This window comes from Lewinellaceae bacterium (assembly GCA_020636105.1).
Lineage (GTDB): Bacteria > Bacteroidota > Bacteroidia > Chitinophagales > Saprospiraceae > BCD1.
Genome location: JACJYL010000001.1, coordinates 3,171,935 through 3,287,277 on the forward strand (window position 1 = coordinate 3,171,935; position 115,343 = coordinate 3,287,277).

Annotated in this window: 102 protein-coding genes (2 of these 102 running past the window's edge); 36 read left to right on the forward strand and 66 right to left on the reverse strand. The window is 43.8% G+C overall.

Annotated elements, in window-relative coordinates:
• Both carB and H6571_12000 read left to right on the forward strand, forming a co-directional pair.
• Positions 1 to 829, forward strand: the 3' portion of a protein-coding gene (gene carB, locus H6571_11995) for a carbamoyl-phosphate synthase large subunit (protein MCB9324449.1). It extends 1,988 nt beyond the left edge of the window; the window shows 829 of its 2,817 coding nt (coding positions 1,989-2,817); its start codon lies beyond the left edge, outside the window; its stop codon occupies positions 827 to 829.
• A gap of 118 nt (positions 830 to 947) precedes the next feature.
• Entirely contained in the window at positions 948 to 2,117 is a 1,170-nt protein-coding gene (locus tag H6571_12000; GenBank protein MCB9324450.1) for a hypothetical protein, read from the forward strand.
• 34 nt (positions 2,118 to 2,151) lie between these two features.
• On the opposite strand, the gene H6571_12005 is transcribed toward H6571_12000, so the two are convergent.
• Entirely contained in the window at positions 2,152 to 3,336 is a 1,185-nt protein-coding gene (locus H6571_12005) for a hypothetical protein (protein ID MCB9324451.1), read from the reverse strand.
• A 327-nt stretch (positions 3,337 to 3,663) separates the two neighbouring features.
• On the opposite strand from H6571_12005, the gene H6571_12010 reads away from it, so the two are divergent.
• From H6571_12010 to H6571_12045, 8 genes are all read left to right on the forward strand, one after another.
• Positions 3,664 to 4,596 carry a TerC family protein gene (locus H6571_12010; protein MCB9324452.1) on the forward strand — a complete coding sequence of 311 codons (933 nt, stop codon included), beginning with the start codon at positions 3,664 to 3,666 and terminating at the stop codon, positions 4,594 to 4,596.
• Positions 4,597 to 4,600: 4 nt separating this feature from the next.
• Positions 4,601 to 5,071, forward strand: coding sequence for a hypothetical protein (locus H6571_12015; protein MCB9324453.1), 471 nt, complete (start codon positions 4,601 to 4,603; stop codon positions 5,069 to 5,071).
• A 36-nt stretch (positions 5,072 to 5,107) separates the two neighbouring features.
• A complete protein-coding gene (locus H6571_12020; protein MCB9324454.1) occupies positions 5,108 to 6,205 on the forward strand; it encodes a hypothetical protein in 1,098 nt (365 codons plus the stop codon).
• Between the two features lie 132 nt (positions 6,206 to 6,337).
• Complete coding sequence (locus H6571_12025; protein ID MCB9324455.1) at positions 6,338 to 7,156, forward strand: TIGR02452 family protein; 819 nt, start codon at positions 6,338 to 6,340, stop codon at positions 7,154 to 7,156.
• A 143-nt stretch (positions 7,157 to 7,299) separates the two neighbouring features.
• Positions 7,300 to 7,875, forward strand: coding sequence for a hypothetical protein (locus tag H6571_12030; GenBank protein MCB9324456.1), 576 nt, complete (start codon positions 7,300 to 7,302; stop codon positions 7,873 to 7,875).
• A gap of 248 nt (positions 7,876 to 8,123) precedes the next feature.
• Entirely contained in the window at positions 8,124 to 9,269 is a 1,146-nt protein-coding gene (locus H6571_12035) for a sorbosone dehydrogenase family protein (GenBank protein MCB9324457.1), read from the forward strand.
• 187 nt (positions 9,270 to 9,456) lie between these two features.
• Positions 9,457 to 10,641: a sigma-54-dependent Fis family transcriptional regulator gene (locus tag H6571_12040; GenBank protein ID MCB9324458.1), complete on the forward strand. Its 1,185-nt coding sequence runs from the start codon at positions 9,457 to 9,459 to the stop codon at positions 10,639 to 10,641.
• Positions 10,642 to 10,692: 51 nt separating this feature from the next.
• Entirely contained in the window at positions 10,693 to 11,829 is a 1,137-nt protein-coding gene (locus H6571_12045; GenBank protein MCB9324459.1) for a glycoside hydrolase family 18 protein, read from the forward strand.
• A 202-nt stretch (positions 11,830 to 12,031) separates the two neighbouring features.
• Here the strand turns inward: H6571_12045 and H6571_12050 are convergent, their stop codons facing one another.
• Positions 12,032 to 13,045: a pirin family protein gene (locus H6571_12050; GenBank protein ID MCB9324460.1), complete on the reverse strand. Its 1,014-nt coding sequence runs from the start codon at positions 13,043 to 13,045 to the stop codon at positions 12,032 to 12,034.
• A gap of 554 nt (positions 13,046 to 13,599) precedes the next feature.
• Here H6571_12050 and H6571_12055 point away from each other — a divergent pair.
• Positions 13,600 to 14,325, forward strand: coding sequence for a TIGR00730 family Rossman fold protein (locus H6571_12055; protein ID MCB9324461.1), 726 nt, complete (start codon positions 13,600 to 13,602; stop codon positions 14,323 to 14,325).
• A gap of 69 nt (positions 14,326 to 14,394) precedes the next feature.
• Here the strand turns inward: H6571_12055 and H6571_12060 are convergent, their stop codons facing one another.
• Positions 14,395 to 14,736, reverse strand: coding sequence for a rhodanese-like domain-containing protein (locus H6571_12060; GenBank protein MCB9324462.1), 342 nt, complete (start codon positions 14,734 to 14,736; stop codon positions 14,395 to 14,397).
• 301 nt (positions 14,737 to 15,037) lie between these two features.
• Between H6571_12060 and H6571_12065 the strand changes: the two genes are divergently transcribed.
• Positions 15,038 to 15,421 (forward strand): nitrogen fixation protein, encoded by a 384-nt coding sequence (locus H6571_12065; GenBank protein ID MCB9324463.1) that lies wholly within the window; start codon positions 15,038 to 15,040, stop codon positions 15,419 to 15,421.
• A 79-nt stretch (positions 15,422 to 15,500) separates the two neighbouring features.
• Here H6571_12065 and H6571_12070 read toward each other — a convergent pair whose 3' ends face one another.
• The 10 genes from H6571_12070 to H6571_12115 all read right to left on the reverse strand — a co-directional run bounded on the left by H6571_12070 (position 15,501) and on the right by H6571_12115 (position 28,321).
• On the reverse strand, positions 15,501 to 16,322 hold the full coding sequence (locus H6571_12070; protein ID MCB9324464.1) for an SH3 domain-containing protein: 822 nt from the start codon (positions 16,320 to 16,322) through the stop codon (positions 15,501 to 15,503).
• 324 nt (positions 16,323 to 16,646) lie between these two features.
• Positions 16,647 to 17,852, reverse strand: a complete 1,206-nt coding sequence (locus tag H6571_12075) for a GlmU family protein (protein MCB9324465.1) — start codon at positions 17,850 to 17,852, stop codon at positions 16,647 to 16,649.
• Between the two features lie 199 nt (positions 17,853 to 18,051).
• Positions 18,052 to 18,318, reverse strand: coding sequence for a type B 50S ribosomal protein L31 (locus H6571_12080; protein MCB9324466.1), 267 nt, complete (start codon positions 18,316 to 18,318; stop codon positions 18,052 to 18,054).
• Between the two features lie 219 nt (positions 18,319 to 18,537).
• On the reverse strand, positions 18,538 to 21,585 hold the full coding sequence (locus H6571_12085; protein ID MCB9324467.1) for an efflux RND transporter permease subunit: 3,048 nt from the start codon (positions 21,583 to 21,585) through the stop codon (positions 18,538 to 18,540).
• 3 nt (positions 21,586 to 21,588) lie between these two features.
• Positions 21,589 to 22,653 carry an efflux RND transporter periplasmic adaptor subunit gene (locus tag H6571_12090; GenBank protein ID MCB9324468.1) on the reverse strand — a complete coding sequence of 355 codons (1,065 nt, stop codon included), beginning with the start codon at positions 22,651 to 22,653 and terminating at the stop codon, positions 21,589 to 21,591.
• A gap of 27 nt (positions 22,654 to 22,680) precedes the next feature.
• Positions 22,681 to 24,006, reverse strand: coding sequence for a TolC family protein (locus tag H6571_12095; GenBank protein MCB9324469.1), 1,326 nt, complete (start codon positions 24,004 to 24,006; stop codon positions 22,681 to 22,683).
• Positions 24,007 to 24,048: 42 nt separating this feature from the next.
• Complete coding sequence (locus tag H6571_12100) at positions 24,049 to 24,666, reverse strand: TetR/AcrR family transcriptional regulator (GenBank protein ID MCB9324470.1); 618 nt, start codon at positions 24,664 to 24,666, stop codon at positions 24,049 to 24,051.
• A 186-nt stretch (positions 24,667 to 24,852) separates the two neighbouring features.
• Positions 24,853 to 25,596: a succinate dehydrogenase/fumarate reductase iron-sulfur subunit gene (locus tag H6571_12105; protein ID MCB9324471.1), complete on the reverse strand. Its 744-nt coding sequence runs from the start codon at positions 25,594 to 25,596 to the stop codon at positions 24,853 to 24,855.
• Between the two features lie 44 nt (positions 25,597 to 25,640).
• Positions 25,641 to 27,644 carry a fumarate reductase/succinate dehydrogenase flavoprotein subunit gene (locus H6571_12110; GenBank protein ID MCB9324472.1) on the reverse strand — a complete coding sequence of 668 codons (2,004 nt, stop codon included), beginning with the start codon at positions 27,642 to 27,644 and terminating at the stop codon, positions 25,641 to 25,643.
• A gap of 20 nt (positions 27,645 to 27,664) precedes the next feature.
• Positions 27,665 to 28,321, reverse strand: a complete 657-nt coding sequence (locus tag H6571_12115) for a succinate dehydrogenase cytochrome b subunit (protein MCB9324473.1) — start codon at positions 28,319 to 28,321, stop codon at positions 27,665 to 27,667.
• A 254-nt stretch (positions 28,322 to 28,575) separates the two neighbouring features.
• On the opposite strand from H6571_12115, the gene H6571_12120 reads away from it, so the two are divergent.
• From H6571_12120 to H6571_12140, 5 genes are all read left to right on the forward strand, one after another.
• Entirely contained in the window at positions 28,576 to 29,385 is an 810-nt protein-coding gene (locus H6571_12120) for a lamin tail domain-containing protein (GenBank protein MCB9324474.1), read from the forward strand.
• A gap of 382 nt (positions 29,386 to 29,767) precedes the next feature.
• A complete protein-coding gene (locus H6571_12125; protein MCB9324475.1) occupies positions 29,768 to 30,469 on the forward strand; it encodes a DUF4956 domain-containing protein in 702 nt (233 codons plus the stop codon).
• A 71-nt stretch (positions 30,470 to 30,540) separates the two neighbouring features.
• Positions 30,541 to 31,623 carry a hypothetical protein gene (locus tag H6571_12130; GenBank protein MCB9324476.1) on the forward strand — a complete coding sequence of 361 codons (1,083 nt, stop codon included), beginning with the start codon at positions 30,541 to 30,543 and terminating at the stop codon, positions 31,621 to 31,623.
• Between the two features lie 17 nt (positions 31,624 to 31,640).
• A complete protein-coding gene (locus H6571_12135; protein ID MCB9324477.1) occupies positions 31,641 to 32,885 on the forward strand; it encodes a hypothetical protein in 1,245 nt (414 codons plus the stop codon).
• 98 nt (positions 32,886 to 32,983) lie between these two features.
• Positions 32,984 to 33,874 carry a T9SS type A sorting domain-containing protein gene (locus tag H6571_12140; protein MCB9324478.1) on the forward strand — a complete coding sequence of 297 codons (891 nt, stop codon included), beginning with the start codon at positions 32,984 to 32,986 and terminating at the stop codon, positions 33,872 to 33,874.
• Here the strand turns inward: H6571_12140 and H6571_12145 are convergent.
• From H6571_12145 to ccoS, 15 genes are all read right to left on the reverse strand, one after another.
• Positions 33,861 to 36,314 carry a PAS domain S-box protein gene (locus tag H6571_12145; protein MCB9324479.1) on the reverse strand — a complete coding sequence of 818 codons (2,454 nt, stop codon included), beginning with the start codon at positions 36,312 to 36,314 and terminating at the stop codon, positions 33,861 to 33,863. The two genes, H6571_12140 and H6571_12145, sit on opposite strands and share 14 nt — an antisense overlap.
• 345 nt (positions 36,315 to 36,659) lie before the next feature.
• A complete protein-coding gene (locus H6571_12150; GenBank protein MCB9324480.1) occupies positions 36,660 to 37,349 on the reverse strand; it encodes a pseudouridylate synthase in 690 nt (229 codons plus the stop codon).
• 214 nt (positions 37,350 to 37,563) lie between these two features.
• The gene (locus tag H6571_12155) at positions 37,564 to 38,031 is read right to left on the reverse strand and encodes a DUF1456 family protein (GenBank protein MCB9324481.1); all 468 of its coding nucleotides are present in this window, start codon (positions 38,029 to 38,031) and stop codon (positions 37,564 to 37,566) included.
• A 2-nt stretch (positions 38,032 to 38,033) separates the two neighbouring features.
• The gene (locus tag H6571_12160) at positions 38,034 to 38,672 is read right to left on the reverse strand and encodes an NTP transferase domain-containing protein (protein MCB9324482.1); all 639 of its coding nucleotides are present in this window, start codon (positions 38,670 to 38,672) and stop codon (positions 38,034 to 38,036) included.
• 3 nt (positions 38,673 to 38,675) lie between these two features.
• Positions 38,676 to 40,853 carry a xanthine dehydrogenase family protein molybdopterin-binding subunit gene (locus H6571_12165; GenBank protein ID MCB9324483.1) on the reverse strand — a complete coding sequence of 726 codons (2,178 nt, stop codon included), beginning with the start codon at positions 40,851 to 40,853 and terminating at the stop codon, positions 38,676 to 38,678.
• A complete protein-coding gene (locus tag H6571_12170) occupies positions 40,850 to 41,314 on the reverse strand; it encodes a (2Fe-2S)-binding protein (GenBank protein ID MCB9324484.1) in 465 nt (154 codons plus the stop codon). The genes H6571_12165 and H6571_12170 overlap by 4 nt, the downstream gene beginning before the upstream one ends.
• A gap of 418 nt (positions 41,315 to 41,732) precedes the next feature.
• On the reverse strand, positions 41,733 to 42,899 hold the full coding sequence (locus tag H6571_12175) for an ATP-grasp domain-containing protein (protein MCB9324485.1): 1,167 nt from the start codon (positions 42,897 to 42,899) through the stop codon (positions 41,733 to 41,735).
• 49 nt (positions 42,900 to 42,948) lie between these two features.
• On the reverse strand, positions 42,949 to 43,446 hold the full coding sequence (locus H6571_12180) for a GNAT family N-acetyltransferase (GenBank protein ID MCB9324486.1): 498 nt from the start codon (positions 43,444 to 43,446) through the stop codon (positions 42,949 to 42,951).
• Between the two features lie 175 nt (positions 43,447 to 43,621).
• Positions 43,622 to 44,317, reverse strand: coding sequence for a sulfite exporter TauE/SafE family protein (locus H6571_12185; protein ID MCB9324487.1), 696 nt, complete (start codon positions 44,315 to 44,317; stop codon positions 43,622 to 43,624).
• Between the two features lie 9 nt (positions 44,318 to 44,326).
• Positions 44,327 to 44,770: a FixH family protein gene (locus tag H6571_12190; protein ID MCB9324488.1), complete on the reverse strand. Its 444-nt coding sequence runs from the start codon at positions 44,768 to 44,770 to the stop codon at positions 44,327 to 44,329.
• A gap of 30 nt (positions 44,771 to 44,800) precedes the next feature.
• Positions 44,801 to 46,225 carry a cytochrome c oxidase accessory protein CcoG gene (gene ccoG, locus H6571_12195; protein ID MCB9324489.1) on the reverse strand — a complete coding sequence of 475 codons (1,425 nt, stop codon included), beginning with the start codon at positions 46,223 to 46,225 and terminating at the stop codon, positions 44,801 to 44,803.
• Between the two features lie 185 nt (positions 46,226 to 46,410).
• Positions 46,411 to 47,379 (reverse strand): c-type cytochrome, encoded by a 969-nt coding sequence (locus H6571_12200; GenBank protein MCB9324490.1) that lies wholly within the window; start codon positions 47,377 to 47,379, stop codon positions 46,411 to 46,413.
• Between the two features lie 13 nt (positions 47,380 to 47,392).
• The gene (locus tag H6571_12205; GenBank protein ID MCB9324491.1) at positions 47,393 to 47,575 is read right to left on the reverse strand and encodes a hypothetical protein; all 183 of its coding nucleotides are present in this window, start codon (positions 47,573 to 47,575) and stop codon (positions 47,393 to 47,395) included.
• A gap of 71 nt (positions 47,576 to 47,646) precedes the next feature.
• A complete protein-coding gene (gene ccoN, locus H6571_12210) occupies positions 47,647 to 49,779 on the reverse strand; it encodes a cytochrome-c oxidase, cbb3-type subunit I (GenBank protein MCB9324492.1) in 2,133 nt (710 codons plus the stop codon).
• A 39-nt stretch (positions 49,780 to 49,818) separates the two neighbouring features.
• A complete protein-coding gene (gene ccoS / locus H6571_12215) occupies positions 49,819 to 50,019 on the reverse strand; it encodes a cbb3-type cytochrome oxidase assembly protein CcoS (GenBank protein ID MCB9324493.1) in 201 nt (66 codons plus the stop codon).
• A gap of 180 nt (positions 50,020 to 50,199) precedes the next feature.
• Here ccoS and H6571_12220 point away from each other — a divergent pair, with 180 nt between their 5' ends.
• The gene (locus H6571_12220) at positions 50,200 to 52,632 is read left to right on the forward strand and encodes a heavy metal translocating P-type ATPase metal-binding domain-containing protein (protein ID MCB9324494.1); all 2,433 of its coding nucleotides are present in this window, start codon (positions 50,200 to 50,202) and stop codon (positions 52,630 to 52,632) included.
• 210 nt (positions 52,633 to 52,842) lie between these two features.
• On the forward strand, positions 52,843 to 53,028 hold the full coding sequence (locus H6571_12225; GenBank protein ID MCB9324495.1) for a hypothetical protein: 186 nt from the start codon (positions 52,843 to 52,845) through the stop codon (positions 53,026 to 53,028).
• A 167-nt stretch (positions 53,029 to 53,195) separates the two neighbouring features.
• Here H6571_12225 and H6571_12230 read toward each other — a convergent pair whose 3' ends face one another.
• From H6571_12230 to H6571_12275, 10 genes are all read right to left on the reverse strand, one after another.
• Positions 53,196 to 53,351, reverse strand: coding sequence for a hypothetical protein (locus H6571_12230; GenBank protein ID MCB9324496.1), 156 nt, complete (start codon positions 53,349 to 53,351; stop codon positions 53,196 to 53,198).
• A 53-nt stretch (positions 53,352 to 53,404) separates the two neighbouring features.
• Positions 53,405 to 53,806 (reverse strand): hypothetical protein, encoded by a 402-nt coding sequence (locus tag H6571_12235; protein ID MCB9324497.1) that lies wholly within the window; start codon positions 53,804 to 53,806, stop codon positions 53,405 to 53,407.
• A gap of 74 nt (positions 53,807 to 53,880) precedes the next feature.
• The gene (locus H6571_12240; protein ID MCB9324498.1) at positions 53,881 to 54,909 is read right to left on the reverse strand and encodes an alpha/beta hydrolase; all 1,029 of its coding nucleotides are present in this window, start codon (positions 54,907 to 54,909) and stop codon (positions 53,881 to 53,883) included.
• The gene (locus H6571_12245) at positions 54,906 to 55,523 is read right to left on the reverse strand and encodes a hypothetical protein (protein ID MCB9324499.1); all 618 of its coding nucleotides are present in this window, start codon (positions 55,521 to 55,523) and stop codon (positions 54,906 to 54,908) included. Before H6571_12245 ends, H6571_12240 begins: the two co-directional genes overlap by 4 nt.
• A 262-nt stretch (positions 55,524 to 55,785) precedes the next feature.
• Entirely contained in the window at positions 55,786 to 56,331 is a 546-nt protein-coding gene (locus H6571_12250) for a hypothetical protein (GenBank protein ID MCB9324500.1), read from the reverse strand.
• Between the two features lie 20 nt (positions 56,332 to 56,351).
• Positions 56,352 to 57,395, reverse strand: coding sequence for a beta-lactamase family protein (locus H6571_12255; protein ID MCB9324501.1), 1,044 nt, complete (start codon positions 57,393 to 57,395; stop codon positions 56,352 to 56,354).
• Between the two features lie 185 nt (positions 57,396 to 57,580).
• Positions 57,581 to 59,401, reverse strand: a complete 1,821-nt coding sequence (locus tag H6571_12260) for a helix-turn-helix domain-containing protein (GenBank protein MCB9324502.1) — start codon at positions 59,399 to 59,401, stop codon at positions 57,581 to 57,583.
• A 320-nt stretch (positions 59,402 to 59,721) separates the two neighbouring features.
• Positions 59,722 to 60,189, reverse strand: coding sequence for a DUF423 domain-containing protein (locus H6571_12265; GenBank protein MCB9324503.1), 468 nt, complete (start codon positions 60,187 to 60,189; stop codon positions 59,722 to 59,724).
• A 459-nt stretch (positions 60,190 to 60,648) separates the two neighbouring features.
• A complete protein-coding gene (locus H6571_12270; protein MCB9324504.1) occupies positions 60,649 to 61,764 on the reverse strand; it encodes a hypothetical protein in 1,116 nt (371 codons plus the stop codon).
• A gap of 48 nt (positions 61,765 to 61,812) precedes the next feature.
• Complete coding sequence (locus H6571_12275; protein ID MCB9324505.1) at positions 61,813 to 62,343, reverse strand: hypothetical protein; 531 nt, start codon at positions 62,341 to 62,343, stop codon at positions 61,813 to 61,815.
• Between the two features lie 62 nt (positions 62,344 to 62,405).
• Between H6571_12275 and H6571_12280 the strand changes: the two genes are divergently transcribed.
• Both H6571_12280 and H6571_12285 read left to right on the forward strand, forming a co-directional pair.
• Entirely contained in the window at positions 62,406 to 62,594 is a 189-nt protein-coding gene (locus tag H6571_12280; protein ID MCB9324506.1) for a hypothetical protein, read from the forward strand.
• Positions 62,595 to 62,787: 193 nt separating this feature from the next.
• Positions 62,788 to 62,952 (forward strand): hypothetical protein, encoded by a 165-nt coding sequence (locus H6571_12285; protein ID MCB9324507.1) that lies wholly within the window; start codon positions 62,788 to 62,790, stop codon positions 62,950 to 62,952.
• A gap of 88 nt (positions 62,953 to 63,040) precedes the next feature.
• Here the strand turns inward: H6571_12285 and H6571_12290 are convergent, their stop codons facing one another.
• From H6571_12290 to H6571_12320, 7 genes are all read right to left on the reverse strand, one after another.
• Positions 63,041 to 64,246 (reverse strand): hypothetical protein, encoded by a 1,206-nt coding sequence (locus tag H6571_12290; protein ID MCB9324508.1) that lies wholly within the window; start codon positions 64,244 to 64,246, stop codon positions 63,041 to 63,043.
• A gap of 69 nt (positions 64,247 to 64,315) precedes the next feature.
• Positions 64,316 to 64,702, reverse strand: coding sequence for a T9SS type A sorting domain-containing protein (locus H6571_12295; protein MCB9324509.1), 387 nt, complete (start codon positions 64,700 to 64,702; stop codon positions 64,316 to 64,318).
• Between the two features lie 150 nt (positions 64,703 to 64,852).
• Entirely contained in the window at positions 64,853 to 66,376 is a 1,524-nt protein-coding gene (locus tag H6571_12300; protein MCB9324510.1) for a T9SS type A sorting domain-containing protein, read from the reverse strand.
• 72 nt (positions 66,377 to 66,448) lie between these two features.
• A complete protein-coding gene (locus tag H6571_12305) occupies positions 66,449 to 69,685 on the reverse strand; it encodes a T9SS type A sorting domain-containing protein (GenBank protein MCB9324511.1) in 3,237 nt (1,078 codons plus the stop codon).
• A 505-nt stretch (positions 69,686 to 70,190) separates the two neighbouring features.
• The gene (locus H6571_12310) at positions 70,191 to 72,434 is read right to left on the reverse strand and encodes a DUF4838 domain-containing protein (GenBank protein MCB9324512.1); all 2,244 of its coding nucleotides are present in this window, start codon (positions 72,432 to 72,434) and stop codon (positions 70,191 to 70,193) included.
• 57 nt (positions 72,435 to 72,491) lie between these two features.
• Positions 72,492 to 74,207 carry a patatin-like phospholipase family protein gene (locus H6571_12315; GenBank protein MCB9324513.1) on the reverse strand — a complete coding sequence of 572 codons (1,716 nt, stop codon included), beginning with the start codon at positions 74,205 to 74,207 and terminating at the stop codon, positions 72,492 to 72,494.
• A gap of 134 nt (positions 74,208 to 74,341) precedes the next feature.
• A complete protein-coding gene (locus H6571_12320; protein MCB9324514.1) occupies positions 74,342 to 75,061 on the reverse strand; it encodes an SAM-dependent methyltransferase in 720 nt (239 codons plus the stop codon).
• A 246-nt stretch (positions 75,062 to 75,307) separates the two neighbouring features.
• On the opposite strand from H6571_12320, the gene H6571_12325 reads away from it, so the two are divergent.
• Both H6571_12325 and H6571_12330 read left to right on the forward strand, forming a co-directional pair.
• Positions 75,308 to 76,135: a segregation/condensation protein A gene (locus H6571_12325; protein ID MCB9324515.1), complete on the forward strand. Its 828-nt coding sequence runs from the start codon at positions 75,308 to 75,310 to the stop codon at positions 76,133 to 76,135.
• A 274-nt stretch (positions 76,136 to 76,409) separates the two neighbouring features.
• Entirely contained in the window at positions 76,410 to 79,004 is a 2,595-nt protein-coding gene (locus tag H6571_12330) for a carbohydrate binding family 9 domain-containing protein (GenBank protein ID MCB9324516.1), read from the forward strand.
• 43 nt (positions 79,005 to 79,047) lie between these two features.
• Here H6571_12330 and H6571_12335 read toward each other — a convergent pair whose 3' ends face one another.
• Positions 79,048 to 80,544, reverse strand: a complete 1,497-nt coding sequence (locus H6571_12335) for a hypothetical protein (GenBank protein MCB9324517.1) — start codon at positions 80,542 to 80,544, stop codon at positions 79,048 to 79,050.
• A 177-nt stretch (positions 80,545 to 80,721) separates the two neighbouring features.
• Here H6571_12335 and H6571_12340 point away from each other — a divergent pair, with 177 nt between their 5' ends.
• Positions 80,722 to 82,908 (forward strand): hypothetical protein, encoded by a 2,187-nt coding sequence (locus H6571_12340; GenBank protein ID MCB9324518.1) that lies wholly within the window; start codon positions 80,722 to 80,724, stop codon positions 82,906 to 82,908.
• A gap of 87 nt (positions 82,909 to 82,995) precedes the next feature.
• Here the strand turns inward: H6571_12340 and H6571_12345 are convergent, their stop codons facing one another.
• From H6571_12345 to H6571_12370, 6 genes are all read right to left on the reverse strand, one after another.
• On the reverse strand, positions 82,996 to 83,397 hold the full coding sequence (locus H6571_12345; protein MCB9324519.1) for a type II toxin-antitoxin system VapC family toxin: 402 nt from the start codon (positions 83,395 to 83,397) through the stop codon (positions 82,996 to 82,998).
• A gap of 2 nt (positions 83,398 to 83,399) precedes the next feature.
• Positions 83,400 to 83,642 (reverse strand): hypothetical protein, encoded by a 243-nt coding sequence (locus H6571_12350; protein MCB9324520.1) that lies wholly within the window; start codon positions 83,640 to 83,642, stop codon positions 83,400 to 83,402.
• Between the two features lie 137 nt (positions 83,643 to 83,779).
• Positions 83,780 to 87,208 carry an efflux RND transporter permease subunit gene (locus tag H6571_12355; protein ID MCB9324521.1) on the reverse strand — a complete coding sequence of 1,143 codons (3,429 nt, stop codon included), beginning with the start codon at positions 87,206 to 87,208 and terminating at the stop codon, positions 83,780 to 83,782.
• 74 nt (positions 87,209 to 87,282) lie between these two features.
• Positions 87,283 to 88,425 carry an efflux RND transporter periplasmic adaptor subunit gene (locus H6571_12360; GenBank protein MCB9324522.1) on the reverse strand — a complete coding sequence of 381 codons (1,143 nt, stop codon included), beginning with the start codon at positions 88,423 to 88,425 and terminating at the stop codon, positions 87,283 to 87,285.
• Positions 88,426 to 88,581: 156 nt separating this feature from the next.
• Entirely contained in the window at positions 88,582 to 89,913 is a 1,332-nt protein-coding gene (locus H6571_12365) for a TolC family protein (GenBank protein MCB9324523.1), read from the reverse strand.
• A gap of 31 nt (positions 89,914 to 89,944) precedes the next feature.
• On the reverse strand, positions 89,945 to 90,571 hold the full coding sequence (locus tag H6571_12370) for a TetR/AcrR family transcriptional regulator (protein ID MCB9324524.1): 627 nt from the start codon (positions 90,569 to 90,571) through the stop codon (positions 89,945 to 89,947).
• A 131-nt stretch (positions 90,572 to 90,702) separates the two neighbouring features.
• Here H6571_12370 and rfbA point away from each other — a divergent pair, with 131 nt between their 5' ends.
• Together rfbA and H6571_12380 are read left to right on the forward strand one after the other, a co-directional pair.
• Positions 90,703 to 91,569, forward strand: coding sequence for a glucose-1-phosphate thymidylyltransferase RfbA (gene rfbA / locus H6571_12375; protein ID MCB9324525.1), 867 nt, complete (start codon positions 90,703 to 90,705; stop codon positions 91,567 to 91,569).
• A 113-nt stretch (positions 91,570 to 91,682) separates the two neighbouring features.
• Positions 91,683 to 93,143 (forward strand): M20/M25/M40 family metallo-hydrolase, encoded by a 1,461-nt coding sequence (locus H6571_12380; GenBank protein MCB9324526.1) that lies wholly within the window; start codon positions 91,683 to 91,685, stop codon positions 93,141 to 93,143.
• Between the two features lie 235 nt (positions 93,144 to 93,378).
• Here H6571_12380 and H6571_12385 read toward each other — a convergent pair whose 3' ends face one another.
• Both H6571_12385 and H6571_12390 read right to left on the reverse strand, forming a co-directional pair.
• Positions 93,379 to 94,197 carry an SDR family oxidoreductase gene (locus tag H6571_12385; GenBank protein ID MCB9324527.1) on the reverse strand — a complete coding sequence of 273 codons (819 nt, stop codon included), beginning with the start codon at positions 94,195 to 94,197 and terminating at the stop codon, positions 93,379 to 93,381.
• A 12-nt stretch (positions 94,198 to 94,209) separates the two neighbouring features.
• Positions 94,210 to 95,331, reverse strand: coding sequence for a hypothetical protein (locus H6571_12390; GenBank protein MCB9324528.1), 1,122 nt, complete (start codon positions 95,329 to 95,331; stop codon positions 94,210 to 94,212).
• A 113-nt stretch (positions 95,332 to 95,444) separates the two neighbouring features.
• On the opposite strand from H6571_12390, the gene H6571_12395 reads away from it, so the two are divergent.
• Positions 95,445 to 95,888, forward strand: a complete 444-nt coding sequence (locus tag H6571_12395) for a nuclear transport factor 2 family protein (protein MCB9324529.1) — start codon at positions 95,445 to 95,447, stop codon at positions 95,886 to 95,888.
• Positions 95,889 to 95,948: 60 nt separating this feature from the next.
• Here H6571_12395 and H6571_12400 read toward each other — a convergent pair whose 3' ends face one another.
• The 9 genes from H6571_12400 to H6571_12440 all read right to left on the reverse strand — a co-directional run bounded on the left by H6571_12400 (position 95,949) and on the right by H6571_12440 (position 103,399).
• A complete protein-coding gene (locus tag H6571_12400; protein ID MCB9324530.1) occupies positions 95,949 to 96,674 on the reverse strand; it encodes an oxidoreductase in 726 nt (241 codons plus the stop codon).
• A gap of 73 nt (positions 96,675 to 96,747) precedes the next feature.
• Positions 96,748 to 97,680: a GHMP kinase gene (locus H6571_12405; GenBank protein MCB9324531.1), complete on the reverse strand. Its 933-nt coding sequence runs from the start codon at positions 97,678 to 97,680 to the stop codon at positions 96,748 to 96,750.
• Position 97,681: 1 nt separating this feature from the next.
• Complete coding sequence (locus tag H6571_12410) at positions 97,682 to 99,022, reverse strand: hydroxymethylglutaryl-CoA reductase, degradative (protein ID MCB9324532.1); 1,341 nt, start codon at positions 99,020 to 99,022, stop codon at positions 97,682 to 97,684.
• Positions 99,023 to 99,077: 55 nt separating this feature from the next.
• Positions 99,078 to 99,563 (reverse strand): biotin/lipoyl-binding protein, encoded by a 486-nt coding sequence (locus H6571_12415; protein MCB9324533.1) that lies wholly within the window; start codon positions 99,561 to 99,563, stop codon positions 99,078 to 99,080.
• Complete coding sequence (locus H6571_12420) at positions 99,556 to 99,948, reverse strand: hypothetical protein (GenBank protein MCB9324534.1); 393 nt, start codon at positions 99,946 to 99,948, stop codon at positions 99,556 to 99,558. Before H6571_12420 ends, H6571_12415 begins: the two co-directional genes overlap by 8 nt.
• Positions 99,945 to 100,133, reverse strand: a complete 189-nt coding sequence (locus H6571_12425; GenBank protein ID MCB9324535.1) for an AtpZ/AtpI family protein — start codon at positions 100,131 to 100,133, stop codon at positions 99,945 to 99,947. The genes H6571_12420 and H6571_12425 overlap by 4 nt, the downstream gene beginning before the upstream one ends.
• 43 nt (positions 100,134 to 100,176) lie before the next feature.
• Complete coding sequence (locus H6571_12430; protein MCB9324536.1) at positions 100,177 to 100,626, reverse strand: polymer-forming cytoskeletal protein; 450 nt, start codon at positions 100,624 to 100,626, stop codon at positions 100,177 to 100,179.
• Positions 100,627 to 100,922: 296 nt separating this feature from the next.
• Positions 100,923 to 101,975, reverse strand: a complete 1,053-nt coding sequence (locus H6571_12435) for a PorP/SprF family type IX secretion system membrane protein (GenBank protein MCB9324537.1) — start codon at positions 101,973 to 101,975, stop codon at positions 100,923 to 100,925.
• A 338-nt stretch (positions 101,976 to 102,313) separates the two neighbouring features.
• A complete protein-coding gene (locus H6571_12440; GenBank protein MCB9324538.1) occupies positions 102,314 to 103,399 on the reverse strand; it encodes a trypsin-like peptidase domain-containing protein in 1,086 nt (361 codons plus the stop codon).
• Positions 103,400 to 103,593: 194 nt separating this feature from the next.
• Between H6571_12440 and H6571_12445 the strand changes: the two genes are divergently transcribed.
• From H6571_12445 to H6571_12465, 5 genes are all read left to right on the forward strand, one after another.
• Positions 103,594 to 105,222, forward strand: a complete 1,629-nt coding sequence (locus H6571_12445; protein MCB9324539.1) for a caspase family protein — start codon at positions 103,594 to 103,596, stop codon at positions 105,220 to 105,222.
• 576 nt (positions 105,223 to 105,798) lie between these two features.
• Positions 105,799 to 106,056: a ferrous iron transport protein A gene (locus tag H6571_12450; GenBank protein ID MCB9324540.1), complete on the forward strand. Its 258-nt coding sequence runs from the start codon at positions 105,799 to 105,801 to the stop codon at positions 106,054 to 106,056.
• Positions 106,040 to 108,175: a ferrous iron transport protein B gene (gene feoB, locus H6571_12455; GenBank protein ID MCB9324541.1), complete on the forward strand. Its 2,136-nt coding sequence runs from the start codon at positions 106,040 to 106,042 to the stop codon at positions 108,173 to 108,175. Before H6571_12450 ends, feoB begins: the two co-directional genes overlap by 17 nt.
• 548 nt (positions 108,176 to 108,723) lie before the next feature.
• Entirely contained in the window at positions 108,724 to 110,076 is a 1,353-nt protein-coding gene (ovoA, locus tag H6571_12460; GenBank protein ID MCB9324542.1) for a 5-histidylcysteine sulfoxide synthase, read from the forward strand.
• Positions 110,077 to 110,078: 2 nt separating this feature from the next.
• Positions 110,079 to 111,047 carry a hypothetical protein gene (locus H6571_12465; protein MCB9324543.1) on the forward strand — a complete coding sequence of 323 codons (969 nt, stop codon included), beginning with the start codon at positions 110,079 to 110,081 and terminating at the stop codon, positions 111,045 to 111,047.
• On the opposite strand, the gene H6571_12470 is transcribed toward H6571_12465, so the two are convergent.
• Both H6571_12470 and H6571_12475 read right to left on the reverse strand, forming a co-directional pair.
• Positions 111,044 to 111,496 (reverse strand): MarR family transcriptional regulator, encoded by a 453-nt coding sequence (locus H6571_12470; protein ID MCB9324544.1) that lies wholly within the window; start codon positions 111,494 to 111,496, stop codon positions 111,044 to 111,046. The genes H6571_12465 and H6571_12470 overlap by 4 nt on opposite strands.
• 21 nt (positions 111,497 to 111,517) lie before the next feature.
• The gene (locus H6571_12475) at positions 111,518 to 112,051 is read right to left on the reverse strand and encodes a DinB family protein (protein MCB9324545.1); all 534 of its coding nucleotides are present in this window, start codon (positions 112,049 to 112,051) and stop codon (positions 111,518 to 111,520) included.
• Positions 112,052 to 112,394: 343 nt separating this feature from the next.
• On the opposite strand from H6571_12475, the gene rpsF reads away from it, so the two are divergent.
• The 3 genes from rpsF (at position 112,395) to rplI (ending at position 113,789) form a co-directional block, all read left to right on the forward strand.
• Positions 112,395 to 112,967 carry a 30S ribosomal protein S6 gene (rpsF, locus tag H6571_12480; protein MCB9324546.1) on the forward strand — a complete coding sequence of 191 codons (573 nt, stop codon included), beginning with the start codon at positions 112,395 to 112,397 and terminating at the stop codon, positions 112,965 to 112,967.
• A 36-nt stretch (positions 112,968 to 113,003) separates the two neighbouring features.
• Positions 113,004 to 113,270 (forward strand): 30S ribosomal protein S18, encoded by a 267-nt coding sequence (locus H6571_12485; GenBank protein ID MCB9324547.1) that lies wholly within the window; start codon positions 113,004 to 113,006, stop codon positions 113,268 to 113,270.
• Positions 113,271 to 113,342: 72 nt separating this feature from the next.
• On the forward strand, positions 113,343 to 113,789 hold the full coding sequence (gene rplI, locus H6571_12490) for a 50S ribosomal protein L9 (protein MCB9324548.1): 447 nt from the start codon (positions 113,343 to 113,345) through the stop codon (positions 113,787 to 113,789).
• Positions 113,790 to 114,161: 372 nt separating this feature from the next.
• On the opposite strand, the gene H6571_12495 is transcribed toward rplI, so the two are convergent.
• Positions 114,162 to 114,968, reverse strand: coding sequence for a BtpA/SgcQ family protein (locus tag H6571_12495; protein ID MCB9324549.1), 807 nt, complete (start codon positions 114,966 to 114,968; stop codon positions 114,162 to 114,164).
• Positions 114,969 to 115,129: 161 nt separating this feature from the next.
• Between H6571_12495 and H6571_12500 the strand changes: the two genes are divergently transcribed.
• A protein-coding gene (locus H6571_12500; GenBank protein MCB9324550.1) for a bifunctional hydroxymethylpyrimidine kinase/phosphomethylpyrimidine kinase crosses the window boundary here: on the forward strand, positions 115,130 to 115,343 show its 5' end (the start). 716 nt of this gene lie beyond the right edge of the window; the window shows 214 of its 930 coding nt (coding positions 1-214); the start codon lies at positions 115,130 to 115,132; its stop codon lies beyond the right edge, outside the window.

Consider the following 115,343-nt stretch of genomic DNA (forward strand, 5'->3'; position numbering starts at 1 on the left):
TGAATCCATGGACCTTGCCGAAGACAGGGGATCTTTTTCCAACCTGCTGAAGGAACTGGAAATCCCATACCCCGAATACGGAGTCGCCAATGATGCCGACGAAGCCATCGCCATTGCCGCCAGGGTTTCTTACCCTGTTTTGGTCAGACCTTCCTATGTTTTGGGAGGCCAAAGAATGCGTATCGTGATCAATGACGAAGAACTCGAACACCAGGTGTTGAGTATCTTCAAACATATGCCCGACAATAAGGTACTCGTGGATCAATTCCTCGATCGGGCCAAAGAAGCCGAGATCGATGCCATCTGTGATGGCGATGAGGTGCACATCATGGGGATCATGGAACATATCGAACCCGCCGGCGTTCACTCAGGGGACAGTTCTGCTGTATTGCCAACCTACAGCCTGTCGGTAGATGCAATAACCAAAATGGTGGAATACACGGAAAAACTGGCCAAAGCTTTAAAAATAAAAGGACTGATCAATATTCAGTTTGCCATAAAAGACGACAAGGTGTATGTCATTGAAGCCAACCCAAGAGCTTCGCGGACGACTCCGTTTATTGCCAAAGCTTACAAGGTTCCTTACTTGTCTATTGCGACCAAAGTGATGCTGGGTACACACAAACTAAAAGATTTTGACATCAAACCACAACCGAGCGGATATGCCATTAAGGTGCCTGTTTTCTCTTTCGATAAATTCCCGAATGTGGATAAAAACCTCGGTCCGGAAATGAAATCCACCGGGGAAGCGATACGTTTCATCAAGGATCTTTCCGATCCGTTTTTCAGGGAACTGGACAACCACAGGAATATGTACCTTTCCAGATAATTAATTTTTTTAGCAGGTGTTTATTTTTTCCCGGCCGACCTCCGGAGGTTTTTAAAATCCCTGAGGTCGGCAGAAAAAAGGGATCATAATTAGATCAGTTCACCAAAAAACTTTTCTAATGAAAATAGTGGAGGTTAAAGACATAAAGACCTGGAAATTATTCCACAAGGTTCCACAATTGGTATACAAAAACGATCCTTTGTGGATCGCTCCTCTTGAAAAAGATATTCAGAAAATTTTTACGCCTTCCCAAAACAAAGCTTTCAGGGACGGTGAGGCTCAATGCCTGGTCGTGCTCAATGATCAGGGTAAACCTATCGGAAGGATCGCCGTTTTTATAGACCATGGCCGGAACCAAAAACAGAAACACCTACAGGGCGCCATCGGCTTTTTTGAATGTATCCAGGACAAAAAAGCGGCTGATTTGTTATTCCAGGCAGCAGAATCCTACCTTACGGAAAAAGGAGTAAAGATCATTGACGGCCCCATCAATTTCGGGGAGCGGGATAAATTTTGGGGGCTGCTCGTCAAGGGGAAATACCCGCCCATTTATACCGAAAACTACAACCCGGAATACTACATTGATTTTTTTGAATCCGCCGGCTACAAACCCTATGAAAAAGTTTTGACCCTTAAGGGAAAAACGATCGACATCCCAAATGAAACGTTCCGGGAAACCGCCAACAGAAGTAAGGAAAAATACGGTTTTCATGTGGAATTGGTCCACCCGCGAAACCTCCGGAAATATGTCGATGATTTTTGTGAGGTGTACAATGCGGCTTTTAAAACCTTCCCTTATTATAAACCGCTGACCACCAAAATGGTCTACAACCTGTTCAAAAAGATGAAACCGGTTATGGATCGGGGACTGGTTCCATTTGCCTATAGCGGGGACCGCCCTATTGGATTTTGCCTGCTGATGCCGGAAATCAACCAATATTTAAAAGGGGCCAAAGGAAAATTGAATGTCTTCACCCTTCCCGGAGTAATTATCAGAAAATTTTGGCCCGGGCAAAAAATAGTCAAAGGCATTGCCTTTGGCATACATCCTGACTTCCAGGGCAAAGGGGTGATCGCGCTCATGGTAGACAGGATTTATGAACATGGCAGTAAAAATTATTCCCATATCCTTTTGACGACCATCCGGGAGCTAAACAAAAAAATGCTCAAAGCCATGGAACACCTCAACGTCCAGATCGACCGGGAACATGTGGCCTACCGGAAAATCCTCGATGTCAACATTCCTTTTGAGCCACTCAATTTTGAAAAAGTTTTGGGAAGGCAATGAAAAAAGGGAACAGGGGAACAAGGAAGCAAGGCGTCTAAAAATCGGCCTGAAACCGGATGAGGTGGGCCAGTTCCTTATCATTGGGAGCAGGGGCTTTGAACGCAAAATCGGTGACCACGAAATTGTACAACACCCTGACGTATGGATTGAGGTACCAGTTAACGCCCAGGGTCACATCCTGTGTTTTTCCGGCCGTTTCCATCCCCTCAAAAGTAGTGTAGGCCCCTGGAGCATCCATCACCGAATAACGTCCCATCAGTTCGATGGCTCCAAAACCACCCTGGTCAATGGACCTGGAGGGATTCATTCTGTCGAACGTCCCGTTTTTATATGGACGATGCTCTCCGGTGACAAACCAGGTTAAAAAGGCATAATAACCGGTGACCTTAAAAGTCGTCTCATCCGTCATGATGGAGGATCTCTTGTATTCTCCCTGTACCAAAAACGGACCAACTCCCGCAGCGGCTTCCAGCCCCAGGCTCGTTCGGCGTTTCACATTACCGCCATCCTCAAAACTGACGATCACCCTTTCTCCGGTATGGTTCTCCGGTCTGGATTTCAGTTGATACCCGGACGCCTGGTCATTGGTTCTGTTATCGTAGTTTACCCCGAGGTGGAGCAAGGTATTTTTATCCTTATTTTGATAAGGTGCCCCGCTAAAACGGGCAATGAAGTTTCCGCCATGCTCCAGGCCGTTTTCATAAAAACCTGTCGTATTGACCCCGTTGAACGTATAGGCCAACTGCAACCCAGCCCTGTTGCCAAACCAATTGAAATTGCTATAGTGTACCCCTGACCCCCATCTAAAATCCTGCATATTGGTGAGCATTGCCCGCTCAAAAAAAGGAGTGTATTTGCTACTGGTCATCATATCAAGGCTGGTAGGTTCGGCCATACTTCCTACTGCAAAATCCCCGAACCGCCCTGCTGTGTACTGAAGATAAAGGTCCCGGAACCCCAGTTCGGCGCGGGCAAAATCAACTTCAATTTTATATTTGATCTTCTCTGCTGCGTTGCCCGCCACTGAAAAATGGACCCTGCGGAATTCATTTTTTGCCGTGGAGGTTTCGCCCATGGTCAAAAATTCAAAATCATACTGAATGCGTCCGTTGATCTTAAAGGTGGGTTTAAAGGATTGCGGGGTTTCCTGGGCCTCGGAAAGAAAGGCAATTCCTAGAAAGAAGAGGCTCGCAAAAAAGATGTATCTGTTTTTTTTCATGGCAAAATCTGCACTTTTGGGTATAAAAATTGTCCGGTATTTTAACGAAAGTCAAAAGTAGGCCATACCGAAAGGCTTATCAGTGATTCACATCACGCAAATAAAAAGGGGCACCTGCATTTTTTACCGGAAGTGAACTTTAAAACCTCAGCCCTTTTTCTGCTATTTTTTCCCACAAACTACCTTCGTCTCGTACAATTCCCAGTATCAAAGACCATTTATGGAGTCTTTCGACCAAAACCGTAATAATTTAGATGAACAATTGGACAAGGATTAAAATTTATGATACTTTGCGTGTTTACAGTATACACGCAACATTTATCAAATATGCTGGTCTGGATCATTTTTCTTTCACTCATTACGGTATTTCTCTCGCTTGACCTGGGCATATTCAACCGTGTTCCTCATATCATCAGTTCCAAAGAAGCTTCCTTCTGGACAGTCCTTTGGGTTTCCATCGCCCTCTCATTTTCAGGGGTAATTTACTGGGTTTACAGTGCCAACATTATTCACAACATCGACCAGTTGAGTGCCTCTGAGGCGACCATTAAATACATCACCGGATACTTGATCGAACTCTCTTTGAGTCTCGACAATATTTTTGTTATAGCCATTATTTTTTCTTCCTTCAAGGTGCCTATGAAATACCAACACAGGGTTTTATTCTGGGGAATCCTTGGAGCCATTGTATTCAGGGGGTTAATGATATTTTTCGGAGTGTACCTCATCCACAAATTCAGTTGGGTCACCTATATTTTCGGAGCCTTTCTGATCTATACTTCCTACAAGATGTTGGTGACTGAAGAAGAAAAGGAATTCAGGCCACGGGATTCTTTTGTGTACAAAACCTTCAAAAAATTCATCCCGGTCACCCGGAATTTTCAGGAAGAACACTTTTTTGTCAAAAGAAGACACATTATCGCTGCCACGCCACTTTTTATCGTGCTGATCATCATAGAATTTACGGATATTCTTTTTGCACTGGACAGTGTTCCGGCTATCCTGGCCATCACCTCGGATCCGTTTCTCGTTTTCAGTTCCAATATATTTGCCATCATGGGGCTGAGATCCATGTACTTCTTTTTGTCCAATATGATGGAAAAATTTGCTCACCTCAGATACAGTCTGATCGCCATTCTTACCTTTGTTGGCGTTAAACTGATCCTGACGGAATACGTCCATTTCCCGGAATGGGTCTCGCTGACCTTTATCGGGTTATCACTGGGTATCGGCATTGTTGTATCTTTAAGGCAAAAATAAATGTATGAGGGCTTTCAAATTCACCGCATTGTTATGCTGCTTTTTATTATTTTCCTGTCAAAATTCCCCGAACAAACAATCTGACAAAGGGCCGGAACTAAAAAATCTGAACTGGCTTCCGGGCAGTTGGGAACGCATCAATGACGAGGCCGGCAAACACACCTTTGAAATATGGGAGAAAGAAACGGAGCAGATTTACCGGGGGGTTGGATATACCCTGATGGAGGAAGATACCATTTTCAAGGAATATCTTCGCATCCTTTTCAAAGACGGCAAGGTTAACTATGAAGTGAGCGGAGTGAATGATTCTCCCACCGATTTTAAATTCATAGGCCAGTCTGAATACGCTTTTGCCTGTGAAAACCTCGAAAATGAATTCCCAAACAGGATAGAGTATATCTATCAAAACGACACAATTTTTTCCACGATCATGGGTGGGACAAATTCCATTGTTTTTGTTTTTGTGAGGCATTAGTCCTTTTAACCTGACAAGTTTTAAAAAAATAATCTGATGCAAGAGATCAAATCCATAGAAGCACTCATCGAGTTGCTGAAAACCCGCGAGATCACCCAATGCGCTTTTCAGTCCCTTGACCTGACCGGGGTGACCGACCTGGTCAAAAACGTTCGGTTCAAACACTGCCTTTTCCTGGGGTGTACCTTTGATGATGATTTTTTATTAAAAATTCAAAAAGACAACTATATCTTTCCGCACCTCGACGTACCTTTCAATGCCTACCCGAGCAAAATGTACACCCGTGAAACGCTGTATAACGGGTACGACCCGAAGAACCCGAAAAGTTATGAAAAGACCCTGGACAAGGTGATCTACGATTATTTTATGATCCACGGCAAAGAATCATCCAATATAAAGGAAACCCTGGCCCGGCGCCTCCATGACCATTCCATCACGGACGCCCTTTACGATTTCCTGGAACACTACGATGAACGCAAGATTGTCGCCATCATGGGTGGGCACGGGTTGAGCAGAACTTCCGAGAATTACCTCAAAATAACCCTGATTTCCAAAAGACTTACAGAAAAAGGGTATCTCATGATCTCCGGAGGAGGCCCGGGGGCGATGGAAGCCACCCACCTGGGAGCATGGTTTGCCGGTAAAACCGAACGTTTTTTGAAATCGGCCATCAAACAACTGAGCGTAGCCCCCACCTACAAGGATCCTCTTTGGCTGCCTTCGGCTTTTGAGGTCCTTGAAAAACACCCCACCAGTGACTACCAAAGTCTGGGCATCCCCACCTGGCATTACGGGCATGAACCCCCAACCCCTTTTGCCACCCACATCGCCAAATATTTCGCCAACAGCGTCAGGGAAGAAGGTTTACTCGCCGTAGCCAAAGGGGGCGTGATCTTTGCCCCGGGCAGTGCAGGCACCATCCAGGAAGTTTTTCAGGATATTGCTCAAAACCATTATGAATCTTTTGGTTATGCCAGCCCCATGGTGTTTTTAGATAAAGAATACTGGTCCTACGACCGGCCTATTTTTCCCATTATCGAACTCATGAAACACCGGGAAAACCTGGAAAACCTCGACCTCGGCATTTATGATGAAATTGAGGGAGTACTCGGACATATCAATAATTTCATCTGATGCCAAATTTTCCGCTAAGTTACCCCCCGACAATGGATCCACCGGACCAGATTTTTCGCCTTTTTTTTTTTATTAAAAAAAAAGCACTATTTTTATATTAACAATTCAATATAGTTACAATTTTTCAAACAAATGAAAAGAAGTACCAGGAGGGAAATAGCCAAAGACACTTTAAAAATATTAAAACAAGGCTATTACCTCAATGAGCAGGGGAAAACCATAGGAATTAAAGCCAGACAAAAATTCTCAACACAGCATACTCAGTTTTTCAAAGGGGAGGAACTTGAAGAAATGTTTTCCGGGTTAGGGCCTGAACAGCCCTTCAAAACCACCTTTGAAGTGACCGGAGAAAGCACTATTTCAGCCGTCTTACGCCTACAGGCAGAAGATGAAGATCCCCTCACACTAAATTTCGCCTCGGCAAAAAATCCCGGAGGAGGTTTTCTCAACGGAAGCGTTGCCCAGGAAGAAAGTCTGGCCCGTTCAAGCGGATTGTATTCCTGCCAGTTGAAGGGCGAAAAATACTATGCCATCCACAGAAATACCAAAACACCGTTTTATACCGACAACATGATCTACTCTCCAAAGGTGGCGGTGTTTAAAAACGACGACGGAGAATTTCTCGAGGATCTTGCTTTTACTTCGTTTATTACTTCCCCTGCGGTGAACGCCGGTGTGATAAAAAGAGAAGAACCTGAGCACCTTGACAAAGTTGAAGCAGCCATGAAGGGCAGAATCAAAAAAGTGCTGACCCTGGCTTATTCCAAAGGGCATAAAACACTGATCCTCGGAGCCTGGGGATGCGGTGTTTTTGAAAACGATCCGGCTTCCATGGCTAAATGGTTTCATGAGGTATTCCAAAATGAATTCGCGGGAAAATTTAAAAAAGTCGTCTTTGCGATTTACTCCAAAGAAGAAGTATTTATTCAACCGTTCAGGGATTTATTTTAGAGAACCATCCCCCCTTTTTATCAAATCTTAGGACAGTAATATATCCATTTTACAGTGTCCTAAGGTGGTTTTCTAGTGCCCGGATTACTTTCCTCCAGGTAAATGGAACAAGTTTACACATTCATCATTAAAAAAAACTACACATGAAAAATTTTATTGGTTTTTCCATGATCCTATTGTGCTGTTCCTATACGTCAAATGCCCAAAAAATCACTAAAGGTTACTTCCCTTACGTTTTGCAGGATTCTTTGCGCTGGGCCGGTTACGATCATTTTCTTGCCGACACCACCCTTAATCCCATGGTCAAGGCAGATAGCTGTTATAGTTTTGCCTTACATGAATATGAACTGGGGCAATTTGAACAAGCAAGAAATCTCTGCGAACTGAGCATCGGGTTTGCTTCTGACTGGCCAGAGCCTCATATTCTTATCGGAAAATCCTATGTATCAGGAAGAAAATTGTGCCTGAATCCAGAGCCTCCTGAAAAATACCTAAAAGGGGAAGCATTGTGGGTGGCCATGGATGAATGGGAAAAAGCCCTGCAAATAGGCGATAAAAGCGGGATGGCCGAAAAACTTATTGAATTTTATGCCCAGTACCTGCCCGACGAAGCAGCTTTTAAACTTTGTTATGGGGAAAAAACTTTGACGGAAAAAAATGATTTTTTCGTAAATTGCTGGATCCAAAGACATACCAAAGTAAGGTTTAGAAAAGAATAGTACGTTTAGGACTAAACGGTTTCAAATGGTTTCAGGTGAGTGAAGGGACAAAAATAAGTTGAACCATTTTGGGGCAGACTCCTCTTTAGGGTTGGGGCGAGCGAGGGCAATTATTCAATTGATCTTTGATCACCTGCTTAATTTCAGTGGGTTGTTTTTTACCCCGTGAAACCATTCGAAAATAGCCCTTTGGCAATGATCTTGTTATTGCATTCATTAAATTCTATACGAATACGAAGCAATTATTTATGAAAAACATCCTCTTTTTTGTACTCATCCTTTTCACCCTTAGTTCAGGATGCGGGAAATTAAACCCGCCACTGCCAAAATTTTTAAATAGTGCCGAAATCAGCCTCGATTCCATAAAACTGCCGCCGGGGTTCCACATTGAGGTATATGCCGCAGAGGTGGAAAATGCCCGGTCCATGGATCTGAGTCCCAATGGTACCCTTTTTGTGGGCACACGGAGTAAAGGCAACCTGTATGCCATTACCACTAAAGAAGGAGGCCTTAAAGCAGATAAAGTCTGGCTGCTCGGCGAAGATATGAATAAACCCAACGGGGTGGCCTTCAGGGATGGCGACCTTTACGTGGCCGAGGTCAACAGGATACTGAAATATCCGGACATCGAGGCTCATCTCCAGGACCCCCCGGAGCCGGTGATCGTTTACGACAAATACCCTACGGAAGATCATCATGGCTGGAAATTCATCGATTTCGGCCCTGACGGCAAGCTTTATGTACCTGTGGGAGCACCATGTAATATTTGCGATGAGGAAAATCCCATCTATGCGAGCATCACCCGGATCAATCCGGACGGTACCGGGCTGGAGATCGTGCAAAAAGGCATTCGCAATACCGTCGGCTTTACCTGGCATCCCGTGACCGGTGAGTTGTGGTTTACCGATAATGGCAGGGATATGCTCGGCGACGACATTCCCGCCTGTGAACTCAACCACGCTCCCCGGGATTCCATGCATTTTGGTTTCCCTTACTGCCATCAGGGCGATCTGGCCGATCCTGAATTCGGGGATAAACACCCTTGTTCGGACTTTACGCCCCCTGCGAAAAAGCTCGGCCCTCATGTGGCGCCCCTGGGCATCGAATTTTATACCGGCACTCAGTTCCCAGAAGCTTATCGTAACCAGATTTTTATCGCGGAACACGGATCATGGAACCGCAGCAAAAAAATTGGCTACAGGGTGATGATGTTAACACTGGACGGCAACGAGGTGGTGAGTTACGAACCCTTCGCCGAAGGATGGTTGAATGAAGAAAATGACAAAACATGGGGAAGACCCGTTGACCTTGAATTGCTGCCCGACGGCTCCATGCTGGTCTCTGATGATTACGCAGACGTGATCTACAGGATTTATTATGAAGCGTCTGAGTGAGAGGATGCGAGGATGGGAGGATGGGAGGATGGGACTGCCTGTTATTTTGCATGGGCATCTATCACAACTTTCTGAGGGTCGTTTGAAACATTTATTAAAATTATCCGTAATGTATTAAAAAGAGGTGCCGCTGTTTCTGGACAGCCGCACCGCAAAAATATACGGGTAAAGAATAAAACACTATAACATGGCCAAAGTACTGATTGTGGACGACGAAGGAAGTATTCGCCGGACGCTGAGAGATATTCTGGAATTTGAAAAATACGATGTCGATGAAGCTGCCGACGGGAAGGAATGCCTCTTCAAACTCACCAAAAGCGATTACGACATCATTTTGCTGGATATCAAAATGCCCAAAATGGACGGCATGGAGGTTCTGGATCGGTTGCAGAACCAAACACCCGACACCCCGGTGATCATGATCTCCGGGCATGCCAACATTGACACGGCCGTCGATGCCGTCAAACGGGGGGCTTTTGATTTCATTTCCAAACCACCGGATTTGAACCGCCTGCTCATCACCATACGTAACGCGCTGGACAAATCGAACCTGATCACGGAAACCAAATCGCTGAAACAAAAAGTAGCCAAATCCAAGGTGCAGCCCATCATCGGAAAATCTTCGGGCATCAGCCAGATCAAAAGAACCATCGAACAAGTGGCTCCCACCGATGCCCGCGTGCTCGTCACCGGCCCCAACGGAACCGGTAAAGAACTCGTCGCCAGATGGCTACATGAACACAGCTCCCGCAAGGACAAACCCATCGTTGAAGTCAATTGTGCCGCCATTCCCTCCGAATTGATCGAAAGTGAACTCTTCGGCCATGAAAAAGGTGCTTTTACCTCTGCTATAAAACAACGAATTGGAAAATTCGAACAGGCCAACGGCGGCACGCTTTTCCTCGATGAAATCGGGGATATGAGTCTTTCTGCCCAGGCCAAGGTTTTGAGGGCACTGCAGGAAAATGTCATTACCCGTGTCGGCGGAGAAAAAGAAATTCCGGTCAACGTGAGAATCGTAGCCGCCACAAATAAAAATCTGCGGGAGGAGATCGACCTTAGGCGATTCCGGGAGGATCTTTACCATCGCCTTGCCGTTATTATCATTCACGTCCCTTCCCTGAATGACCGAAGAGATGATATTCCCGAACTGGTGGAACATTTTAGCGATCAGGTTTGTAAACAGTATGATTGTCCGTTGAAAAAATTTGACGCCCAGGCCATTCGTGCCCTTCAAACGGTCAACTGGACAGGAAATATTCGCGAATTGCGCAACGTGGTGGAACGACTCATCATCCTCGGAGGCGATACCATTAGCCAAAAGGATGTGGAACAGCACGTCATTTCCTTGAGCGAAGTATCGACGCGATAAGGACGTAAAGGTTTTCAAGTACATGTAAAATCGGTATTAAAATCTCGTTTTATGAAAAAGACATTATGGTTCTTGGGGATCGCACTGCTTTTTACGGCATGTTTCCCAAAACAAACGCTCCCTACAAAAGGAACAGCCCAGGAAAGCCATTACATAGTCGTAGCCTATGTCACCGGATGGGAAAATAACTGGGGCGAGTATTTTGAGAAAGCCAACCAGGTGACTCATGTCAACTATGCATTTGCCAACATCAAAAACGGCAAGGTAGTAGAAGGCGATGAAGGCGATGCAGAAGATCTTAATAAACTCCAAGTACTCAAAGAGATCAACCCCGATCTGAAAATACTGATCTCCGTCGGTGGGTGGGGCTGGTCGGGTAATTTTTCCGATGCGGTACTTACCGAAGCCTCGCGCCAGGTTTTTGCCCAAAGCGCCGTAGATTTTATGCTCCGACACCAACTCGACGGCATTGACCTCGACTGGGAATATCCCGGACAGCGTGGTGCCGGAAATGTGTACCGGCCGGAAGACAAGGAAAATTTCACAGCAGTGCTAAAATTATTGAGAACCAAGCTGGATTCCCTTTCCCCGGAAGGAGCGCCTTACCTCCTCACTATTGCCACCGGCGCCAATCAAAACTACCTTGACCATACGGATATGAAAACTGCTCATCAGTATCTCGATTTCATCAATATCATGACTTATGATTTCCATGGAAGTTTTGAAAAAAAGACCGGGCACAACGCCAACCTTTATGTGTCAGAATACGATGACAATGAGCGGGTAATCAGCGCTGACATAGCCGTTCAACAGCATATCCTGGCAGGCATACCGGCCTCAAAAATCATCCTGGGGGTTCCCTTTTACGGCAAATGGTGGAAAGGCGTGAACCGGAAAAACAACGGGCTTTATCAGCCAGCCACAGGAGCTGCCGGCGGACACAATTTTCGTTTCATTAAAGACAGCCTGCTCACCAATAATGATTTTGTACAACTTTGGGACAGCACGGCACAAATACCTTACTTATGGTGTGAAAAAGACAGCCAATTCGTCACTTATGAAAATCCTGAATCCATTCGTCAAAAAGCAGCATTCGTCAAAAAACACCAGTTGGGCGGCATCATGTTCTGGCAGTATAACGGGGATGACGGAACGTTGTTGAAAGCGATTGACGATCATTTGAAGTGATGGTTTCAGATGGTTCCATGTGGTTCCATGTGGTCCCCGCACTACGTGCGCGAGGATCTTCCTTCGGTCCATTCCAGGGAAGTTTCCCGTGTATTGAATTCTTTCCTACAAAACCCAATTCCATCCATCCTACGATCCAACAAATCATGATCCTGACCATTGCAAGGCACAAGCCGGTAAAAGGCTCTGCCGAAAGGGCCTTTCATTGTTCTTCCCTTCTTCCATCTGCATGCAATGCAAAACGGCCCTGGTCCCGATCGTGTACCTGTTCTTGCTTTGGCCATGGCCAGCCGCCGAATTCCGTTCGCCGGTAATCATCGAAAGCCTGCCTGATCTCTTCTTCGGAATTCATCACAAAAGGCCCATATTGAACTACGGGCTCGTCGATCGGAACCCCCTGGAGTAAAAGGAAAAAAGACTCTTCCGATCCGTTTTGGAGATCAATCTCCTCGTCAGCCTTGAGGTTGACAAGGTATTGTGGCGTAAGGTTTTGATCCTCAACAGCCAGACTTTGTCCTTTATAGTAAAAGAGCGTCCGGTTGGCATTGGCCACAGAAGCCGGAAGCGTCCATTGGGCTCCGGCATCCATGCGGATGGTCAGCACCCAAACGGCATTTTCAGGATCAGCGGCCCAGGAGTCGGGGGTAGGATCAAGCGCTTTGATGCCTTTCACTTCCCCTGCAACGATCTGTACCTCTGTAACCTTGCCATTGTCATCTTTTTCTTTCAGAACAGGAATATGCTCCCGCCACAACATTTTAAAATGAGGGTTCACCATTTTTTTTGCCCTGGGAAGATTCAGCCAGATCTGGAAAAGCTCGGTCGTATTGCCTTTATTCCTGTGGACGAGGGGAAACATTTCTGAATGCTGAACACCGGCACCGGCAGTCATCCATTGGGTATCTCCGGTTCCGAATCTTCCCGCTGCCCCCAGTGAGTCCGTATGGTCAATAAAGCCTTCCCGCGCAATAGTAATGGTTTCAAAACCACGGTGTGGATGGTAAGGAAACCCAGGTACTTTTTTGCCGTGATACATGCGCCATCCGTCTTTGATCGTAAAATCATTACCGACATTTCGCCCGGCAAGATGGTCCGCATCAACCCCCATGTGCTCGTTCCCGGCAGGAAACTCATCACGGTGATGTACACAAAACAAAAAAGGATCCTGTGTCTGCCATGGAAAACCAAGAGGTTTTACTGAAAGAATTTTATTCATGTCAATTTTTATTGGTGTTCATTTTCTATAACAAAAGGAACCGGGGATGGTTTAAAAAGTTTAACCAGGAAAATCCAATCGATTGATTTTGTCGAAAGAAATGTTTGTAAGGTTGTTTTTTACTCTTGAAAATGGCAAAGCACGAGCCGGCCGGACAGGAGCCCTGGACTTTTATACGTTTACAACAGGTGTTTGTAACGAGCTTTGATTTTTTCAATAAAATCTTGTAAATGGTCTTTTGTTTCTTGAAATTTGCGAGCCACTAGCCCGCCGGGCTGCGCACAAGCCAATCCTGCCAATCCCAAAATCCTACAAATCCTGGTCCTGACCATTGCGAGGAACGAGCCCATTATGTTTTTGAACTTTTCCACTTTATCCTTGTTATTTCATTCCTACACTTGATAAAGTGGTCAGAAATGCTTAAAATAGCAGTTCTTTGTCTCCGGAAAAGCCTGTCATCAAAGCTGACAGGCTTTTTTCGGCTAAAAATAAATGTAAATTGGCCATTCGTCGCGCTTTTGATGATTACCCGGATGGCCAAAAAATAAAGAATTATGGTAGATGATAATTTAACGAAAGGGAAAAAACTCCCTATGAAACAGTGGGGAAAGCAAATTAAAGGCGAAAATGCCTGGACCATGTTCAAAATGGTTTCTGAATTTGTCGAAGGCTTTGAAACCCTGAACCAACTTGGACCATGTGTTTCCATTTTTGGATCCGCAAGAACCAAAGCTGATAATCCTAATTACAAACTGGCCGTAGATATTGCCCGGCTCCTGACTGAGGAAGGTTATGGAGTCATCACAGGTGGCGGGCCCGGTATTATGGAGGCAGGGAACAAGGGAGCTCATATCTATGGCGGAAAATCCGTAGGGCTCAATATTAACCTTCCTTTTGAACAGGGCCACAACCAATACATTGATTCCGATAAAAATCTGGACTTTCGCTATTTCTTTATCCGGAAAGTGATGTTCGTAAAATATGCACAGGCTTTTATTGCCCTGCCCGGAGGTTTTGGCACCATGGATGAATTGTTTGAAGTACTGACGCTCGTGCAGACCGGAAAAATATCAAAAGTACCTGTCATCCTCGTCGGAAGCCAGTATTGGACAGGCCTTAAAAGCTGGATCAGGGAAATGATGCTCGAACAGGAAAACAACATCAACGAGATAGACCTTGATCTTATGCCCATTACGGATGATCCGGAAGAAGTGGTCAGAATCATTCGGGAATTTTACGCAGAGAAGGACGATGAATTATCGCCCAATTACGATATTTAAACCCACAAAAAAAAAGCCTGTCCGACAAAATTCGGACAGGCTTTTTTTTCGAATTAACAAATCGAATACCTATTTCACCATTTCTCCACCAGCAGCCGCCCAGGCACCAATACCCCCAACCAGATTGTAAACTTCGGTAAATCCGGCAGACTTCATTTTTTTCATGGCCCCGGCACTTCTCCTCCCGGAATGACAGTAAACGAGCGTGGTGGCTCCTTTATCCAATTGGGCAATCTGAGTTTCAAAATTTTTATCCATAAAATTGATCAATTTCGAATTCTTTAGATGTCCCTGGGCATATTCTCCCGGAGTTCTTACATCAATAAGGACCACATCGCCCTTGCTGATGAGCTGCTTGAATAATCGGGCATCTACATCTTTAAATACATTTAGACCTTCACCTTTCACCATAACGGTATTGACCTGATCTACAGAAGATGCATTGGAATCTTGGGAATTGCATGCACTGGTAAAAACCAACAATATAACCAGCGGAAAAAACAAAACGATTTTCTTCATAAGTGAATTTATTTTTTAATTATTAAATGTTTTGCAAAATTGGCGGATATATCAACCACAAACAGTGATGTTAATCACACGTTGTTTTTGCCAACATTGGCAACTTTACTCCTGAAAGGTTCGTAAATTTAGTTTCGAACCGGGACATTCATTTAAGAACCCATTGTAAAAATAACAAACAAAATAATAAGACATGAAAATAGCTGTTTGCAGTCAAAACCGGAAGGAAGTTACTGGTCATGCCGGAAAATGTCGGAAATTTTGGATTTTCAATATTGAAAATGATTCCGTCACAGGAAAAGAACTCGTCGAACTGCCCATAGAACAAAGCCTTCATGAACTGGGGCACAACCATACTGACCCCGCTTTCGTACATCCTGCATTTGCAGCTGATGTGCTGATCTCAGGAGGAATGGGTTTTGGTTTGTTCAACCGTTTGCAGATGAACGGTACCCAGGGCGTGGTCACTCCTGAAAAGGATCCGGACAAAGCGGTGGAAGATTTTCTAAACGGAACATTAACAGAGGAAGCCCCGCATGCTCACGGACACGGACACGGACATGATCATCATCATTGATCTGTTTTAGAGGCGTGATCAGGTGTTGGCCAACAGTGAAGGAAACCGCTGAGAAGATAACCCAATCGCCACACGCTACTCAATCACCGGAAACAAAAAAGTCCATAAGCCAGCTTCCGTTTTGCTGCCGGGTAAAGCCTGCCCGGAAACCAATTGGGCTACCTAGAAACTTCCCCCAAATGTACCCCTCTTTACCATCGGGAAGTTTGACCTGAACCCAAGGGTACTCCTCACCACCAATGGTCTCAAAATCATGGGTGGTTTCCATTATTTCGACCACATCAAAAGAGAGACTTTTCACTACCGCCGACTGTAAACTCGGCGATTCACGCATTCTAACCCCACGTCCCAAAATCACGCCATGGGTAAAGGCGTCGTATTCGTCGGGGAAAAGAGCATAATAATAGGGAGCGACAAAAACACTGCCGTTATTGCGAAAAATCCCCCCCTGCGTCAAAACAGATTTTAAGGTAGTCCATAGTTTAGAAGAAGCAATGCCTTCCTGAGAATCGAGCTGCCACAGCTGTACAAAACCAGCCACTCCGTCTTCGGCCCCAAAGCTGCACTTGATGTCAGCGGCCGTTTTATCAAGCAGGTAAAAGGCATCCTTATTATCAATCGCCTGCAGCAGTTTTTCCCTAAAGACAAAAAAAGCAGTATCGGTCAGGGCTTCATCGCCCGGGTTGATTTTCCCCAATTCGAAGATAGATTTTGCAGGCAGCCAGTCCTTTCTTTTTGAATAAATTTCTTTATAGATGGCTTTCAGACTGTCGGTCACCACTAAAGGTTCCGAGGATGCCCCGGCTTCAGCATTTTCAGATTGGTCAACGGAGGGATCCTTTTTGCCTCCACAGGCGGTCAATAATAAAAAGACAATAACAAAGATTAAAGGGAATCTCATGACATTCAATTTTATCGGTTCTGCAAAGGATGGTAATAGAGGGTATGCTTTTGGGATCAGATGATTGATGGGGGCGTTCAGGCTTTAATAGGGATGAAAAAAGGAGCACGACCTTCTGTAAACGCTTGAAAATAAATTGAGTTTTTTTGCGGAAGACTCCTTTTTTCAGGGCGGGGCAAAGCAGCGACAAATAGATCAATTTATCTTTATTAAATTTCTTTGTACCAAAGATAGCGCAGAATTTATGAAAAAAAAATTGATCCGCGCATTGTAAACGCAGGATCGACTGCCCTTTTTAATTTTCAATTTATCATTTTACCTTTATCACCCTTTTTCCCATCTTCTGAATTCAGCGGTATCTTCAAAAAGGCGAAGCATGATGAGTCGTTCGGAAACGGTGAATTCGATGCTCCTGCGTTCCAAAACTTTTTCCATGGTGCTGAATGCCTTGTCCGTCTCGTGGGTCGAAAAACCGTGATACCCTCCCCATGAGAACGAAGGGATGAAATTTCTTGGGAACCCCGGTCCAAAAATATTGGCTGAGATGCCCACGACGGTTCCCGTATTAAAGGCAGTATTGATGGCAGATTTGGAATGATCCCCCATAATGAGCCCGCAAAACTGGGTGCCTGTTTTTTCAAAACTTTGTTTTGGATAACTCCACAACCGTACCTCTTCGTAATTATTTTTCAAATTGGAAACGTTGGTGCCTGCCCCGAGGTTACACCATTCTCCGATGACAGAATTGCCAAGGTAGCCTTCATGTCCCTTATTGGAATACCCCAAAAGGATGGAATTGTTCACCTCTCCTCCGACTTTACAATAAGGGCCCAAGGTAGTGGCTCCATAAATTTTAGCCCCCATTTTCAACACGGAGCCTTCGCCCATCGAAAAAGCGCCCCGAATGTGACACCCTTCCATAATTTCGGCATTTTTACCTATGTAAACAGGGCCGGTGGTGGCATTGATAACGGAGCATTCAATGATGGCGCCCTTTTCCACGAATACATTTTCTATCCCTAAAACCTGGTTGGTATCGCTAATGGGCTCCGAAGTCCGGCCCTTTGTGAGTAGTTTAAAATCTGCGCGAAGAGCCTGATCATTCAGCTGGAAGATATCCCAATGATGGTTGATCTTTAAAAATTCAGTGTCCTCCAGGTCAATTCCTTTTAGTTCTCCAATGTCCTGGTCGTGAATCAGTCTTTCAAACTGACGTTCATCCATTTTAGCAGCGATGAGTTCATCTCCCAGCAAAAAAGCCTCCCCAAAATCCATTTGTTTGATCAGTTTGCATAACTGGCTGGAAGGCATGGCAGAGCCGTTGATGATAAAATTTTCATCTCCGTAATCAATGGAATATTTCTCGGCAAGATAATCCTGCGTGATATAAGAAACTTTGGCATTCATCCATCTTTCCCATTTTTCACGAATAGGTAATATACCCACCCTAATTTCACCCACCGGCCTGGTATAGGTTAGCGGAAGGAGATTTTCCCGTACTTCACTGTCGAAGAGAATAATATTTGCCATAATAAGAGATTAACTACACAGGTAATTTACGAAAATTTTACATTTTTTACATTAGGGGATATTATTTATTGACGAATTTAAATAGAGGTGCGTCACTTTTGCCCTAATAAATTGCTACTTACAGCATAATTGCAAAAAGCCCCAATCAATACTGAAAGGAGCTTTTATCTGTTTTTTATAAAAGTACGTAAGAATACGATTACTTTTTCTTCGCAAACGGGTTATTACCGAATTTCTTATTGAATTTATCAATACGACCCGCAGTATCTACGAATTTCATCTTACCGGTAAAAAACGGGTGAGAGAAACTTGAAATTTCCAATTTCACCAACGGATATTCTTTACCGTCTTCCCATACAATGGTTTCCCTTGTAGGAGCACATGAACGTGTCAAAAACGATTCATCAACCGAAAAATCCTTAAACACCACCATGCGGTAATCTTCTGGATGAATATCTTTTTTCATAACGAATTTATTTCATTTTCAAATGAAGCGCAAAGGTAATGTTTTCGCACTTAATTTCCATGAAAAATATTTATTTTTTTCAAAACCTCTTTCAAAACCCGGACTTTCGGGTATTCAATATGCTGACAATGGTTGAAATAGCCTATGGGATTCAATGGCTAAAACAAATTTTTGACCGCATTTATTTTAAGCGGCTTTAAAATTTTAACCCCGCATGCATCAATCCACCCTGGGAGGAATGAGATAATACAAAACCGGCGTCACCACCCTGCTCAGGATCAGCGAACTGATCAATCCGCCGATAAGTACAATGGCCAGTGGGCTGATCAAAGGGCTACTGTCCAGAACGAGGGGGGTCATCCCTCCAATCGCTGTAAGGGCTGTCAGTAAAATTGGTAAAAAACGAGTCTCTGCACCATCCATGACCGCCTCGTACAGGGGCATACCTTTTTCCCTGAGGGAATTGGTATAATCGACCATGAGGATGGAGTTTTTGATCTCGATACCTGCCAGTGCTATGATGCCTACTGTAGCGACAAAAGAGAGCGTCTCCCCGGCAATCCACAAGGCTATCATGGCCCCTACCATACCCAACGGAATGACACTCAAAACGATCAAGGTAGATTTCAGGGTCCGAAACTCCAAAATGAGTATGGCCAGCAACCCGAACACCGCTAAAATAATGATGGTGCCAATACCGCCGAATGACCTTTCCCTTGCTTCCCGTTCCCCGGCAGCCACAATCCGGTAACCCGGGGGCATGGATATTTCATTTTCTATCCGGTCCAATACTTTTGTCGTCAGCGCTTCTGTGTTGTACCCTTCTTTCGTAAAGCAGGTAACCAGGCTATACCTTTCTTTATTGTAATGACGTATCAGGGAGGGAGATTCCTCCAAAGTGATGCCGGCAACGGATCGGAGCGGAACCAGGGTACCGCCCAGGGTGGTGATCTGTACCCTGTTGAAGTTTTCCAGGGCATTGGCAGTGTTGTCCCTGATGGATACCTGTAAAGCATCCTCATCGCCATTCCCCCTTCGTATTTTGCCAATATCCAGGCCAGTGATGGCCATCCGGACTGTCATGGCCACTTCGCGGGTCGTCAGGCCGTACAATCCTGCTTTATCCCTGTCAATATCGATCTTAATCTCCGTTTTGTCATTTTTAAGCTGATTGTTGACGTAAAAGGTACCTTCTGTAGATTTCATGATCTCCTCTACTGCAGCACTTATACTTTTTAACGAATCCATGTCTTCTCCCAATATCCTCATTTCCACGGGAGCGATGACGGGTTCGCCCTGCTGAAATCGCCGCACCTTGATCTTTGCCCCGGCAAGCCCGGTCAATTCCTTCCGAAGTTCGTCGGCCAGGGCGTCAATCTCCGGCACCTCGGCATTTTCATCCATAAAAACCATTATTTGTCCCTGGTTGTCGGCGGATTGTGGCTGAAATTCATTGTAAAAAACCCTGGGATTACCCTTTCCTGTATTGGCTGCAAATCCGCGTATCTGCTCCTTTGAGGCCAGATGTTTCTCCACCTGGTACACCAGTTTATTCGTATGCTGGATATTGCTGCCTGCTTCGGTTTCCACATCAATGATAAACATAGGTTTTTCAGAAGCTGGGAAAAGACTGAACCCCAGTTGCGGAATCAACAATAAAGAGGCTCCAAAAATAAGGGCTGCCGAGAGTAAAGCGATAAAAGAATGTTTTATGCTCCAACTAAGCAATCGCTGGTAGGGATCGTTCACATACTTCTTGAAGGCCCGGAAAACCGCGTTTCCTTCTCCCTCCCCTCCTTTGTGGGGTTTTAGTATCCTGCTGGCCAAAAAGGGAATGATGGTAACGGAAACGACCAGGGAAGCCGTGACGGTAACCATGACTGCCATAGGCATGGCCCGGATAAAATCACCGGAACTTTCCGGCATATTGGCCAAAGGTAAAAAAGCGAGGATCAGGGTGGCCGTGCAACCGATAATAGCGAGGACAATATGGTTGGTTGCTGTTATAGCCGCCTCTTTTACGGGAATGCCCTTCCGCATATAACGCTCTATGTTTTCCACAACCACAATACTGTCGTCCACCAGCAACCCCAGTGAAACAACCATACCCACAATGCTCAACTGGTTGAGGCTATACCCTAGCAAATCCAACAGAAATATACCAATGCTCAACGATAAGGGAATAGAGATCATGACCACCAAAGAGGCCCGGGTACCCAACGGCAAAAGGGTCAGCAACACCAGCAATACGGCAATCAAAAAATCACGCCCCAGGTTTTCCAGGCGTTTGCTCACCATGACTTCCTGATCAAAGGCCTGCACCATTTCGATATTCTCAGGCAAATTTTCTCCGAACTGCCTAAGAATGGGCTCCATCTGCTGCCTGGTGTGGACGATATTCCGATTGTCCTTCATGGCCGTAACGATCCAAATGGCCCGGTGACCGTTGTAGCGGGCGATGTGACTGTTTTCCGCTTCCGTTTCGTAAACATTGGCGATATCCGAAAGACGGGTGATCTTCCCCGTTATTGTTGTGTTGACGATGGTGTTGGAAATGTCATCAATGCTTCCAAATTCAGCGGTCGTCTGAATGTTGAATTTTCGCATTCCCAGATCGATATCCCCGCCTGGAATATTCACATTATTGGCCTGTATCAGTGCCAATACCTGGTTGAGGCCAATTTTTAACAAGGCCATTCGGTCTAAATCCAGTTCGATACGAATATTCCGCTCCGGCACCCCTTGTATTTTGACCCACTTGATGGCATCAATGGTCTCTAGTTGCCTTTCCAGGGTTTCTGCCTGATTTTCCAGCTCTTTCATCGAAGCCGTCTCCGAGATCAGGGCGGTCTGGAGGATGGCCACGTCACTGGCAGATGCCTGGTTAATGGTAATACTCAGGATATCGTCAGGCAGATCCTGAATTTTGTTGACCTCCCTGATCACATCATTGTACTTGCCCTGAGGGTCCACGCCGTAGTTGAATTCTACCAGCATATACAATAACCCGTCATTGCAGCCTGTCTGAATCTTCTTAATATCATCCAGTTGATACAACTCTGCTTCTATAGGATCGGCCACCAGTTTCTCCATATCTTCGGGTGAGGTGCCCGGGTAAATGATCACAATGGTATAAATGGGCGCATTGAATGGGGGGTCTTCACTGCGGGGCATGTTCAACAGGGAATTGAGCCCCAAAATGACCAACCCCAGGAAAACCACTAAGGTGAATTGGTAGTTCTTTACAAAAAATCTGGTGAAATTCATTTTTCAATTTTTAGGTAATTGGTTCATTGCAACAACAGTATCCCCGTCTTCCAGAAACATGGCTCCGATCGTCACAACCTCCTTTACATTTTCCAACCCCCCGGATATGGCAACCCTGCTCCCTAACAGCTCAAGTATATTGATTTCCAGTTTTTTTGCCTTGCCGTCTTCAACGGTAAAAACCGTTGCGGTATGGCCATTACTTTTAACGATGGCCTCTATAGGAATGATGGTCATGGTTTCCAAATCGTGAGGGGTGGTTTCGACCCTGCAAACCATACCGGCTGCCAGAGAAGGCGGCGGTGTCATAAATGAAAATTCGACTTCCAGTGATCCGCTTGCATCGGTGGCAATAACCGATTTTTCACTGACTTGCCCTTTAAATTTTTGACCGGGATAAGCATCGAGTACGAGGTTGACCGGATCCCCGACCTTCAATTTCGCCCAGTCCCTGTCAATCAAATTGGCATTGACTTTCCAATCATTATCCGATACGCCCAGTATCGCATAAACAGGAAGCCCCGGTCCGGCCACCTCCCCCTCATGCAATAATTGTTTGATCACACGACCCTTTATGGGCGCCCGCACTTCGCTGTGTTTTTTATTGAACCGGGCAATTTCGAGGTTTTTGGAAGCCAGCATCACCCCGGTTTGGGCATTCTGCAGCTGCTCCAGGGTCGCTACGCTGTCAGCGTATAAATTTTCAGCCCGTTCCAGGTCCCGGGTGGCTTTCGCAAGGCCTTCTTCAGCCTGGGCTACACCTGCATTGATTTCCGTCATGATCAAGGTCGCAATCAGTTGTCCTTTAGACACCCGGTCTCCTTCCTTCACAAAAGTTTTTTCGATCACCCCTCCTGTTTTAAAAGCCGGGGTGGACTGGGTTTTACTCACAATGATCCCCAACACATCTATCGTTTGGGCGTTGGTTTCTACAGCCACATTTACCATCTTGACGTACTGGGTAAGGTCTGGTCCGTTTCCTGTTTTTTCATCCTGATGATCGGCCTCCTGGCGGCAGGAGGATAAAGCAGCGGTAATGGCCACTGCTATTATGATAAACTTCTTCATTTTCATTTTATTCACCACATTAGGTTGTTAATTAATCGGATAACTTGCTGTTACATATTGCAGCTCTGCCCACTTTATCCAGGCATTGTACCGGGCAAGGATATATGAAAGGTCTGCTATGGTCAGTTGCGTTTGTGCATCGATCAGTTCCAGGTAATTGGCGACACCTGTTCGGTATTTTTTCATGACCTCATCATAAGTCTTTTGTGACGACTGGATCCTTGGCTGAAAGGTATTGGCCTGATCAATGGCAGCAAGCAGGTTGTTTTTGGCCACGGCACTTTGTAATTCCAACTGATTTTGCACATAAGATTTTTGCTGCTTTTGAGCTTCGACGGCCGCCAGTGCCTGGTCCTTTTTGTGGGTATGCCTTTTAAAATCATAGATGTTCCATTCCACATTGACCCCAAGCAAGGCGTAGGGCTTCCATTGGAAATCAAAATCCTGGGACCCTGCATCAATTTGAACACCGACCCTGGGAAGATAGAACTGTTCTTCTTTTTTGACCGCCAGGTGTTGCATCTCAATCCCTACATCCAGCTGTTGCAGTTCCTCCCGGGAGCCATTATTGGTAATCATATCAGGCAATTCGGGTAACCCTACCGTTACCTGATCCCGGGAAATGCCCCGCTCATGGAGTAAAAATGCGAGTAATTGCCAGGCGTTTTCTTCCTGGTTTTTGGCGTCGATCAACTGGGCTTTGTTGCTTGCCTGCTCGGATTGTATCCTGTTAACCGCTGAAGGCAAAGCCTTCCCGTTTTCAAACAAGCTGGTGGTCGTCCGGTTGGCTTCTTTTAACAGGGCCTCCGCCTTTTCGTAAATTACGACGGCCTGCTGTGCCATTTGCCATTGCAGGTAAGCTGTCATCACCTCTTTGGAAAGCAATCTTTTGTAAGCCTTTATCTCCAAAGCTTTCAAATCAATTTTACTTGATTGAAATTGTCGGTTGATGGCCAGCTCCGGGTAATAAACGGGTTGTTGAATTCTCAACCTTGCATCCAGGAAATTATTGGGCAAAAAAGAAATCGTCGCATTTTCAACCGCCGGGAAAGCATTAGAAGAAGTTAACTGGTTCAGGGTACTATATACAGGGTTCAGCAGATCACCAACCGGAAAGTCGATCCCTCTACCGCCTGCCGCCAGAGTATATTGCCCTCCCAGGCTGATCGTAGGGCCATACATGGATCTGGCTTCTTTTAATGCAGCCTCAGCCTGTTGGAGCTGGAAATGCTGTGCTTTCAGTTGCTCGTTATTATTCCAGCTTTTTTCAACCAGGGAAGAAAAATCCTGGGCCATGACCGATGTGGTCCATAACAGCAAAATCAAATGGAAGAATATAGCTTTTTGAAACATGTTAATTATATATACAGTGTTTAGTAAATGACAAAAAAAATACTACTTCACCTGAAAAATGGTCCCCATAAAAGTATCCATGGTCTGTCCGATCAGCTCCTGTTCCTCCCGCTCGATCAGATGCTCCAGGTGTCCCGAACGGATCAATGTCACCAGTCCCTGGACCGTGGACCACAATATCATGGCTAATATTTTCGCATCGGTTATATGGGTGTATTTTTGAGCAATAGCCTCCTCACAGGCCTGCAACAATCCATCAAATAACCTGAACCCGGGGCTTGAATCCTCGACGTATTTATCGATATCACAAAGATGCTCGGGTGTATTGAACAACAACTCAAACCATTCCGGATTCGATAAGGCAAAATCGAGGAAGGCCAATCCCGACTTCCGGATCCGCTCCACCGGATGAGTCTCCTTGTACACCGGCTCAAAATACTCCTGCATCCGCAAAAAGCCCATCTCCATCAATTGATAAACGATCTCGTCCTTCCCTTCAAAATAGAGGTAGATCGTGGCAGGACTGTATTCAATAGCCGTCGCAATGTTCCTGATCGACAGTTGCTGCCATCCTTCTTTCAGCAAAATATCCTTTGCTTTCTCCAGAATGCTTTTCTTAAGTTCTTTTTTTTCTCTTTTCCTACGTTCAGAAATACCCATATAGTTTTATTAACAATGTAAATTTACTAAACAGTGTTCATTTTTGCAAATTTAAATCTCCTTCTTTATAAAAAACCAATAAAAAAGCCCGGTCCATCCCAAAGGATAGCACCGGGCTTTTTTACTTAAAATATCTTACAAAATAAACCGCATTTCGTCCCCCTAAAGGCGTCAGCCGTCCACCTTCTACCCGAAAGTAGCCGACAAATACTCACGGTTCATCCGGGCAATATTCTCCAAAGAGATGCCTTTAGGGCATTCCACTTCACAGGCACCGGTATTGGTACAGCTTCCAAAACCTTCTTCGTCCATGGCTTTTACCATATTGAGCACCCTGTCTTTTGCTTCGATGCGGCCTTGCGGCAACAACGCAAACTGCGATACCTTGGCTGCGACGAACAACATGGCTGAACTGTTTTTACAGGAAGCTACACAAGCTCCGCAACCGATACAGGTTGCAGCATCCATGGCTTTATCTGCATTGACTTTCGGAATTGGAATGGCATTGGCATCCTGGGAATTTCCGGAGGTATTGACGGAGATAAAACCTCCAGCCTGCTGGATTCTTTCAAAAGCCGAGCGGTCAACGATGAGGTCTTTGATCACCGGAAAGGCTTTGGCTCTCCAGGGCTCGATGAAGATGGTGTCGCCATCCTTAAACATACGCATGTGGAGCTGGCAGGTCGTAACTCCCCTGTCAGGACCATGAGCTTCGCCATTGATATGGAGGGAACACATTCCGCAGATCCCCTCCCGACAGTCGTGGTCGAAAGCTACCGGGTCTTCCCCTTTCTGGATCAATTGCTCATTGAGCACATCCAGCATTTCGAGAAAAGATGAATCCGGAGATATATTGGAAATCGGATAAGTCACTATACTGCCTTTGGATCGGGCGTCCTGCTGGCGCCAGATTTTTAACGTTAAATTCATATCTTTCTTTTCAGACATAATTTTATATTTTTTCAACCTAAGGGCTATTTATAACTACGTTGTTTCAATTCGATATCTTTAAACTCAAGTTCTTCCTTGTGCAAAACGGCCTTACGAGGATCCCCTGTCCATTCCCAGGCGGCGACGTAGGCAAAATTTTCATCGTCACGAAGTGCTTCCCCTTCATCGGTCTGTGATTCTTCACGGAAGTGACCTCCGCAAGATTCCTCCCGATGCAGGGCATCCAGGGCAAAGAATTCACCCAATTCGAGGAAATCGGCCACACGGCCCGCTTTTTCCAGTTCCGGGTTCAATTCATTTAAGCCTCCCGGGACTTTCACCTCTTTCCAGAAATCCTCACGAATCTGCCTGATCTCGTCCATTGCCTTTTTCAGGCCTTCTGCGTTACGCGCCATTCCAGCGTAATCCCACATCACTTTACCGAGACGTTTATGGAAATGATCCACAGATTTGGTTCCCTTGATATTAATGAGTTTTTCCAGTCTCTCGCGGACTTCCTTTTCCGCCTGGTCAAACTCCGGCAAATCTGTAGGTATTTCTCCTGTTCTGATCTCATGCGCCAGGTAATCCCCGATCGTATAGGGCAAAACGAAGTAACCATCTGCCAATCCCTGCATCAGGGCCGAAGCGCCGAGGCGGTTGGCTCCGTGATCGGAGAAGTTGGCCTCTCCGGCACAATAACATCCCGGAATAGTAGTCATCAGGTTGTAATCCACCCAAATACCTCCCATGGTGTAGTGCACCGCAGGGTAAATCATCATCGGCGTTTTGTAAGGATTTTCATCGACGATCTTTTCGTACATCTGGAAGAGGTTACCGTATTTTTCTTCGATCACCTGTTCTCCCAGTTCGGTTATTTTTTCTTTGGAAGGATTGTGCAATCCCATCACCAGCGCCTTTTCCTTACCGAAGCGCTCAATGGCTTCTGCAAAATCGAGGTAAACCGCTTCTCCTGTAGCATTGACCCCATACCCTTCATCACATCTTTCCTTTCCTGCACGTGACGCAACGTCGCGAGGTACCAGGTTGCCAAAGGCGGGATACCTTCTCTCGAGGTAGTAATCCCTGTCTTCTTCAGCAAGCTGGGTGGGTTTCAAGGTACCCTTGCGGATGGCTTCCACATCTTTTTTATGTTTGGGCACCCAAATCCTTCCGTCATTCCTCAGGGATTCAGACATCAAAGTCAGTTTTGACTGGTGATCTCCTGAACGCGGAATACAGGTTGGGTGAATTTGCGTATAACAAGGATTGGCGAAAAAAGCGCCTTTTTTATGTATTTTCCAGGAAGCCGTCACATTCGACCCCATGGCATTGGTTGAAAGGTAAAAAACATTTCCGTACCCTCCAGAAGCGATCACCACCGCATGGGCAGAATGCCGCTCAATCTCTCCGGTCACAAGGTCTCTCGCGATAATGCCTCTTGCTTTTCCATCCACCACTACGATATCCAGCATTTCATGGCGGTTGTACATTTTGATCTTACCCATTGCGATCTGGCGGTTCATCGCGGAATAAGCCCCGAGCAACAACTGTTGTCCGGTCTGACCTTTGGCATAAAAAGTACGGGACACCAAAACGCCTCCAAAAGAACGATTATCGAGCAATCCTCCATATTCACGGGCGAAGGGTACTCCCTGGGCTACACACTGATCGATGATATTGCCGGAAACCTCTGCCAGTCGATGCACATTGGCCTCACGGGAACGATAGTCGCCCCCCTTAACCGTATCGTAGAAGAGCCGGTAGATAGAATCGTTATCATTCTGATAGTTTTTGGCGGCATTGATTCCCCCCTGGGCAGCGATAGAGTGTGCACGACGCGGAGAATCCTGGTAGGCAAAAGCTTTGACGTTGTAGCCCATTTCGGCAAGAGACGCGGCGGCAGACCCCCCGGCAAGCCCGGTACCCACAATGATGATATCGATGGATCGTTTGTTGGCAGGATTTACAACGTTGATTTTATTTTTATGATTGGTCCACTTGTCTTTAATAGGACCTTCCGGAATTTTAGAATCTAATTTTGACATATCTGTTAAGGTCTTTTGTCTTAATTCAGTGAATTAAAAAAGTGAAACAATGCGATGGCTGAAAAGCCGAGTCCTACCACTATGCAATACAATACTCCAAGGAATTTAATGCCGGGGGTATATTTCGGATGGTTGACCCCAATGGTCTGAAAAGCGGACTGAAAACCATGATATAAGTGAATGGCCAACAAAATGAAAGCCACGACATAAAGCACGACGTACAACGGATTGGAAAAAACTGCCACCAGCAAATCGTAATCCGTACCATATGAACCATGCTCAAATTTGATCGGTATGAAAAAATCCTTTAGGTGAAGAAACAAAAACAAGAGAACCAGCAATCCCGTATAAATCATACTCCTTGAGGCGAAAGTCGAATTTTCGCCGGGTTTGTTCATCGCGTACTTGACCGGGCGCGCCGAATTATTTTTTATGGTCAGCACCAGGCCCATGATGATATGAAGCAGAAATCCTGCGGCCAGCACATATTGCATGACCTGAATTAATACATTCGTTCCCATAAAGTGGGATCCTCTGTTAAACAAATCAGCACTCACCAGCGAAAATGAATTCACAAGCAAATGAACCGCTATAAAAGTTATGAGGAAAAGACCGGATAGCCCCATGAGGAACTTTCTGCCGATCGAGGAAGAAGAAAAATTGGAAAACCAACCCATGTTTAAATGTTTTTTGCGTTTTGCAATGAAGTGAAACTGAACCATTTTTGCGCAATTTCACAGGGGTACAAAAGTAGGCCAGATTGTCCACTTGACCAACATTAAACAGTACAAGTGTTTTCTGTCTTACTAATTTAGAATTAATCTCAATAGTAAAATTTTGTCTTACTACCGACCAGGTTATTTTTCACCCGGAAATAGATTATGTAAAACGCTTTTTATCCCTATCTTGGTTCATTAAAAATTAAACTATCATGATAAAAAAACGACTACCTTTCTTCTTTTTGCTTTTATGCCTGGCCGGTTTCCGGCTTTCAGGGCAGATCGTCATTAACGAAATTAATTACCATTCCGCTGCGGATTTAGATTCCAAGGATTGGGTAGAATTTTATAATTCAAACGGCTCCCAGGTGAATATTGGCAACTGGTCCTTCAGCGATGACAATGACGCCAACCTGTTTACTTTTCCTGCGGGCACAACCATTCCCGGAAACGGATATCTGGTGCTGGTCAGAAATATTGACAGTTTCGCGCTTATTTTCCCGGATGTAATCAACTATGTCGGGGAATTCGATTTCGGATTAAACAATGGAGGAGAGTTGCTCAGACTGTTCAATGCATCAGGAACCGTGGTGGATACCGTTCATTTTGATGATGAGGATCCATGGCCAACAGATCCTGATGGATTGGGCGCCACCTTACAGTTGTTGAATCCCTCCCTTGACAATGCCCTTGCCGGCAGTTGGTTTTCTGCTCCGGGTACCCCTGGTGCACCCAATACCCCCAATATCATCGAAGATCCCAATTTCTCCTTTGGTTTGGAGATTTTTCCCAACCCATTTACCTCCCCGGCTTTGATAAGGATCAATTCGTCCAATATGGATGTTAACGGAGACCTGGTTATCTACAACAGCCAGGGGGCCATGATCAAAACAATCCCCTGGAACGGAGGTCACCAAATGTTGCTCGATGTCCCGGACCTACCGGGCGGACTTTATACGCTTGTCCTGAAACAGAAAGACCGATTTGCTGCTCAGCCGTTAAAGTTTGTGATCACCAGGTAATTCATCCGGGGCAACCGAAAAGCCTGTATTGGGAAGGCCCGAAAAATTTAAAAGGAAGGCATGGGGTTTAGTGCTTTATATTCTTTTTTTCAAAGGCGTGGTGCCTCGCAACCTACGTTCATTGATCCTTGTCCGGTGCACAGGTACAGAAGTGGTCTTAGCAGCGGACAAGAATCAATGATTTTGGTCTTTTAACCCGGCTTACACCGCCCCGGCACATAGAAATTTTACCTAAATTTAACATCTGATTAATATACTGCGTACCTTTAGCCGGCTTGTTAATATACGATTCCCTGAATTTTCTGAAAATAGAAAACTTAAGATTGAAAACAAGAAATGTCTGATTTCGACATCTCAACAATAATTTATTTTAACAGAAAGAATGTTCGATTACTTTTCATTACAGAACAGTGCAGAAAACCCAACGCTGGTTACCGCTATCTTTACGGTATTATTGGCCTTCATTTTGTCGACGGTTTTAGTCTTTACTTATGAAAAGACTACCCGGGAAGTCGCCCGGTCCGATCATTTTATGCAAGGGATGATCCTCATTGCCATCGTTGCGGCTACAGTGATGCAAGCCATCGGGGACAGCCTGGCCAGAGGATTAGGCATGTTGGGAGCATTGTCCATTGTACGTTTCCGGACTACCGTTCGTGATCCCCGGAATATTGTTTTCATGTTTATGTCTCTTGCCATAGGGATCGCCTGTGGAGTTTATGGGTTCCTCATTGCTTTCATCGGCACCATAGCTTTTTCGGTTTCTGCCTTTATCCTGAGGCTCACGCCATTCAGCAAAAAGAACAACCTGATCGGTTCACTCAAATTTGACCTCCTCAACGGGAAGCAATCTTCAGATTACAAAACGATGCAGCGTATTTTGCAAAAGCATTGCAGTAATTATGCCGTTACAAGATATAAAACATCCACCGAATCCGATGGAACACGGGTGGTCTCCTACGAATATTCCCTGAAACTCAAAAAAGAAGGACAGGATGAATTCCTGCTTTCTGACGAACTCATGCCGCTGTCGGATATCAGGAACGTCAGGTTGAACATCCAGGATACGACCCAGCAAATATAAATGATCAGGGTCAGCCATATCGGTGAGAGAAGATACGGGACGAATGCCCGGATTTTTAAACATAAAAATTCATGAAGCGCATCAATATTTTATATATCCTCAGCATCCTGCTGATCATTTTACTGTTTCGGCTGAACCGGCATTTTGGCAAACAAACACTCCTGTTTTACGGTTTTGCCGAAAATAAAGAAATGGACATCAGTCTTGACCACCCCATAACAGTCAATGAAATTTTAGTAACGCCGGGGCAAAATGTGCCGAAGGGAACTGTACTGGCTACCGTCACCCGCAACACCCTTGACCAGAAATTCAATGGTCTTTCCCATGACATCGCCGAGCTGGAAACCCGTGAGGAAATATGGAAAGCCGACCTCCTCTCGGAGATCAATAAACTACGTGCCCAGAAAATTGCCAAAACGTCTGAAATCAACAGCAAAATTGAACAACTACAGGCGGAGATCGACTTCAATGAGGCTTTGGTCAAAGACTTAAAAAGCATTTCCTTACCAGAAAATACCCCGCACCAAAAAAGCAGCCGGGCATTAAAAATTGAAGCCCTTCAAAAAGAACTTGACCTCTCCGTCAAACCCCTGGAAATTGAAATAAACAGGCTTCAGGCTTCCCTTAATAATCCTGAACATCCGCTCATGATCCAAAAAGAAAAATTGCAGGATGAAGTAAAATTCCTGGAAACAGAGCAGGAAAGACTTTCCCTGACCGCACCGGAAGACGGCGTAGTCGGTTCAGTGAATTGTAAAGAAGGCGAAAACCTGAATTCCTATTCCACCATAGTTACCTTTTACAGCCAAAACCCTACCCTTGTAAAAGCTTATGTGCTTGAAAGCCTGATCCTGCAGGTGTCCCTGGGAGATTCACTGATCGTGACCTCCACCCTCCATCCGGAACATTCCTGCGGAGGGGAAGTGATCGGGTTGGGATCCCGAATCGTCGAAATTCCGGAACGATTGAGAAAAATGCCCGACTTCAAAACCTATGGCCGCGAGGTGCTTATTTCCATCCCTGCCGAAAATCTTTTCTTGCAAAAAGAAAAAGTCATCCTGAACCTAATGCCCACCGAAGCAAACGGCGGCACGGGTTTTTTTAGTCCGATTTTTAATTTTTCCACTCCAAAAGTGGAAGCTGCAAGAGAATAGTTTGAAATACTAAGCGAATGAAAGTCTGTTTACCCATAATAATATTCCTGATTTCAAGTCTGAATGCAATAAGTCAGGCACCTCTTTCCGCCAACTCGTTTCTTGCCTCCTCCCGGACCCAACAGGAAATGCTGCACCAGGAAAAGATCGTACAGTTCCTCCAGCGTACTTCTTACCAGATGCCCTGGATCGAACAGGTTGAGTTGAGAACGAGAACCCACGATTTTGAAATTTCACAAGAGGAATATATTTTCAGAGTAACCCCAAACAGTCCACGCCAGCGATGGGCGCAAAATAAATACCACAACAGTACCATCCGTACTGGGGAGATGGAGCAACAATTCATCCTCGAGGAAGCCTTGCTGGATCGATACGAGATCATTGCCGGACTTTATTTTTGCGAGCGGCTTATCCGGGTCAAAAATGAATTTTTTCTCGTTTATGAGGATAAGATCAATACCCTTAAAAAAAGTGCCCTGCTCTCTAATTTTGACATCACCGACCTGATCAAAACAGAAGACGACCGGAATGACCTGCAAATGGAGCTCTTAAACCTCGAAAATACCCGCTCCGGGTTACAGACCCTCGTCAAGCTGATTACCGAAAGTGAGGACAGCCTGGATTTAACCCAGGGTAATTTCATCGGATTGGAAGAGATCAAAAACATTTTGCCTGAATTATACGGCACCCCGTTGGAACAACATCCCCTCCTGGTACGCCAGAGTGCCCGGATCGAGACGCTTGAATACGAATACAATGTTGAGGATGCAGAAAGACGCAATGTGCTGGATTACGTGGAATCCCGTTATGAAGGCCAGCGTAAAGACTTTTTAAGGGAACGATTATCGATTGGTATAGGATTCAAATTACCCCTCAAGGGCTCTTCCAAACTTAAATTGAACGAACTTAAACTCGAACAACTCGAGGCGGAAAACAAACAGGAAGCCCTGGTGTATGACCTCCAAATGAAAAAAGGAGAATACCTCAGCAAGATGCAGGCCTTACTCGATGAACACGCCCTGTTGCTGAAGCAGATGGAAACCAGCCAGGCGAGATTTTCCATGGACCAATACCCCGGGCTGGCTGATGCCACGGCCTACTCCTTGCTAAAGATCAGGGAAAGCCTCCTGGGAAAAGAACTGGACATCGTTAAAAAAGAGCAGGAGATTTTTGAAACCTATCTCGAACTGCTCCATCTTTCGGGTATTGTTGCAGAACAACCGCTGCGAAATTACCTCTCTGCCGGCTTTGAACCATTTTAATTAAACTACCTGACGCAACCATTTTCCGGAAAATGCCGTGTTATCCAACGACGACCATTTTATTTGACTTGACCAATTTGACATAAACCACCCAACACATGGAAAGAAGAAACCTTTTAAAAATCGGCACCCTAAGTGCTCTTTTTCCTTTTTTACCCCATTTCAGTGCTGCAAACACCTGTGACCCCACCACCGAGGATATCCAGGGCCCTTTTTATAGCCCCAATGCGCCCGTCAGGAATAAAATTTCTCCTGAAGGTGCCGTAGGAACGGTGCTCTTCCTGACCGGCACGATTTATTATAACGATTGTGAAACGCCTATCCCGATGGCAAACCTGGACGTATGGCAGGCCGACGACGGCGGAGCCTATGATAATGTAGGGTACAACTTCAGAGGAAAATTCGATACCGACCCAATGGGCAATTACGCCATGGAAACGGTTTTGCCGGGGAAATACCTGAACGGGAGTGCCTTTCGCCCCCGTCACATCCACTTTAAGATCGCCGCTGCAGGAGGGGGCACGCTAACCACCCAATTGTACTTTGAAGGCGACACTGATATTGCCGGCGACCCATGGGCTTCTGATGACAGTGCGGAAGGACGCATCATTCCCCTGACGGAAGATGCCGACGGTAACCTCCACGGCGTATTTGATGTTTCGCTGGATATCGTTCCCGTTATCAATTCGAATACCGATATCAACCTGGATGCCGGCACTAGAATCCTCAACATAAGTCCGAACCCCATGACAGATTCGGGCCAGGTACGGGTAACCATCGTGGAAAAGACGAACCTTTCCCTTGATATTTTTTCCATCAACGGCAGAAAAGTCAGAAATATCCATCAGGGAACAGTGCCCGCCGGCATACAGGCTTTTGAATTGGACCATTTGAGCAAGGAAGGCATAAAACTCAGCGCCGGCATTTACATCATTCAATTGATGGCCAACAACATTTTGGTGGATGCCAAACGGTTTATGATTCTTTAACGATACGGGGAAGGGTAAAGTAAAATGCGGCGCCTTTCCCCGGTTCAGATTCGACCCAGATCCGGCCATTGTGCTGATCGATGATCTTTTTGCAGATCGCCAGGCCAAGGCCTGTACCGTCGAATTGTTCTTTCGTGTTGAGCTGCTGGAACAAGACGAAGATTTTTTCATGAAATTCAGCATCAATCCCTATCCCGTTGTCTTTGACAGAAAATTCCCATTCCTTTTCAGTTGCCCTGCCTGAAATAAAAATTTCAGGGGGCACCCCTTTTTTGTGAAATTTCATGGCATTGATGATAAGATTCTGAAAAACCTGCCAGATTTTTGTGCGATCCCCCCGAATTTCGCCAGGAAAAACATCCCCGAGCTTTATCACGGCATTATGCTCTTCAATATCAGCACTCATGGTGGCCAACAGGCTCTTCAGCAGATGATTTACATCCAAAATGGTTGGATTGAAGCCCTTGCTCTTTACTTTTGAATAGTCCAGCAAATCCTCAATGAGGTTTTGTATTTCGTTGGCCCCATTAGCGATGAAGTCCAGGAATTTTTGCTCTTCTTCATCCAGCTTGGCCCCTGCCCTGGTTTTAAGGAGTCCCGTAAAACTATTAATCGTTCTCACCGGGGATTTCAGATCATGGGAAGCGATATAGGCAAAATTTTCCAGCCTCACGTTGGATTCTATCAAACGATGGAGCTCCTCATTTTGCTTATTGAGGATTTCCATATTTTCCATGATAATTTTTTCCTGGGCCTTCTTTTCCGTAATGTCGAGGGTGATGCCATTAATGGCCACCAATTCGTTTTGATCATTGAAAACGGGCTCCCCTTTGCACAATACATACTTAAGGGCCTCATCCGGGATTTCGATTCTATGTTCAAAAACATAACCTTCTCCCCTGAGGGAAGCTTTTTCCATTAATCTATCCAATGTTGTTAAATCATCCCGGTGAACCCTGCTGCGGAAAGCCTCGTAAAGTTCTTCATTGGGCGTACCCTCCAGTTTGAAAATCCTGTAGAGTTCTTCAGACCAAATTAATTCCCCTGTTCCCGGAAAAAACTCCCAGCTCCCCATTTTGGAGAGTTTTTGTGCTTCATTCAGCGCCTTTTCGCTTTTTTTCAATCGCTCTTCATCCTGCTTCCGCTCGGTAATATCTGTCACAAAAATGGTCAGCCCTGTAATATTCCCATCCAGCGTATAAATGGGAGAATACCTGCTTTCCCAAAAAGTTCTGTACAAAGCTTCGTCGCCATATTCCTCGATAAATAACAATTCCTCTCCTTTCAGAGTAAGATCAAAATTGGCTTTTGCTTTTTCACGGTCATCAGTGTTTGAAATCAACTCGAGCATATTCATCCCAATCTCAATATCCACTCCCCATATTTTCTTCATGGTTTCTTTATGTGAAGTGGTAAAAGCCTTGTAACAATATTCATTATCCAAAGAAAAGATAATGATGCCTTTGGGACTATCGAGGATAGACTGAAGCAACTCGTTGTTGGTGCGAAATTTCAACTCGCTTTGTCGCAATTCATCTTCGGATTTCTTCCTTTGGGTGATATCCCTGAGGATGCCCTCGTGGAATATAATCTTATTGTTTTCATCATAAGTGAAATACCCCTGATCTTCCACCCAAACTTCCGTGCCATCCTTTTTTTTCAACCGGTATACTTCCAAATTGCTGGTCAACACCTCTTCCCGTTCTTCAGGATGAAAATAAACCGATTCTTTTACGTTCACCGCTTTTAAGGCTTCTTCACTTTCGTACCCCAGTAATTTAACCAAAGCAGGATTTGCACTTATGATTTTCCCATCGGGAGTGCTTTTATAAATACAGTCGGAGGTATTTTCAAATAATGTCTTATACCTTTGTTCACTCTCCTCCAGCCCTTTATAAGCTTTTTCCAGAATGGAAAGATCTTTAATGGTGGCAAAACAATGGGTAATTTCTCCTGAATGGTCTTGTATATTAAAGGTTTCAATAATGGCGGGAAATCGCTCTCCGTTTTTCCTTTTAAAGGTCAATTCGAAATGATTATCTTCTTTCCCGTATTTTTTCTGTACGGCGGCTCCAATGGTTTCGTATTCTTCAGGAGGCCAATATGGATAAGGAGGTTTTGTACCGATAAGCTCTTCCTTGTCATAGCCTGTTATAGCACACAAAGTTTCATTAACTACCAGCATTTTGGCTTCCGTATCAATAATAAAAAATCCATCGGCAAGATTTGAAAGGATCTGATCCTGAAGCGCTTTTTCTTTCCGCAATAAATCAAACTCCAACTCCAACTCATGAAGTTTTGACTGCAGTTGAAATACCTTGGCATCTGTCCCCCTGCCAGTTTCGGTTAAATTTGTTGAAGACATTCCTTTTTTCAGGATTGCTCCGGCTTTATCCAGCAATACTGATGTAAAAGAATTACCCTTTGTTTTTTTTCCCACTGGATCATTTTATTTTCTGGCTGCAAGGACGGATAACCAATAACTTAATGTAGAAAGTAAAAACATCAAACAAATGACAATCAATACCTTACAAATAGTATATTGTTTTCTTGAGCCTGTGGCTATTCCTCAATGAAGATGTTCTGAATTACAAAAATGCCTCAAGTCTATGATAAGACCCAGGGAGAAAGGGGAAATTCAACTCCTGTCTTTAAATTTTATTGAGGAAACTTAAATACTCGAAAGGGTAGCACAAAAATGCAAAATTCCGGGGGATTTTTAAAATAAAAACCTTGAAATAGGATAAAAACGTCATTTAAATCGAGAATAGCCCCTTTTTTGTGTTTAAAACCCTAAAAAGGAGTGTACTCTTTTGAATTCTTCGTTTAAAGGGGCCTGAATGGAAAATGGCTCACCCGTTACCGGATGAGTGAGTTTCATTTCAGCGGCATGCAATAACATGGTCATCATGTTCCATTTTTCTTTAAAAAGTTTATTCTGTCTGTTACATCCATGGGGGCGGTCACCAATAATGGGGTGCATTAAATGAGCACAATGCTTGCGAATCTGATGTTGGCGTCCTGTTTCGGGAAAAGCTTCTATAAGGGAATAACGTGACGTCTGGTGTTTGCCGTAAGGGACATCCACTTCTGTTGTTTTGAGCAATCGGAAACGGGTAAAGGCTTCCTGCTTTTTGCCGCGGTCATTGGTCAGCGGATAATCCAATTCCACTGCTTCGGGAAAATACCCCCTCACGATGGCCAGGTATTTTTTTTCAATGGCTTTTTCGACAAAAGTATCATGTAATAAAGCGGCCGAATGGGCGTCCAGCGCAAAGAGCAACACCCCTGATGTTTTTCGGTCGAGCCGATGGGCAGGAAAAACGTGCTGACCGATTTGATCCCGCAAGAGCTGCATGGCAAAAACGTCTTCACCCGCTGCGATCGAAGATCGATGCACCAGCAATCCATTGGGTTTGTTGACCGCAATAAGATGTTCATCCCGATAAATGATGTCCAATGCCTCAGGTTCCAATAGTTAAAAGTTTTGTAGCCCGAGACGACACCTTTTTGCTCCGCACTTTGCCTTGCACGAAGATGTCACCTCGAAAGCCCAATGATGTTGAGAAAAATACACTTTTATAGATCAATTTAGCCCGAGACGACACCTTTTTGCTCCTGCACTTTGCCTTGCTCGAAGATGTCACCTCGAAAGCCCAATCACGAAGATGTCGCCTCGGGAAAGATGTTCATTTTTCTTCTCCCCGGTACTTCACCTGCATTCCATGCAAAAAATTACGCAAAAACTGGTCTTTGCAATCCCGGTACTGACTTTGGTTGGGATTTCGGAAAAGGGCGCTTATTTCGTGTTTGCTGACGGCCAGATCCACCAGTTTAAACATCTCGAGAATATCTTCATCTTTCAGGTTTAAGGCTATTTTCAATTTCCTGAAAACGACGTTATTGTTCAGTTTTTTTTCATTTTTAGGGGGCGGGCCTTCTTTTTTACCGCGTTTGAGCACAATAAATCCGTTGAGGAAAACAGAGAATTCGTGATCATAAATCCCCTTGAAGGCCGGATCGTCCTCTTTTTTCAACCAGTCGCTTATCTGTGCCCGGGTAGCTTCCCCCCCGGCCAGGGCGAAAATCTCCATCATTTTCGAATCGCTGAGATCAAAAGTGTACCGTATGCGGCGAAGGATATCGTTGTTGTTCATGATTATTTTTTTTGTGACATTTGAGCCCCCGATTCCCACTCGGCGGGCGTATTGAAGTTTAATAAAATGACCTCCGTGGAAACCGGTAGTGATACGATTTCCGCGGCATCTGTTTGTTTTATTTGAACATCCAGACGCGACTGTTTATCCGCCGCATCAAGGAATTTTAGTTTTTCCCAAAACGCATATTTCAATTTAACGGGATGACCGTTTTTCCCTTCATAATTGGGCAGCACGATCAACCCCTCCTGATCTGTTATTTGCTGAAGTTCCTCCCAGTTGAGCAAAGGCGTATCAATTGGATGGACCAGTATATCCGGGAAACCGGGAATATGGCGGATCACTTTTTGAAGGGTCGAAAACGGCCCCGGTGAAGGGGTTTCATTTATGACAACGATCACCTTCATTCCCAGGAAAAGAAACGGTTTTTTTACCGCGGCTTCAAACCAGTCAATGGCCTCAAAATAGTCCTGATGCTGAAAACCCAGTCCGATGTAAACGGTTTTAATGGAAGTCAGGGAAATCCTGCGCAATTGCTCGAGTATCCAAAAGGTTTCTTTGAATGGAAGCAGGCCTTTGGGCATCCCCATTCTTTCCGATTTCCCCCCGGCGAGTAAAACAAAAACAGGATTGTTTTCCATAGCCTAAACCAGGTTATGATCAGACAACGGCAAGCTGTAATACCGCTTGCCGGTTGCTTTAAAGATCGCATTGATAATGGCGGGAGCGATAACGGGCACTCCGGGTTCTCCTACCCCCGTCGGCCGTTCGTTGCTTTCCACTATTTCGACATGAATTTTGGGCGCCTCCGGCATGCGTAACATCTGGTAACTGTCAAAATTACTTTGTTCAATGGCTCCGTCTTTGGCGGTAATCTTACCATAATAAGTCAGGGACATCCCAAATACTGCCGATCCTTCCAACTGGGATTTTATGGTATCTTTATTCACCGCTGTTCCGCAATCAATAACAGTAAATACATTGTGGACTTTTACCTTGCCCTGGATGACTGAGACTTCTACCACAGAGGCCACATACGACAAAAAACTGTATTGCACCGCTATTCCATAGGCATGGCCTTCGGGCAAGGTTTTGCCCCATTCCGCATTTTCGGCTGCTTTTTTAAGCACGTATTTCAACCTTGCGGTATCATATTTGTAGTCACCATCCGTATCTTCCAATCGATCCTCTCCAATCATTTTGAGCCTGAATTCCAGGGGATCCATTCCTGCGGCATGGGCCAGTTCATCGGCAAAAACATTGACAGAAAAACCATGGGGAATGTTGATCACCGAACGTAACCATCCTATCCTGACATGAGCGGGAGCTTTTCCGGTCTCCACCTGCATATTGGGCAGATCATAAGGAATATTGGACGCCGTATGGGTTTCCCAACCCTGGGGCTCATCCGTACCCGGCTCAAAAGTAGATTCGATGGACGGGAAGGCAAACCGATGTAACCAACCGGTCACTTTACCGTTTTCGTCGAGTGAAGCTTTCATGTACTGAGCCGATACGGTATGGTAATAACTGTGTTGAATATCATCCTCTCTGCTCCATATAACCTGAACCGGTGCCTTGATCGCTTTTGAAACCGCCACGGCTTCCACAATGTAATCAGGTTTGGATTTCCTTCCGAAACCGCCCCCTAAAAACGTAATATTAATGGTCACCTTATCCTCCGCTATTCCCAAATAATCGGCGACCTCCGTTCTGGCCGTTTGCGGATCCTGAGTAGGCGCCCAGACTTCACAGCTATCACCCTGGACCCATGCCACGGCATTGGGCACCTCCATGGGCGCATGCACCAACAAAGGCGCTTCAAAGCTGCTTTCAACGATCGTATGAGCCTTTTCAAAAGCACTCTCCACATCCCCGGTTGATTTCTGTACGGTTCCTTTTTTATGCACATTGCCCATGATCTGTTCCATATATTTTTCAGAATCATAGTCTTTGTTCTCCCCAAATTTCCATTCCACCTTCAAGGCTTCCTTTCCTTTAAAAGCAGCCCAGGTATTGGTGGCGATTACCGCAACCCCGCCCAGGGCACCAAATGGTTTTTCCATCCTTGGAATTTCAATCACGTCCAGTACGCCGTTCACTTTTAAAGCAGCACTTTTGTCAAAAGATTTCACCGTCCCGAAGGTTACCGGGCAACGTTGAATGGCGACAAATTTCATATCAGCAATACGTTTATCCAACCCGAAAACAGCACTTCCGTTGGCGTAATTTTCCACATCAATACTCGGTAAGGTTTTGCCGATGTATTTAAAATTTTCGGGTGATTTCAAGGTGACTTCTTTCGGAACTTCTAGGGTGGCGGCCATTTCCGCTAAATCCCCATAACCGATCTTCTTTCCGCTGGTATGCACGACAAAGTGGTTGTCGGCCGTGCATTCACTTTCCGGCACTTCCCATGTTTTTGCGGCGGCCGTGATGAGCATGGCCTTGAAGGTGGCCCCCACCTTTCTCATGCTTTCGTATAAATAGCGAATACTGCGGGAGCCATCCGTATTTTGATCACCGAATTTGACATCCCCAGTGGCCTGCTGTACGGTCACCCGGCTCCAGTCGGCCTCCATTTCATCGGCGATGACGGAAGTCAGGGCTGTTCGGATTCCCTGGCCCATTTCCGAGCGGGTAGCCACTAAGATCAAACTCCCATCAGGATTCAATTGCACATATAACTTCGGATTGAAAACGAAGGGTTCTTTTTCATCCTCTGAACCTGAATTAAAATTACAGGACAGGATCAACCCGCCTGAGACCAATCCAATGCTTTTGATAAAATTCCTTCGGCTTATATTTTTTACAGTAATCATAATGAAGGGTTATTTTTTAATTCAACAGAATGATGAATGGCATTTTTGATGCGCTGGTAGGTTCCGCACCGACAGATATTACGCGTCATCGCATTATCGATATCCTCATCGTCCGGATTACCGTTTGTATTCAATAAGGCGGTTGCGGTGATTAACTGCCCCGGCTGACAAAAGCCACATTGCGGCACATTCAATTCAGCCCAGGATTGTTGCAACAACTGAAGATTTTCCGTTTCGCCTTCTATCGTAATGATATCTGTTCCCTGGGCGAAGGAAACAGGCAAAAGGCATGAATTGACGGCCTGCCCATCTACCAAAACCATACAAGCCCCGCACAGTCCTTTTCCACAACCGTATTTTGTTCCCGTAAATCCAATGACATCCCTAATCGCCCAAAGCAGTGGCATGTTCGGATCAACCTCTATCGAGTGCTTTTTCCCGTTGATTTGAAGTGTAATCATAATCTAATAGGTATAGTTGTTTATATTATTCGTTCAATAACCAGGTATTAAAGCATCTGGCGCCCGAATGTTTAAAAATCATGGTTGGCCGTGCGGGCATAGATCTCATCCCCCTACACCCTGTGCTGCATAAAACGGTGATCAGCAGGAAAAGAATGGAGAGGGCTGATTTTTTAAAAAGTCTGCCAAACAATGAATTCATTTTTTTGGAATAGATTTTTGGGTAGTGCTTTGTATTTTTCAAACCCTGGGGTCACCGGATTTCTCCCGGGCGATGAAGTCATCGTCGTGTTCAGAATCATCTTTTGCCTTCCAGGCTGATCATGCTGAATTTGAAATCCTGCCCTAAGTTACATTATTTGGCGAAAAACAGCGCAAGATTAATGGGTGAAATAGCCTTGAGAATAAAGGTCTCCCCTTATTCTATCACAAATTCCCTAAGGTTTGAAATAAGGATCCTGTCCAGTTCTTCGGTATGACTTTTAGGCGTTTGAGTAAAAACAAAACCGAAGAGTGGAAATTCCCTGTGATTTACTTTACGGACCGTCAGTGGTTTCTGAAAAGAAGCGGCCAGCCGCTCGTAATCAAAGGATTTGATGTCCCGGCCTTTGATGCCGGTATTGTTGTCTAAAACGATGAGGCTGAAAAGAGCATCATCCATTGCTCCCAATATTTGTTCCCAGTCCGGCCGTTTATTGGCATGGAAATATTCGTAGGAATTAAAGCCGTAGGCATACCACGTCAGATCAGCGGTAGTGCACCAGCCGCCGAAGCGCATGGGGTTGACTTCGATGGGGGCGATATGGCCGGATTCATCAATGCGCACCTCGATATGGATCAGGAAATTTGTCAGCCCGGCCAGTTGTCCTAATTGAGCCAGGAAAGCTTCGAGCGGTTTCTTGTAGGTTTGAATGATCTCGCGGGAGGTGATGTACACCCGGTCGCTCACATCCTTACCCGAAGAAAAAACATGGTGCATAATATTGAGGATCACGGGCTCGCCGGAGGCTGAAAAGTAACAATCCACGGCATATTCCTCTCCTTTGATGTGTTGTTCGAAAATAAAAGTCGTCGCATCCATGACTTCGATCGGATACAAATCCCTGACCTCGTCCATTTCTTCTTTGATCGTGGCCAGGATTCCGGGCCATTCCTCCCGGGTTTCCACATTGTGGACGCCCATACTAAAAAAACCAACGGCGGGTTTAATAACAAAAGGGACGGGCAATGAATTCACCTCCACCTCATCCAGTTGGGTGAATGCCACGCTTTTGAAAAAATAACCGGGAAACATAGGTTTCAGCAGCTCCCGGAATTTGACCTTGTTTTTGAAAATTTTGACCTTTTCAGGAATATCGAGAAAGGATAAATGCTGTTCCACCCAGGCGATGGAATTTTCAGAATTGGTGAAGAGGCGAAGGGCTTTATCCTGCCTATATTTTTCGACAGCCTCCTGCTCCGGTACGTAAAAGTAATTATCTCCCAGTAGCTTCCTGGCTATTGGCGTTTCGATCACCGGAATTTGTTTTTCGCGTAAGGTTTTTTTAAGAAAATCAGAAACGTAAGGGCCGTCGATGAGTATCATAATTCGGTTTGATTTTGAGCGGCAAAGGTGCAAAAAATCAAACAATTAGTCATTCAATTTCCAATTTTAAAAACGCTGCAGGGGCTCCTTCGTAGAGCCCGGTTTCGTACTGCTCAAATCCTGACTTCTGCAGTACTCGTTTTGAAGCGCCATTCTCCACATGGACTATGCCTACCAGGCGATTTACCCCTTTTAATGTTTTGGCATATTGCACCAGGGCTGCGGTCAGCTCCGAAGCATATTTTTGTCCCCAGGATTCGGGCAGTACCAGGTAGCCTACTTCATGTTGCCCGTTGCCGATATAAACGATCTTCAGGTAGGCAATGAGCCGACCGTCGTTCTTTTCATAGGCCAGCCAGTAGCCGAGGTCCTTATTTTCTTTATTGATGAGAAGTGCCCTTTTAAAACGGTCGATGGCTTCTTCACGCGTCAGCATCTGCTGGGTTACATACCGCATCACCTCCTCATTCGTTCCAAAAAGCAGGTAGTCTTCCAGGTCGGAAGCCTCACATTTTTTGTAGGTCAGCCTTTTGGAGGATAAGCTCATAAACGGGAAAAATTTCAGGAAAATTAAAGGTTCAGAATTAATGCTTTTAATTCAAACAAAATATGAACTTTTGAAAAAAAATTATTGAATGCTCAAGTTCATTAATCTCCTGAACTTTTTTATTTTTAAACGCGAAGAAGGCGTAAAGAACGCAGTGAAATTTTCAGACAAATTTTCAATGACACATCGGTACCTCCTGGGCGGTTTCCCAAAAATTGAAGGTTCTTGGTACTTCAAAGTTCAGGCCCCTGGCGATGAGCAAAGCGGCAAAAGCGACCATAAAAACGGGGTAAAGTTTTCTCACAACGGTTTTAAACCTGATACTCACCACACTGCCCGCCAGGGAAACCATCAACATCAGCGGGATGGTTCCCAACCCAAAAAGGGCCATATAGGCAACGCCCTGTTCCAGGGAAGCCATGGAAACCGCCCCTACGATGGCCAGGTAAACCAGTCCGCAGGGCAAAAAACCGTTTAGCACCCCTGTAAGGTATAACGCTTGCCAACTGTTTTTGGTGAGAAAACGTCCGAGCAGGGATCTTAACTTCGCATAAGGTTTTTGAACAAAAGAGAGGGAGTATATCTTTGATTCAACCGGGATGGAAAACAACGCGATGATCAGCATCAAAATACCCAGGCCGATGGAGAGCCATTGCTGAAAACCGGCCAGGAATACGCCCTTGCCGATGAACCCGATGAACAGCCCAAGAAAGCTGTATGTCGTGACCCTGCCGAGGTTGTACAGCAGGCCGCTGGCGAGCATAACCAGTTTATTTTCCTTCTTGTAAGGTAAGGCAATAGCGATAGGGCCACACATGCCAACGCAGTGCAAACTTCCGAAAAGCCCTATGGTAAATGCCGTCCAAAGCATAAAAAATATTTAATTCACCCGGATATTTTTTTCGTCATAAAACGCTTTGCCGTCTCCCTGCCAGTCCACTTTAACGATCCAGTAGCCGGATATAGCATTGCCGACAGGAATAAGCATTTTCCCATTTTCAGGATTATCTATTTTGACGTAAAAATCATTGGCCTTGTCAGAAGGTCTGTAAAACTGGACCTGGCCTTTAATGTCTTTAATGCCTTGCGGGAAAATGAGTTCGACGGTTCTTTCCGCAGCGTTGTTTTTAATGACCAGCCCTTCTTCGAGCTCCTGGCTGTTTTTGATCTTATCGTATTGTTCCTGGTATGCCAGGTCTTTAGCATAATAATCTTCCACCACGAGACTATGATCGTAGAAGGTGCTCCTTATGACCATAAAGACCATAAAAAGGGCGAAAGAGGTGTAAAATACGGCAATTCCCGTTCCCCAGTTCCATTTCATTGTTTGAATATTTAGCCCTTCACCCCTATGTTATCTGTAAGGTCCGATGAAGGTAGATTTAGCCTTTTCGATCAACTTGCCGTTGGAGGATATTTCAATTTCAATATCCGTTTTCCGGTCTTTGACCTTTTCTTTTTCGACGATAATAAAGAAAGTCCCTTTTGTAACCCCTTCTCTGATGGTATCCGGAGGATTGCCTCCCACGTATTCTATGCGGCCGAAATCTCCGTTGATTTTCATGTCAACCGGAAATGATTTGGTGGTTTTGTTGATAATTTCGTAATTGTACAAATTGTTGATGTGGGTATCATCCACTTTGTTGTACAGCGTTCCTCTGGCCCTTAAAATGAGTAATTCAACATCTGATCTGCTCATCAAAAGAACGGAAACGAGGATCACCAAAACACTTAGCACCGCTGTATAGGCTTTTACTCTTGTAGTAAAAATTTTCTGTCCCCCTTCCTCAATTCCTTTCAGACTATCATACCTGATCAATCCCCTTGGGCGGTCGATCTTATCCATCACTTCATCACAAGCATCGATACAGGCGGTGCAATTTACACATTCCAGCTGGGTTCCGTTGCGAATATCAATCCCCGTTGGGCACACCTGAACGCATAATTTACAATCGATACAATCACCCAGCACAGGCGCGGCAGCTCCTTCGTCGGTTACTTTTGCCTTTTTTCCGCGCGGCTCTCCCCGAACATTATCATAAGCTACCACGATACTGTTTTTATCCAGCATAACGCCCTGAAGTCTTCCGTAAGGGCAGGCAACGATACATACTTGTTCCCGGAACCACGAAAATACGAAATAATAGGCAGCCGTAAACAGTACCATCCCCATAAAAGGTCCGAGGTTCATACTAATAGGCTCTAATGCTATTTTGCGCACGCCGTCCACTCCAATCAGATAAGCGGCAAAGGTATTGATCACTAAAATAGAAAAGAGGATAAAAACGGTATGTTTCACAATCCTTTTAATCACTTTCTCCGTCGTCCATGGCCCCTCGGCCAATTTTCGCTGTGCCTTATTATCTCCTTCAATGAAGTATTCTATTTTCCGAAAAACCATTTCCAGGAAAATAGTCTGCGGGCATATCCATCCGCAAAAAATACGGCCGTAAACCACGGTAAAGAGGATGATAAAGACAATCCCTGTCAGCATAGACAATACCAGCAGGTGAAAATCCTGTGGCGGGAACAAAATTCCGAACAGAACGAACTTCCTGTCAAAAATATTGAGCAGCAAAAAGGGATTTCCATTGACTTTGATGAACGGTGTCACAAAAAAGAAAGCCAGCAGAATCCAGCTCACGTAGGTACGCCACCGGTAAAAACGCCCCTTGGGTTGTTTTGGGAAAATCCATGAACGTTTACCACGGTCATCAATGGTAGCAATATGATCCCTGTATTCTTCAGTATCTTTAACTGGTTGATTTGAAGTGTCCATTTTTTTGTGTTTTTACATGTTTGGTATAACACATGCAAAATTTGAATTTTATCCTAAATTATTAAGTGATAAAAGTCACCCCAGGGGATGTATTTTATCCTACTGTACAAATATAAATAAAAATGAGCGGGCCCGAATACGCCACCCGCTCATTTCATCTAAGTTATTACAAAAAACAGTTTTTTCTATTGTCCACCGACTTGTGTACCCTCGGTGGTCGTTGTGTCGGCTCCTTCAGTGGCCGGAGCCACTTCCTGAACAGGCGCTTCAACATAAAGCTCGCCCTGAGGGGCTTTTGGATCTGCCGGGGTAGTGCCTTGAAGGGACAGGACAAAACTGGCCACCTTCTGAATATCAGCTGGTCCGAGTTGTGTTTCCCATGAAAGCATTCCTTTTTCTACCACTCCGTATTTGATGGTAGTAAAAATATTTTTGATACCTCCTCCGTTGATCCAGTATTGGTCGGTAAGGTTTGGTCCGATATTATTTCCTCCGCCATCAACATTATGGCAGGGAATACATTTGGAGGCAAAAATTTCAGCGCCACGTGCCAGGGCAGATTCGTCGGTCAGAGCCACCACTGTATTTTCATCTACAGATTCTCCTTTTTCATTCAGATAGTTGGCAACCGCCGCATCAGCAGCTTCCATTTCAGTGGCATATTGTTCTTCCTGTCCCATGCCTTTATCCAGGGTGTGAAAGTATCCCCAATAAATGGCAGCGAAAATAATCGTGATCCAGAACAAGGCAACCCACCATGGAGGCAGCGGATTATCCAACTCTTTGATCCCATCGTAATCGTGGTCGAGCAGAATGTCTTTTTCCTTTTCTAGTGGAACAGCCTTGGTCAGACTCTTGATCATCTGGGTGGAAGTCGTTTCATCCCTGAACTTTTTCTGAATCTCCTTCATGTCCATTCCTGCATCTTTCATGTATTGCATTTGCTGCAATTTCATGAGAGAATAAAACATGCGCAATACGGTCACGAAGGCAGCCACCACAACAATGGCGGCTCCGGCAATAACCATAATTCCGAACGTATCATCCCAGAAGGCCGGCGTTGAGGTAGTGGTTGCCTGAGCTAACAGGGCCGGAAAACCGACGATAGTCGCCAGCACTACAGTTAGAGCATATTTTAATTTTTTGTTTTTCATTTTGAATTAATTTTTACTTTTCAATTTCTAAAGCATCATCCTCTTGCAAAGGCATATTAGCCATGTGGTCGACGAACTCCTTTTTATGTGACATTGCCCTCCAGACGATGACGATGAAAATAATGACAAACAGCACCATAGGCACAATGGCCATCCACTCTATGTCGCCCGCTTTTTCAAGAATATACTTAAACATTGAATTAAAATTTTTAATTTAGTATGGAGCAATAACCAAGTGTATTGCTCCATAATATGCTTTTTAAAACCTTATTTTTCCGGTTTAATATCTGTACCTAAACGCTGTAAATAAGCAATCAATGCAATGACCTCCCTGCCTTCAAGTCCTTCAAAGTCAATATCACTTTCCCGGAGATTGTCGGCAATCTGTTTGGCCTGCTTTTTGAGATCATCCACAGCGATCTGATCATATCCTTCCGGATACGGGGTACCCAGCAACTGCAGGGTTCTGATCTTTTTAGGAATATCTGCAGTATTCAATTCGCGCTCGATCAGCCACGGGTAATTTGGCATAATGGATCCGGCAGAAGTATTCCTTGGATTTTCAAAGTGGCTAAAGTGCCATGCATTGGATTTTTTTAGCTTTCCGCCTCCTTCACGAGCCAAATCGGGTCCGGTACGCTTACTGGCCCAAAGGAATGGCCTGTCGTAAATAAATTCTCCGGACTTGCTGTACTCTCCGTAACGTTCTGTTTCAGAGCGGAAAGGACGGATCAACTGGGAGTGGCAACTGATACATCCTTCGCGAATGTACAAGTCCCGTCCTGCCAGCTCAAGCGGTGTATAGGGCTGAACCGAAGCGATCTTAGGAACGTTGGATTCCACTAAAACCATAGGAATGATCTCCACCACACCACCAATAAGAATAGCGATCAACGCTAAGATGGTAAATTGAACACCACGACGTTCCAAAGGACGGTGCCAGTGTTCGCCTGCGTGTTTTTTATGCACACTCGGTCTTGGGGCTGCTTCAGCAGGTTCATTGGCCGTCACTTTACCGCTGGCCATTGTTTTGTAAAGGTTGTAAACCATGATGAGGAACCCGGTGAAGTACAAAGTACCTCCCACAGATCTGAGGATATACATCGGAAGGATCTGTGTTACCGTTTCGAGGAAGTCACCATACATCAAAGTTCCGTCAGGATTGAATTGTTTCCACATCAAACTTTGTGTCCAACCGGCCCAATACAATGGGATGGCATAAAACAAAATACCCAGGGTACCCAACCAGAAGTGTGTGTTGGCCAGAGACAGTGAGTGCAGTTTGGTATTGTAAATTCTTGGCAGCAGCCAGTACAACATACCAAAAGTGAGGAAACCGTTCCATCCCAAAGTACCGATGTGCACGTGACCTACGGTCCAGTCGGTAAAGTGGCTGATGGCATTGATACTCTTGATAGAAAGCATGGGGCCTTCAAAAGTTGACATCCCGTAAGCGGTAACCGCAACCACCATGAATTTCAGAATAGGATCCGTCCGAACCCTGTCCCAGGCGCCGCGTAATGTCAACAAACCGTTGATCATCCCCCCCCATGACGGAGCGATCAGCATGATAGAAAATATAGTTCCTAAAGATTGTGCCCAATCCGGCAAAGTTGAATACAACAAGTGGTGGGGTCCTGCCCAGATGTAGAGGAAAATCAGCGCCCAGAAGTGAATGATGGACAACTTGTAGGAATAAACCGGACGATTGGCCGCTTTAGGCATAAAGTAATACATCAGCCCCAGGTAAGGCGTAGTGAGGAAAAAAGCCACGGCGTTGTGACCATACCACCACTGGATCAAAGCATCCTGAACGCCTGCGAAAACAGGATAACTCTTAAACATGGTAACAGGAATTTCCAGGTTATTCCCTACGTGCAGCACGGTAACGGTTACCCATGTAGCAATGTAAAACCAAATGGCTACATACATATGCTCTTCTCTTCTCTTGATAATGGTACCCAACATATTGATACCAAAAACGATCCAGACTACTGCAATGGCGATATCTATCGGCCATTCCAGTTCAGCATATTCGTGGCTGGAAGTAATTCCTAAAGGCAGGGTAATTGCAGCCGCCAAAATGATCAACTGCCATCCCCAAAAATGAAAATTACTCAAAAAGTCGTTAAACATACGCGCTTTGAGTAATCGCTGAAGGGAGTAATACACTCCGGTAAAAATTGCATTACCGACAAAAGCAAAAATGGCTGCATTGGTGTGCAATGGTCGGATACGACCGAAAGTAAGCCACGGAGTATCCAAATTTAAGGCAGGAATATAAAGTTGAAAGGCGGCTATTAAACCAACCAGCAACCCTATCACACCAAAAATTATGGTAGCCAGTGCGAACTTTCTAACGATCCCGTTGTCATAAAAAAACTGTTCTTTGTTAGACATCTTTCGTTGGGTTTTACGAATTGTAAAATATTGATAATACTATTGCTTTGTTTTACTAACCTGATCCGTTTCCAATGGTTCTTTTTCGTCCGTTTTGGGTTTATCATCATCGAATAACATCCGTACAGAAGGCGTGTAATCATCATCGTATTGCCCGCTCCTGACCGCCCAAAAGAAAATCAGGAGAAATCCTATGGCGACAATGAGGCTTATAAAAATGAGCAAAAAAATGACTTTCATACACGAGTTGTGTTAATTTTGATGCGAAGATAATTAGTCAAAAAAAAGGTAAGTATGATTTTTGTCACTTCTTGAAATGACTAATATCATTACTCATCCGGGAATTATCCGTCTACCTTTACCGTTTTTCCCGGCAGCACAAAGATAATTATTGAAAATTTATTCAGGTAATTTTTAATTATGGAGCCATCGAAACCGATAGTAGAAACGACACCTAAAAAAGGCGAAACCCCTTGCTATCACTGTGGCGAACCCTGTCCGGACACCTCTATTTGTATTGATTCTAAATTCTTCTGCTGCCAGGGTTGCAAGATGGTTTTTGAGATTTTGAACGAAAATGACTTATGTAATTATTACGAAATTGACGAAAAAGCCGGGGTGAGCCTCAAAGGACGAAAACAGCAAAAATATGACTATTTAGATGAAAAAAATATCATCGAAAAGCTGGTCAGCTACCAGGATGATGACAAAACGACCGTTACCTTTTTTCTGCCACAAATACATTGTTCCTCCTGTATATGGCTCCTGGAAAACCTCTACAAACTCAATGAGGCCATCTCTGTTTCCCGGGTTAATTTCCTGAAAAAGGAAATTTTTCTCACTTTCAACCGGGATGCTTCCCTGCGACAGATCGTCGAATTACTGGCTTCTATTGGTTATGAACCGGAAATCAACCTGGGCAGCCTCGAAAGGGACGAAGACAAACTGACTTTCCAGCGCTCCTTTTATTACAAACTGGGCATCGCCGGTTTTGCTTTTGGCAACATCATGTTACTGAGTTTCCCCGAATACCTGGGCCTGGAAGCCGATTCAGATGCCTGGTTCCAGTCGCTGTTCGGGTACCTCAATATCATCCTGGCACTACCCGTTTTGTTTTACAGTGCCAAAGACTACCTGCAATCGGCCTGGCAGGGCCTTCGGCAGGGGATGTTGAATATAGATGTGCCCATTTCCCTGGGCATCATCAGTATCTTCGGAAGAAGCGTTTACGAAATTGTTTCACAAACGGGAGCCGGTTATCTCGACAGTTTTGCGGGATTGATCTTCTTCCTGCTCGTCGGAAAATGGTTTCAGCAAAAAACCTATCACCGCCTTTCTTTTGAAAGGGATTACAAATCCTACTTCCCCATCGCGGTTACAGTACTGAAAGCCGGGGAGGAAAAGCCGGTTTCCATCAATAAGATCGAAGAGGGCGACATCGTGCTGGTTCGCCATAGTGAACTGATCCCGGCTGACGGGTTGATGCTCAAAGGCACCGGCAAAATCGATTACGCTTTTGTTACGGGCGAAGCGGAACCTGTTGCCAAAACGGCCGGTGAAAAGATTTATGCCGGCGGCCGACAGGTAGGGGATTCCATTGAAATCACCGTCACCAAAAAGGTATCCCAGAGTTACCTGGTGCAATTGTGGAACAACGAGGCTTTTGAAAAAAAGGCCCCCAATACCACCAGCAAAATTGCCGACAGGATCGGAAAGATTTTTACCATCGTCATCCTCATCGTTGCCTTTTCAACCTTGCTGTACTGGCTGCAGTACGACATCACCACCGCCGTCAATGCGTTCACTTCGGTGCTCATCATCGCCTGCCCGTGCGCTGTGGCGTTATCAATCCCGTTCACCTTTGGCAACGTTCTGAGGGTGCTGGCCAAACACCAGTTTTACCTGAAAAACACCTCAGTCATTGAATCGCTCAGGGATATGGGGGCGGTCGTTTTCGACAAAACAGGCACTCTTACTTTCTCAACGGGCAGTGAAGTCATCTATGATGGGGAAGCGCTGACAGACCCGGAACGGTCGATGGTACATGCCCTTGCCTCACAGTCCATCCATCCCCTCAGCCGCCAGATCGCAGGAAGCCTGCTTAACAGTGAAGAAGAGCCTTTAAGCCCTTCCCTCGCTAACTTCCGTGAATTCACCGGCAAAGGCACCCAGGCCGAGATCAGCGGACATCTTACCAGGCTCGGTTCTGCTGAATTCCTGGAGATCAACACACCCTCCAACGGTGCGGACAAAAGCGTTTATGTGGAGATAGACGGAAAAATAAAGGGCCATTTCACCATTTCCAATACGTACAGGGAAGGGTTTAAAAATGTGCTGCTGTCTTTCCAGGAGAAAATGAAAACCTACCTCATTTCCGGCGACAACGACAGTGAACGAATCTTCCTGGAACCATTATTCAATCAAAACGGTGCCGTTCTTTTCCGTCAGAGCCCGCAGGAAAAACTGGAATTCATCAAAAAACTACAGTCGGAAGGCACTTTTACGGGCATGATCGGCGACGGGCTGAACGATGCGGGCGCGCTTCAGCAAAGCGACATAGGCATCGTGATTTCCGAAAACATCAACAATTTCACCCCGGCCAGCGATGCTATACTCCACGCTTCAAAATTTGCTTCCCTGCCTAAAATGACCGAATACGCCCGAAAATCCGTCCAACTCGTTTACGCCGCCTACGGCCTGGCGCTGATTTATAATGTCATTGGCCTCACCTTTGCCGTTCAGGGGGTGCTTTCTCCCATCGTGGCAGCTATTTTGATGCCGGCGAGTTCTATTACCATTGCTGTTTTCGGGGTGGTTTCCAGTTCGTTGGTGGCCAGGAGGATGAGGTTATGATCGGGTGGTTCCAGTTGGTTTCAAGTGGTTTCAGGCTCGTTTTACTCGCTGAGGAACACTTTAAAAATAAAGTAAAAAGAGCATCAGGTAGAAAGACATAAATTTGGATCGACAAAAATCTAAAACTTATGTTTAAGCTTCCACCTGAATTCTCGGGGATAATATCGGTATTTTCTTTCAAAAAGGATCTTTGAACGTGCTGGTCAATTATTGCAAGGAACTATATTAACACAAGGGCGACGTACAATGTGTAGTGTTCTAAGAACACTAGGTTTGAGGGATATTACGAATTGGGATGTGTTTCATCGAGTACTGAGTCGAGCCAAGTGGAGTTCCTTAAAATGTTCTTTTCAATTGTTGCAGCTTTTAATTAAGTATGCCCCAACCGAACTTTAGTTATCGGAATAGATGAGACATTAGAGCGTCGTTGGGGTTCGAAGATTAAAGCTCGCGGTATTTATCATGATGGGATTCGTTCCAGCAAAAGTCACTTTGCAAAAAGTAGCGGCTTGCCCAGGAAATAGGCGTAATGTTACTTACGCCTATTTCCTGGGCAAATCGAATTAGGGCCTTGCCCTTTTTGACAGTATACCAATTCCAGCACCTACAGCGATTCCCAGACTAATCCACAGACCTAAATTATCTGTAAGAACACCTATTACACTTCCAATGGCAACTCCAAATGCGGCTCCTAATGCTGTTGTTTTTTCGTTTTTCATAATTACTGCTATTTTATGAATAAGTGAAATTCTGTTTCGCTTATTCGATGTTTTTAAACTTTTTCTAGATTTTTCCAATTCCAGGCCAGCCAACCGATATATAAGGTTGTTGCTATTTCTATCAAACTAAAAAAGAAGTAATGCATAGTGAAGTCACCACTTAGCAATGTTCCGGACTGAATTAATGTGAATGCAATTCCTCCAATAATATTAAACCAACGGTTTAAAGAATATCTCAAAACTCTTGATAGAACAATCATCACCATGGCAAATTCCATGATAATCGCAAAAGTGAGTAAGAAGCCTTGTGTTAGTTCCATACCTCCGGCAAACCCTTTTAAAAATTGATTGAGATTCGGAGCATAAAATAATGTAAACACATCACAAAAAATGTAATTTACAGTTAAAAATATCCACAAAGTGGAGAGCATTATTCTGGTGCTTGGTTTTTCCATTTTTATTGGTATTTTATTGATGTACAACCGTGTTGTTCTTTTTAAGAATGGTTTGAATGTAATTCATACTATAATTACAAGCCATTAACAAAATTTCTGAAGGATTGCATGAATAGTTCTTGCTCCTCTAAATGCGCCAAATGAGCACTGTTTTCCAGAATTACCATTTCTTTATCTGTGAAACCGGGTCCACCAATGCTGTTAAAAGCATCAAATCCCATTTCAATTGTATTTACCCCGTCATGCCTTCCCCAAATAACCAGTGATGGTATCTTGATCTTTGCCATTTGAGGGCTGAGGTTTAACTCCAGGATATTGAAATGTTGTGATAAGTATTGACCATTGAAGAATATGGAAAGAGACAGATACGAATTCATCACACCCAAAGCGTTCACTTCTGGTCCTTGCAATATTTGATCGGGATTATACTGGTAAGCATTTGTATTTGAGAGGTAGGCATCGTATTTGAAATAATTATCTTTAATGGTCATATCAGGAACGCTTGCACACCAATCCCGCGCTTCTGTCCAATAGGCAATGTCAATGCCTTGATCAATTTGCTTTTGGGCGTATTCTTTTACAAACACAACAGATTTTGGAATTCCATCAAGTAGATTATGGCCACTATTCATGCAAATGAATCCCGTTACTTTATCCTGATAGTTGCCAGTACTTAAATATGCACTTCCTAATGCACCCCCCCAACTCACACCATAAATAACAATTCTTGGATTGTTGTGACGCAGTTTGATGCCTTCAATAACTAAATCAAGATCTTCCACGAATTGTTCTACGGTAAATGTGCTGGGATCAGGATTGCCCTGAGAAAGTCCGGACCCACGCTGATCCCAATAAACAAAAGCATAATCATTTTCCAATTCTTTTGCCACAGGGAGAAATGAAACCAATGATGCATTGCTGCCTGGTCCACCATGGACAAAAAGAATAAATGTCTTTGATTCAGTATTGCCCTTTATGTATACAGGCATTTCGGCTCCCGCATTGCTGATAAAGAAGTGATCTCCATCGTAGAAATTTTCTTTTTGACAGGAATTTAGCGTAAATAAAGTTGACAAGGCTAAGGCTATAATTAAAAGTCTCATATTGATTGTTTTTTAAATTTATAAGTAAATCCAACCTTCGCCGCAGCATGAGGAAGGAAAATGTGATTAAATGATGATTGTAAATAAGCTTCTACTCCTATATGAAAAGTCAAGGGAAGTTTCTTCTTCCTTGTTCCATCCCACCCAATTAAAAACGATGTGTAAGGCATAAAATGAGAATGCCCCAGGTTCGTTGCTTTTTCAAGTCCACCTTCTGAAGATTTTTGATAAATGGTGCCGGCAGCAAAGGAGTGCATATATCCGGCTCCGAGATTCAGATCAACAAACAAAGACCCGATTGGAAATCGCGTACCAATACTTGTTTTGAGAAACAGTGCGGTATTGTTCGATCTATGCCAATAACCTCCCAATTCTGAATCCCAATGGAGGGTAATCCATCTTTTCTCTGCCAGCGTATAATCTGTTCCCAAGCTAAGCCCGGGGTGCAGCACTAATTCTCCGAAGTAATCAAGCTTAAAAGCGACCTTGTCGTTATAGACAAATCGGGAGATGGCACTTTGCTTTTCGTCTGATTTTGTAATTTTTTGGCCGTAACTTTTGTACATCCCAAGCAATACAAATAAAGCTGTAATAAATAGAATTTTCCTTTTCATATCTAATTTTGTTTTAATTATTATATTCTTATTTTGAATTAATAACAAGACAAAGATGAGGCTTATCCTGGCAGAAAACGTTCTGGATTATTGGTAAGTGGTTCCGATTTATAATTCCGAACTTGATCAGGTGAAAGATAGAAGATTTCGCTAAGCCATTAGAAACGGCCTAGGTATGCAAGGACAAACCTAGTTTGAAGTAAGGAGCTTTTTCCGTCACGTACTTATCTCCTCATCGTTCTAAAAACGCGCTATATGACAATCAGAATCTATAACCGATGTTGAATTGAAAGGCAAGATCAAATCCGAACGCTTCAAAAAGCTTCTTTGGTGTAAAGGTCTTGTATGGGTTTTCAGAGTTTTTGTTGTACGTGAATGTTCCAATACTGATATTCGTTCCTAAGTATGCTCCTTTAAAGGGGTTGATTTCAAGACCATATCCTCCATTTAAAAAGAGATAGTTGTAAGTGGTGGGGTAGTAGCTGTCTCTCTTGTTATTGACATAAGAAAAACGCGTGATAAAATACAGATTGTATTTATTGTTTGTTCCATTTGGAAAGTACTTATAGTTGAATTCAATGCTGAGTATTTTTTGATCCTTTCGAATAAATGGATGTATTCCGAAGCCTAGTTCGAATTGGCTTTCTCCCTTATAATAAGCCACGCTTGGCACAATTCGAATGGGGTAAAGTTCTCCATTAAAGCTTGAATTTATCGTGAATCCAAAACTTCCGGTGGAGTCACTTTTTTGAGCGCTGGTGAAAAATGGGATCGCACTCAACAGTATTATAAAGATGTATTGTTTCATACTTTTGTTTTATTAGTGTCTTAATATTCTTTTTCGAGGATTCGCACAATCCTGTCGTAAACCCGTTCTAATTCGAGCCAGAACAGCTCGTTACTGCTCGTATTAACGAACTGAATCACTACAGCATCTATATCACTGTGGTAGCGTGCGATACTTGTATAGCCGGGTAACCACCCCTTATGCTCGTACTCATAGACAGAGGAATAAATAGCCTGTTCTTCGACATTGAACAATGTGCCATCAATAAGTGCCCTTAAAAATATTCCCACGTCTTCTGCCGTGGCTATCATTGATCCTCCCGGCCAGGTATGTAGCGTTGATTTTAAGTCAGGTTCGTAGCCTATAAAGTAGCCACTTATGACATCATTGGAATCAACTTCACTGTATAAACTATACGTGTTGACTAAGCCAAGCGGCATGAGAATTTCACTCTTGATGTATTCGTGGTGAGAATAGCCTAACGTTCTGTCGAGTATTTCTCCAATCAATAAATAGTTGGTGTTTGAATAGCGATACTTTTTATTGGGCGGAAAATCAGCAGGCTCATCGAAAATAATAGCCGCAGCGGCCATATAATCATCTCCAGCATCAATATCCTCCAACTTCGGGGAGTAAGTGTAGTCGGGAATGCCGCTTCGATGCTGCAACATCATTCTCAGTGTAATCTCATCTGCATTTTCAATTCTTCCTTCAACCTCGGGAATAAGTTGTGCAAGCGTATTATCCAACGACAAGTCTTGATTGGCAATCAATTTGGTGGTTGCCGCTGCTATGTAGAGCTTGCTAATACTCGCTATTTTAAACAAGGCATGAGGATCGGCCGGAATCTGTTTTTCTCTATTCTTCCACCCGGCACTGTAAAACGAAGATTTATCTGCCTGATTGACATAAACAACGATGCCGTCAAATCCACGGTCGATGGCCTTGTTTAATTCTACTTCAATTTCATCTGGTAGTGGCTGTAGATCTATTTGACAACTTGTGATCAGCACGAGCGAGCAAACAATCACTATGATCCCAGTAGTTAAATTGCTTAACGCTAATAGTTTAAATCGATTTTTCATCTGCGATGCATTTTTAAGTTTTTACTTTACATTGAAAATACAGGAACTGTTTTTGATTCATAATCGGGGCTTTATTGCTTTGTGAGGACAAAGATGCAGCCGCAAAGTCTTGCAGATGTTCGCATTCTTAAGAAGTAGGTTCTGATTAATAATTCCGAACCAGGTTATGCAACCGGGCTTTTTTGCTAACCCTTCATAAATTCTTTTGGAGTAAGTCCTGTTTCTTTTTTGAAATAGGTATTGAACACCGTTTTGGAGTTGAAACCACTATCGTAAGCTAATCCGATAACAGTGATATTGGCATTGGCTGGATCTTTTGCTAAGTTTTTAAAAGTTTCAACACGATAATGATTGATAAATTCATTGAAGTTTTTACCAAGGCTCTCATTAAGTAACCATGAAAGTTGATTAGGGTTCATGTTTACTAAAGCCGCTAAAGAACGTAAGGATAAATCCGGAATTAAATATGGTGCTTCGTCCGTCATGTACTTTAGCAATTGATTTCGATAGGTCTCAATATCAGCCTCCTCCAGTAATGCCTTTTTTTTGCTCAACTTTTCCTCGCTCAAGCCTACCAACAGTGTAGTTTCACTTGAATGTTCAGCCTGCTGCGTAGCTCCTTTGGTTTTGAAAACGGTATCGAATATTTTATATCTTGGGTCATCCACTAAAAGCTTGAAAGCCGGATTTTCTTTATAGAAATTCAGATAGTACTTGTTTACTTTGATATCCTTTTCGATTTCTTCAAATGCAAGGTCATAATTTCCCAGGTAAATATTAATTATGACCACCTCATTTTCCTCAGAGGCCAGATGTAAATTTTGAGCCTCAAGATTGCTTTTTAACAAATACTCTTTTGCTCTTGGAAAATCTCCTTTGGTCGCATAAACAATGCCGATTCCTGAGTAGTAAATTTCAGTTTTTTCAGGTGTAACAGGTACTTTTTTATAATGTTCAAGGGCTTCGTCGTATTTTTTAAGACGGGTTAATATGGTCCCCTTCAGGCAGTAAGAATTTGTATGATGAGGAATTAATGTCAACATGGAGTTTATCTCAATTAATGCCTCTTCATAGCGTCCCAACCGAAGCAGAGCAGCGGCATGATAATAGATGTTAGTGGGCGAAAGGGGGTCTATTTCTATCGCCTTTTTTACTCTCGCAATCGCCCTTTCCGGATGATCTGTTAAAACATCCAATACAGATCCTCCCAAAAGTGCATTAGTGTAATTCGGTCGATACTTTAAAGCTAAATCGAGAAAGGTCTGCGATTTATCTAGATCTTTCTCGAAAAAATAAGCGACAATCCCAATGGAATAATTGGCCTCGGGGTCAGATGCGTCAAGTTGAATCGCTTTTTCTGCCGCGGCTTTTGATATAACAAAGGCCTCGTCAGAAGGTATCGCCTGGATCAGTCCCAAATAGCTATAATAAATAGCTTTGGATGCATAATAAAAGGGACATGAAGCATCCAATTCTATAGCAGCTTGTATTTGGTCAATGGCCAGTAAAATGTCATTCTTTTGAAATTTATAGAAATTGGATTTACTTTTCAAGTACAGCTCATAAGCACTGATATTGACGTGTGTTTTAGTCGAAGCTTCATCAATTTCAAAATGACCAATATGTTCGCGTGTCTTTTCAGCAACCTCCATAGCCACTTCCTCCTGGACTTCAAAGATGTCATCCAACTTTCTGTCCCATGTTTCTGACCAAAAATGAAAATCTTCTTCAACCTGAATCAGCTGAGCCGTAATCCTTATCGTCTCTCCTGACAATCGAACGCTTCCTTCCAAAATGGTAGAGACATTCAATTGCTTACCTATTTCTGTAATGGGCTTGATTTTTCCCTTGAAGTAGAAGGAAGAAGTTCGGGAGGTAACCTTGATGCCATCAATTTTTGCCAACGCATTGATGATTTCTTCTGTAATTCCATCGCTGAAATACTCATTCTCAACATTGGAGCTCATATTTACGAATGGAAGTACGGCTATGGTTTTTTTTTTCATCTTTATTCCCTTTTAAAACAACTTCCCTTTTTAGGTTTACTTTAAAGGTACGCTAATTTCAAATATTTTTTGTCGCAGGAGGGTTTTGCTCTCCGTAGCCCCTACGTGTTGTTACAGATACTGGAAGGTATCCTGCGAAATATTCTCCGGGGACGGAATCGGCGCGACAAAGTAGATAAGGAATGGTCTCGGCTATGAAACGTAGGGCATTTCGGAGCTGCGTACTTGTCCACCGAGACAAAGCTTGTTAAGAATCCAAAACTTGCGAAAACTACTGTCCGCCCTATGTTTTATACCCATTTATTGGCAAACCTTTTCTTTTAAAGCTCGAATATGTCTGTTATTAATGATTTATATTTTTGTATATCCTTTTCAAATTTTCTTTGTATCGCAATCCATAAAACTATTCCTAATGCTAATAGTGTTCCACCAAGAATGTACATGGTAGCATTGACATTTATTCCTGAGATTATAGCAATAAGAAAACCTAATACTAAAATGATATGTGTAAATATTATCAATCTTATAAAAAAGTGTTGATTAAAAGTAATTTCCACATTGGTCTCCTTTTCTGTGTCATTTTTTAATAATTCACCATTAACAACCGTCCAATTCTGAAATACCATGTACCATGCATAAAGAACCCTTTTACGCACTTTAAAAGTCATTGAATTATTTTTTCCAGGATTCATGTTAAAGATAAACCCGCCAATAGACCTAAGTTCAGATTCTAATTTCTCAATAGTCTCTTTTGGGGTGATTTTTAGTTTAAAATTCCATGCTTTCATTCTATCTTGTTTTTTAATGCTTGCTAACAGCATTCCGGGCAAAACCCCACCTCATGCTTTAAATGCCCTTAAAAATACCCGACAAAGTCCATAAATGCAACCTCTTGGGATTAGTTTTTTCTATGTATTAATTAACATAATCTTGAATCAGTTTTCTAACAGTCTCAAGAGTTCTTTAAAGTGTCCTGACGATTTTCGCCAGGTGTTTTTAAAATCAGGAAGTTCATCTTTAGTCATCTGTTTCCATAAGCTGGTATTCCAGTCTCTTTCAAACGTTTTCATTTTCGGCATAATCTCCTGCGTAGACATTTGACATTGTCGAATCTCCGATTTCAGTTGGAGCTGTCCCGCCATAGGCCTGCACCGTACACAAAGTGTCGGTGGGAAACCGATAGGTCGGGAGTCCGAAATCACGGTTGGCACCAGTGATTTCAGCCTTTAATATTCCACACAGGCTTTTTATTTTCTTGGATTAATCTCGTAATTCAATTTAAATTGTTTTTCTCCTTTAGTAATTTCTTTTCCATTATCATCATAGAAAATACAAGGAATTTTAAATTCATTTGTTGTCCAACAAATTATCATTCCTTTGAAAGATTCAGCTCCAACATCAGTTTTGCATTTACAATCTATTTTCCCATTTTTATCGTATTGTTTCATTTCGATTTGTTCGCCATTGTAAAAATTCTCTTGAATAATTACGCCGTTTGAACCCCACTTTTTCTTAAAAATTCCTGTTTCTTTAATTTGGTAATTCTCTTCTTGAATTTCACCTGTTTCGAAGTAATTTCTAAAATAGACATCACCAACTTTTGAAGTAGGATTGTAGAAATATTCGGATTCTATATTATTCGAAGCATAGAATTTTGTCATTGTCGCTTCAATTAATTTGCTATCCTTGTAAAAACTTTCTGTAATTGTACTATACATCTTAACTACCCACTTTCCCTGTCTTTGTCCAAATTTATCTTTTCTATTTATGGTATCTCCGTCTACTATCTCAAACTGAATTGGAAAGGTTAAATACAACTCTTTTGTTTCTTCTATTTCTTCCCCATTCAAAAGAATAACTTCGGGTATAACATTTAAGTTGTTGATTTCAATTTCAACTTCTCGATATTTTGAAGCTCCAATTTCCACTAATTCTCCTCTTTCATCAATTACTTTTCCTTTAACTCTAAATTGTAATTTTAAGGTGTCATTTGAAATTTCAGATTCACAAAATAATTTACCTTTTTCCATTGATTTAACTCCAATAGATAATTTCAATTTTTCCTTTTCTTTAGTTTTACTAATTATACGATTCCGATATTTTTTCTTTTCTCCATCTCCAAATATTGTTTCTACAAAAAACATTTCTTCTTCTGTGTGAATTTCCGAAATGATATTGAAATTACATTCCAATTGTCCAAAGATTGGATTTGAGATTATAAACAGAAAAATTATCAATTGAAATGTAGTCTTCATTTTTTCTTTTTTGCTTGTGTGGAACGGTCTCGTGTATGAGCAGAGGCGGCCTAAAGCGATTTCTCTACCCATCTTTGATACTATTGCCAGTGATAATTTTATTTTCAATTTGCAGTTTTTGAAGCCATTGCATATAGCCAATGTTAGGCCATGTTTCTATTTTTCAAATTCCTTAATAAATTTAGTCACTTTATTTTTCATTGGTTCTAAAACATTATCAACCGCTAATAAATAATTTCCTACATCTTCAATATCTAGTTCTTGATCAAATAATTCATTAATTAATTTGGTGGCTTTCTTGAGTTTTCCTCTATCTCGAACCCTTCTTCCACTTTGATGTGCGCCTATTTCATTTCTTAAAAGATCAATCAATACAATTATGTCAATCTTGTTTTCTTTCCCATATTTCAGTAACTTTTTTTTATTTAGAATTCCAAAAAGCCTAATTACATAATTTTGATTCAACCACATTTGAATTCCTTGGGATGCTGTATTGAATAACTCACTTTTATTTTCAGGTAAAGAAACATGAAATTTTATACCCCGATCTTGATAAAAATCAGGACTTGTATATTCATCTTTCTCTGGAAATTTTGAATAAAAAACAGCTCTTGTGAGTAAATGGTATCCCCACTGCAATTCAATTTCTTCACAAATTCCGGTGACTTCTTCTTTATTTAATTCCATTTGCTTTTTTGTTAACTTTAAAGATGTGACGACATGTATAAGGTAATATCTAATATGATAGAATGAAAGATGTAATCAATTCATTATATGGCCTAACGGCCGGGGACATGAGCAGTGGCGGCCTCAGAACGATTTTCCTTCCCGGTCCAGACACCCTTGCCAGTGATGATTTTATTTTCAAATTATATATTTCCAAAGCCATTGTCTTATGGCCAATGTTATCGGGGTTTTCTCACACTCATAACCCTTAACCGTGAACCCACACAAAATTTCCAGATCCCGCTTGTCATCTCCAGGCTTCCCGATCATATAAATTCACACGTTGCAATACTCTTTACTCAAATCCCGGACCCAACGATGTTCCAAGTGAGCATCTCTCTTTTTTCAGAGCAAAACCTGGCATCGTCCTCTTTCAATTTTTAAAATCACCGATAACTCAAAGGAATGTCTACGCTTCTCCCCAACACTTCGGCTTCCCGACACAACCTCCTGCGTAGACATTTGACTTTGTCGAATCTCCGATTTCAGTTGGACCTGCCTTCAGGCGAACCCGTTGCCAGGCTACTGGAAAATGATCTTATAGGGAACTCCTTTGATCTGATTTTTTAAAATCTTGCCCTAATTTACATTATTTGCGACAAAAGGGCTACTGCTTATTGCGTAAAATCGCTTTATAAACAAAGAGCGGTCAAAGAATTTACATTTTTGAGGCTATTTCATTATTTTTGGACATAGCAGTACATGGCTTCATCGCTTTTGGATAAAGCATTACAAGGTTTGCTGTTGTGTCTGCCTGGCCTGACGGTGGACCTCGTTCCTTATGCAGGATGTGTCGCACCAGATACGTGCCATCTGATTGGATGGGATCGATTTCAAAGTCGGTTCCTCCACAGTGTTCGCACTCATAAGGTTTTGTGTCGAGTAAAATCTTTAGTATTTGGATGACTGTCCTGACCGTCTGGCCATTTCGTTTAAGTTGATCAGGGATTTGATCTTTAATTTTTTGATAACTCACAGCTGAGTGCAGCCCATAGTGCCTTACTTTTTGGAAGTACGGAGGTAATTGGTGTTGCAGCAGCATTTGCATGGCTACCAGAGGGGGTAAGTCGCGGTATTTTTTTGGTGCCGCTTGTCCATAATAAAAGTCTTCCCGGTATAATCGATCCACCCACAGCAAATTACCCATTTGGTCAAACTTGGCGAGGTGGGCATAACGGCTGTTATCTGTAGGCTCAATAGCATACCCTGAAAAATATAACAAAATTTCCTGGTCTTCGGTTAAGGCTATACACCCGCCTGTGGGATTAAACATCACATCCGTAAAATCGTGTTGTTGTGTCCAGATAATGTTGCCTTCATTGTCCAGTTTGGTAATTCCCGCTAATGAATTATTCTGCGAACCAATACCCCCACTATAAAAAAATAAATCACCCTCAAGTGATTCAATTAATGCTTGGGCCAGTTTCAAACCCTCTCCCTGATAGGTTTTGAACCAAAGACTATCTCCGTTTTGATCAAATTTCATTATAAAAGTAGACTGATCGTTACCAAGATATAGCGTTCCTGCCAATAAAAAATTATTATCCAATGATTTTATTAAACACCGACTGTTCCCGGCAAATAATGGATCGGTTGGAGGGATATAAGTGTAATTTTTTTTAAAAATCACGTCTCCACTTTCGGCTTCTAACTTGATAATACCCACGCATGGCTTATTATTATTATCTCCACAATACGATCTTGTAACTAGATAAATTCCGGTACTATCAACCAAAATACCCCTAGATTCATCATCATTTTCTGCTCCGGGAATCAACTCGTAAGATTGTTGCCAGGTAATGGTCTGGGCATATAAATGCAGAGAAGAAAAAAGCAAAACAATAAAGAGAATATATTTAATCATGGCATGCCGATTTTTATAAGTAAAAAAGGTATGCTCCTCTGGTTTATTCAGAGGAGCATATTTATTGTTTTATTCAAGAATAATGAATTTCTGACTTTGAATTTGTTTATTTGGCTGTTCCAATACAGCAACAAACAAACCTTTTCCTAACTTATCCGTATTGAGCGTTAAAGGGTTCGTCGGGTTGTTTTTTAAATAAACCAATTTACCCAATCCATTGTAAACTGTCAGGCGGGTATTGCCCCCATTGTCGGCTACCGGCCATTCAATGGTTATTATTCCACGGGCAGGATTGGGAAAAATGAAAAAATCATAGGTAACCTCCGTCTGTTGAAGTTTTTCTCGCCCGACAGCTTCTTGCTGGAGTCTTGCATTAGGTCCGTTTACCGGCATGCTCATGGCCTGGGTAAATAAAGGCAGTTCCGGGTTGAACAATTCTCCTTTTAAAAATGTCAACAGACCTTTGGCATAAAAAGATTCCGGTGTTTCTCCATCAGCGATAGTACGTAGTTTTTCTTCGTCCGTTTCCGTTAAAACATAATCGCCTTCCTGGATTTTTCGGTCGAGGTTCAGTAATGTAGTAAAGGTTGGTGGACTGATTTGAGCCTACTCCACCGCCACCACCTTCCGTACCGCCACTTGCCTGCCCTCTGAAAAGACCACCACATAAAACAAACCTCCATTTGGTAGTGAAAATACCTGCTCACTTTGGATCCATTTTTCTGTAAACAGCAGTTGCCCCAGGGAGCTGTACAGGCGGATTTCAGCATTGGGCGGCAGGGTTTCTGCGAGGAGGTGGAATTGTTTGTCGGAGGTGGGGTTTGGCGCGAGGATGATATTATCAGATTCCGGTAAAGTAATTTCTTCTGTCCCGACAATAAGATTGTTATATCCGGTGCAATCATCCGCATCAAAACAACCTTCACTATCTAATTTTACTACCCAGGCATTGTAATTGGACGTTTCCACAATTTCAGTAGTGCCAACTGCTACCAGGCTGCCATCCGGACATTCATCCACGTCCCGAAACTTAAAAAAGGCAGCAGGCATTTCATCGAGAAAATATCCACGCTGCCAGAGCAATTCCCCGTCTGATGATATTTTGGCAATCCAGCCCTGGTAATTTTCAGGAAAATTTTCGGGATTCCACATTTGTCCATAGGCAAGGATACTACCATCTCCGGTTACGGACATCGATAACAGATATTGACGTCCAATGCTCGGTGGAATAAACTCCCACAGAATATTGCCATCATTATCAAATTTGGTGATCATGGGCAGGTTGTTAATAGCAATTGGCTCTGCAATGAAAGAGTCTATCATTACGGAGCCGGCAAAATTTCCGTCCGGTAACCTTTTGAGTACTTCACCATAAAGGAATTGTTCCTGATAAAGGCGGTCCACCCATAATAAGTTTCCCTCCTCATCAAACTTGGCGAGGTGGGCATAACGGCTGTTATCTGTAGGCTCAATAGCATACCCTGAAAAATATAACATGATTTCCTGGTCTTCGGTTAAGGCTATACCACCATGAGCAGGATTAAACATAATATCAGAAAAGTCATGCTGTTTTTCCCAAATAATATTGCCCTCACTATCCAATTTGGTAATGTCAATTTCTGTAATGCCATCGTTATTAAAACCGTCGCTATGCAAAAAAAGATCTCCTTCAGGAGATTCAATAATGGCATTTGGTACATCTTTTGATTCTCCTACATAGCTTTTAAACCATATACTATCACCGTTGGTATCAAATTTTAATAAAAAAAGGGATTGTTCATAATCGATATAAAGAATGCCTGCCAGCAGATAGTTTCCATCCATCGTTTTTATTAAACATCTTTCGACTCCCGAAAACATTGACGTTACGGGAGGAATATAGGTGTACTTTTTTCTGAAAATCACCTCTCCATCCTCTGGATTGAGTTTTATGATTCCGACACAAGGACTTTCTTCACACCAGGTTTGGGTTATCAGATATATCCCGGTACTGTCAGAAATAACACCCCTTGAATCATCATCATTTTCTAACCCCGGTTCCAATTCATAGGATTGTTGCCAGATTGGAGTTTGGGCACTCAAAAATGTTAAAGAAAAAAATAAAACAACAAAAAGTATATTCTTAAACATGATATCCGGATTTTTAATCACCTTTTATAAATAGGTACTCCCTTGAAAAATCAAAGGAGTACCATTGTTTTTCTATTCCACTATAATGAATTTTCGACTTTGTATTTGTTTGTTATATTGTTCCAAAACGGCGACAAACAAGCCTTTTCCAAGTTTTCTTGTGTCAAGGGTAACCGGAGTATGCGGATTAGGGATACTATAAACCAATTTTCCCCATCCGTTATAGACTGTCAATACAAAACCTCTCTCATTGTCGGCTGGTTGCCAATCAAAAGTGATGGTTTCCCGGGCCGGGTTGGGATAAATCCTCAGTTCCTGGAATTCAGATTGGGAAGAGGAAGAAATTCTTTCAACATTATTTTCTCTCATTAATGCTTTAGGCCCGTTTACCGGCATGCTCATATTTTGGGTAAAATCAGGCAGTTCCGGGTTGAACAATTCTCCTTTTAAAAATGTCAACAGACCTTTGGCATAAAAAGATTCCGGTGTTTCTCCATCAGCGATAGTACGTAGTTTTTCTTCGTCCGTTTCCGTTAAAACATAATCGCCTTCCTGGATTTTTCGGTCGAGGTTCAGTAATGCAATGGTCACAAAAGCGTTATCATTGCTGTTTTGTAAAGGATAATTGGCGATCAAAGTTCCGGCTTCGGTCAGTGCCCCGGTTTCCTGTTTAAACCCGATCAAATATCGTTTGGTATCAATATTTTCTTCGGAAACCAGTAAACTTTCCACTTCCGCGTGATCTCCCTGTTCCTGGTATTGATGAACCAGTCCCCAAAAAACCCGATCCTTTTCCGCTTCCATAGTTGCAAGGATTTCCTCACTTCCAGGCACACCTTGCAATGCTGCTATTTGAGTTTTTATTTCCAGTAACCTTTCTTTGGTGATCGGACCGCCCGGGGGTAATTGGGTATTTCCGCACGCTGAAGATTCTCCTTGATCTGATTGATTCTCAAAATTATTAGCGACATTGCAGGTGCTGTTGATATCACATTTGGGAATAATGCTTGGATCAGGGTCAATGCTTGGATCTGGGTGGTGATATTTAAAAAAATCAGTATTTCCGGTCGAATTGATATGAAATATATTAAAACCGGCCTGGGTGAAATAATTCCATACAGCCGGTAACAACTGATTGGAAGATTGCTGATCAGAAAAACTGCCGGATATTCCAAAGAAATTCGAATAATGCACATCATAGGTATTGTCAAATTCCTGTCGGGTAAAAAACATATTGGTATTATCTCCCCGGGCGTTGATGCCAAAGAAGTCATCCCCATAAATATTACAATCAATAGATTTATCGAACAAAATTCCGCCTGTTTGTTCCAGATCGATAGCTGCCGAAGAGTTGAAAAATTTATTATTTGTTATTGCATAACCACTTAGTCCATTAACACAAACCCCAAAAACATTGTCAAGAAATACATTTCCCAGAACAAATATTCTGTTTATGGTTGATCCATACACGCCTACTATATTGTTGGAGAATTCATTTCTTAAAGCAGGATCGTTTTCATGGCCGATATTTACAGAATGAGTCTCGCCAAGTGTATTGGAGCAATCTATGGCATGTTCAATACCTGAAAAATCGCTACCGGTAATATCCATACTCGCATTAAAAGTCAATACCCCGTATTTGTTCAGTCTTTTGAAGGCACAATCATGCACACGAATACCTTTGGTTGCCCAGTTGGAAATACCATAGTTGGCCGTTCCATCATCGTTTTCAAAAGTACAGCCAATAAAAGCGCTGTAATTTTGAAAATCGTATTTTCTGAATTCGGCGCTGCGGTAGTTGTTGTAAAAATATGATTTTTCGGCATAAACAAACCCGCCGTGATAGGCGTAATTATCCGTCCAGGGCGAGCGGGTGGATATGGCATGGCGGGCGTATTCAAGGGTAGCTTCTTTTAAAATTACAAACCCCGGGCCATTCGGAAACAAGGGGTAAGTTTCACTCTCCATCCCCGGGTAATGAAGATCAGCATCGTTGCCCATAACATAAATTCTTCCCCATTGGCCTTCGTCACATTTATCCCACATGGTTTTATTGTGGGTGATGGTACCGCCATCGACAAAAAGTCGGGCTCCCCGTTCCACAATAATATTGGCATCCGTAGGCAGACCTATTCTGCATCTTATCGTCAATTGGGCCCCTGTTTTTACAATGACGTCAGTAGTCAGTTTTTTATCTACATCCCAGACCACCTGACCGTCACCATTTATTCCGGCATCATTTGTGATAATAATATCATAACTTTCATCCTTGTTACAATAGTCAGTGATTACTGCTTTATAAAGATCTGTACAATCTCCGTTGGCTCCACATTTTCCTTCCAGGAAATAATTTATTCTTGCTAATTGACAACGGGATAAAGCTCTTGTGTAATCAGGCCATCCATCCATCATATTGTTGGTATTCCCAAAATTCCAGGTATCACAGCAATGACCATTATCCTGAGTATGATGGAATAATCCCAATGCATGACCCAATTCGTGTGCCAGCAGTTTTGTGCTTTCTCCCAACGCATAAAGCGGGTCAGGATCCGGCGCTTCAAAATAGCTGTAAAAAACATTGGAAATAACCACAAATTTCTCTTCATCTACCGGTATTCCAGCTGAATACCCTCTGAATTTATGAATTTCAACATTCTGGTTAAATGTTACCCCTTCAATGAAAAGGTGAATGGCATTATCTATCAATTCAGAGCCTGGCGGGAAATCACCATCAGGATTATGGGTTACCCAAAAATCGTACACGTTACAGTTTTGAGCAGTTGCCTGATCCCAAAAATCACTGTCCTGGTGAAATAAAACAGGAGAATCCCTGATAAACCTGACACGTGAATCAACAACCAGATCTGACGGACACCCGCCTACTTGTTGGGACAGCGGGATCAATTCAGAATACATCCAGTTTAGTTGTTCAATTACTTCATCTATTATGGCAATGTGCTCCGGTGTATTTTGAAAATTTCTGGCAGGTAATCCGGCATCCCGCTGAATTACATGAACAACCAGGCGAACATTTCTCAAAGGAGTGTATTCCGGAACAATCGGGGCGTACTTCGAAAAGTCATCACAGCCGACCTCAGGAAGATTAAAAATCAAATCATTGCAAGGAACCTGTTTTGGGTCCTGAGTCGGGTCTTGCGTAAAACACTCCATTTCTTCTGAAGGGATTTGAGTAGCCGGCTCAGGTTCCTGAGCGTTTATGAATCTACCAGAGAAAAGCAAAATGAAGAACAAAACATGTTTAAAAACCGAAAGCAGAGGTCGATTAGCGGAAATTGCCAATTTTTTCATAATTTTAAAAGTTTTAAGTTTTTAACTAATTCACTTCGGGGTAAAGAGTGCCAGCTCTTTCCCCGATTTTTCATTTAAATAAACAAGTCATTTACCGCCTAAAGGAGGCGGATTTTGCGGTGATGTCAGTGCTTAAATTATCTGCTGTACTGTGTAAAAAATATCCCTTAAGTAGTTCGGTTATTTGTGTAACCCCCATATAGTAAGACAATGCACAGCGCATCATACTCCTTAAAGGTTATGAATAAATTTACCTGCCTTTTTTATGCACTTCTTGTATTTGGAAAGAAAACCTTTATAAGGTTCGTTAGAATGGTTATAAAGTTTCCTTTGATTTTTTTGGTATGCTCTGCTTTGAGAAAATTTCGAAAAAAATTTAATTTAAATAATAAAATTTGTTCCTTTTTTCAAATGTAAAAAAAAAAAAACCGAAATGTGGAAATTTTCAGTTCCTTTTTTCTGAAATTCAACACAATACATCCAAAATACCGAACAAAACTTACGCTTACTCCGTCAAAACAATTTCATCCACAAAAATCCACGAAGGCTTGCCGAACCCGCGATGCCAGTCGGGGCATGTTTTCAATGACTCGGCCGTGATCCTGAGGTAGCGTGCGGTTTCCTTGCCAAAACTAAAATCAAAAGGAATGCTCCTGACCAGGTAGTTTTGATCTTCCGTGTCGCCTTTTATGTTCGCTACAGGGCGGTAGGTTTTCCCATCATCGGAAACTTCTACCACTACATTGACGGGCAGGAATACCCAGGAATTGACGTCCTTCAAAAAATTCATATACACCCTCGAGAAAGTCTTTTCTTCGCCCATATCCATCTCCAGCACCATGTCATTCCCTTCAAAACCCAGCCAGTTGTTGTGAAAATCCAGGTCGCCGAGACGGCCGTCATTCAAGGCTTTTGCTCCTCCTACGGGGTAAATTTCGCTGAATGGCGTTTTTAGTTCCAGGGTAGCTCCATCGAGAAGATTACGGATCGTCATGCGCTGTAATTTATTCAACACATATTCCTTATAAGCCGCCGTGGTGAAGTTGCGTTCATTGATCCGGATGTTGTCCTGTTTTTGAGAATTGGTGACGATTTTATTCAATAAGGTCATCATTTCAGGACGAGCTGCCAGGCCTTCAACCGTCTGTTCTGTGATGGAAAAGTCTTTAAATCCGCCGTTCAGGGCTACATCGATATAGGCAAAGTCCACCGGGAGTCTCGTCCTTTGTACACGTTCCAGGTATTGAGGATCTTTCTTCACGGCGGCTTCGGCCTGATCCATGAATGATTTATATTTTTCGAGCAATTCAGGTGTCAGGTAAGAATCGGTATAGTTCATGGGGAACCCATAAATATCAAGCCATTCCTCTTCTGCATGGGCCTTGATTTCCTGCTCCATAAGGTGATAATATCCGAGCACATATTTTGCTGCCGGACCATAATAGAGATCGATAAAATGATTTACCAGCGCAGCCACATCGGCCTCCGGGTTCCATAACAATTTCGCAATCAGGTACTGTTTCAGTTCTGCCAGGTCAGACCAGTTGCTGTTGCTCCCCTGCTGGAACATCATATTAACTTTATTGGCTTTGAAAAACTGAATATTCGGTTGCAATACATGAAAATTCGGAAACGGGGTGAGGTAATTTTTGAACTGCACGACGTAATCCCATACGAAAATGTTATCCGTCAAGGCACTCCAGTCCCGCATATCTTTTACAAATTCAGCACTTCTTTTATCTTCCGTAAGGGGCATGGAGCGGTTGCATTCAATAGAGCAGAACATGATATTCACATTCGGCAGGGGTTTGATGTTTACAGGTGCCGATCGGGTGAATTGGTAAGCAAGGGTAGAAATTTGCTTGTCGGGAAATGCCGCTGCGATGTCATTGGCCATTTGGATATAGGCCCCCGAGATAGAGCCGTATTTTTCATAAAGAGCGAAACACTGATCGCATTCACAATAGTTGATGGCGTCATTCTGGGAAACGGACCAGTATTTTTTTTCAGGGTGCATCGCTATTTCCTTCCCCAGGTTGCGAATGAGCACCTGGATGACTTCGGGATTACTCAGACACAACTGGGCATCTTTCAGTCTGCGACCACTGATCAGAGAAAAATACTCCGGGTGTTTTTCAAAATAGACTTCCGGAGAGATCAGTTTATTGAAGGTGTGTACAAACATGCCCCAGTCGTCGAGTTCTTCGAGTTTGTACCAGGCCCTGTACCTTTCGTCATGTTGACCGGGAAAAAGGGTTCTCCTGAAATCAAAGGCCGGTTCGTATTTTTTGAATCCGTCAGTAAGGCTCAGGCTTTTCTGTTTGGGAATATAATCTTCCGTACTCGATAATTTGACACAACCGAGGTAATCTTCCAGAAAAGTGCAGGCACCGTAAAGGTCGGCTTTCGCATTGTTCCCGGCGATGGTCACATTCCCATCTTCAATGTCGATGATAAACCCATCTTCCTGAAGATCGGCTAACCTGTACTGAAGATCAGCCGGCACCATGGTACGACCAATGCTTATGGATTTTTCTTCCGGGCCGGCAACTGTCTTGAATTCGATGTCCGATCCCGTAATGGCTTTATAATATTCAACTATAATCTTCCCTGCTTCATTCTCCGAAAATGCCCCGGGGTCCGATACCAGGATCACATATTTTTGAAGCGGAGCTGCCTCTTTATTTTTGCAGTTAAATAAAACAACAGCGCAGCACAACCCCAGTGCGATGGTTTTAAAAAGTTTCATAATAATTGTTTATTTGGCAGACAATGGTATATAAAATCAATTTAAAAAGAGAACTTGTTATTCACCTAAAAGCCCATAGGCAACAAACTCCTTCCTGATCTCATCCTCTATGATCCTGGTCACTCTTCCTGCGAGAATTTGTGGGCCGATGAACCTGAAAACAAAAAAAATCGTGCGGAAAATAACCCCGTTGCCGAAACCTTTTTTCAGCCGATTGTGCACCAATATCTCAATGATTTTTTTCAATCGTTTTTTAATCAATGGCGTGATGGTGTTAAATCTATCGGGATCAAAGCGGGGAAATTCCGGCAAGGGTTTCGGAGGCACTTTAAATATTTTTTGCTCGGCATTCAACAAATTGACATCGGGCAGGATGGGCAGGAAAGCAATCCGGTTGCCCTTTTTGTCTTTTTTGAAAAACCTGAACCTGTTTTTCATCTCTTCTGTCCACCCATCGTGGATAAAATGATTGATGTCTTCGCGCTCAGCAAAATTATAGTGCAAAAATTCCTGGGCATTTTTTCGGCCCAACTCAAAATCGTGCTGCCTGAAAGCTTTATCAAAAAACCCGGCCATCCCTCCCAAAGCACCACAAGCAATAGGATGGCGGGCGATTTTTCCGTTTTGCCACCTGACCGGATCAATTAAAAAACGGCTGGTACTGATGTCAGACAAAGCATCCAACAGGTCTTCCTGCCGGAAAAGCACCTGATTCTGCAGTGTAGCGATAAGCTTGGGAATGATGCTCAACAGATCCGTTCGGTTGTCCTGTTCGCTGCGCTTAACGGGTGGACTGGGAAAAGGATCGATCATCAAAATAGCAAAATCATTCTGACTGTCCGGTGGTCTTTGAGCCAGCTTTTCCTTAATGTTTCGGTAGGCAAATCCAAAGGGCTCATTATTGACCATCCCACCGTCAACCGCAACAAAATCGTAAGTCCTGGCCTGGTTCACTGAATCATCCACTTTAATATTTGATCGAAATTTTTCCGGAAAAACCGAATTGGCATATTGTTTAACGAATTTGCTATTCAATGTCATTCGACGAGCTTTAAAGCCGAGTGGGAATGCAGAAGAAGCCTTGGCCGAATTGGCGAATGCCTGTCGGTGTATTCTTTTGCTCAGATCGAGGTTCAGGTAAGAAGCATTGGCCTCCTCGTCCTTCGTGTCAAACCTGAAACGGAAAAAGCCATTGTGCATGGTCATACGAGAAGGAATGGTACCCTGGTAAGATTCAAAATCTACATGAAAATCCAACCCGTTCAGGTTGGTTACCGTCATGATCACATCCATATCCTTTCCTACATATCCTGGGAAAGCTGTTCCTGAAGGCGTTTTGTCAACGGATTTTTGAGCAATTTGGTCAATCACCCGGCTATTGAACAAGGAATTAACAGGCTGACCTCTGGAAATATCTGAAACATCGAGTAACTTCTCTATGGTATTATTCGCCTCCCCGTCATCTATCTGGTTTACCCAGGTATCATAAAGCATAAAATTTCGACAGTCATCATTTCCTTTGTTTTTCGGGTTAGCCATTTCCATCAGGGAAAATGTTGTCAATCCGGCCGCAATGGATCCGGCAGAGGCCCCGCTCATGACCTCGATCTGCACTTTGTAATCGCCGGGCACGTCCTTTTCACCATTGATTTTGGCTTTTTCCCAATTGTCGAGCACCTCCAGCAGATAATCGAGGACGCCCGCAGTATAAGCGCCCGCGGAAACGGCTCCGGCCATGGTTAAACCAATGCTGTAAATTTTTTGATCAGACATCAGGGTTCAGGTTGATTAATTTATTTAGGTGCCGAACCAACTGAATGATCCTGCTTGTTTTTTTTGAGAGGCTCGCTTTGTGAATATAAACTTTTGTTTTCAAAAATAAGAAAACTCTATAAAATATCCTTCTCCTACAACTTTCCTGCGTACAGAAGAAAAACAGCCGGTTGTTTATGCCAGTCGGGCAATTTCATTTTTTGCCATTCGGCGACGGTCATCGACAGGATCTGTTCTTCCGGCAGGGTCAGGTTGACCGCGACGGCCAGGTGGGTCGCTGCCCCTAGCGTATTAAGCAAAGCATCCATCATAGCCGCATTTCTGTAAGGTGTTTCGATAAACAGCTGGGTTTGATTGAACTTGGCGGATATCGTTTCCAGCCGTTTGAGCTCACGGGATAGTTCGTTGCCTTTATTGGGCAGGTAACCGTGGAAGCAAAAGGATTGACCGTTCATCCCCGAAGCCATGAGGGCCAGCAAAAGCGAAGAAGGTCCTACCAGCGGCACCACCTGGATGCCTTTTTCATGTGCCATTTTCACCACCCGTGCGCCGGGATCCGCCACGCCGGGGCAGCCTGCCTCGGAGAGCAACCCGATGTCATTGCCTTCCAATGCAGGCTTCATAAATTCGGCAAGTCCTTTGGCAGGATCGTGTTTATCGAGCTCAAAGACCGTCAGGTCACTGATGGGTCGTTGCGGTCCGGTACGCTTGATAAAGCGGCGTGCCGTCCTGGCACGTTCTGCAATAAAAAAATCCAGCCGGTGCATGATTTCCATGGCATAGGGCAGGATGGTATGAAGGGCGTTGTCGTCTTCGCCCAAAGGAACAGGAAAAAGGTAGAGCTTTCCTTTCATGGAGCAGCAATGTTTTGTTTTGCTGTAAATGTAATAAGAATGGGGGGAATTTTCAATTCTGTTGTTGTTGATTCGGAGGTTTGAAATTTATCCGGAAGAATAGGAATAGATCAAAATTTTATTTTTTTTACGCAAGGAGCGCGAAGGGTTTCGCAAGGTCGCAAGGGTCACTTCCCCCCCCTTACTTTTAAATTTTAAATTTATTATTTTAAATTTTAAATTTTATAAAATCTATCTTTGCCCTCAATGGATACTTCCTATACCATAAAGCTGCCGCAATTTGAAGGCCCCTTCGACCTGCTGCTATTTTTTATCGAACGTGATGAGCTCGATATCCAGGATATTCCCATTGCCAAAGTAACGGATGACTTCCTGGAGTATATCCGCCACATGGAACGCATGAATATCGACCTGGCCAGTGAGTTCATTCTCGTTGCAGCCACCCTTTGCCGGATCAAAGCCAAGATGCTGATCCCCCGCAAACCAGTGGACGATGAGGGCAACGAAATCGACCCGAGGGAAGAACTCATTATGAGGCTGCTGGAGTACAAACGCTACAAAAGCGTACTGGATGAAATGCGCCAACTGGAAGAGGCCCGCTCCAAACAAACCATAAGAGGCAACGTCTCCAGGGAACTCAAAAGCATCGCCACGAAGGCGCTGGTGGATTCTGAACTGGAATCACTCAACCTCTTTAAATTACTAAAAGCATTTGAGCGGGTCGTGCAACGGTTTGATGACACGCACCCGAGAACGGTCCACCAGATCATCCGCTTTGACTATACCATTGAGGACCAACAGACGATGATTCTTTCTAAGGTAAAAAACGGAAAAAAAGCCAATTTTAAAAACATTTTCGGGGCATGTAGAAACCGCATCCATGCCATCATCACCTTCCTGTCCCTGCTCGAATTATTGAATTCCGAGGCCGTCTCCATGATCGTGGGGGAAGGCTTCAACAACTTCTGGCTCATAGAATCGATACCCGATCCTGATGCTGAAACCGTATCCGAACCAAAGGAAAATCCGGAGGGCGAGACCGCTGTGCCGGAATCTGACAACCAGGATGCTTAAAAGCTCCCCAACCTACTTGAATGCCCAACATCGGTCCGGATAAAATACTATTTGCCGTAAAATCCTAATTTATCTCAATTATTGCAACTTTGATATAAATAATTCGTCGTTTTAGCGTACAACCAGTTGTTTCGCCATCAAATTACATAAAAATCATCCTGCCGCTGGCCTTACTACTATTGGACTAAATTTTATTAATATGCCTACCCGACTATTCACAACAATCGTATTTTTATTGTTCTGTTCCTTTTTATTTGCACAATCTTCAAATGGAATGAACGAAGATTCCTACGCCAAAACCTATACCACCAAAAGAACGGATTCACCGCCCAAAATAAACGGGATGTTTGATGACGAAGCCTGGCAAAATGCCAGCTGGGAAGGGGATTTCATCCAGTACGATCCCGAAAATGCAGTGCCGCCCTCCCAAAAAACGGAGTTCGCCATTCTCTATGACGATGTAAACATTTACGTCGCCATCAAAGCCTATGATACAGAACCGGGGAAGATCGAAAGCCGCCTCACCCGCCGTGATGAAGAACAGGGAGACATGGTCGTGGTGCATTTCGACAGTTATTACGACAAAAGAACCGCTTTTGCCTTCTCCGTAAATGCCGCCGGGGTAAAAAACGACGGCTTCGTGCGCAACGATAATGGTGACGACTACGATGACACCTGGGATCCTATCTGGCTGGTCAAAACCAGCATCCATGCTGAGGGCTGGAACGCTGAAATGATGATCCCGTTGAGCCAGCTCCGCTTCAGCGATAAGGAACAACAAACCTGGGGGCTTGAAGTAGGCAGAAATATCTTCCGCAAAGACGAATGGAGTTTATGGAAACACATTCCGAGAGATGCTGCCGGATGGGTAAGCCGTTATGGTGAAATGGATGGCATTGAAAACATCAAACCCATGAAACAGGTAGAGATCGCCCCCTTTATGGTGGGAAGCACCGAATTTTATGAGCCTGAAGAAGGCAACCCTTTTGAAGACGGCACGGACCTGAAGGGAAATATTGGTGTGGATGGCAAAATCGGCATTACCAATGACCTGATCCTCGACTTCACCATCAATCCCGACTTTGGGCAGGTGGAAGCCGACCCTTCCCAGGTGAATCTCTCCGCTTTTGAGATCTTCTTCCGGGAAAGGCGCCCCTTTTTCATCGAGGGCAATAACATCACCCATTTCCAGCTCACCCCCGGCGACAGCCCCTGGTCACAGGATAACCTTTTTTACTCCCGCCGTATTGGCAGAACACCCCATGGTGACCCCGACCTGGCCGACAACGAATTTATAAAATACCCTAACAACACCAATATCCTTGGCGCTTTCAAACTAACAGGAAAAACCCAAAAAGGATGGTCCATCGGGGTCATCGAAAGTGTGACCAACAGAGAAAAAGCCATCATTGACAACAACGGCGAACGCAGGGAAGTATCCGTGGAACCCTTGTCTAACTATTTCGTGGCGAGGGTTCAGAAAGACATCAACAAAGGGAATACCCTTATCGGAGGAATGGTCACTTCCACCTACCGGGACATCCAGGACGAAGATCTGCTTTTTTTGCCCAAATCGGCCCTCACCGGAGGGATTGACTTTACCCAGTATTTCAAAAACCGGACGTATTTTATTTCTGCAAGCCTTGCCGCCAGCCAGGTTAAGGGAGATCCATGGGCGATCCGGGAACTGCAGGAATCCTCCCGGCGCTTTTATCAACGTCCCGATGCCGATTACCTGACTTATGATCCTGAAAGGACTTCCCTTGCCGGGCATGGAGGAACTTTCCTCGTTGGTAAGCTGACCAACAGCGGACTGCGGTTTTTATTCAATGCCACCTGGCGTTCACCCGGCCTGGAGCTCAATGATGTGGGGTATATGCGATCCGGTGACAATGTATTCCAGTTTCTCTGGGTAGGTTACCAGATCAACAAGCCGTTTTCCATATTCCGGTGGATGGGCGTCAATGCCAACCAGTGGTCTGGTTTTGATTTTGGCGCCAATAATCTTTTCAATGGCGGGAATATCAATTTTAATACCCAATTCAAGAATTTCTGGTCATTGGGCTTCGGCATCAACCGCGAAGGCGAGGGTGTTTCCAATACCAATTTGCGGGGAGGGCCATCCATCATAGAAAACGGCAACTGGAACATCTGGGCGAGTGTGAATACCAACTCCAGGAAAAAACTGGTTTTGGAAGCAGGTTTGTACACCAACTGGCAGGACGAAAACTTATCCAAAAATACGGGTGTTTTCGGAGAGGTCAGTTATCGCCCGATCAACAGCCTTTCCATCGGCATCCAGCCGGAGTATTCCATTTCACAAAATCAATTGCAATACGTAGATCATACCACTCCCGGGGAAGAGGACCGTTACCTGTTCGGCACCATTGACCAAAAAACGTTCAACGTCACTATTGAGGTCAATTACAGCATCACCCCTGACCTGAGCATCCAGTACTACGGTTCGCCATTCGTAAGCGGCGGCAAGTATTACGATTATAAGTACATTACCGATCCACGTGCAACAATGACCGACAACCGCTTTCACACCTATTTTAATAATGAGATCAGTTTTCACGAAAATAACGAAGTGTACGAGATCAATGAGCAGCCCGGAAGTTATCATTACTTCTTCGACAAACCGGATTTTAACTTCCGCCAATTCCGTTCCAATATGGTATTGAGATGGGAATATGTTCCGGGGTCGGTTTTGTTCCTCGTATGGTCTCAAGGCAAAACAGATGATGTATCCGATGGTACTTTTGACCTGGGCAATGATTTAAGGGATCTGTTCAAAAGCAGGGGCCGGGACGTTTTTCTGGTGAAATTGTCGTACCGGTTCCGGGCAGAACAGTGGCGAAAGAAGTAGCTGTAAAATCTCAGGACCTTTAACAAAAACACTTGAGCCGAACCTAATGATGGAACCCTGTTTTAGAATGACCTTCCAGCCACTCTAAAACAGGGATATAGTTAAACAATCGCTGCTCCCCGGGCTGTGTCTGAAGGTCAGACAATTCCTTACTGAGCTCTATGACCAGCTGTTCTTTTTCCTTTCGTCCGGGAACTGACAGCGATCGTCTGAGAAATCTCAATAACATACTCTCCGAGCGGACAATTGCACCCTTTTTGGCAATAGCCCTGCTCGTAGCCGGTAAAAGGGAGTGGATGAATTCGTAATGCTCCAGCTCAAAATGGATCAGCAGGTTGAGTATCCTCGCATAGCGGAATATTTCCAACACGACCTCTTCCCTGGATTCCTGTAGGATAGGCAACAGCCATTCCTGGGCCTCCCTGAAACGACGGGCACCAAAACACAAAACAGCGGCCAGGTAATCCAGCGTAAATCGCTGATGCAGTTTGAGCTGGCCTTCGAATTGACGCAACTCTTTCTGAAAATCCGCCATAACCTCCATAGCTTTGGAGTAGGCCCTGTCAGAATAACAATAATTAAAAAACAACAGGTACCGCTGGTGGAATATCCGGGCTTTTATGTTTTTCACCTTGACAAAAGCCGGATTGTCCGGCAATTGCTCCAGGCGCCGCAGACCTTCTTCAAATGCCGGAATATTTTTCAAGGTCAGCTGGTCGATGATAAAATTATTGAGCGTGCTGAGGTATTGCTCCGGGTGTCGCTTATTGAACTCAACTTCCTGTTCCAAAAGATCCAGTATTCTTTTATTGTAACGGCTCGCTTCCAATGGCTCATCGCGGGTAAAGTGATAAATGGCAATGGATTTAAAATAAAGAATTTTGTTCTGGACAGGCAGATTTTGGGGAGGTTCTTTTAAAAGAGGGTGATTCCGCCAGGCTTCCAGGGTATTGAACTCTTCCGGTTTTCCTGCTTTTTGCATCCGGATCTGCAGGTCGGATATTTCACTGAATAATCGGTTATATTCATTGCTCGCCTCCAGTGCTTTCAGGGCTTCTTTTTGTATCCTGTAAAGCGGTTGCACTTCTTTAAAAACAGATTGACTACTCTGGGTGAGCAGTAGTTGTTGGGCATTGGATACAAGCAGCAACATACCCGGCAGTTGGTATTTTTCAGCCAGCTTCTCCGCTGCCGCCAACTGTCTTTTGGCCTGATGCGTCAATTTTTTTTCGGTGAGAATTTCCGCAAATCTTACTTTTTCGAATATTTCCGCCGACTCACTTTTTTGATGGTATTGTGACAGGCGATTTAAAATAAACCGGTACAGGTAGTTTTTGTATACGGGCAGGTTTTGAACAAAAGCATTGCCACCGTATTCCGCCTTCAAAATCTCCTCGTCATAATGTTCCTGCCGGACTATTGCATCAAACAATTTTACATGTTCGGCCTGTGTGCCGGACAGTCCGAGTTTCAAATAACGCTTTTCGGACTTCGTCAGCGATTTTATCAGATCAAATAAAAACGAAGAAGGTGGTTTCATTGGATAATAGAAACTTAATTTATAAATGACATATTTATTGTAAAATAAGGATTTTTTGTTAAAAAATTAATTTTAGAAACAAAATAATAAAATATCTTTCATTTTGAACAATTTTGTCGTGGGCTTACTTTTGAACCGTTATTCATTCAAAAACACGCTTTCCCCATGATAAAAATTATGAAATTCACAGGTATGAAATATTACACTTTACTACTTTTAGCCGTTTTGAGCACCTTTAATTCATTTGCTCAACTGGCCGATCCCGAAAACTGGAAATTTTTTCAATCCACCCAAAAAGTGAATACTGTGCTGGAAGACGGTGATGAACTGTGGTATGGAACCGAACACGGACTGGTGGTTCTCAACAAAGAGACCATGGAACAAACTTTTTACAACAAATACAATTCCGGGATCCCTTCCGAGGATGTGAAAGCCATCGTAAAAATCGGGGACACCAAATGGATCGGCACCTATGATCTCATCCTTTTACAAATCGAAGGCGACGACTGGACCACGGTTCAGATTCCCATTGACGAATCACAATTACAGGTCAATGAAATGCCAAGATTGTATTGTATGAAGGCGGACCAGGAAGGCAACCTCTGGATAGGAACCAATTACGGAGTTGTAAAATACGATGGGGAAGTCTTTGAGATCATCAACTACAACAACACCCCGGAACTCGATAATACTTTCCAGGATGTATGGGCCATTGAAACCGATGAAGCCAATAACCTGTATTTTTCCAGTTTTGAATTGTACCGTTACAGCGAAGGAGCGTTCACTAACCTTTCGGATGGGGATTTCAATCTTTTCGCCTATGGTGATCCACGATTGTGCTATGGCGGCGGAAAGCTTTGGTACAGCACTTTTAGTCTTCATATCGCCTGGTACGATGTTAACGAAGGCTGGCATTTCCTGCCCCAGGATTCACTGCCAAACAGCCTCCTTAACGGAATTTCCTCCGACCAGGAAGGCAAACCTTATTTTTATTACCAATACGGCGGCATTTACAAATACGAAAACGAGTCCATGACTGTTACCGCCAACGATATTACAGACCAGGGCGGGATCGATATCCAGAGCCTGCTGTTTGACAACGAAAATAATATGTGGGCGAGCAGCAAGGCTGGTTTTTATACCAATAGAACCGGGGAAATCCGTTCCGGTATACTGGGAGATACGCCATTGAGAACCAACACAGTTAGTTTCATCACCGAGGACAAAAACGGGACCATTTTCATGATCAACGATTACAACAACATTTTGTCCTACGACTACATCCAGGGCTGGAGCACTGTTGAATTGCCGGAGGTAAGCGTCAACATTTCGGTGTACGGAATTGTATTTGACAGTCAGAATGAAATGTGGATCAGCACCACCTATGGTCTGTTCCATTTCGACGGAGCCGAATGGGAGATCTTCAACAGTCAAACCGACCCCTCCGTTCCGTTCGCCAGTTGTTATAAAATGGAAATCGACCAGAATGACCGCAAATGGATGGTGGTTCCGGGAGGCATGCTCGCCAAACTCGATGGGGATACCTGGACGGTTTACGACGCCGGCGACATTCCCTGGGAAACCTACCTGATCGACATTGAGGTGGATCAAAACGACAATGTATGGGTCGCTGATTCGGAAGGGCACTTATTTCGCATCAACCAGGACGGTTCGTATGACCAGATCAATGTCAACTCCATTATCCTGACAGAATACACAAGGGTTCAGAGCATTTATTTTGACAAAAACAACACCCCCTGGATCGTCACCAATTACAACGACGGACATCAGGTTTACAGACTGGATGGGGAGACCTGGGTGGAACTGGAGGACGATTCAGACGATATTTATTACAACGGATTCATTACCGAGAATGAAACCGGCATCTATTTTGGTTCCTATAAAGACATTGTTCATCTGGCCAATGACGGAAGCATCGACCTCATTTCGACAGAAAATTCCCTGCTGCCCGACCAAACGACAGGAACCCTGTTTATGGACAGCCAAAACAGTCTTTGGGCGCTCAGTTACAATCTCGGTTTAAGTCTCTACAATGCAACGGGATTCACCCTGACTGATATTAAAGATATTTCAGAGGAGGCATGCGCCGTAAAATGGCAAGCTTATCCAATTCCCGCAACCCAGGGGGTTACGATCGAAGCGGTGCATACTTCTTTTTTTGTCGGACAATCGATCCCTTTGACCCTTATGGATGTGCAGGGAAAGGTCGTTTTTGCCGAAAAGGTTCAGGTTACCGGCCCAAACAGGATTTCCGTCAACTTGGATGTTTCCTCTTTTCCCAATGGTTTTTATTACATCCAGGCGGGTAGTCTTGCTGTCCAGCCCATTGTTATCCACAGGTAGCTGATATGAATGCATCAAAAAAAGCCGCTATGAAAGTTAATCCATAGCGGCTTTTTTGATGCGTAACCCCCTGGTTTTATTTCCTACTTAGAAGGCAACCCAATTTTCAATTTCAAGCCCCTCAAAACGTGATAAATGTTTTTGATTATTCGTAACCATGATCATTTCATGTTGTACAGCAGCCACGCCAATCAACAAATCAAAATCAGGAATGATTTTTCCACTTTTTTTCAATCTTGCTTTCTCCTGGCCAAATAATTCTAAAGAATTATAAATAGGAACAACATCAAATAGAGCATTCATTTTGGAAACTTCTTTAATATGTTTTTCCTTATGCTCGCTATTGAAGGCTCCATAAAAAAGCTCCCCAATAGTAATCTCCGAAATATAACAATTAGCGATTCCAACCTCTTGTATTTTTTCTTTAACTTTTTGATGGCCTTTAAGAAAGAAAATACAAATATCTGTATCAAGCAGGTAATTACTCATATTTAACTGTCAAATGAAATTTCTTTATCAGAAATTGACCGACTTTTGTAAAGGTCATTGATCAATTCCTGATCTATATCATTCCAGGCGCCAAACAATTCATCGAGAAGTTTTCGTTTTTCCTCATCAGATTTTTTAAAACCATGTTTAATACTTTCTGTAAGTCTGGCAATAAGCTCTAGCTTAACCTCTATTTCCAGTGGTTCTATCATTTGCCAATACCTTGATATGATAAAATTTTCCATTTTCAATAATTCTGTATTGCAAACAAAGATACAATTAGTTAAGTTCCTTGTCAATAATTTTCCTTTTCAAAAAACCGACAAAAAAAGCCGCTATGAAAGTTAATCCATAGCGGCTTTTTTATATCTATTCAAAAAGTCTATCTGCTAAATTTCTGTTTTACCCCCAACTTAAGGCGATAAGCCAGCCAGTACATGGCCGGTACCACTACCAAAGTAAGGAAGGTGGCAAACACGAGACCGTAGATCACCGTCCAGGCCATGGTTCCCCAGAATTTGGCGTTATCTCCACCGACAAAATACTGAGGATCGAGGTCCGTGATGAAGGTGAAGAAGTTAAAGTTAAACCCGATCGCCAAAGGAATCAATCCCAAAACGGTTGTAATCGCAGTGAGCAATACCGGTCGAAGTCGGGTGGCACCTCCTTCCACAATGGCATGTTTAACGTCTTCAAGGCTCAAATCCATGGAATCTTCAAGGCCGAGCTCCTGGGCCTTTCGTTTGATCACCAGGTTGATGTAATCAATTAAAACGATGGCGTTGTTTACCACGATTCCCGCAAGAGAGATGATCCCTACACCGGTCATGACGATTCCGATATTCATTCCTGTGGTAATGTACCCGAGGAATACACCAATGGTACTAAACAACACAGACATCATGATGATAAAGGGCGAAATAATGGAGTTAAACTGTGCCACGATAATGAGGAAGATCCCAAAAACCGCCAACATCAGGGCTCCGCTCAGGAAGCTCATCTCTTCTGCCATTTCCTCCTGCTCACCGGTAAATTTATAACTAAACCCAGCTGGCATCGGATATTCTTCCATATAACTCCTGAGTTCCGCGACCACCTCGTTAGGGTTGGCATCAGCCAATACATTGGAATACACCGTAATCAATCGATCCTGTTCTTTACGGTTGATGGAATTATAAGAGGACGAATAACTCACACTGGCTACGGCAGAGATCGGTACCTGGCTGATCCGGCCGTTAGACGGGCTCCGGAAAGTAATTTTTTGATTGAGTATCTGATCGATGTTGTTTCTGTATTTCTCTGAAACCCTCAACTGGATCGGATAATCATCTTCTCCCAATTTGAATTTGGAGATTTCCTTCCCAAAAACAGCCGTTCTGATCACATTGGCAATGGCATAGGTGGAAGCCCCGTAACGAGATGCTGCTTCCCTGTCTATATTGACGATAAGTTCAGGCTTTCCTATTTTTACATCAGCCTTGAGCTTTTCCACCCCGGGCACGTTTTTGCTGTTTAGGTAAGCAATCACATCCCCGGACAAAGTCGCCAAACCATCGATATCATTACCCTGCAATTCGATATTGATCGGCTTACCCGTTGGAGGTCCGTTCTGGTTTTGATCCACGATGATCTGAACGCCCGGATACCCCTTCACCGCCTCACGAATCTTATCCATTACTTCGACCGTAGAAATCCCCTTCCTTTCCTGGTCGGGAACAAAAGCAACGGTAAGCCTTGCTTTGTTTGGTGTTGCAGAAAACGTTGGCACATCGTTCGGGTCCGAGGTATTCTCTCCGATTTGGGCCAACATCGCCTCCACAATAGAATAATAAGGTCCGATCACCCCTTCAATTTTATCTTCGATTTCACGCATCAACTGATCCGTAGCTTCTATATCCATTCCTTCCGGCAATTCCACAAATGCATTGACATATAGCGGATCCGTCTTTGGAAAAAGTTCTACTTTTGGTGGAAATACCCCAAGCAACACAAAAGAGAAGATCATCAGTAAAAAAGTTCCCACAAACGTCAGGGTCGGATTGATCCCCTTCAACGCAAACCGGATGAACCAGTCATAGACATTTTCAAGCAACGGCAGCAATTTATCCTGGAAGTAAAAGGCCGCACTCCTGAGAAAGAAAATATTAGACAAGGTTACCAGGATGACAATCCCGAGAATATTTCTTAACCACATTACCCCCCCAAAATGGGCTAAAATAGCGATGACAAACATAACTGCCACACCAATGAGATTGTTTTTACGTTTTCTTTTTTTGACTTCAGGCGTTTGTTTTTCATCAATTTTCATAAACCTGGAAGTAAACACAGGATTCACAACAAGCGCCACGAAAAGAGAGGAAGTCAACACTACAATGAGGGTGACGGGCATATATCCCATAAACTCTCCCATCAGCCCAGGCCAGAAGGCCAACGGCACGAATGCAGCCAAAGTGGTGGCTGTTGACGCGATAATAGGCACCGCAACTTCGCTGGTTCCGTATTTCGCCGCGTCGATCCGCGAATAGCCGTTTTGCATATATCGATATATATTTTCAACGACCACAATCGCATTATCCACCAACATACCCAGTGCGAGGATGAGGGAGAACAGCACAATCATATTCATGGTATAACCGATAGCACTCAAAACCATGATCCCCAGCAACATAGACAAAGGAATGGCCATTCCCACAAACATGGCATTACGCAATCCCAGGAAGAACAACAATATCAATACCACCAGTATCACCCCGGAAATGATCCCGTTCTCAAGGTTGGAAACCGTATTGCGGATCTGAACCGACTGATCGTTGAAAAACTGTACTTTGAGGTCTGCTGGCAAGTCGGTTTTCATGGCCGCCATAACCGTAGATTTGATCTTGTCGGAAGCATCCAGCAGGTTTTCTCCCTTTTCCTTAATCACGTCCAGGGAAACGACCGGCAATTTATCCGACCTGGCAATACTTTTTTGATCTTCATAACCGAATTTCACCTGAGCAATATCTTTCAGGTAAACGGGCAGCTGATTCTCACTTTTGATGATAATATTTTCGAGTTCTTCAGCAGATTTCACTTCTCCCACCACCCGGATAGAGCGACGGAAATCATTGACCACCAGCTCACCGCCCGACATATTCAAGTTCTCCGACTTAATAGCATTTTCAATATCTCCAAAAGACACCTCCAGGGATTCCATCTTGGGAATATCCACTTCGATTGACATCTCTCTATCCTGTATCCCTTTTATGTCAACGCTGGCAATTTCTTTAATGTCTTCGATTTCATCTTCCAGGAATTCGGCATACCCTCTCAGTTCATCGCTCGTAAAATCCCCTGAAAGGTTAACGGTCATGATGGGCAATTCCGAAAGATCCACATCGATGACCTCCGGCTCCTTGGTCAAATCAGTAGGAAGATTTTGCTTGGATTTATCCACCGCATCCTTAACCTTACGGATAGCTTCATCAATATTCGTTTCGGTGGAAAATTCCACAACGATCAGCGAAAAATCCTGAACCGAAGAAGAGGTCAAATCCGTTATTTCTGAAATTTGAGACAATTCTTTTTCAATGGGTCGTGTCACCAGGTTCTCGATATCGGCTGCCGAATTTCCGAAATAAACCGTATTCACGAAAATGGTAGGAAAGGAAATTTCGGGAAAAGACTCTTTGGGCGTGGTCGTGTAGGCCCGCAGCCCAAAGATCACAATCATACCCGTAATAAGGAAGACGCTGGTAGCATTATCCACTGCCAGTGTGGTCAGTCCAAACTGGCGCAGGCCTTCTTTTATTTTATCAGTTATTTTATTCATTTTGAATATTTTATAAAGTATTCAACCGCCTGTTGAGGCAAGCCTGACCTATTCAATTAAAAAAATCGGATCCTTTAGATCGCTTCAATGGCCGCCCCATTCAACAATCCCCGGGCACCTTCAACAATGATGATTTCATTGCCTTCAAGACCTTCCTTGATCAGAATATTTCCGTCGTAGCTCTCCCCTGTTTTTACATAAACTTTTTTCGCTTTGTTGTTTTCTGCGATCAGGATATAATCTTTCCCGCCAATTTCCTGTTGGACGAGTTCGATGGGAACGGTTATAGCTTTGTCAACGGTAAGGTCATTGATTTTTGCCAGAGCGAGCAGGTTGGGTTTCATCATCGTAGCATTCCCCCCATTCAGGGCCAATTCAATCGGCAACGTCCTGTTTCCTGAGTTGATCACATTACCAATAAGGTTTACCGGTAAGGTCAGATCCTTATCCAGAGCAGGAAAATGCACCTCAATACGTTCTCCTTTCTTGACTGACGTCAGGTATTTTTCAGGGAGATCGACCACCACTTTCAGGTTAGACATATTGATCATCATAATGATCGGCATCCCCGGAGAAGCGAGTTCTCCGCTCTGGAGTACCACGCGTTGAACTTCTCCTGAAACCGGGGCATAAACATTGGTCTTTTTCAGCTGCAGGTTGAGCAATTCGAGGTTTTTATTCAGGCGGTCCACATTGTTTTTGGCTTGAAGGAACTGAATTTCAGACCCTATCTGCTGATCCCATAAACGCTTTTGACGTTCGTAAACCGTTTGTGCCAGTTCAATACCCGTTTCCAGTTCAGCGATCTGTTTTTTGGTCGCCTCCGGATCAATAGTAGCAATTAGCTGCCCCTTTCTCACCGCCTGGCCTTCCTTTACGTTAAGCGACAAAATACGTCCTGGCACTTCAGCGGAAACGTCAACATAATCATCAGCCGTAACGGTTCCCTGTACTTCTACATAGTGATAAAAATCTTTTCTTTCCAATGGAGCCGTTTTAACCAACGCCTTTTCTTCCTGCCTGGAAGATGGGTCTTGTTGGAAAATAGCCTGGTCCAGTGAGTCGATAAACGAAGCCAGTGCTTTCGCTTCCGCACGTTTGGTTTTCAAAAGCGCTTTTTTTGCCGCGATATCTTCAGGAATCACATTTCCTTCCTGTTCCTGGCTACAGGAAACCAGTAAAAATGCCACCAAAAGTGTGCTGATCAAATATTTCATTTGTTTAAAAATTATGGTCATTTCTTCTATAAATTAATTTATGGACAATTTTTTATTCAAGGTATTAAGGATTCAAGATCCTTTGGGTAGCTCCTTTCAATATCAAATCCTTGTTTCATTCAATCATTGTAGCATCAAACCATTGCTGCATTACTCCTAATCCTGGCCGTAAGCGATCTCCAAATCAATTTTTGCAATGATAAAATCGTATAACGACTGGATGTAATTTTGCTGACTCTGGAAAAGGCTTTGCTCTGCCTGGATAATCTCAATACTCGACCCCATCCCTTCTTTGTATTTGATCTGTGAAACTTCAAAGATCCTTTCGGCCAAATCGACATTCCGCTGACGGGATTCAATTTTTTCAAGCGCATTTTTATAATTCCTATGGGCCATTTTTACTTGTAAGTCAATTCCTTTTTTCAGCAATTGCTGCGAATGGCCGATATTTTCAAGATTGATCTGAGCCTGGGCCTTCATGGCTTTTTTATAAAATCCGTCAAAAATCGGTATTTTCAGTTGTAATCCTGCAATGGAAGCCGGAGTCGAACTCGGATTATCAAACAAATTATCCCCCTGAACCTGTTGCTGGTAATTAATAAAACCGTTGAGCGTAGGCCAGTATCCTTTTTTGTATCGGTCAATATTGAGTTTTTGCAGTTCTTTGGTCTCCTCGAGCAGGACATAGTCGGTTCGTTGCATGTAATCAACCTCTGCATCATCATTAAAATCAACCAGCGGAGAAGACAGCGCCTCAACGGATTCCAATAACTGAAGTTCCTGTTCCAGCGGATACCCCATTTGGATTTTAAGGGCATCGATTGCCGTTTTATACGCTTTTTCAAGATCGTCCAGCGTCACCTTCATATTATCAAGGGATAAATAAAGCTTGTCAACATCAAGTTTTTCGACAAACCCTGCTTTAAACATTTCGTTGGTTTCCCGGTACATCTTATCCAGCACATTGATATTTTCCTGGATGGTTATAATATTTTCCGAAATCAGCAAGGGCGGGAGGTAGGCTTTTTTGACCGCATCGCGCAAGTGGGCCTTATCATTCTGATAATCAATCCTTGCATATTCAGTCAACACCTGGGAGGCCTTGAGGGCTGTAAGGTACTGACCGTCGAACAATAAAGTACTCAGGGTAGCAGAAGCCGTCAGATTATTTTTGGTCCCAAAGCTCACCTCTCCAAACTCTCCTTCTGGAGCCGTGGGGTCGAAAAACTGCTTGGGAATAAGTGTCGTGGGTAATTTTAAAAAGTGGTTGTAATCCACTCCTATATTTACCTGTGGCAATCCGATGGCACGGGTTTCTACCTTTTGTTCTTCGGCTGTCCTGATCTTGTTTTCAGCTAATTTCATGTTGAGGTGGTGCTCGTAGCTGTAATTTATGGCATCATTCATGCTGAATGTCTGCACCTCCTGTCCCATGGTTGCAGACAGCAGCCCCATCCACAAACACGTCACAAAAATACTTCTTATCATAGTCTTAATATTTTTTCCTAATCAATTTTTATTAATGGGTCTTACGATCCTTTCTCTTTTCAAAAAATGCCAACCCTTTGGAAGAAGCAATCCCATAAATGTGATATTCAATATGCTCTTTAAACAACACATCACAATCATAGACACCTGCCGGAAACAGTTCATCATCCACCACGACCATTGCCTTTCCTACATAAAATTTGGTAATAATATCAGGATTCAGGCCTTGGCGATAATATCCCTGCTCCACCCCCCATTTGATGTTTTCCAAAATGGTTTTATAAATATGAGCCTTGTATTTTTCGTCAAAACCTCGCCAGGTAACCTGATAATATTTCTGCAAATCATAAATGATCATGGGAGGCATTTCCCTCAATGTTGCCACGACAAAATCTGAGATGCTCAAAATTTCTTCGATGGCATTTTCAGCCCGGGCCCTTAGCTCCGCCATGACCGCTATTTCTTCTTCAAGTTTTTCATTCAAAATAAGGCTAATGAGTTCCGCCTTATTTTCCAAATGGAGATACAGGGTCTTTTTGGATATCCCCATCTTCCCGGCAATATCATCCATGCTCACACTTTTGATCCCAAAGCGCATAAACATGGCCTTGGCCTCATCAACTATCTGCTGTTTTAAATCAATTTCCTGGAACTTCAAATCTCTCTATCTTTTTTCGGGACGCAAATGTATTATATTTTGCTTTAGGAAACTACTAACAAGTAAAAAGTTTCCAAAGTTTTCGACAAGTCTTCCTTTTTCACTATCTATGCGTAATAATTTTTCGACAAATGAAAGGAATCATTCTGGCAGGTGGACTTGGCACCCGACTTTTCCCTCTTACCCTCGCCGTAAGCAAGCAACTCATGCCTGTGTATGACAAGCCGATGATCTATTACCCGGTTTCCTCTTTGCTTTCTGCAGGAATAAGGGATATTCTCATCATTTCTACCCCTCATGACCTCCCTGGTTTTGAAAAACTGCTGGGGGACGGTAGCCAAATTGGATGTAATTTTTCCTACATTCCGCAATACGAACCGAACGGACTGGCCCAGGCTTTCGTGTTGGGAGAACATTTTATCGGTACTGATCCTGCAGCCCTCATTCTGGGGGACAATATTTTTTATGGCGCAGGGATAGAACAACAGCTCCAGGAAAGTTTCAATCCCGCAGGAGGGGTCATATTTGCCTATTGGGTCTCTGACCCGGAACGATACGGGGTGGTGGAATTTGACAAAAGTTTCAAAGCCCTCTCTATTGAAGAGAAACCTAACACTCCTAAATCAAACTATGCTGTTCCGGGCCTTTATTTTTACAATAACGATGTAGTGGAAATTGCCAAAAACCTGAAGCCCAGTGCTCGTGGAGAATACGAAATAACCGATGTAAATAAATTTTATCTGGAAAAGGGAAACCTGGAAGTCAAGGTATTGGGCCGGGGGGTTGCCTGGCTGGATACCGGCACCCATAAATCGCTTATGCAGGCCGGGCAATTCATCGAAGTGATAGAAGACAGGCAAGGCCTGAAAATCGGCTGCATCGAAGAAGTCGCCCATCAAATGGGGTTCATTGATGATGCTCAACTCGAAAAACTCGGATACAAATACCTCAAGAGCGGGTACGGTGAATATTTACTCAATCTTCTGAAAAAAAGATAAAGTAGGTTGTGTTCGTGACTGGATGAACCAGTATCGGGAGTATGCTTGCTATTGATTCGTTAAAAAAATCAATTGCCTCAAATCTTTACGAGAGGATTGAAAAAAAATACACCATGAAAAAATTATTCCGCCTGTTATTGAGATTGTTCCTATTGGCAATGGTCATTATTGCAGGGATCATCATCGTAAAAACTTCAGGAGTTTCCTCCCGCCAGGCCATCATCGAACCGATAGCGCCTGTCAGCATAAAGGAAGGAGCGGAAAACAGACTTTCCGGAGCCATTCAGATTCCGACCATTTCTGACCCAAAAGATTTTGACGAGAGCACTTTTCTCGATCTGGATACCTTTATTCAAAAAAAATACCCCCTGGTAACTTCCATACTGGAACGTATCGAAGTTACTCCGTTGAGCATCGTACTTAAGTGGGCGGGGAAACACGCTGATCTTCAGCCCGTACTCCTGATGGGGCATACGGACGTAGTGCCCGTGGAAGGAGATAATAACCAATGGCAGGAAGATCCTTTCAGCGGAGTAATTAAAGACGGTTTTATCTGGGGCCGCGGCACCCTGGATGATAAACTAACCGTTTTTAGCATCCTGGAATCTATTGAACAACTTCTTGCTGAAGGTTATAGCCCCAACCGTAACATTTACCTGGCCTTTGGTCATGATGAAGAAACAGGCGGAAAGCAAGGGGCCCAACAAATAGCGGACTGGTTCAAAAAAGAAAAGATTCAGTTTGAATATATTCTCGACGAAGGGTTGCTCATCCTTGAAGATGCTGTGACCGGACTCAAGCAACCGGCAGCAATGATCGGTATTGCTGAAAAGGGGTATGTAACGCTTGACCTCACCGCAAGGCTCAAAAACGGAGGCCATTCCTCTATGCCGCCTGCCGAAACGGCCATTGGAGTACTCAGCATGGCAATAGTCAATTTGCAGGAGAATCCTTTCCCGGCAACAATTGACGGCGCAACAGGCATTTTTTTTGACCATATCGCCCCGGAAATGAGCTGGCCTTTTAAAGCGCTGATCTCAAACAGGTGGCTTACCGAAAGCCTCCTGATCCATCAGCTGAGTAAGGAACCTGCCTCTAATGCTATCGTCCGGACCACCACCGCTCCGACGATCATCTCAGGTGGGATAAAAGACAACGTATTGCCTTCCGAAGCATCGGCTAAAGTGAATTTCCGAATTCGACCCGGTGAAACCCAGGCAACCGTGGCCGATCATGTTCGTGAAATTATCGCCGACCCGAGAATTGAAGTCAGCATCGATATGGGAAATGAACCATCAGCTATTTCGGGAACGGAAAGTTTTGGGTTCCAGGTCATTCAAAAATCCATCCAGGAGGTTTTCCCCGGCGTAATCGTCGCCCCTTCTTTGGTTATCGGCGGAACGGACAGCCGTCATTACCAGGACCTTTCAGATAACATATACCGCTTTATGCCGGTAATGATTCACAAAGAAGACCTCACCAGGATTCATGGAAAAAACGAACGGGTATCCGTTGAAAATTATCACCAGTCCATTCGCTTTTTCCGGCAATTGATTTTAAATAGCGGTAAATGAGGAGGAGACAGTTTTGAGTCTGGAGAGAACGGCCCACGGTGGACGGTGGACGATGATGTAATTACAAGTTCGTTGAACACAATAACGTTAAATCCATTTTCAATCTTAAACAAATAAACCAATAGCAACGGAAGACAGGTTTATTATAGTACAGTTCCTGAAACAACTTGGAACTCTTGGAACCATTTGAACTCCTGAAACCTTTGAAACCACTGGAACTCTTGGAACCCTTGGATCAAATCGGCGCATCCGGCTCTTTGGCCATTTCATTGTATATGAGCCGATCGGTAATGGCCGGAAATCTGTTGTACATCCAAACAGCAAGTTTACCTTTCGTGGTAAGGATAATGTCACGTTCCTGATTGAGGATCGCTCGTAAAATGATCCCGGCGACTTCTTCCGGCGTCATCATTTTCTCTTCATCCCTTGGAGTATGATTTTGAGGATTGCCTTTCTTGTTCAAGGCCTGGGTCCTGATATTGGAAGAGGTAAATCCGGGGTGAACGACAAGTACCCTCAGCCCTTTTTTCATATTTTCGATCCTCAGTGTATTCAGAAATCCGTCCAGTGCATGTTTTGATGCGGCATAGGCCGTCCGTCCTGGCAACGGGGTTAAGCCGGTAATGGAAGATATACCAATGACCAGTCCCTTTTGCTCCAGCAAATAAGGCAATGCAAATTTGGTGCAATAAACGGCTCCGTAAAAATTGGTTTCCATCACTTCTTTAAAGACTGACAATTTTACTTCCGCGAATGATGCACGCATGGAAATGCCTGCATTATTGATAAGGATGTCTATTTTTCCATACAGCTCTATGGTCTTTTGAATCAAAAGTTCACAATCGGATTCCACCCTGACATCCGTAGGGATAATTACCGCTTCTCCGCCGTTTTGGATTATTGTTTCTCTAACTTCCCTAAGAGGGGCTTCACTTCTTGCGGCCAGCACAATTTTAGCCCCTTTTTTTGAAAATTCCAAAGCACAGGCTTTCCCGATTCCCGAAGAAGCTCCCGTAATGATTACAACCTTTTGTTCAAAATCTTTGGTTTCCATAACAAATCCAGTTTATTTGAGTTTTTTGACATAACACCGGGCTCTTTTATGCTGCCGGCTATCCAGCTTACTCCACAATTGTGTTACGTTGTGATTATTTTCAAGTTCTCGAGTGGTTTCTAAAAATTTTATCTTGTTATCTAAGAATGATTGTCCGATTTTTTCAAATATCAGGGCATGTATTCCTTTACTTCTGTATGCTGGTATTATGCCCAGTAAAAGTAAATCAATGGTATCGTTTTTTTTCAATGCGCGCCACACCCGGAAATACCCGAAAGGAAACAAGCTGCCTGCTGACTTTTTCAAAGCCCTGGAAAGAGAAGGCATCGCTATGCCGAACCCGATCAGTTCATCATTACTATTTAAAACAACTGAAATGTAATCCGGATTAATAACGCTGAAAAAATCTTTTTTCAACTGCTCTATTTGCCTCTCCGTCAACCTGTTGAAACCATATAAATCATCATAACAGGTATTGATCACATGGAAAAGTTCATCTGCATATTTCCATAGGTCTTTTCGTGAGTTGAATGTTGCATTCCGGACCTCATACCTTTTTCTGACCAGGGCGGCCGTTTGGGTTATTCTTTCTGGGACTTTATCCGGCATTTTTACCTCAAATTCTATCCAATCCGTCTCCTTCTCATAACCATTGGCTTGTATCATCCCATCATAATAAGGGTAATTGTAATGACCAAAAGAGGTAGGAACTTCCTCAAAACCTTCAACCAAAACCCCTGATGCATCAAAAGAAATAAATCCCATCGGACCTTGTGCCTTTTCCATTCCTTTTTCCCTTGCCCATTGTTCAAAGGTCTCAAAAAGGAGTGCCAATACGGCTTCATCCTCGGCAAAATCCAACCACCCAAAACGGGCGATCTTCTCCTGTTCTTTTTGATTGTATTTTGTATTGATGATCCCTGCGATGCGCCCTACTATTTCTCCGTTTCGCAAGGCCAGCCAATAAGCGGCCTCACAGTATTCAAAGGCGGGATTCTTTTCAGATAGTGTTTTTAACTCGCCTCGGTTCAATGGAGGGACATAATATTGATTCTTTTTATAAAGCCGGTTTGGAAATGAGATAAATTCTTTCAACGCTGTGCTGTCTTCAACCCTTTTTACTTTTATATCCATAAAAAATATTATTTTTAGGCAGTACAAACATTACTGCAAATATAGGTTTTTATTCATTTTGATGCACCGGTTCTTTTGGCCTTCATTTTTGCTCGTCAAAAAAAAACACTCAAATGCAACGCTTCATTTACCTTTTATTCATCGGATCCTTCCTAATTTCCTGTACCATGAAAAATAAAAAACCAGCTATTGAACAGTGGAAAGCTGAAATTGTAAAAACGGAAGAGGCCTTTGCCCAAATGGCTGCTGAACGAGGCATCCCAGAGGCTTTTTTACACTTTGCCGCTGAAGACGCAGTACTCCAACGGAACAATAAATTGATTGAAGGAAAATCGGCTATTAGCGAATATTTCGCACAACAAACCTTAAAAGAGGTAAAACTCAGCTGGCATCCCGATTTCGCAGACGTTGCCGCCTCCGGAGAGTTGGGATACACCTATGGAAAATACACTTTTTCGGCGGTAGATACCAGCGGTGCAGCAATCAACGCCGATGGAATTTTCCATACTGTCTGGAAAAAACAGCCTGATGGTGAATGGAAATTCGTGTGGGATTAAGCGTGGAAAAGACTAAAGATTAAAGGTTAAAGGTTAAAGGCGAAAGGCTAAAGAGGGACTCTATCCGTAGAGTTCATAGATCACCTGCCCGGCTTCACAACCTATTTCGGATTTTAAAACATCCGCGGCTTCATCCACCATATTGGCCCAGCCGCATAGATAGAATTTTTTGTTTTTAAAATTGCCTTTATAATGCTTGCGATAAATTTCGTGAACATACCCTTGTCTGACTTCAAAAGATACGCCTGGCAGGTTTTCCTCCTGTGAAAGGGCTACGGAATATTTAAAATGGAGGTACTCTTTTTCGAGCTGCTCAAACTCATGCCGGTAAAGTATCCCGGAGGCATATCGGGTTCCAAAAATCAAATGAATGTTTTTATGCGGTTTTTTATGCTCCAAAAGATCAAAAATCATACTTCTGAAAGGGGCCACACCGGTCCCTGTACAAATAAATACCAGGTCTGTATTGACTTCTTCAGGTAAAGTAAATACTCCCCCCGGGCCATTGAATTCTATTAAGGTACCTTCCTTGGCCACATTAAAAAGATACTCGGTTCCCGCTCCTCCCATATGTGTAATCGTAAATTCAAGTACATTATCCTCGCCTGGACGATTCGCAATAGAATAGGACCTCAGGCGTTTTCTCCTGCTCTCGTGGATGGGCAGATCCATGGTAATGAATTGTCCTGCCTTGAATTCAAAAGGCTCGTCCCCTATCACTTTCAAAAAGATTTGCCGGGTGTTGGGCGTCTGCTGAACGACCTTTATTATTTTTCCTGTGTGCATATTTTTTTTTGATTGTAAGGCATAACCTGATTTCCGTGCATAAAAATTGAGCCCCTGAAATATGTAACGAATTTTACTTTACCATCGCCTCATAGTTAATAACAGTTGCAAAGCCTTTTGTGTTGAACCATTGTTGAGTTTCCTTTAAATCCATTGGGCTTGTAGCCAGCACAAAATCTCCGCCCCAGGCTCCGAGGGACTTCACCGCCCCCGGAAATGTTTTAAAATGAAGGTCACCAGCTGTCGGCAAATCCAGCTCCCTGCTTATAAGATTTTCATGCCGCCTGATGTAGTCTTCAAATTCAAACAATGTTTTTGCCTTCAAAAATGCTTCCGTCAAATGACTGACTTCATCGATCACTCCTGCCCGGGCTTTTCCGGCCAATCTGTATTTTTGGATGCCTTTGCGGCTGCTTTGTTTTTTACCCAGGTACACAAAACAGAGCTGATCTTTAAAATCCGGATCAAAGGCACAGGAGGTTACAACGGGATGCCTTTCCTTCAACTGATACAACAACGGACCCTCCGACAGGGCACAGGCAATGTCATAACCCGACCCGCCAAAACTGTTCCAAAGCAATGCATAAGCATCAACTTCCATCCAGGAGGCGACAGCTGCGATTAAGGTAGAACTGGATCCCAGGCCCCATTCACGAGGAAAATCGAGGAACGTTTTCACTTCCAGTCCATTGCCTAAATGATCCGCCGTTCCTTTTAACATAAGTGCTTCTTGAAGAATGCGCCCCAGGCGTTCGGCAATTTCCTGATCAGTAGATCTGACGATTTGGAGATCAGGCAGTAAAAGAACAGCCTCAAACCATAAAGCCCCCTGATGATCCATACTTTGCCAATGCAGGGTCTGGCTCTCTTCGACAGGCGACACCTCCAGTAGCTGTCCTTTTTTTGTAGGAACAGCGAGTGCAAGAGCCCCATCCAGCACGAAATACTCCCCTGAGAGCAACAGCTTGCCGTTGGTATGTATTTTAAAAGGAAGGGCACCTGGCATATTATCGTTTAATTTCAAATTCTTCGAGGAAATTCCTTACACTGGCAACGGACACCGGATTTTGCTCAAAAAAAGCAAGGGCCGCAATAGTAGCCTCCGGGGAAGCACTTAAATGATTGAGGATATTGGCCAAATGCATTTTCATGTGTCCTCGTTGAATCCCCGTGGTGATCAACGACCTCAAAGCAGCGAAATTCTGGGCGAGGCCCGCCACGGCTATAATACCCATCAGTTCTTCGGCCCCCGGGTTGCCCAGCAATTCCAGAGATCTTTTCGCGAGGGGATGCAGCCTTGTCAATCCTCCAACAGTGCCCAGGGCCAGGGGCAGGTCTATCCAAAATTTAAACTTTCCTTCTTCTATGGTACAATAACTAAGACTTTTGTATTGTCCCTCCCGTGATGCATAGGTGTGCCCGCAGGCTTCCACGGCCCTGAAATCATTCCCCGTGGCAATGACTACAGCATCCACTCCATTATAAATTCCTTTGTTATGAGTAGTAGCGCGGTAAGGATCTATATGGGCAATGCGTACTGCCTTTTTGAATTTTTCTGAAAATTCGGGACCGTTCATTTCTTCGCAGGCACCGGCCATAACTTCCGTGGAACATTCCACGGATGCACGTACAACACATTCCGGCGTATAGTTCGATAAAATCGCCATGATAATCTCCACGGAACGCTCCTCCCCGACAAATCCCGGATGCCCGGAAACAAAAACCTTCAAAGACTGCCCAAATTGTTCCAGGATGGAGTTGATGAAATTCGCTCCCATGGAGTCACAGGTTTCAAAAGTGACAAACAACTGGTAATATCCTGGTTCTAAAGCCGTCAGATCCTTGAGGCTAATATCCACAACGCCTCCACCCCGCTGTTCCATGTTCCTGGTCAAATAGGCCGCATCGACCAAAAGCACCTCCCTTATGACATCAAAATGGCTGAATAATTTTTCTGCAGGGCCCTTCCAGCTGAAATGAACCTGGCCCAGTTTTTTAGTGGAGATGACTTCTGTTTTAAATCCTCCCCGATCCAGCCAAAATTTGGCCGCACTGGCCGCTGCCGCTACCACGGAGCTTTCTTCAATGACCATAGGCAGGGCATATACCTTTCCGTTGATAAGGAAATTTGGTGCCACACCAAATGGCAGGAAAAAATTGCTCAGGGTATTCTCACTGAAATGGTCAAAAATATGTTGCAGGTTATGGTCTTCCAACCAGAATTGGCACAATTCTTTTTTAGCACTGTGCCCTGAATCTTCAGCGGAATCAAAATAAGTGTTAACCACCCAGTCCACTTTCTCCTCTTTCGACAATTTTGAAAATCCCTGTATTATTTTTTCTTGCATGTGTAGCTTAATTCGAATCCCCGAAATTTGCCGGGATTTTTTTTACCGACCTGATCTATTTCAGCACTATCAGCAACTGGCCCTTTTCGACGGCCATGCCTTCTTTTGCTTCTATGGTTTTGACTACCCCCTCTCCCGGAGATTTGATCACATTTTCCATTTTCATGGCTTCCAGTATCAGCAACTGGTCCCCTTTATGGATCTCCTGTCCCGGCTCTGCCATCACCTTGAGAATGAGTCCCGGCATGGGGGCCACGATATCTTTCACTACTACATGGGTATCCACCGAAAGGCCTAGTTGTTGCACGAGTTGTTCGTACTCATCTGATATTTTTAGTGAAAAAGTATCTCCATTGACCTTGATCACAAAGGTTTTTTCAATATTATTGACTTCTAGGATCTCGGCGAGGAAGGATTTATTATTATGCAGGATATGATACAATCCGTTTTCTGCCTTGACGATATCCAGCTCATCAGGGTTCAGGCTGGTAAATTCAAACTGATCCCCATTGACGCTCACCTTCATGTTTTCACTAATCATTTGCATACTGTGTTTTGCCCAATTTCATCATGAAATAGGTTTCAAAAATAGTGTAAATCAGATAAACGCCGAAAAAAGGAATTAAGAAAAATCTCGATTCGGGTTCCGTTATTTTAAAATAGGCATAAACAATGCCTGCTGAAATAAATAATTTGGCAAAAGTAAACCCAAGGATAGCATTGGTAAAAATGTTCTTATTTTCGTTTTGTGCTGCTTTTCGGGAAATAAAGAACATTAGGAGGGTCCAAAGGATAAAAAAAAGAATGCTGGTCCAACCGAGGGAATTAAAAGATTGAAGAGCGGGAATAAAACTCATTCCAAAAATAAACACCACGGAAATCACCATGGTCATCAAAAGCTTTGAAAAAAAGGTCTTTAAGCTCATTCGTCGTCTTGTTTTTTAATAAAATCTTTAAGTACGAGGTAAAGAGCCGCAAAGGTAGAAAATAGTGCGAGTGCAACGGTAAAATAAGGCTTGGAAGTTTGGAAATGAGCATCCAGTTTCTGGCCGGCATAGGCCCCAATGAGGATAATACCTCCCATCTGGATGCCCATTCCCGAGTATTTCATATAACTGTTTACACCAGGTTTGGCATTTTTCTTTTTATTGTCTTTATGCTCCGACGGGTTTTCCTGATTTGCCACTTTCCTGGTTTTTTTGCTGAACCACGGGATTATTGTCCCCACCCATTGAACAAGCGGTTACATTGAAAATTCCTCCGGACTGAACGATGAGTTTTCCGGTAGTTACTTCACCATTGACGACAGCATTCTCCCTGACGTTAAGCAATTCTTTAACGATTAAAACCCCGTCGAATCGACCTTCGATGACGGCATTCTGGCACTTAATCTCCCCCTCAACCGTTCCGGTAGGGCCTATAATAACCTTTGCATCACCGTAAAGCTTGCCTTTGATGGCTCCATCAATACGAATGTCACTGGTAGCTTTGATCGTTCCTTCAATGGAAGTTCCTTTAACGATGCTATTTAGGGCATGCCCTGAAGCAGCAGGATTGATTGAACCGGGTTTTGCCGATTCGTTTTTTTCTTTTGTGCTAAACATTTTTCAATTTTTTAGTTGAAGTTGTCTGAAATTCCGGCTTTTTTAACAAAAATCACAAGGAAACGGAACAATCTTCAATGGTTCCTGATACAAATTTAATTTTTTAAGCACTAGTAACAAATTACCGGGCTAAAAACATTACATCTGACTGAGATTTCGTTTTTGGGTCTCCAGCCCCGAAGGTATGGAAAAGTCTACTGAGGATAGTATGGATTGGAAAAACATACCTCCCGGCGTTTAGTTAACACCGGGAGGTACAACGAGGTCGAGCATGCTCGTAATTTGAAACGGCTGTATTAGAAGTTAGGACAATACACCCCTCTTCTAACCGGACCACATATTTTATACACCATGGCAAACTCGAAACCACCATGTGATTTACTCGCCGCTTTCAATGGTGAAACGTTAATATCATAGCTGAAACCAATGCTGAAGCTGTCATAATCAAAACGAGTTGAAATGATTGCTGCATCATTGAGTACCCCGGTCTGTATTTTATTGGAAATCCTTGACCACAGACCGATCTGGAAAGCCTGGTAGGAGTCCCGTCCTTTGCTCAGCAAAAACCGGAAACTGGTTCCCGCATTTACCTGGAAGGAAGGACCCTGGCTCATCACAATCACACCTGGCAACAATGACAAGCGACTGCCCATCAGGAACTCCCCACCCGCGTGGAAAGTGTACCTGCTGTAAAGGAGGTCCGTAGAATTGCTGCTGAAAGACTGGTTTGACCTGTTGAGGTGATTATAAGCTCCCCCAAAGTAGAGGTTATTATGATCGTCAAAAACCATAAACCACAGTAATCCTGCAGCAAGGTCAGCGAAAATAAAGTTATCGCGATCGAAGCCGTCTTCCATCGGGTCTATATTTTCATCAAAATGCCCCAATCCGTCGTGCTGGGTTCCCCAGCGCAACTTCAGGAAGTCGAGACTTCGTTGTGCGACACCACCTTCGGCACCGACAACAAGGTAGTTTCCGCTGTTGCGGTCTCCTCCCATCTTTTTACTGTAGGACAGGGAAAGTTTTCCTGTCAGGGTGGCAAAATCAGCTTCCCCGGCACGGTCTCCCCAAAAGGTACCTCCGATGCCGAAATAATCATAATGCCCGACAGGGAAACGCTGATCGTAAGAAACAGAATAAGTGTTGTACGCATTGGAGCGCAATACACTTGACCACTGATTACGATAGTTGGCCACCAATCGAACATTACAGTTCATAACCCCTGTCATAGCCGGATTAAGGTTCAGGGGAGAAAGATAAAATTGGGAAAAATGGATATCCTGCGCCGTTACCCCGGCCGCACCAAGGATTAGCAAGAAGCCAATCAAAAGGGATTTAAACGTCTTCATACTTTGATGTTTGTAAAACTGTTTTCCTGAAATACTCAAATTAATTAGGTTTAAAAAACGCTTTCTTTGAGCACAAAATTTATTTTAGCTACAATTATAGGGAATGTCTTTCAATATAACTGCACAAATTTTGTTAAAGAAAGTATTTTGGTATTATTCTTTACATTAATTGCTCTATTCTGACAGTTCAAATTCAATTATTCGGACAAGGATAGACTATTTGGAAAAAACAATAAGTTTTCCAATACGTTACTGAACTTTTTTTCGTGTAGGTGGTTTATTTTCCCCGATGCCTAAAAGAGGCGGGCAATATTAAAAACGCTGCTTTTTACTTTTTATTATTCTGAATCGTATTTCCAAAACGCTCCGAATTTGTCGACAAGAATATTATCGTAATAATCTGCTTTGGCAAACAGGTTTTCAAATAACTTCAATCCGGTTTCTACATTGAAATACCTGTCAAAAATTAATAACGATAAAATGACATCCTGATCTTTAACGCTGAAATTCAACCCGTCCATTTTACCATTTTGCTTTAACAGATATTCATACAGATGTTCAATGTCTGATTTAGGCAACAGGCACAAATAAGCATCCCCTGTAATAAGTCCTGATTTCTCGTGATAAAATATGTTGATCTGTGCACTTCCCTGCTTGATCTCCCAATTATTGGCACCTCGTCTTGCGAGTGCCACATTATGCCCCGTTCTTTCCAAAATGGTCTCTATCGTCAAAGCCAGTCCTGCTGGTTCGTATTCTTCCACCTCGCTGGGCAACTGTAGCCGGGTACCGCAATGATTGCAATAACCGTTTTTCAGCTCGATATTGGATACAATATTGGCACAAGAATGACACCGAACAGCCTCTTCTCCATTTATTTTCTTAAACTCATCAATGGTTTTGGCAATATAATTGGCCGGTAGGGAAAATCCAATATTATTACTGTCCTTCACAATGAACGTATTGATTCCTACCACTTCTCCTTTTTTGTTGATCAACGGCCCGCCACTATTCCCGGGATTCAGGGCGGCATCATGCTGTATATAAAAAATATCATTAGTTTCTTCCTTCAAATTGGAGACAATACCCTGGGTTGCAGAATATTTCAATCCATAGGGATGCCCGACGGCAGTAACCGGATCCCCTTCCTTTAGCGAATAAGGGCTCATCAGGTTGATCCGGGGCAAGGCTTCTGTTTTTTCAGGCCTTAAGAAAGCTAAATCGTATAATGGGTCGGTATAAATGACCCGGGTCAGTTGTTTTTCCAGCTTGTCTCCTTCCACGATAACAAATCGGTTTCCTCTCACGATATGATCATTGGTAACCAACAAACCAGGTTCTTTGAGGAAAAACCCCGTACCCGTGGTGTTCGGCGTAGCGATCTGGATCACAGCATTACGGAATAACTCGATTATATCATTCATCCAAGTCTGAATTTGAAGCGAAATTACTAATTGTATGTTTTAAATGCTAATTAGAGCTTGCCTAATTTTATTAATCTATTTTACATCCCTCCTAAAATATATTAAGTCCTGTAGATTTGGTAATTTTGCATTCCTCCCCCTTTTTGAATAAGAAAGGCGACCAAAAAGCCGTTCTTTTAAAAACAACTATCGAAATGCAAAAAGCCAGCCTCGTATTTTTCTTTTTCCTGTCCAGCTTCATCCTGCTCAGTGCCCAATGTGTTTCAGGAGATTGTTTCAATGGCAATGGTACCTTTCTTTATCCGAACGGTGCTATCTATGTAGGTGATTTTGTAAACGGAGAAATACACGGTACCGGCATCTGTACCTATCCCGATGGCAGTCAGTACCAGGGGCAATGGGCCCATCGTTATCCCGACGGAAGAGGGACTAAAAAATATGGTGACGGAACTTCGCGAACAGGATTATGGAGCCAGGGGAGGCCTGTAGACAGCAACGGTCAGATTCTCGACGAATGGATGCTCAAAAAAGAGGTCCAAAACGATGGTACCGCCATTCAGTCGGGATGCATCCAAGGGAACTGCGAAAATGGAGAAGGCATTTACGCTTATCCCGACGGCAGCAAATACCAGGGATTATTTTACAACCAAAAGCCCGATGGCCGGGGCATCTTCTTTTATCCTAACGGCGACCGCTACCAGGGTGAATTTAAAAACGGTTATCCTCACGGGGAAGGCACCATGTACCATGCAGCAGGCGGAAAAAAGAGCGGAAGATGGTTTGAAGGAGAATTTCTCCTCAATGCCGATACTAATGTAAATAAAACAATAGGCTGCATCCAGGGAAACTGCCTGAACGGTTTTGGCAATTATATTTTTAAAGACGGTGCAAAATATACAGGTCCTTTTCGAAACGGCGTTCCCGAAGGAAAAGGCACGGTTATCTATAAAAACGGTGAGCGATACGAAGGATTCATGTCAAAAGGAGCTTTTGAAGGTCAGGGTACTTATTTTATGGCGAACGGAATCAAAATGACCGGAAACTGGAGCAAAGGAACCTATCTAGGCGGTGTCCCGGCCCCAATCCAGCCCAGCAATAAACCTCAATTAAAAGTATGGGCTCTCATTATCGGCATCTCCGGTTATAGCCATATGCCAGCTCTGCGCTACCCCGATGACGATGCCTACCGGATTTTTGCTTTCCTCCAAAGCCCTTCCGGAGGAGCTATCCCCGAAGATCAAATCAGGATCCTGATCGACGAGGCGGCGACCAAAGACAACATCAAAAATGCCATGAAAGAAATATTCTGGAAAGCCGGCCCGAACGACCTCGTTTTTATGTATTTCTCAGGTCACGGGCTCAAGGGAGCTTTTCTTCCTATTGATTTTGACGGTACTGCCAATAAGCTCTACCATGAAGAAGTGGTCCAGATTTTGGATAAAAGCCCTGCCAAATACAAACTGTGTATTGCCGATGCCTGCCATTCAGGAAGCCTCCTGGCCTTAAAAGGAGGAACAGAACCTTCTGTTTTTGGCAAATACTACGAAAGCCTGGCCAATGCCAAAGCCGGAACCGCTCTGATTATGTCCTCCAAATCCGATGAAACTTCCCTGGAATCCAGCGGACTTCGGCAAGGCGTTTTTACCCACTTCCTCATCAGGGGAATGAAAGGAGAAGCCGACAGCAACGGGGATAAAATCGTCAATGTGCAGGAACTATACAATTATGTTTACACAAATGTTCGGGAATATACCGGCAACCGGCAGTCACCTATTATCCGCGGCGATTACGACCACAACATGACGGTGGGGGTGAAGCAGTGAGGATGTGAGGATGTGAGGATGTGAGGATGCGAGGATGCGAGGATGCGAGGATTTTTTGATGTTGCGATGCTGCGATTTTTTTGATGTTAATAAATTAAACTTTAAACAGTCTCAAACAATTTGGAACCTGGAACCTGGAACAGTCCCAAAATCGACCAAACCAACCGGACGATTCCTTTTATTGTAAGGTAATCAAATATTTGCGTCTTGGTGGCTCCCGACTTTTCATGTGCAGAATAGGTTAGCATGAAAACGCATATTTCTGTACCCCTAAATTATGTTCAATTTTGCCCCAAATATTTGGTTTGAGATTGTTTAAACACTTAACAGGATACTGCCAATTACCTCAGCATTATAGCATCGCAGCATCGTACCATTATAGCATCGCAGTATTTCAGCATCATAGCATCATAATTTAACAGCCCCATACCTAACATTAGGTATTACCTCACCGAATATGGGTGAAAATCATCGGTTTCGGCATGAAATTCATAAGAATTGTGACTTTTGCCATTATTTCTAAAAAGGAAAACGCCTATATTAGCCTTTTATTTAGAATGATTCAAAATAAACAACATGGCAGTAACAATCAATTTCCTGAGTTTACCGCTGTCTGAATTTAAAATTGGACAAAAAGGGTTGATCGCACAATACAACAATGAACGTATTGCCGGGAAATTGATTTCTATGGGTGCATTGCCCGGCCAGAAATTACAATTGGTTCGAAAAGCTCCATTCGGCGGGGCTCTTTACGTCAAAAACGGTAAGTATATTATTGCTTTGCGCAAAGATGAGGCTTCGTGTATAATAATGTCGAATGAAAAAAACGATTGAAGCTAAACAGCAAAACACCATAGCCCTAGTCGGCAATCCTAATTCCGGAAAAACGTCCATTTTCAACCTACTCACCGGGCTTCAGCAAAAAACGGGAAACTTCCCGGGCATTACCGTCGATAAAAAAGTCGGAAAACTGCTGGTTGAAGGCAATGGCCCTGCGAGATTGATCGACTTCCCGGGCACCTATAGCTTTTATCCGAATGCCCAGGATGAAAGGCTCGTGGTCCAGTCTTTCTGCAACCCCAAAGACCCTGATTTCCCCGATGCATTCATCTATATTGCTGACCTTACCAAACTGGACAAACACCTGCTGCTTTTCTCCCAGATAAAGGATTTGGGAAAACCCGTAATCCTGGCCCTCAATATGGCAGACCTGGCGGAAAAAGAAAGCTGCAACATTGATTTTACAAATTTATCCAAAAGACTCAATGTTCCCGTAGTGCTGATCAGTGGCAGAACGGGCATCGGACGCTCGGAGCTCATGGCCGAAATCGGGCGACTTCCCCTCCAAACGGATCAAACTGCTGGGGACCCTTTTCGTCCCCTATCCAAAACTGAACTAAACATTGCCCAAAAAATAAAACCTTTATTCCCGGGCATCAATGATTACCAGGCCATTCTTATCGCGCACCACCACGAATGGCTCGCTTTCCTGGATAAAAATCAGAGACAACAAATAGCTGAAATTACCCGAACCGAAAATTTTCAGTCCCTACAGCTACAGGTGGAAGATACCATGTACCGGTTCAATCGTTTCACCCCGATGCTTAAAGGCATTAGCTGTGTTCAAAAAGAAAGCATTTCCAAACTGACGGAGAAAATGGATGCGATATTGACCCATAAAATTTTGGGGCCACTCATCTTTTTTGCAATCATGTTTTCGGTATTTCAGGCTATTTTCATATGGGCGACTTATCCCATGGACTGGATTGATGCCGGGTTCGGCTGGATCGTTGAAAATTTGAGGACTTTCATGCCGGATACCTGGATTACGCACCTGATCACCGACGGATTGTTGGCCGGGTTGGGAGGGATATTGGTTTTCGTCCCCCAGATCGCCATTTTATTTTTTCTCATCTCCCTGCTTGAAGAAGCGGGATACATGGCGAGGGTGGTTTATCTTTTCGATAGTATCATGCAACGTTTTGGCCTGAACGGACGCAGCCTCATTGCCCTGATCTCAAGCAGTGCCTGCGCCATTCCTGCCATCATGAGTACCCGGACGATCAGCAACTGGAAGGAACGGCTCATCACCATTATGATCACTCCCCTGATCAGTTGTTCGGCCCGGATCCCCGTTTATACGGTATTGATTGGGTTCGCCTTCCCGGCAAAAACCATCGCAGGGGTTTTTAATCTCCAGGGATTGGCATTCATGGGACTTTACCTGCTGGGCATCGTTTTTGCCTTTCTTTTTGCCCTGATTTTCAAATGGATTCTGCGAAGCAGCGAAAGCAGTTTTCTCCTGCTGGAATTACCCGATTACAAACTCCCCTTACTACGTAATGTGGGGCTAAATGTCTGGAGCAAAGTGAGGGCATTTGTGGTGGAAGCCGGAAAAATCATCCTGCTGATATCAATGATACTTTGGGTGTTAGCCAACTTCGGCCCCAAAGGGCAAATGGAATTCGCGGAACAGGAGGCCCTTTCCATGGCTGCCTCCAGGGAGCTTTCCACCGTGGAAACCGAAAACCTCATCGCCTCCAAGAAACTCGAATATTCCTTTGCCGGCCAATTGGGCAAAAGCATTGAACCCGTCGTTCGCCCCCTGGGATTCGACTGGAAAATTGGCATAGCCATCATCACTTCTTTTGCGGCCCGGGAAGTTTTTGTAGGCACCATGGCCACCATTTACAGCATAGGCAGCGATGCCGACGAGTTTTCCGTCCGGGAACAAATGGCAAGGGAACGAGACCCCGTCACCGGGGCTCCTGTGTACAATACCGCAACCTCCGTTTCCCTCCTGGTGTTCTACGTCTTCGCCATGATGTGTATGGGCACCATGGCCGTCGTCCGGCGGGAAACGGGCAGCTGGAAATGGCCCATATTACAATTTGTCTTTATGACCGGCATGGCGTATCTCTCCAGTTTTCTGGTTTATCATTGGTTGAGTTGAAATCCGTATCGGTCGAATTTATTCGACCTTTTCTGAACAACCGCATATAGCCATCAAATTTTGTAATTTCTCATCACCTGGTAAAAACACTTTTTTGTTGCGGCTCACCCATCGTCTCACTTTGTTCAACGCTCTACCAAGTTGTTTGCGACAACTGAGCAAGGCTTAATTCCCGAAGGGAAATTATATGAATAACAATGGATGAAATCCATTGATGAGAAAACAAGGCTTGGCAACCCAGAACTGGGTTGATTGAGTCACTTATTTTACATAACGAAGCATTTCATGCTACGTTATTCAGATAAATCCCCGTTGGGGATTTTGAACGTTACTCATTTTGGAGCAACCCTTAAATAGTTAAACTCTCGGTAATGGCGTTTCATGCCTACGGCATTTTTACTAGGACAGCTTATTGTAAAGGCAGCCCTCTGAAATTTCAGGAACCTTACAGGGCTGCAGGAACTCAAAAAATCCACCCCTGATAAAACCACCTCCACATTTTTTTTGTTAACGCAAAATATATTGGTAACCACTCTAATTCAACAACGATGATTTCCACACCCAACCCTTCAAAAAAGACTACGCATTCTCCCGTCAGCCTTACCAAATCAACCGCCTCAAAACTTCGCGATTATTTCATCAGCACCTGGGAATTGTATGAATTGCTTTTCAGTGCCATTGATTCACCAACCACCTATTACCTCAGTCCCGATCCTTTACGCAACCCATTGATCTTTTACTGGGGGCACACTGCCGCCTTTTATATCAATAAATTGCAGATGACAGGACTGACCAATCAAGGCATTAACCCGCGTTTTGAACAACTTTTCGCCATTGGCGTGGATCCTGACAAGCCCGAAAATCTTGATAAAACCGATCTTTGGCCTCCGCTGGAAGAAGTGAATGCTTACCGTAAAAAGGTATATGAAAAGGTATTGTCCGTGATCGAACAATTTCCTGATCAGGAACAGATTGACCAAAGCTCTCCCTGGTGGGCATTGATGATGGGCCTGGAGCACGACCGCATCCATTTTGAAACTTCATCCTGTCTGTTAAGACAATTGCCTCCGGAATTATTAAGCCGGCCGGAAAACTGGACTTACGCCCCTTCTTTTGGAATCCCTCCTGAAAACTCCCTGATCGAAGTAACAGAAGGAACAGTTACCCTCGGCAAGCCAAAAGACCACGCCATCTTTGGATGGGACAATGAATACGGTCAACTTACGGTTGACGTAAAACCTTTCGCCGCTACGAAAAACCTGGTCAGCAATGCGGAGTATGTGGAATTTCTGGAAACTGGCGCCTATAACGATAAAAAATACTGGACCGAAGAAGGCTGGAAATGGAAAAATGAAGTCAAGGCGGTTCATCCTAAATGGTGGATAAAACAAAACGACACCTTTAGCTATCGTACCGTTTTTGAAGAAATTTCCATGCCACTGGATTGGCCGGTTGAGGTCAATGCCCACGAAGCATGGGCATATTGCCATTGGAAAGGGCCGGACTGGCGATTGCTTTCCGAAGCAGAATTCAACCTTATTGCCAAAGAGGCTAAAAAGCAAAAAGGCGCCCCCGCCTTTTCCAAAGAATACAACATAAACTTCATTTATGGTTCACCCACTCCCGTCGGCTTTATGGACGAGGAAAATGCTCCAAATGAATTCAACGACCTGTACGGGAATGTATGGGAATGGCTAAATGATGATTTCTACCCCCTGCCGGGTTTTGAGATACACCCCTTTTACCAGGACTTTTCAGCACCGTTTTTTGATGCAGACCACAGTATGTTACTGGGAGGTTCGTGGGCCAGTACCGGCACGGGAGCTTCTGCCTATTATCGGCTTTGGTTCAGAAGACATTTTTTTCAACATGCCGGATTCAGACTGGCCAAAAATCGGTAAGCATGAAGATCCAACACGATAAAATTTTGGCAGCGGCCCGGCAGCAGGGTATTTCCGTTAAGGATATTTCTGACATTATGAATGTCGATGCCGCCATTCTGGAATACCACGGCCGGTCTGAATTGCTGGTTCAGGGTACCCCGACTTCACTCATTAACTCCCGTTCTCAATATTATTGTGACAACAAAGCCCTTACCAAAGAAGCCTTTGATTTCCTGGGAATACCCTCGCCCAGGAGCATCCTGTTTCAAACACCCGAAGAGAACCATGTTGTTTCCTTTTTCGAAGCCGGAAAAAAATATGTCTGCAAACCCCCTGACGGAACAAACGGCGTCGGGGTGGAAATGCATATTTCAAGCCTGGGCGACATCTCCAGTTACCTGGCAAAACACCAGGCGGAAGACCATTCCTTTTTTATGCTGGAGGAACAGATCGAAGGGGAGGACCTTCGTGTTCAGGTAGTGGGAGGCAGGATCGTAGCCGTATGCACCAGGGAACCTGCCCATGTAGTGGGCGACGGAACCTCAAGCTTACAGGAATTGATCTCTGCGCTTCAAAAAACCGTTAAAGCACAAAACCCTGCCAACAACCTGGTAGTGGACCAAACGACCCTTCGCCTGCTGGGAAACCAGCAAATAGAGCTGACGGATGTTCCTCAGTCGGGCAAAAAAGTTATTTTAAAGGAACTGGCCAATATGGCCCAGGGAGCAGTCGCCATCGATAAAACGGACCAGTTTCACCCCGGTTTTCAACTATGGGTGGATAAGCTGGTCACCTATTTGGGCACTTCCTATTTTGCCATTGATATTATCGCTCCGGATTTAAGTGCTCCGCCTGAGCAAGGCGCTTATGCTTTAGAGATCAACGCACGGCCGGAATGGCTGCATCATACTTTTTCTCGGGGCAGAACACATGATCTTCCCGGGATGGTGCTGGATGCGATTTTTGGTTTGCCGCTTGGCCCGGTTTAATGATCCGCATTGCCTTTCATCAAATCGGCCATTTTTTGCAAAAAATGGGGCAGATCCTGCTCCAGGGAACCGAAAAATTCAATATCAGACTGTTCTACAACCTTAATGGCAACCCTCAGCATTTCAACGCCCCTACTGGTGAGGCCAATGGATTTTGCCCGGGTATCCGTTTCGTGGGCCGATCTGTTTATCAATCCTTTGGATTCTAGCGTTCTTAGAACTTTGGACACCATCATTCTATCCGTCTTGCTGTGATTGGCCAGCTCCACCTGGGTAACCACTGCCCCATCTTTGGACAACCAGCCAAGGGCGGCTAAAAGCACAAATTGGGTATGCGTGATCCCCAACAGGTCAAGAGCCCGTTTCATTTTGCGTTGCCATAACATCGTAACCTGCCATAGCAAATAACCCGGACTTTCTTCCGGTCCTGAAAAGTGAAATTCAACCATCTTCTGTTTTTTTACTTGTCGCTATATTCTTTTGCCCAGGAAGCCATCCAAACGAGCCTTCTGTCTGAGATGATGTTTCAGGTGCATGGCAACAAGCTGAAACCACTCGTCGGCATTGAGATAACCTAATCCGGGGTGAAGGGATTTTCCCGATTTCCGGTTCGTCTGAAGCAGGTCCATTGTTTCCTTCATGCGTTGTTTCATAAGGTTGAGTCCTTCCTCCAGTTCTTTTTTCCCGGAAGGCTGTTTCGGGGTGTAAGTTTCGGAAGGCGGTACTTTAATTTTTTTGGGAGGAAAACTTTTCATTACGTTATAAGTCAGGATCCCTTTGAAATTTTTTCCTTTCGTTCGATTTTCTTCCGAAGCCAGGCAGGTGGTTACCTGTTTTAAATGATATCCCAGTGTCGACCCGACCAGGTGATTGTAGACCTGCCCCAAAGACCACGACTTTGGGTTAGGTTTTTGGGCCAATTCTTCAGGTGTGTACTGTTCAAGTTCCTTTTCCCATATTGCAATCACCCTAAGGAAATCATTATAAATTGCAGTATTTTTCATGGTTTGAAATTTTTGTTGTCACAAATATAATATACACGACAACAAAATACAATTTTTTTAACTTTTATTATAAAAAAATTCCTTTCATAATGCCCGCATCATCAAAGCAAATGTTTACCTGACAAAATGGGAGCCCTTTTTGGGCATCCATCCAGCCAAAACAACGCATGAAAGCGAGTCGAAGCAAGTTTCTGAAACAAGACAAAAAAATCGAACTGCCTGAAAGCCAAATCATTCGATATGATTTCTATTATAAAATTTCTTAAAAACAATTTATCATTTACATTCCTTTTTCATATCTTTGCAGCCGTTTTAAATTTTTAAAAAATTAATGTCTGAATTTATGAGAAATTATGAAGTAACTTTTATCGTCGATCCAGTGCTGTCCGGCGATGAAATCAAAGCGACAGCTCAGACATATATCGAACAACTTGAGAAAGAAGGTTGCACGATTGTTCATGTAGATGAGATGGGCCTCCGTACTTTGGCTTATCCAATTAAGAAGCGCAATTCCGGCGTTTACTTCTGCATTGAATTTTCAGCAGCTGATGGAACAATGATCGATATGGTAGAGCTTGCATTACGTCGTGACGAAAGAATTATGCGTTTCCTTACCGCTGCACTTGACAAATTTGGTGTCAAGTACAACGATGACAAACGCAAAGGTTTAATCGGAAAAGTTGAAGTTAAGAAAAAGGAATCCAAATCTGAGGACAGAGACAGAGACAGAGACCGTGACAGAAGGCCTGCTGCTCCGAAAAAAGCAGAAGAGAAAAAGGCTGCTCCTGCGGAAGAAGCGGTTGCTGAAGCCCCTGAGATTGAAGCCGCCGCTCCTGTAACAGCTCCGGTTGTTGAAGCAGCAGCTCCTGAGGCTCCTCAGGTAGAGAATACTGTTGATGAAGTAAAAGAAGATTAAATTCCAATTATTTGTTAGCTCAAAAAAAAAGAAACAATGGCATCAAGAGATGATATAAAATTTCTAAGCAATCCGAAAATAGGACAACAGCGTAAAAAATATTGCCGCTTCCGTCGTTTCGGAATCAAGTACATTGATTATAAGGATCCCGACTTTTTGTTGCAGTTTGTAAATGAACAGGGCAAAATCCTGCCACGTCGTATTACCGGCAACTCGCTGAAGTACCAGCGTAAAGTGGCCACAGCTGTAAAACGTTGTCGCCATTTGGCCATGATGCCTTACGTAACCGACTTGTTGAAGTAAGCATCGGGTGGATTATGTCTTTCAGTTTCGAAATGAAACTGGAAATTTTTCATTTAAAAAAAAATTATAATCATGGATATCATATTACTCCAGGATGTAGAAAAGGTAGGAGATAAATATACGATCACAACTGTCAAGGATGGATATGCTCGTAACTACCTTATCCCACAGGGAATGGCATTGATTGCCAATGAGACCAACCGCCGCAGACTGAACGATTTCAGAAATCGCGAAGCTGCCATGGAGGAAAAAATGCTCTCTACTTATCAGGAAATTGCGGCTTCTATTGAAGGTAAAACCCTCAGAATCGGGGCTAAAGCAGGTACCAGCGGTAAAATTTTTGGTAGTGTAACGACCATCCAGCTTGCCCAGGAATTGCAAAACCAATTCGGGCTCGAAGTGGATAAAAAGAAAATTATCCTTCCGGAAGAAGTAAAAGAAATCGGCACCTACAAGGCTGTATTGAATTTACACAAAAAAGTTCAGCCGGAAGTTACCTTCGAACTGGTTGCAGAATAATTGTTTGCGCAATTTTTGTAAACATTCCTCAATAAACATGAGTCATCCCGAATTTCATCTAATCAGATTAAATTCGGGATTTTTCTTTTACAAAAGAAATAAACCGCAAAACCTGCCTTCCGTCGCGGCGGCAGGCAAGGTTTAAAACAAGTAACCGCAAAATTTAGAAGTGTTTGGGTCGTGGGTTAGGTGTTTTGCGACAAAAAATGACTTTTTTCCAAAACCCAAACCTTTTGCCCACTCACTTTTACACCTGCCTTCCTGCGTCTGCAGGCAGGTTTTACATTTAAAAAATACTTCAAATAATCAAAAAATTTCTATTTCAGACAGTTTTTGATTATTCGGGATGACTCATGTTTTTTATCCCTGCTCTTATCTGAGCTCACTCACCTTATCCATAAAGCGTTTCAATCGTTCCTCATCCAGCGCATTGGCCCAATAACCGTCTTTTTTTAAATGAGACCCAACGATCAACCCGTCACTTATCCGCAGGTAGTGCTCCACATTATCGACCGTAATGCCTGACCCCACCAAAGTGGGAAGCCCTGATGCTTTTTTGGCATTCTCCACATCCCAGGGCATGGCCGCAGCAGCAGTTGCCGCGCCCGTAACAATCAGGCCGTCACTTCGGAAAAAAGCCGCTGCTTTTGCCGTCTCGGCCATATCGACATCCCCTGTGATCGCATGAGCGCTGTGTTTCTTTTTGATGTCCGTGAATACTAAGATATTTTCTGCGTTGATCTGTTTCCGGTAACGAAGCAAGGTACCCGCACTGGATTCAATAATCCCTTCATCCGCCACGTGAGCAAAAACAAAACCTTCTACCCGTACAAAATCCAGCCCTCCGGCTTTTGCCACGGCCAACGCAGCCTCATTGGCCCCCGCAAGCACCTGTACCCCACAGGGAAGACCGGATATTTTTTTTATTTCCCGGCCGACAACTGCCATCATGGTTGAAATTTCATGCCCCACCTCATTGCGCAAATAGGGGGTATCGTGCATATTTTCGAGGATGATCCCGTCCAGCCCGGCGGCGGCATACTTTTCGGCTTCCATTACCGCCTGTTCCAAAATCAACCCATCCTTACCGTCATACAATGCTGTCCCCGGCAGGGCACGCAAATGAATCATACCAATTATTGCTCCTTCAACGGGAAATAAGCGTCTGAATGCCTCCATTTTTATTTTTTATAGTGTTAATTTTATCCCGTAGTCGGGAAATTGCAACCTAAAGATAAATGTAATATACACAGACGGCAAAGCACTCAAAAATGTGGGTATTTTATCAGGAACGCCCCCGATTTTACACAGAAGTGAAATTTTTGGCAAACTCATAAACAGTGGATAAAAGCAAAAGTCAAATTTGCATTGTCGGCGCGGCCATTATGGATTTGATGGGTTTTACGACTTATGATATCAAAATATCAGATTCCGTTCCGGGAAGCTGGACGGAAGCCCCCGGTGGCGTGGGTCGTAATATTGCCGAGAACCTGGTTCGTCTGGGTATTTCCACCAGCCTGATTACTGCTTTTGGCGATGACGCTTTTTCAAAAA

Bases quoted from the DNA above. Each gene is read 5' to 3' on its own strand.
- H6571_12000 (MCB9324450.1), top strand. From the start codon at position 948: ATGAAAATAGTGGAGGTTAAAGACATAAAGACCTGGAAATTATTCCAC.
- H6571_12005 (MCB9324451.1), bottom strand. From the start codon at position 3,336: ATGAAAAAAAACAGATACATCTTTTTTGCGAGCCTCTTCTTTCTAGGA.
- H6571_12010 (MCB9324452.1), top strand. From the start codon at position 3,664: ATGCTGGTCTGGATCATTTTTCTTTCACTCATTACGGTATTTCTCTCG.
- H6571_12015 (MCB9324453.1), top strand. From the start codon at position 4,601: ATGAGGGCTTTCAAATTCACCGCATTGTTATGCTGCTTTTTATTATTT.
- H6571_12020 (MCB9324454.1), top strand. From the start codon at position 5,108: ATGCAAGAGATCAAATCCATAGAAGCACTCATCGAGTTGCTGAAAACC.
- H6571_12025 (MCB9324455.1), top strand. From the start codon at position 6,338: ATGAAAAGAAGTACCAGGAGGGAAATAGCCAAAGACACTTTAAAAATA.
- H6571_12030 (MCB9324456.1), top strand. From the start codon at position 7,300: ATGAAAAATTTTATTGGTTTTTCCATGATCCTATTGTGCTGTTCCTAT.
- H6571_12035 (MCB9324457.1), top strand. From the start codon at position 8,124: ATGAAAAACATCCTCTTTTTTGTACTCATCCTTTTCACCCTTAGTTCA.
- H6571_12040 (MCB9324458.1), top strand. From the start codon at position 9,457: ATGGCCAAAGTACTGATTGTGGACGACGAAGGAAGTATTCGCCGGACG.
- H6571_12045 (MCB9324459.1), top strand. From the start codon at position 10,693: ATGAAAAAGACATTATGGTTCTTGGGGATCGCACTGCTTTTTACGGCA.
- H6571_12050 (MCB9324460.1), bottom strand. From the start codon at position 13,045: ATGAATAAAATTCTTTCAGTAAAACCTCTTGGTTTTCCATGGCAGACA.
- H6571_12055 (MCB9324461.1), top strand. From the start codon at position 13,600: ATGGTAGATGATAATTTAACGAAAGGGAAAAAACTCCCTATGAAACAG.
- H6571_12060 (MCB9324462.1), bottom strand. From the start codon at position 14,736: ATGGTGAAAGGTGAAGGTCTAAATGTATTTAAAGATGTAGATGCCCGA.
- H6571_12065 (MCB9324463.1), top strand. From the start codon at position 15,038: ATGAAAATAGCTGTTTGCAGTCAAAACCGGAAGGAAGTTACTGGTCAT.
- H6571_12070 (MCB9324464.1), bottom strand. From the start codon at position 16,322: ATGAGATTCCCTTTAATCTTTGTTATTGTCTTTTTATTATTGACCGCC.
- H6571_12075 (MCB9324465.1), bottom strand. From the start codon at position 17,852: ATGGCAAATATTATTCTCTTCGACAGTGAAGTACGGGAAAATCTCCTT.
- H6571_12080 (MCB9324466.1), bottom strand. From the start codon at position 18,318: ATGAAAAAAGATATTCATCCAGAAGATTACCGCATGGTGGTGTTTAAG.
- H6571_12085 (MCB9324467.1), bottom strand. From the start codon at position 21,585: ATGAATTTCACCAGATTTTTTGTAAAGAACTACCAATTCACCTTAGTG.
- H6571_12090 (MCB9324468.1), bottom strand. From the start codon at position 22,653: ATGAAGAAGTTTATCATAATAGCAGTGGCCATTACCGCTGCTTTATCC.
- H6571_12095 (MCB9324469.1), bottom strand. From the start codon at position 24,006: ATGTTTCAAAAAGCTATATTCTTCCATTTGATTTTGCTGTTATGGACC.
- H6571_12100 (MCB9324470.1), bottom strand. From the start codon at position 24,666: ATGGGTATTTCTGAACGTAGGAAAAGAGAAAAAAAAGAACTTAAGAAA.
- H6571_12105 (MCB9324471.1), bottom strand. From the start codon at position 25,596: ATGAATTTAACGTTAAAAATCTGGCGCCAGCAGGACGCCCGATCCAAA.
- H6571_12110 (MCB9324472.1), bottom strand. From the start codon at position 27,644: ATGTCAAAATTAGATTCTAAAATTCCGGAAGGTCCTATTAAAGACAAG.
- H6571_12115 (MCB9324473.1), bottom strand. From the start codon at position 28,321: ATGGGTTGGTTTTCCAATTTTTCTTCTTCCTCGATCGGCAGAAAGTTC.
- H6571_12120 (MCB9324474.1), top strand. From the start codon at position 28,576: ATGATAAAAAAACGACTACCTTTCTTCTTTTTGCTTTTATGCCTGGCC.
- H6571_12125 (MCB9324475.1), top strand. From the start codon at position 29,768: ATGTTCGATTACTTTTCATTACAGAACAGTGCAGAAAACCCAACGCTG.
- H6571_12130 (MCB9324476.1), top strand. From the start codon at position 30,541: ATGAAGCGCATCAATATTTTATATATCCTCAGCATCCTGCTGATCATT.
- H6571_12135 (MCB9324477.1), top strand. From the start codon at position 31,641: ATGAAAGTCTGTTTACCCATAATAATATTCCTGATTTCAAGTCTGAAT.
- H6571_12140 (MCB9324478.1), top strand. From the start codon at position 32,984: ATGGAAAGAAGAAACCTTTTAAAAATCGGCACCCTAAGTGCTCTTTTT.
- H6571_12155 (MCB9324481.1), bottom strand. From the start codon at position 38,031: ATGAACAACAACGATATCCTTCGCCGCATACGGTACACTTTTGATCTC.
- H6571_12160 (MCB9324482.1), bottom strand. From the start codon at position 38,672: ATGGAAAACAATCCTGTTTTTGTTTTACTCGCCGGGGGGAAATCGGAA.
- H6571_12165 (MCB9324483.1), bottom strand. From the start codon at position 40,853: ATGATTACTGTAAAAAATATAAGCCGAAGGAATTTTATCAAAAGCATT.
- H6571_12170 (MCB9324484.1), bottom strand. From the start codon at position 41,314: ATGATTACACTTCAAATCAACGGGAAAAAGCACTCGATAGAGGTTGAT.
- H6571_12175 (MCB9324485.1), bottom strand. From the start codon at position 42,899: ATGATACTCATCGACGGCCCTTACGTTTCTGATTTTCTTAAAAAAACC.
- H6571_12180 (MCB9324486.1), bottom strand. From the start codon at position 43,446: ATGAGCTTATCCTCCAAAAGGCTGACCTACAAAAAATGTGAGGCTTCC.
- H6571_12185 (MCB9324487.1), bottom strand. From the start codon at position 44,317: ATGCTTTGGACGGCATTTACCATAGGGCTTTTCGGAAGTTTGCACTGC.
- H6571_12190 (MCB9324488.1), bottom strand. From the start codon at position 44,770: ATGAAATGGAACTGGGGAACGGGAATTGCCGTATTTTACACCTCTTTC.
- ccoG (MCB9324489.1), bottom strand. From the start codon at position 46,225: ATGGACACTTCAAATCAACCAGTTAAAGATACTGAAGAATACAGGGAT.
- H6571_12200 (MCB9324490.1), bottom strand. From the start codon at position 47,379: ATGAAAAACAAAAAATTAAAATATGCTCTAACTGTAGTGCTGGCGACT.
- H6571_12205 (MCB9324491.1), bottom strand. From the start codon at position 47,575: ATGTTTAAGTATATTCTTGAAAAAGCGGGCGACATAGAGTGGATGGCC.
- ccoN (MCB9324492.1), bottom strand. From the start codon at position 49,779: ATGTCTAACAAAGAACAGTTTTTTTATGACAACGGGATCGTTAGAAAG.
- ccoS (MCB9324493.1), bottom strand. From the start codon at position 50,019: ATGAAAGTCATTTTTTTGCTCATTTTTATAAGCCTCATTGTCGCCATA.
- H6571_12220 (MCB9324494.1), top strand. From the start codon at position 50,200: ATGGAGCCATCGAAACCGATAGTAGAAACGACACCTAAAAAAGGCGAA.
- H6571_12230 (MCB9324496.1), bottom strand. From the start codon at position 53,351: ATGAAAAACGAAAAAACAACAGCATTAGGAGCCGCATTTGGAGTTGCC.
- H6571_12235 (MCB9324497.1), bottom strand. From the start codon at position 53,806: ATGGAAAAACCAAGCACCAGAATAATGCTCTCCACTTTGTGGATATTT.
- H6571_12240 (MCB9324498.1), bottom strand. From the start codon at position 54,909: ATGAGACTTTTAATTATAGCCTTAGCCTTGTCAACTTTATTTACGCTA.
- H6571_12245 (MCB9324499.1), bottom strand. From the start codon at position 55,523: ATGAAAAGGAAAATTCTATTTATTACAGCTTTATTTGTATTGCTTGGG.
- H6571_12250 (MCB9324500.1), bottom strand. From the start codon at position 56,331: ATGAAACAATACATCTTTATAATACTGTTGAGTGCGATCCCATTTTTC.
- H6571_12255 (MCB9324501.1), bottom strand. From the start codon at position 57,395: ATGAAAAATCGATTTAAACTATTAGCGTTAAGCAATTTAACTACTGGG.
- H6571_12260 (MCB9324502.1), bottom strand. From the start codon at position 59,401: ATGAAAAAAAAAACCATAGCCGTACTTCCATTCGTAAATATGAGCTCC.
- H6571_12265 (MCB9324503.1), bottom strand. From the start codon at position 60,189: ATGAAAGCATGGAATTTTAAACTAAAAATCACCCCAAAAGAGACTATT.
- H6571_12275 (MCB9324505.1), bottom strand. From the start codon at position 62,343: ATGGAATTAAATAAAGAAGAAGTCACCGGAATTTGTGAAGAAATTGAA.
- H6571_12280 (MCB9324506.1), top strand. From the start codon at position 62,406: ATGAAAGATGTAATCAATTCATTATATGGCCTAACGGCCGGGGACATG.
- H6571_12285 (MCB9324507.1), top strand. From the start codon at position 62,788: ATGTCTACGCTTCTCCCCAACACTTCGGCTTCCCGACACAACCTCCTG.
- H6571_12290 (MCB9324508.1), bottom strand. From the start codon at position 64,246: ATGATTAAATATATTCTCTTTATTGTTTTGCTTTTTTCTTCTCTGCAT.
- H6571_12300 (MCB9324510.1), bottom strand. From the start codon at position 66,376: ATGTTTAAGAATATACTTTTTGTTGTTTTATTTTTTTCTTTAACATTT.
- H6571_12305 (MCB9324511.1), bottom strand. From the start codon at position 69,685: ATGAAAAAATTGGCAATTTCCGCTAATCGACCTCTGCTTTCGGTTTTT.
- H6571_12310 (MCB9324512.1), bottom strand. From the start codon at position 72,434: ATGAAACTTTTTAAAACCATCGCACTGGGGTTGTGCTGCGCTGTTGTT.
- H6571_12315 (MCB9324513.1), bottom strand. From the start codon at position 74,207: ATGTCTGATCAAAAAATTTACAGCATTGGTTTAACCATGGCCGGAGCC.
- H6571_12320 (MCB9324514.1), bottom strand. From the start codon at position 75,061: ATGAAAGGAAAGCTCTACCTTTTTCCTGTTCCTTTGGGCGAAGACGAC.
- H6571_12325 (MCB9324515.1), top strand. From the start codon at position 75,308: ATGGATACTTCCTATACCATAAAGCTGCCGCAATTTGAAGGCCCCTTC.
- H6571_12330 (MCB9324516.1), top strand. From the start codon at position 76,410: ATGAACGAAGATTCCTACGCCAAAACCTATACCACCAAAAGAACGGAT.
- H6571_12335 (MCB9324517.1), bottom strand. From the start codon at position 80,544: ATGAAACCACCTTCTTCGTTTTTATTTGATCTGATAAAATCGCTGACG.
- H6571_12340 (MCB9324518.1), top strand. From the start codon at position 80,722: ATGAAATTCACAGGTATGAAATATTACACTTTACTACTTTTAGCCGTT.
- H6571_12345 (MCB9324519.1), bottom strand. From the start codon at position 83,397: ATGAGTAATTACCTGCTTGATACAGATATTTGTATTTTCTTTCTTAAA.
- H6571_12350 (MCB9324520.1), bottom strand. From the start codon at position 83,642: ATGGAAAATTTTATCATATCAAGGTATTGGCAAATGATAGAACCACTG.
- H6571_12355 (MCB9324521.1), bottom strand. From the start codon at position 87,208: ATGAATAAAATAACTGATAAAATAAAAGAAGGCCTGCGCCAGTTTGGA.
- H6571_12360 (MCB9324522.1), bottom strand. From the start codon at position 88,425: ATGAAATATTTGATCAGCACACTTTTGGTGGCATTTTTACTGGTTTCC.
- H6571_12365 (MCB9324523.1), bottom strand. From the start codon at position 89,913: ATGATAAGAAGTATTTTTGTGACGTGTTTGTGGATGGGGCTGCTGTCT.
- rfbA (MCB9324525.1), top strand. From the start codon at position 90,703: ATGAAAGGAATCATTCTGGCAGGTGGACTTGGCACCCGACTTTTCCCT.
- H6571_12380 (MCB9324526.1), top strand. From the start codon at position 91,683: ATGAAAAAATTATTCCGCCTGTTATTGAGATTGTTCCTATTGGCAATG.
- H6571_12385 (MCB9324527.1), bottom strand. From the start codon at position 94,197: ATGGAAACCAAAGATTTTGAACAAAAGGTTGTAATCATTACGGGAGCT.
- H6571_12390 (MCB9324528.1), bottom strand. From the start codon at position 95,331: ATGGATATAAAAGTAAAAAGGGTTGAAGACAGCACAGCGTTGAAAGAA.
- H6571_12395 (MCB9324529.1), top strand. From the start codon at position 95,445: ATGCAACGCTTCATTTACCTTTTATTCATCGGATCCTTCCTAATTTCC.
- H6571_12400 (MCB9324530.1), bottom strand. From the start codon at position 96,674: ATGCACACAGGAAAAATAATAAAGGTCGTTCAGCAGACGCCCAACACC.
- H6571_12405 (MCB9324531.1), bottom strand. From the start codon at position 97,680: ATGCCAGGTGCCCTTCCTTTTAAAATACATACCAACGGCAAGCTGTTG.
- H6571_12410 (MCB9324532.1), bottom strand. From the start codon at position 99,022: ATGCAAGAAAAAATAATACAGGGATTTTCAAAATTGTCGAAAGAGGAG.
- H6571_12415 (MCB9324533.1), bottom strand. From the start codon at position 99,563: ATGATTAGTGAAAACATGAAGGTGAGCGTCAATGGGGATCAGTTTGAA.
- H6571_12420 (MCB9324534.1), bottom strand. From the start codon at position 99,948: ATGAGCTTAAAGACCTTTTTTTCAAAGCTTTTGATGACCATGGTGATT.
- H6571_12425 (MCB9324535.1), bottom strand. From the start codon at position 100,133: ATGAAATACTCGGGAATGGGCATCCAGATGGGAGGTATTATCCTCATT.
- H6571_12430 (MCB9324536.1), bottom strand. From the start codon at position 100,626: ATGTTTAGCACAAAAGAAAAAAACGAATCGGCAAAACCCGGTTCAATC.
- H6571_12435 (MCB9324537.1), bottom strand. From the start codon at position 101,975: ATGAAGACGTTTAAATCCCTTTTGATTGGCTTCTTGCTAATCCTTGGT.
- H6571_12440 (MCB9324538.1), bottom strand. From the start codon at position 103,399: ATGAATGATATAATCGAGTTATTCCGTAATGCTGTGATCCAGATCGCT.
- H6571_12445 (MCB9324539.1), top strand. From the start codon at position 103,594: ATGCAAAAAGCCAGCCTCGTATTTTTCTTTTTCCTGTCCAGCTTCATC.
- H6571_12450 (MCB9324540.1), top strand. From the start codon at position 105,799: ATGGCAGTAACAATCAATTTCCTGAGTTTACCGCTGTCTGAATTTAAA.
- feoB (MCB9324541.1), top strand. From the start codon at position 106,040: ATGAAAAAAACGATTGAAGCTAAACAGCAAAACACCATAGCCCTAGTC.
- ovoA (MCB9324542.1), top strand. From the start codon at position 108,724: ATGATTTCCACACCCAACCCTTCAAAAAAGACTACGCATTCTCCCGTC.
- H6571_12465 (MCB9324543.1), top strand. From the start codon at position 110,079: ATGAAGATCCAACACGATAAAATTTTGGCAGCGGCCCGGCAGCAGGGT.
- H6571_12470 (MCB9324544.1), bottom strand. From the start codon at position 111,496: ATGGTTGAATTTCACTTTTCAGGACCGGAAGAAAGTCCGGGTTATTTG.
- H6571_12475 (MCB9324545.1), bottom strand. From the start codon at position 112,051: ATGAAAAATACTGCAATTTATAATGATTTCCTTAGGGTGATTGCAATA.
- rpsF (MCB9324546.1), top strand. From the start codon at position 112,395: ATGAGAAATTATGAAGTAACTTTTATCGTCGATCCAGTGCTGTCCGGC.
- H6571_12485 (MCB9324547.1), top strand. From the start codon at position 113,004: ATGGCATCAAGAGATGATATAAAATTTCTAAGCAATCCGAAAATAGGA.
- rplI (MCB9324548.1), top strand. From the start codon at position 113,343: ATGGATATCATATTACTCCAGGATGTAGAAAAGGTAGGAGATAAATAT.
- H6571_12495 (MCB9324549.1), bottom strand. From the start codon at position 114,968: ATGGAGGCATTCAGACGCTTATTTCCCGTTGAAGGAGCAATAATTGGT.